The organism is Halobellus rarus, assembly GCF_024494595.1.
In the GTDB taxonomy this organism is placed as follows: domain Archaea; phylum Halobacteriota; class Halobacteria; order Halobacteriales; family Haloferacaceae; genus Haloquadratum; species Haloquadratum rarum.
Genome location: NZ_JANHDI010000007.1, coordinates 171270 through 281334 on the forward strand (window position 1 = coordinate 171270; position 110065 = coordinate 281334).

Annotated in this window: 116 protein-coding genes, 3 tRNA genes and 1 pseudogene (2 of these 120 only partly in view); 61 read left to right on the plus strand and 59 right to left on the minus strand. The window is 66.3% G+C overall.

From position 1 onward, the window contains the following. Both NO876_RS09065 and malQ read right to left on the minus strand, forming a co-directional pair. On the minus strand, window positions 1-1509 hold the 5' portion of the coding sequence (locus NO876_RS09065) for a type II/IV secretion system ATPase subunit (protein WP_256421500.1). It extends 219 nt beyond the left edge of the window; only the first 1509 of its 1728 coding nucleotides appear in the window; the start codon lies at window positions 1507-1509; its stop codon lies beyond the left edge, outside the window. A gap of 312 nt (window positions 1510-1821) precedes the next feature. Continuing rightward, window positions 1822-3345 (minus strand): 4-alpha-glucanotransferase, encoded by a 1524-nt coding sequence (gene malQ, locus NO876_RS09070; protein WP_256421363.1) that lies wholly within the window; start codon window positions 3343-3345, stop codon window positions 1822-1824. Window positions 3346-3506: 161 nt separating this feature from the next. On the opposite strand from malQ, the gene NO876_RS09075 reads away from it, so the two are divergent. Further along, window positions 3507-4394 carry an SDR family oxidoreductase gene (locus NO876_RS09075; protein ID WP_256421364.1) on the plus strand — a complete coding sequence of 296 codons (888 nt, stop codon included), beginning with the start codon at window positions 3507-3509 and terminating at the stop codon, window positions 4392-4394. 34 nt (window positions 4395-4428) lie between these two features. Here the strand turns inward: NO876_RS09075 and NO876_RS09080 are convergent, their stop codons facing one another. Next, window positions 4429-5682, minus strand: a complete 1254-nt coding sequence (locus NO876_RS09080; protein WP_256421365.1) for an ArsA family ATPase — start codon at window positions 5680-5682, stop codon at window positions 4429-4431. Window positions 5683-5764: 82 nt separating this feature from the next. Here NO876_RS09080 and NO876_RS09085 point away from each other — a divergent pair, with 82 nt between their 5' ends. Beyond that, window positions 5765-6322: an HD domain-containing protein gene (locus NO876_RS09085; RefSeq protein ID WP_256421366.1), complete on the plus strand. Its 558-nt coding sequence runs from the start codon at window positions 5765-5767 to the stop codon at window positions 6320-6322. Window positions 6323-6361: 39 nt separating this feature from the next. Here the strand turns inward: NO876_RS09085 and NO876_RS09090 are convergent, their stop codons facing one another. Beyond that, window positions 6362-7483 carry a pyridoxal phosphate-dependent aminotransferase gene (locus tag NO876_RS09090; protein WP_256421367.1) on the minus strand — a complete coding sequence of 374 codons (1122 nt, stop codon included), beginning with the start codon at window positions 7481-7483 and terminating at the stop codon, window positions 6362-6364. A gap of 146 nt (window positions 7484-7629) precedes the next feature. Between NO876_RS09090 and NO876_RS09095 the strand changes: the two genes are divergently transcribed. Then, window positions 7630-8142 (plus strand): CinA family protein, encoded by a 513-nt coding sequence (locus tag NO876_RS09095; RefSeq protein ID WP_256421368.1) that lies wholly within the window; start codon window positions 7630-7632, stop codon window positions 8140-8142. A gap of 94 nt (window positions 8143-8236) precedes the next feature. Beyond that, window positions 8237-8803 (plus strand): metal-dependent hydrolase, encoded by a 567-nt coding sequence (locus NO876_RS09100; RefSeq protein ID WP_256421369.1) that lies wholly within the window; start codon window positions 8237-8239, stop codon window positions 8801-8803. A 46-nt stretch (window positions 8804-8849) separates the two neighbouring features. On the opposite strand, the gene NO876_RS09105 is transcribed toward NO876_RS09100, so the two are convergent. Further along, window positions 8850-9608: a PHP-associated domain-containing protein gene (locus NO876_RS09105; protein WP_256421501.1), complete on the minus strand. Its 759-nt coding sequence runs from the start codon at window positions 9606-9608 to the stop codon at window positions 8850-8852. Window positions 9609-9781: 173 nt separating this feature from the next. On the opposite strand from NO876_RS09105, the gene NO876_RS09110 reads away from it, so the two are divergent. Further along, window positions 9782-10084 carry a DUF7565 family protein gene (locus NO876_RS09110; RefSeq protein ID WP_256421370.1) on the plus strand — a complete coding sequence of 101 codons (303 nt, stop codon included), beginning with the start codon at window positions 9782-9784 and terminating at the stop codon, window positions 10082-10084. 185 nt (window positions 10085-10269) lie between these two features. Here the strand turns inward: NO876_RS09110 and NO876_RS09115 are convergent, their stop codons facing one another. The 5 genes from NO876_RS09115 to NO876_RS09135 form a co-directional block, all read right to left on the minus strand. Further along, window positions 10270-10722, minus strand: a complete 453-nt coding sequence (locus NO876_RS09115; RefSeq protein ID WP_103992773.1) for a transcription elongation factor Spt5 — start codon at window positions 10720-10722, stop codon at window positions 10270-10272. Window position 10723: 1 nt separating this feature from the next. Next, on the minus strand, window positions 10724-10897 hold the full coding sequence (locus tag NO876_RS09120) for a protein translocase SEC61 complex subunit gamma (RefSeq protein WP_103992772.1): 174 nt from the start codon (window positions 10895-10897) through the stop codon (window positions 10724-10726). A 170-nt stretch (window positions 10898-11067) separates the two neighbouring features. Further along, window positions 11068-12234: a cell division protein FtsZ gene (gene ftsZ, locus NO876_RS09125; RefSeq protein WP_256421371.1), complete on the minus strand. Its 1167-nt coding sequence runs from the start codon at window positions 12232-12234 to the stop codon at window positions 11068-11070. Window positions 12235-12371: 137 nt separating this feature from the next. After that, the gene (locus tag NO876_RS09130; RefSeq protein ID WP_256421372.1) at window positions 12372-13781 is read right to left on the minus strand and encodes a D-aminoacyl-tRNA deacylase; all 1410 of its coding nucleotides are present in this window, start codon (window positions 13779-13781) and stop codon (window positions 12372-12374) included. A gap of 119 nt (window positions 13782-13900) precedes the next feature. Continuing rightward, the gene (locus NO876_RS09135; RefSeq protein ID WP_256421373.1) at window positions 13901-15223 is read right to left on the minus strand and encodes a sodium:calcium antiporter; all 1323 of its coding nucleotides are present in this window, start codon (window positions 15221-15223) and stop codon (window positions 13901-13903) included. Between the two features lie 159 nt (window positions 15224-15382). On the opposite strand from NO876_RS09135, the gene NO876_RS09140 reads away from it, so the two are divergent. Further along, window positions 15383-16189 (plus strand): shikimate dehydrogenase, encoded by an 807-nt coding sequence (locus NO876_RS09140; protein ID WP_256421374.1) that lies wholly within the window; start codon window positions 15383-15385, stop codon window positions 16187-16189. A gap of 40 nt (window positions 16190-16229) precedes the next feature. Here the strand turns inward: NO876_RS09140 and NO876_RS09145 are convergent, their stop codons facing one another. The 4 genes from NO876_RS09145 to NO876_RS09160 all read right to left on the minus strand — a co-directional run bounded on the left by NO876_RS09145 (window position 16230) and on the right by NO876_RS09160 (window position 19696). Further along, on the minus strand, window positions 16230-16727 hold the full coding sequence (locus tag NO876_RS09145; RefSeq protein ID WP_256421375.1) for a type IV pilin domain-containing protein: 498 nt from the start codon (window positions 16725-16727) through the stop codon (window positions 16230-16232). 107 nt (window positions 16728-16834) lie between these two features. Beyond that, window positions 16835-18778 (minus strand): ABC transporter ATP-binding protein, encoded by a 1944-nt coding sequence (locus tag NO876_RS09150; protein ID WP_256421376.1) that lies wholly within the window; start codon window positions 18776-18778, stop codon window positions 16835-16837. A 63-nt stretch (window positions 18779-18841) separates the two neighbouring features. Further along, window positions 18842-19120 carry a DUF7538 family protein gene (locus NO876_RS09155; protein ID WP_256421377.1) on the minus strand — a complete coding sequence of 93 codons (279 nt, stop codon included), beginning with the start codon at window positions 19118-19120 and terminating at the stop codon, window positions 18842-18844. Between the two features lie 51 nt (window positions 19121-19171). Next, window positions 19172-19696, minus strand: coding sequence for a DUF192 domain-containing protein (locus NO876_RS09160; RefSeq protein ID WP_256421378.1), 525 nt, complete (start codon window positions 19694-19696; stop codon window positions 19172-19174). 87 nt (window positions 19697-19783) lie between these two features. Here NO876_RS09160 and NO876_RS09165 point away from each other — a divergent pair. Next, window positions 19784-19856: transfer RNA gene (locus NO876_RS09165), tRNA-Val, on the plus strand. Between the two features lie 228 nt (window positions 19857-20084). Continuing rightward, window positions 20085-20420 (plus strand): hypothetical protein, encoded by a 336-nt coding sequence (locus NO876_RS09170; protein ID WP_256421379.1) that lies wholly within the window; start codon window positions 20085-20087, stop codon window positions 20418-20420. Between the two features lie 752 nt (window positions 20421-21172). Here NO876_RS09170 and NO876_RS09175 read toward each other — a convergent pair. Next, window positions 21173-22039, minus strand: a complete 867-nt coding sequence (locus tag NO876_RS09175) for a hypothetical protein (RefSeq protein ID WP_256421380.1) — start codon at window positions 22037-22039, stop codon at window positions 21173-21175. Between the two features lie 379 nt (window positions 22040-22418). Between NO876_RS09175 and NO876_RS09180 the strand changes: the two are divergent. Further along, window positions 22419-22698: pseudogene (locus tag NO876_RS09180) on the plus strand (hypothetical protein); the annotation flags it as partial. A 129-nt stretch (window positions 22699-22827) separates the two neighbouring features. Here NO876_RS09180 and NO876_RS09185 read toward each other — a convergent pair. Further along, window positions 22828-23907, minus strand: a complete 1080-nt coding sequence (locus NO876_RS09185) for a hypothetical protein (RefSeq protein ID WP_256421381.1) — start codon at window positions 23905-23907, stop codon at window positions 22828-22830. Window positions 23908-23965: 58 nt separating this feature from the next. Then, window positions 23966-24445 (minus strand): plastocyanin/azurin family copper-binding protein, encoded by a 480-nt coding sequence (locus NO876_RS09190; protein ID WP_256421382.1) that lies wholly within the window; start codon window positions 24443-24445, stop codon window positions 23966-23968. A 226-nt stretch (window positions 24446-24671) separates the two neighbouring features. Between NO876_RS09190 and NO876_RS09195 the strand changes: the two genes are divergently transcribed. After that, window positions 24672-24745, plus strand: a tRNA-Phe gene (locus NO876_RS09195). A 343-nt stretch (window positions 24746-25088) separates the two neighbouring features. On the opposite strand, the gene NO876_RS09200 is transcribed toward NO876_RS09195, so the two are convergent. From NO876_RS09200 to NO876_RS09220, 5 genes are all read right to left on the minus strand, one after another. Beyond that, window positions 25089-27050 (minus strand): AbrB/MazE/SpoVT family DNA-binding domain-containing protein, encoded by a 1962-nt coding sequence (locus tag NO876_RS09200; protein ID WP_256421383.1) that lies wholly within the window; start codon window positions 27048-27050, stop codon window positions 25089-25091. A gap of 120 nt (window positions 27051-27170) precedes the next feature. After that, the gene (locus NO876_RS09205; RefSeq protein WP_256421384.1) at window positions 27171-27872 is read right to left on the minus strand and encodes a TVP38/TMEM64 family protein; all 702 of its coding nucleotides are present in this window, start codon (window positions 27870-27872) and stop codon (window positions 27171-27173) included. Between the two features lie 278 nt (window positions 27873-28150). After that, window positions 28151-29344: an iron-containing alcohol dehydrogenase family protein gene (locus NO876_RS09210; protein ID WP_256421385.1), complete on the minus strand. Its 1194-nt coding sequence runs from the start codon at window positions 29342-29344 to the stop codon at window positions 28151-28153. A gap of 204 nt (window positions 29345-29548) precedes the next feature. Continuing rightward, complete coding sequence (locus NO876_RS09215; RefSeq protein WP_256421386.1) at window positions 29549-31021, minus strand: M81 family metallopeptidase; 1473 nt, start codon at window positions 31019-31021, stop codon at window positions 29549-29551. Continuing rightward, a complete protein-coding gene (locus tag NO876_RS09220; protein ID WP_256421387.1) occupies window positions 31018-32466 on the minus strand; it encodes an aldehyde dehydrogenase family protein in 1449 nt (482 codons plus the stop codon). The genes NO876_RS09215 and NO876_RS09220 overlap by 4 nt, the downstream gene beginning before the upstream one ends. Before the next feature lie 219 nt (window positions 32467-32685). On the opposite strand from NO876_RS09220, the gene NO876_RS09225 reads away from it, so the two are divergent. Further along, entirely contained in the window at window positions 32686-34017 is a 1332-nt protein-coding gene (locus NO876_RS09225) for a glutamine synthetase family protein (protein ID WP_256421388.1), read from the plus strand. On the opposite strand, the gene NO876_RS09230 is transcribed toward NO876_RS09225, so the two are convergent. The 6 genes from NO876_RS09230 to NO876_RS09255 form a co-directional block, all read right to left on the minus strand. After that, on the minus strand, window positions 34014-34733 hold the full coding sequence (locus tag NO876_RS09230; protein ID WP_256421389.1) for a helix-turn-helix domain-containing protein: 720 nt from the start codon (window positions 34731-34733) through the stop codon (window positions 34014-34016). The two genes, NO876_RS09225 and NO876_RS09230, sit on opposite strands and share 4 nt — an antisense overlap. Before the next feature lie 127 nt (window positions 34734-34860). Further along, window positions 34861-35676, minus strand: a complete 816-nt coding sequence (locus tag NO876_RS09235; protein WP_256421390.1) for an ABC transporter permease — start codon at window positions 35674-35676, stop codon at window positions 34861-34863. 2 nt (window positions 35677-35678) lie between these two features. After that, window positions 35679-36611, minus strand: coding sequence for an ABC transporter permease (locus NO876_RS09240; RefSeq protein WP_256421391.1), 933 nt, complete (start codon window positions 36609-36611; stop codon window positions 35679-35681). A 5-nt stretch (window positions 36612-36616) separates the two neighbouring features. After that, window positions 36617-37681, minus strand: a complete 1065-nt coding sequence (locus NO876_RS09245; RefSeq protein WP_256421392.1) for an ABC transporter ATP-binding protein — start codon at window positions 37679-37681, stop codon at window positions 36617-36619. 34 nt (window positions 37682-37715) lie between these two features. Continuing rightward, window positions 37716-38906, minus strand: coding sequence for an ABC transporter substrate-binding protein (locus NO876_RS09250; RefSeq protein WP_256421393.1), 1191 nt, complete (start codon window positions 38904-38906; stop codon window positions 37716-37718). Between the two features lie 343 nt (window positions 38907-39249). Next, on the minus strand, window positions 39250-39786 hold the full coding sequence (locus NO876_RS09255; RefSeq protein ID WP_256421394.1) for a hypothetical protein: 537 nt from the start codon (window positions 39784-39786) through the stop codon (window positions 39250-39252). 171 nt (window positions 39787-39957) lie between these two features. On the opposite strand from NO876_RS09255, the gene NO876_RS09260 reads away from it, so the two are divergent. From NO876_RS09260 to nucS, 5 genes are all read left to right on the plus strand, one after another. Continuing rightward, window positions 39958-41820 (plus strand): formate/nitrite transporter family protein, encoded by a 1863-nt coding sequence (locus NO876_RS09260; RefSeq protein WP_256421395.1) that lies wholly within the window; start codon window positions 39958-39960, stop codon window positions 41818-41820. 91 nt (window positions 41821-41911) lie between these two features. Then, window positions 41912-42106, plus strand: a complete 195-nt coding sequence (locus NO876_RS09265; protein ID WP_049986547.1) for a cold-shock protein — start codon at window positions 41912-41914, stop codon at window positions 42104-42106. Between the two features lie 246 nt (window positions 42107-42352). Further along, window positions 42353-43177, plus strand: a complete 825-nt coding sequence (locus NO876_RS09270) for an aldo/keto reductase (protein ID WP_345780744.1) — start codon at window positions 42353-42355, stop codon at window positions 43175-43177. After that, window positions 43177-43764 carry a hypothetical protein gene (locus NO876_RS09275; protein ID WP_256421397.1) on the plus strand — a complete coding sequence of 196 codons (588 nt, stop codon included), beginning with the start codon at window positions 43177-43179 and terminating at the stop codon, window positions 43762-43764. The genes NO876_RS09270 and NO876_RS09275 overlap by 1 nt, the downstream gene beginning before the upstream one ends. Window positions 43765-43850: 86 nt before the next feature. Further along, window positions 43851-44582 carry an endonuclease NucS gene (gene nucS, locus NO876_RS09280; RefSeq protein ID WP_256421398.1) on the plus strand — a complete coding sequence of 244 codons (732 nt, stop codon included), beginning with the start codon at window positions 43851-43853 and terminating at the stop codon, window positions 44580-44582. A gap of 31 nt (window positions 44583-44613) precedes the next feature. Here the strand turns inward: nucS and NO876_RS09285 are convergent, their stop codons facing one another. Next, window positions 44614-45270, minus strand: a complete 657-nt coding sequence (locus tag NO876_RS09285) for a type 1 glutamine amidotransferase (RefSeq protein WP_256421399.1) — start codon at window positions 45268-45270, stop codon at window positions 44614-44616. A 129-nt stretch (window positions 45271-45399) separates the two neighbouring features. On the opposite strand from NO876_RS09285, the gene NO876_RS09290 reads away from it, so the two are divergent. Continuing rightward, complete coding sequence (locus tag NO876_RS09290; protein WP_256421400.1) at window positions 45400-45930, plus strand: 50S ribosomal protein L16; 531 nt, start codon at window positions 45400-45402, stop codon at window positions 45928-45930. A gap of 252 nt (window positions 45931-46182) precedes the next feature. Here the strand turns inward: NO876_RS09290 and NO876_RS09295 are convergent, their stop codons facing one another. Further along, window positions 46183-46545, minus strand: a complete 363-nt coding sequence (locus NO876_RS09295; RefSeq protein ID WP_256421401.1) for an Hsp20/alpha crystallin family protein — start codon at window positions 46543-46545, stop codon at window positions 46183-46185. A 403-nt stretch (window positions 46546-46948) separates the two neighbouring features. On the opposite strand from NO876_RS09295, the gene gap reads away from it, so the two are divergent. The 3 genes from gap (at window position 46949) to NO876_RS09310 (ending at window position 50019) form a co-directional block, all read left to right on the plus strand. After that, window positions 46949-48001: a type I glyceraldehyde-3-phosphate dehydrogenase gene (gene gap / locus NO876_RS09300; protein ID WP_256421402.1), complete on the plus strand. Its 1053-nt coding sequence runs from the start codon at window positions 46949-46951 to the stop codon at window positions 47999-48001. Window positions 48002-48144: 143 nt separating this feature from the next. Next, window positions 48145-49383 carry a phosphoglycerate kinase gene (locus NO876_RS09305; RefSeq protein ID WP_256421403.1) on the plus strand — a complete coding sequence of 413 codons (1239 nt, stop codon included), beginning with the start codon at window positions 48145-48147 and terminating at the stop codon, window positions 49381-49383. Window positions 49384-49512: 129 nt separating this feature from the next. Beyond that, window positions 49513-50019: a metallophosphoesterase family protein gene (locus NO876_RS09310; RefSeq protein WP_256421404.1), complete on the plus strand. Its 507-nt coding sequence runs from the start codon at window positions 49513-49515 to the stop codon at window positions 50017-50019. 56 nt (window positions 50020-50075) lie between these two features. On the opposite strand, the gene NO876_RS09315 is transcribed toward NO876_RS09310, so the two are convergent. After that, on the minus strand, window positions 50076-50630 hold the full coding sequence (locus NO876_RS09315) for a DUF2391 domain-containing protein (protein WP_390276787.1): 555 nt from the start codon (window positions 50628-50630) through the stop codon (window positions 50076-50078). A 210-nt stretch (window positions 50631-50840) separates the two neighbouring features. Next, on the minus strand, window positions 50841-51914 hold the full coding sequence (locus tag NO876_RS09320) for a type II glyceraldehyde-3-phosphate dehydrogenase (RefSeq protein ID WP_256421406.1): 1074 nt from the start codon (window positions 51912-51914) through the stop codon (window positions 50841-50843). Window positions 51915-52151: 237 nt separating this feature from the next. Here NO876_RS09320 and NO876_RS09325 point away from each other — a divergent pair, with 237 nt between their 5' ends. Further along, the gene (locus tag NO876_RS09325; protein ID WP_256421407.1) at window positions 52152-53102 is read left to right on the plus strand and encodes an aminopeptidase; all 951 of its coding nucleotides are present in this window, start codon (window positions 52152-52154) and stop codon (window positions 53100-53102) included. A 128-nt stretch (window positions 53103-53230) separates the two neighbouring features. Here the strand turns inward: NO876_RS09325 and NO876_RS09330 are convergent, their stop codons facing one another. Then, window positions 53231-54463, minus strand: coding sequence for an outer membrane protein assembly factor BamB family protein (locus tag NO876_RS09330; RefSeq protein WP_256421408.1), 1233 nt, complete (start codon window positions 54461-54463; stop codon window positions 53231-53233). A 150-nt stretch (window positions 54464-54613) separates the two neighbouring features. On the opposite strand from NO876_RS09330, the gene NO876_RS09335 reads away from it, so the two are divergent. The 9 genes from NO876_RS09335 to NO876_RS09375 all read left to right on the plus strand — a co-directional run bounded on the left by NO876_RS09335 (window position 54614) and on the right by NO876_RS09375 (window position 62928). Beyond that, entirely contained in the window at window positions 54614-55831 is a 1218-nt protein-coding gene (locus NO876_RS09335) for an outer membrane protein assembly factor BamB family protein (RefSeq protein WP_256421409.1), read from the plus strand. Window positions 55832-55996: 165 nt separating this feature from the next. After that, entirely contained in the window at window positions 55997-56656 is a 660-nt protein-coding gene (locus NO876_RS09340; protein ID WP_256421410.1) for an HVO_0476 family zinc finger protein, read from the plus strand. 94 nt (window positions 56657-56750) lie between these two features. After that, window positions 56751-56960 (plus strand): hypothetical protein, encoded by a 210-nt coding sequence (locus NO876_RS09345; protein WP_256421411.1) that lies wholly within the window; start codon window positions 56751-56753, stop codon window positions 56958-56960. Window positions 56961-57032: 72 nt separating this feature from the next. After that, window positions 57033-57671, plus strand: a complete 639-nt coding sequence (locus tag NO876_RS09350; RefSeq protein ID WP_256421412.1) for a protein-L-isoaspartate(D-aspartate) O-methyltransferase — start codon at window positions 57033-57035, stop codon at window positions 57669-57671. Window positions 57672-57761: 90 nt separating this feature from the next. Then, entirely contained in the window at window positions 57762-58589 is an 828-nt protein-coding gene (locus NO876_RS09355; protein WP_256421413.1) for a protein-L-isoaspartate O-methyltransferase family protein, read from the plus strand. Window positions 58590-59040: 451 nt separating this feature from the next. After that, window positions 59041-59190, plus strand: a complete 150-nt coding sequence (locus tag NO876_RS09360) for a hypothetical protein (RefSeq protein ID WP_256421414.1) — start codon at window positions 59041-59043, stop codon at window positions 59188-59190. A 7-nt stretch (window positions 59191-59197) separates the two neighbouring features. Beyond that, window positions 59198-60565 carry a glycine cleavage T C-terminal barrel domain-containing protein gene (locus tag NO876_RS09365; RefSeq protein WP_256421415.1) on the plus strand — a complete coding sequence of 456 codons (1368 nt, stop codon included), beginning with the start codon at window positions 59198-59200 and terminating at the stop codon, window positions 60563-60565. 114 nt (window positions 60566-60679) lie between these two features. Beyond that, window positions 60680-61345, plus strand: a complete 666-nt coding sequence (locus NO876_RS09370) for a helix-turn-helix domain-containing protein (RefSeq protein ID WP_305882902.1) — start codon at window positions 60680-60682, stop codon at window positions 61343-61345. Window positions 61346-61851: 506 nt separating this feature from the next. Further along, window positions 61852-62928, plus strand: coding sequence for an alpha/beta fold hydrolase (locus NO876_RS09375; RefSeq protein ID WP_256421417.1), 1077 nt, complete (start codon window positions 61852-61854; stop codon window positions 62926-62928). 370 nt (window positions 62929-63298) lie between these two features. On the opposite strand, the gene NO876_RS09380 is transcribed toward NO876_RS09375, so the two are convergent. Both NO876_RS09380 and NO876_RS09385 read right to left on the minus strand, forming a co-directional pair. After that, complete coding sequence (locus NO876_RS09380; RefSeq protein WP_256421418.1) at window positions 63299-64453, minus strand: pyridoxal-phosphate dependent enzyme; 1155 nt, start codon at window positions 64451-64453, stop codon at window positions 63299-63301. A 21-nt stretch (window positions 64454-64474) separates the two neighbouring features. Next, window positions 64475-65431, minus strand: a complete 957-nt coding sequence (locus tag NO876_RS09385; RefSeq protein WP_256421419.1) for a succinylglutamate desuccinylase/aspartoacylase family protein — start codon at window positions 65429-65431, stop codon at window positions 64475-64477. 139 nt (window positions 65432-65570) lie between these two features. On the opposite strand from NO876_RS09385, the gene NO876_RS09390 reads away from it, so the two are divergent. After that, the gene (locus tag NO876_RS09390; protein ID WP_256421420.1) at window positions 65571-65861 is read left to right on the plus strand and encodes a DUF7536 family protein; all 291 of its coding nucleotides are present in this window, start codon (window positions 65571-65573) and stop codon (window positions 65859-65861) included. A gap of 34 nt (window positions 65862-65895) precedes the next feature. Here NO876_RS09390 and NO876_RS09395 read toward each other — a convergent pair whose 3' ends face one another. Further along, window positions 65896-67122: a potassium channel family protein gene (locus NO876_RS09395; RefSeq protein WP_256421421.1), complete on the minus strand. Its 1227-nt coding sequence runs from the start codon at window positions 67120-67122 to the stop codon at window positions 65896-65898. 117 nt (window positions 67123-67239) lie between these two features. Between NO876_RS09395 and citZ the strand changes: the two genes are divergently transcribed. The 4 genes from citZ (at window position 67240) to NO876_RS09415 (ending at window position 70471) form a co-directional block, all read left to right on the plus strand. Continuing rightward, entirely contained in the window at window positions 67240-68379 is a 1140-nt protein-coding gene (gene citZ, locus NO876_RS09400) for a citrate synthase (RefSeq protein ID WP_256421422.1), read from the plus strand. Window positions 68380-68951: 572 nt separating this feature from the next. Next, on the plus strand, window positions 68952-70163 hold the full coding sequence (ilvA, locus tag NO876_RS09405; RefSeq protein WP_256421423.1) for a threonine ammonia-lyase: 1212 nt from the start codon (window positions 68952-68954) through the stop codon (window positions 70161-70163). Then, on the plus strand, window positions 70160-70363 hold the full coding sequence (locus tag NO876_RS09410) for a DUF7981 family protein (RefSeq protein WP_256421424.1): 204 nt from the start codon (window positions 70160-70162) through the stop codon (window positions 70361-70363). The genes ilvA and NO876_RS09410 overlap by 4 nt, the downstream gene beginning before the upstream one ends. Window positions 70364-70390: 27 nt before the next feature. Next, a tRNA-Ser gene (locus tag NO876_RS09415) sits at window positions 70391-70471 on the plus strand. Window positions 70472-70643: 172 nt separating this feature from the next. Here NO876_RS09415 and NO876_RS09420 read toward each other — a convergent pair. Continuing rightward, window positions 70644-71099 (minus strand): NUDIX domain-containing protein, encoded by a 456-nt coding sequence (locus NO876_RS09420; RefSeq protein ID WP_256421425.1) that lies wholly within the window; start codon window positions 71097-71099, stop codon window positions 70644-70646. A 107-nt stretch (window positions 71100-71206) separates the two neighbouring features. Between NO876_RS09420 and NO876_RS09425 the strand changes: the two genes are divergently transcribed. The 9 genes from NO876_RS09425 (at window position 71207) to NO876_RS09465 (ending at window position 79775) form a co-directional block, all read left to right on the plus strand. Beyond that, complete coding sequence (locus NO876_RS09425; protein ID WP_256421426.1) at window positions 71207-71380, plus strand: hypothetical protein; 174 nt, start codon at window positions 71207-71209, stop codon at window positions 71378-71380. A gap of 233 nt (window positions 71381-71613) precedes the next feature. Beyond that, a complete protein-coding gene (locus tag NO876_RS09430) occupies window positions 71614-72420 on the plus strand; it encodes a DUF7847 domain-containing protein (protein WP_256421427.1) in 807 nt (268 codons plus the stop codon). Window positions 72421-72747: 327 nt separating this feature from the next. Beyond that, window positions 72748-74397: a thermosome subunit beta gene (thsB, locus tag NO876_RS09435; RefSeq protein ID WP_256421502.1), complete on the plus strand. Its 1650-nt coding sequence runs from the start codon at window positions 72748-72750 to the stop codon at window positions 74395-74397. 434 nt (window positions 74398-74831) lie between these two features. Further along, window positions 74832-75821, plus strand: a complete 990-nt coding sequence (locus NO876_RS09440) for an ornithine cyclodeaminase family protein (RefSeq protein WP_256421428.1) — start codon at window positions 74832-74834, stop codon at window positions 75819-75821. A gap of 110 nt (window positions 75822-75931) precedes the next feature. Beyond that, a complete protein-coding gene (locus NO876_RS09445; protein WP_256421429.1) occupies window positions 75932-76435 on the plus strand; it encodes a DUF7549 family protein in 504 nt (167 codons plus the stop codon). A 231-nt stretch (window positions 76436-76666) separates the two neighbouring features. Next, window positions 76667-77623: a mechanosensitive ion channel family protein gene (locus NO876_RS09450; RefSeq protein ID WP_345780741.1), complete on the plus strand. Its 957-nt coding sequence runs from the start codon at window positions 76667-76669 to the stop codon at window positions 77621-77623. Window positions 77624-77717: 94 nt separating this feature from the next. Then, window positions 77718-78689 carry a DNA-3-methyladenine glycosylase family protein gene (locus NO876_RS09455; protein WP_256421430.1) on the plus strand — a complete coding sequence of 324 codons (972 nt, stop codon included), beginning with the start codon at window positions 77718-77720 and terminating at the stop codon, window positions 78687-78689. A 123-nt stretch (window positions 78690-78812) separates the two neighbouring features. Beyond that, complete coding sequence (locus tag NO876_RS09460) at window positions 78813-79286, plus strand: DUF555 domain-containing protein (protein WP_256421431.1); 474 nt, start codon at window positions 78813-78815, stop codon at window positions 79284-79286. Window positions 79287-79391: 105 nt separating this feature from the next. Continuing rightward, complete coding sequence (locus tag NO876_RS09465; protein WP_256421432.1) at window positions 79392-79775, plus strand: group I truncated hemoglobin; 384 nt, start codon at window positions 79392-79394, stop codon at window positions 79773-79775. A gap of 127 nt (window positions 79776-79902) precedes the next feature. Here NO876_RS09465 and NO876_RS09470 read toward each other — a convergent pair whose 3' ends face one another. Continuing rightward, complete coding sequence (locus tag NO876_RS09470; RefSeq protein WP_103991319.1) at window positions 79903-80139, minus strand: UPF0058 family protein; 237 nt, start codon at window positions 80137-80139, stop codon at window positions 79903-79905. A gap of 209 nt (window positions 80140-80348) precedes the next feature. Here NO876_RS09470 and NO876_RS09475 point away from each other — a divergent pair, with 209 nt between their 5' ends. Continuing rightward, window positions 80349-80756 carry a translation initiation factor IF-2 subunit beta gene (locus NO876_RS09475; RefSeq protein WP_256421433.1) on the plus strand — a complete coding sequence of 136 codons (408 nt, stop codon included), beginning with the start codon at window positions 80349-80351 and terminating at the stop codon, window positions 80754-80756. Window positions 80757-80771: 15 nt separating this feature from the next. Here NO876_RS09475 and NO876_RS09480 read toward each other — a convergent pair whose 3' ends face one another. The 5 genes from NO876_RS09480 to NO876_RS09500 form a co-directional block, all read right to left on the minus strand. Next, the gene (locus tag NO876_RS09480) at window positions 80772-80951 is read right to left on the minus strand and encodes a DUF7836 family putative zinc-binding protein (RefSeq protein WP_256421434.1); all 180 of its coding nucleotides are present in this window, start codon (window positions 80949-80951) and stop codon (window positions 80772-80774) included. A 102-nt stretch (window positions 80952-81053) separates the two neighbouring features. Continuing rightward, window positions 81054-82049, minus strand: coding sequence for a transcription initiation factor IIB (locus NO876_RS09485; protein WP_256421435.1), 996 nt, complete (start codon window positions 82047-82049; stop codon window positions 81054-81056). A 222-nt stretch (window positions 82050-82271) separates the two neighbouring features. Continuing rightward, window positions 82272-83270 (minus strand): magnesium/cobalt transporter CorA, encoded by a 999-nt coding sequence (gene corA / locus NO876_RS09490; protein WP_256421436.1) that lies wholly within the window; start codon window positions 83268-83270, stop codon window positions 82272-82274. Window positions 83271-83316: 46 nt separating this feature from the next. Beyond that, a complete protein-coding gene (locus tag NO876_RS09495) occupies window positions 83317-83481 on the minus strand; it encodes a hypothetical protein (protein WP_256421437.1) in 165 nt (54 codons plus the stop codon). A gap of 64 nt (window positions 83482-83545) precedes the next feature. Further along, window positions 83546-84196 carry a DUF6517 family protein gene (locus NO876_RS09500; RefSeq protein ID WP_256421505.1) on the minus strand — a complete coding sequence of 217 codons (651 nt, stop codon included), beginning with the start codon at window positions 84194-84196 and terminating at the stop codon, window positions 83546-83548. Window positions 84197-84385: 189 nt separating this feature from the next. Here NO876_RS09500 and NO876_RS09505 point away from each other — a divergent pair, with 189 nt between their 5' ends. The 4 genes from NO876_RS09505 (at window position 84386) to NO876_RS09520 (ending at window position 86144) form a co-directional block, all read left to right on the plus strand. Next, complete coding sequence (locus NO876_RS09505; RefSeq protein WP_256421438.1) at window positions 84386-84772, plus strand: hypothetical protein; 387 nt, start codon at window positions 84386-84388, stop codon at window positions 84770-84772. A gap of 1 nt (window position 84773) precedes the next feature. After that, window positions 84774-85166 carry a hypothetical protein gene (locus NO876_RS09510; RefSeq protein ID WP_256421439.1) on the plus strand — a complete coding sequence of 131 codons (393 nt, stop codon included), beginning with the start codon at window positions 84774-84776 and terminating at the stop codon, window positions 85164-85166. Between the two features lie 163 nt (window positions 85167-85329). Then, on the plus strand, window positions 85330-85722 hold the full coding sequence (locus NO876_RS09515; protein ID WP_256421440.1) for a hypothetical protein: 393 nt from the start codon (window positions 85330-85332) through the stop codon (window positions 85720-85722). Between the two features lie 2 nt (window positions 85723-85724). Then, window positions 85725-86144 carry a hypothetical protein gene (locus NO876_RS09520; RefSeq protein ID WP_256421441.1) on the plus strand — a complete coding sequence of 140 codons (420 nt, stop codon included), beginning with the start codon at window positions 85725-85727 and terminating at the stop codon, window positions 86142-86144. A 13-nt stretch (window positions 86145-86157) separates the two neighbouring features. On the opposite strand, the gene NO876_RS09525 is transcribed toward NO876_RS09520, so the two are convergent. The 6 genes from NO876_RS09525 to NO876_RS09550 all read right to left on the minus strand — a co-directional run bounded on the left by NO876_RS09525 (window position 86158) and on the right by NO876_RS09550 (window position 91322). Next, window positions 86158-87603, minus strand: coding sequence for a hypothetical protein (locus NO876_RS09525; protein ID WP_256421442.1), 1446 nt, complete (start codon window positions 87601-87603; stop codon window positions 86158-86160). Window positions 87604-87733: 130 nt separating this feature from the next. Beyond that, the gene (locus tag NO876_RS09530; protein ID WP_256421443.1) at window positions 87734-87994 is read right to left on the minus strand and encodes a hypothetical protein; all 261 of its coding nucleotides are present in this window, start codon (window positions 87992-87994) and stop codon (window positions 87734-87736) included. Between the two features lie 396 nt (window positions 87995-88390). Beyond that, a complete protein-coding gene (locus NO876_RS09535) occupies window positions 88391-88774 on the minus strand; it encodes a 2Fe-2S iron-sulfur cluster-binding protein (RefSeq protein ID WP_256421444.1) in 384 nt (127 codons plus the stop codon). Between the two features lie 35 nt (window positions 88775-88809). Beyond that, entirely contained in the window at window positions 88810-89469 is a 660-nt protein-coding gene (gene dps / locus NO876_RS09540) for a DNA protection during starvation protein (protein WP_256421445.1), read from the minus strand. 211 nt (window positions 89470-89680) lie between these two features. Further along, window positions 89681-90550 (minus strand): sulfurtransferase, encoded by an 870-nt coding sequence (locus NO876_RS09545; RefSeq protein ID WP_256421446.1) that lies wholly within the window; start codon window positions 90548-90550, stop codon window positions 89681-89683. A gap of 52 nt (window positions 90551-90602) precedes the next feature. Then, window positions 90603-91322: a helix-turn-helix domain-containing protein gene (locus tag NO876_RS09550; protein ID WP_256421447.1), complete on the minus strand. Its 720-nt coding sequence runs from the start codon at window positions 91320-91322 to the stop codon at window positions 90603-90605. Window positions 91323-91438: 116 nt separating this feature from the next. Here NO876_RS09550 and NO876_RS09555 point away from each other — a divergent pair, with 116 nt between their 5' ends. Then, window positions 91439-91675, plus strand: a complete 237-nt coding sequence (locus NO876_RS09555; RefSeq protein ID WP_256421448.1) for a hypothetical protein — start codon at window positions 91439-91441, stop codon at window positions 91673-91675. A gap of 123 nt (window positions 91676-91798) precedes the next feature. On the opposite strand, the gene NO876_RS09560 is transcribed toward NO876_RS09555, so the two are convergent. The 3 genes from NO876_RS09560 to NO876_RS09570 are packed head-to-tail and all read right to left on the minus strand — an operon-like array spanning window position 91799 to window position 94459. Continuing rightward, window positions 91799-92032: a hypothetical protein gene (locus NO876_RS09560; protein ID WP_256421449.1), complete on the minus strand. Its 234-nt coding sequence runs from the start codon at window positions 92030-92032 to the stop codon at window positions 91799-91801. A gap of 2 nt (window positions 92033-92034) precedes the next feature. Continuing rightward, window positions 92035-93036: a cytochrome d ubiquinol oxidase subunit II gene (locus tag NO876_RS09565; RefSeq protein ID WP_256421450.1), complete on the minus strand. Its 1002-nt coding sequence runs from the start codon at window positions 93034-93036 to the stop codon at window positions 92035-92037. After that, window positions 93029-94459 (minus strand): cytochrome ubiquinol oxidase subunit I, encoded by a 1431-nt coding sequence (locus NO876_RS09570; RefSeq protein ID WP_256421451.1) that lies wholly within the window; start codon window positions 94457-94459, stop codon window positions 93029-93031. The genes NO876_RS09565 and NO876_RS09570 overlap by 8 nt, the downstream gene beginning before the upstream one ends. Before the next feature lie 217 nt (window positions 94460-94676). Here NO876_RS09570 and NO876_RS09575 point away from each other — a divergent pair, with 217 nt between their 5' ends. From NO876_RS09575 to NO876_RS09595, 5 genes are all read left to right on the plus strand, one after another. After that, entirely contained in the window at window positions 94677-94856 is a 180-nt protein-coding gene (locus tag NO876_RS09575; RefSeq protein ID WP_256421452.1) for a DUF8073 family membrane protein, read from the plus strand. Window positions 94857-95157: 301 nt separating this feature from the next. Then, window positions 95158-96042, plus strand: coding sequence for an NOP5/NOP56 family protein (locus NO876_RS09580; protein WP_256421453.1), 885 nt, complete (start codon window positions 95158-95160; stop codon window positions 96040-96042). Then, entirely contained in the window at window positions 96039-96698 is a 660-nt protein-coding gene (locus NO876_RS09585; protein ID WP_256421454.1) for a fibrillarin-like rRNA/tRNA 2'-O-methyltransferase, read from the plus strand. The genes NO876_RS09580 and NO876_RS09585 overlap by 4 nt, the downstream gene beginning before the upstream one ends. Before the next feature lie 82 nt (window positions 96699-96780). Then, window positions 96781-97857: a glutamate--cysteine ligase gene (locus NO876_RS09590; RefSeq protein ID WP_256421455.1), complete on the plus strand. Its 1077-nt coding sequence runs from the start codon at window positions 96781-96783 to the stop codon at window positions 97855-97857. A gap of 52 nt (window positions 97858-97909) precedes the next feature. Beyond that, the gene (locus NO876_RS09595; RefSeq protein WP_256421456.1) at window positions 97910-98524 is read left to right on the plus strand and encodes a winged helix-turn-helix transcriptional regulator; all 615 of its coding nucleotides are present in this window, start codon (window positions 97910-97912) and stop codon (window positions 98522-98524) included. Between the two features lie 149 nt (window positions 98525-98673). On the opposite strand, the gene NO876_RS09600 is transcribed toward NO876_RS09595, so the two are convergent. Continuing rightward, the gene (locus tag NO876_RS09600; protein ID WP_256421457.1) at window positions 98674-99228 is read right to left on the minus strand and encodes a sugar O-acetyltransferase; all 555 of its coding nucleotides are present in this window, start codon (window positions 99226-99228) and stop codon (window positions 98674-98676) included. Window positions 99229-99341: 113 nt separating this feature from the next. Further along, window positions 99342-100064, minus strand: coding sequence for a phosphoglycerol geranylgeranyltransferase (locus NO876_RS09605; RefSeq protein ID WP_256421458.1), 723 nt, complete (start codon window positions 100062-100064; stop codon window positions 99342-99344). A 192-nt stretch (window positions 100065-100256) separates the two neighbouring features. Here NO876_RS09605 and aspS point away from each other — a divergent pair, with 192 nt between their 5' ends. The 3 genes from aspS to NO876_RS09620 all read left to right on the plus strand — a co-directional run bounded on the left by aspS (window position 100257) and on the right by NO876_RS09620 (window position 103719). Continuing rightward, window positions 100257-101561 carry an aspartate--tRNA(Asn) ligase gene (gene aspS / locus NO876_RS09610; protein ID WP_256421459.1) on the plus strand — a complete coding sequence of 435 codons (1305 nt, stop codon included), beginning with the start codon at window positions 100257-100259 and terminating at the stop codon, window positions 101559-101561. Between the two features lie 449 nt (window positions 101562-102010). Continuing rightward, window positions 102011-102877 carry a pantoate kinase gene (locus NO876_RS09615; RefSeq protein WP_256421460.1) on the plus strand — a complete coding sequence of 289 codons (867 nt, stop codon included), beginning with the start codon at window positions 102011-102013 and terminating at the stop codon, window positions 102875-102877. An 80-nt stretch (window positions 102878-102957) separates the two neighbouring features. Continuing rightward, the gene (locus tag NO876_RS09620; protein WP_256421461.1) at window positions 102958-103719 is read left to right on the plus strand and encodes a 4-phosphopantoate--beta-alanine ligase; all 762 of its coding nucleotides are present in this window, start codon (window positions 102958-102960) and stop codon (window positions 103717-103719) included. A gap of 42 nt (window positions 103720-103761) precedes the next feature. Here NO876_RS09620 and NO876_RS09625 read toward each other — a convergent pair whose 3' ends face one another. The 4 genes from NO876_RS09625 to pth2 form a co-directional block, all read right to left on the minus strand. Continuing rightward, complete coding sequence (locus NO876_RS09625) at window positions 103762-104487, minus strand: DUF2103 domain-containing protein (protein WP_256421462.1); 726 nt, start codon at window positions 104485-104487, stop codon at window positions 103762-103764. Between the two features lie 120 nt (window positions 104488-104607). Then, window positions 104608-106008, minus strand: a complete 1401-nt coding sequence (gene truD / locus NO876_RS09630; RefSeq protein ID WP_256421463.1) for a tRNA pseudouridine(13) synthase TruD — start codon at window positions 106006-106008, stop codon at window positions 104608-104610. Between the two features lie 82 nt (window positions 106009-106090). Further along, entirely contained in the window at window positions 106091-107152 is a 1062-nt protein-coding gene (locus tag NO876_RS09635; RefSeq protein WP_256421464.1) for a sensor histidine kinase, read from the minus strand. 78 nt (window positions 107153-107230) lie between these two features. Then, window positions 107231-107569, minus strand: coding sequence for a peptidyl-tRNA hydrolase Pth2 (gene pth2, locus NO876_RS09640; protein ID WP_256421465.1), 339 nt, complete (start codon window positions 107567-107569; stop codon window positions 107231-107233). 88 nt (window positions 107570-107657) lie between these two features. On the opposite strand from pth2, the gene NO876_RS09645 reads away from it, so the two are divergent. The 3 genes from NO876_RS09645 to NO876_RS09655 all read left to right on the plus strand — a co-directional run bounded on the left by NO876_RS09645 (window position 107658) and on the right by NO876_RS09655 (window position 109922). Beyond that, entirely contained in the window at window positions 107658-108134 is a 477-nt protein-coding gene (locus tag NO876_RS09645; protein ID WP_256421466.1) for a DUF3592 domain-containing protein, read from the plus strand. Between the two features lie 223 nt (window positions 108135-108357). Further along, a complete protein-coding gene (dcd, locus tag NO876_RS09650) occupies window positions 108358-109011 on the plus strand; it encodes a dCTP deaminase (RefSeq protein ID WP_256421467.1) in 654 nt (217 codons plus the stop codon). Further along, window positions 109008-109922, plus strand: coding sequence for a thiamine-phosphate synthase family protein (locus tag NO876_RS09655; RefSeq protein ID WP_256421468.1), 915 nt, complete (start codon window positions 109008-109010; stop codon window positions 109920-109922). Before dcd ends, NO876_RS09655 begins: the two co-directional genes overlap by 4 nt. 19 nt (window positions 109923-109941) lie before the next feature. On the opposite strand, the gene NO876_RS09660 is transcribed toward NO876_RS09655, so the two are convergent. After that, window positions 109942-110065, minus strand: the end of a protein-coding gene (locus NO876_RS09660; RefSeq protein ID WP_256421469.1) for a sulfide-dependent adenosine diphosphate thiazole synthase. The gene runs 800 nt beyond the window's last position; 124 of the gene's 924 nt are visible here — the last part of the coding sequence; the start codon falls outside the window, past its right edge; it ends in the stop codon at window positions 109942-109944.

The window sequence follows — 110065 nt, forward strand, 5'->3', positions numbered from 1 at the left end:
GTCGGTCGTCCCGAGTTCCGAGAGCAGTTCCAGGAACCGCTCTCGACGCTCTATCTCGCGTTTCCGCTCCGTTCGGCTCCACCCGCGATCCCGCTGGATCTCCTCGAGGAGGTTCGAATCGCTCCCCTCGAAGGTATCCGTCTCGGCGTTCCACCTGAACGTCCGGGAGTAGTCGAGTTCGCCGGTCCGCTGATCGATATCGCCGATCTCGCCGATCGTCTTCGAACGGCGGACGCGCTCGCCCTCGACGCGCGTCAGCGTCTGCACGCACAGGAGGTCCAGCGACTGGACCATCGCCCGCGGCACGTTGATCGGCTCGTTCTCCAAGCGATTGATCACCGTCTCGATGCTGTCGGCGTGCATCGTCGAGAACGTCGTGTGGCCCGTGTTCATCGCCTGGAACAGCGTGACGGCCTCGTTCCCGCGAACCTCGCCGACGATGATGAACTCGGGGCGGTGCCTGAGGGCGGACCTGAGGAGGGCGTACATATCGATGTCGCTCCCCTCGTGAAGGCGCTCACGCGTGACCGACGAGAGCCAGTTGTCGTGATACAGCGACAGCTCGCGGGTGTCCTCGATGGTCAGGACCTTCGCGCGCGGCGGGATGAACATCGAGACGGCGTTCATCGACGTCGTCTTTCCCGAGGCGGTCCCGCCGGCGAAGATGAGGCTCTTGTTGTTCTCGATGCAGAGCCACAGGTAGGCCATCTCCTCGATCGAGAACGTCCCGTAGTCGATGAGGTCGATGGGCGTGAACGGCTCGTCGGCGTACTTTCGGATGGTGAACGCCGATCCCCGCGGGGTCACTTCCTCGCCGAGTGCGAGCTCGACGCGCGAGCCGTCGGGGAGCGTCGTCCCGACGACGGGGTCACCGACGCTCACGTGCCGGCCGGACTCCTGGGCGAGGCGGATGACGAAGTCGTCGAGGTCGTCGGCGGCGTAGGCGACGTTCGTCTCGATGTCGGTGTACTCGTCGTGGTAGACGAAAATCGGGAGGTCGTAGCCGTCACAGGAGATGTCCTCGATGTGCGGGTCGTGCATCAGCGGATCGATGCGGTCGAACCCGCGGAAGTCGCGGGCGAGGTAGTACAAGAGCGCGTGGAACGTCCGCATCGGGACGTCGACGCCGTACTGCTCGAGCAGGCTCCGGAGCTCCCGTCTGAGCGTCTCTTCTGCGGTCGGTTCCGTGTTGGTCTGGTACAAGAGCGGGTCGCGGATGTCGACCCTGGCCCGCGAGAGGAGGTCGGCCTCGAACTCGTCGAGTTCGGGCTCGACCGCGTAGTAGTAGTGTTCGCTCTCCTCGTCGTCGTAGGTGATCACGACGTAGGCGTACGGCGCGTTCACCCAGTAGCGATCGACGAGCTCCTCGCCGTCCGGCACCTCGAACTCGGCGAAGACGCCGTCGCCGGGTCGGTACGGCCGGACGTCGATCGAGGAGCCTCGGAGGACCTCGATCGCGCGACGGATTCGCCGCCTGAGGCGATCGATCGTGTCTCCGTCGCCGTTCATCTCGTCCGTCCCGTCGCTTGCCCGGTCGTCGGAGGGATCGCCCGTCCCGTCGGGGGCGTCCCTCTCCCTGTCGGCACCCTCGCCTGTGTTCGCCGCGTCGGCGGCGACGCCGCCGTCGGCGGTCGCCGTCCCATCGGTCGACTCGGCGGCTGTCTCATCGGACGACTCGGCGGCCGTCTCGTCGGCCGACGCGGCCGCCGCTCCGTCTCCCGATGTCCCCCCCGTCTTCGGCTCGGAATTCGGCTCCCCCATAGCTACGTGGTCCGACGCGTTACCGGCCTTTCTGCTCGGAGTGACTTATACTGTCGGCCGTCAGTTCCTGACGTGCTCGTCAGTCAGCCCGGCGAGCCGGTCGGCCAACCCCTCGGAGAACGCCTCGCTCGTACACCGCCACGACCAGTTGCCCGACGTCGTCCCGGGGCGGTTGAACCGGGCGTGCTCGTCGAGCCCGAGGACGTCCTGCATCGTCGCGAACGAGAGCACGGAATCGGCGCGCCAGACCGCCTCGATCATCGACCAGTTGATCCCCGAGCCGTCCGCGCCGATGTTGTACTCCAGACAGCTTCGCTGTCTTTCCGGCAGGGACTCGTAGTACCCGACCAGCGTGTTCGTGTCGTGGGTCGACGAGTACGCGACGCTGTTCTCGGGGTAGTGCATCGGCTGGTACATATCGCCCTCCTGGCACCAGTCGGCGTAGTGGGGCACTCGCATCGAGGGGAAGCCGAACCGCTCGCGGAGGTCGACGAGCGACTGGTCGAGGAAGCCCAGGTCCTCGACGACGAACGGGAGGTCCCCGAGCCGCTCTCCGACGGTCTCGAAGAAATCCGCGCCCGGCGCGTCCCGCCACTCTCCGTCTGCGGGCGAGTCGGAGTCCGCGGGGATCGCCCAGAACTCGTCGAACCCCTTGAAGTGGTCGATCCGGGTGACGTCGACGAGGTCGAACAGCCGGTCGAGGCGGGCGAGCCACCAGCCGTAGTCATCCTCGCGAAGCGTCTCCCAGTCGTACACCGGGTTGCCCCACCGCTGGCCGTCGTCTTGGGGATTCGGCGGGACGCCGGCGACGGCGGCGGGTTCGCGGTCGTCCGTCAGATCGAACGCCTCGGGACTCGCCCAGACGTCGGCGCTGTCGAGGGCGACGTAGATCGGCAGGTCGCCGACGAGGTCGACCCCGCGCTGGTGCGCGTACTCGCGGAGCCCGCGCCACTGTCGGTCGAAGACGAACTGGACGAACTCGCGGTAGTGCACCTCCGACGCCAACTCCTCGCGGTGCGTCGAGAGCGCGTCGGGGTCGCGGCCCCGGATCGCCTCCGGCCACGACGTCCACGCGCCGTCGTACCGCGTCCGCAACGCCATAAACAGCGCGTAGTCGTCGAGCCACGCCGACTCGCGCTCGCGGAACGCCTCGAAGGCCTCGCGGTCCGCGTCGAGATCGACGCCCGGAGCACTCTCGGCGTCGCCCTCGCTCGCCGATCGGAACCGCTCCGCCGCCGTGCGGAGCCGGTCGGTCTTGTACTCGCGGACGCGGTCGTAGTCGACCGCGTGCTCCGAGAAGTCCGGAACCGGTTCGAGGTCGTCCTCCCGGAGGGAGCCCCTCTCGACGAGCCGATCGAGGCTCACGAGGAGCGGGTTGCCGGCGAACGCCGAGTACGCCTGATACGGCGAGTCGCCGTGGACCGGGGCCGTCGGCCCCAGGGGGCAGAACTGCCAGTAGGACTGCTCGGCCGCGTCGAGCCAGTCGACGAACGCCCGCGCGCCGTCGCCGAGGTCGCCGATCCCGTGCGGTCCGGGAAGCGACGTGAGGTGGAGGAAGACGCCTGACCGTCGGTCGAATCGCATACTCGAAACACCCGCGGACGGAAGTTAAGCGTGTGGTCCGCGGGGTGGGAGACATCTTCGCGTTGTCGGTGCGATTCCGCGCCCACTGCGACGAACCGTCCAACGGCGTCCACTGCGGCGAATCGCCCACAGTTAACACCGCGCGGGTCCATCCCATATCCGTGCATCCGAAGACGGTCCTCATCACCGGCTGTTCGTCCGGCATCGGCCGCGCCACAGCGCTCGCCTTCCTCGAGGAGGACTGGAGCGTCTACGCGACGGCCCGAAACCCCGCGGACATCGAGACGCTCGGCGAGAAGGGCTGCCGCATCGCGACGCTCGACGTCACCGATCAGGACGACGTCGACAGGGTCGTCGACCGCGTCATCGACGAGGAGGGTCACCTCTCCTGTCTCGTCAACAACGCCGGGTTCGGCCAGATGGGGCCGCTCGAAGACGTGCCGACCGAGCAGGTCCACCGGCAGTTCGACGTGAACGTCTACGGGCCGCACCGGCTGATCCGCGCCGTCCTGCCGCATATGCGCGAGCAGGAGGACGGCACCATCGTGAACCTCTCCAGCGCCGCCGGCCGGGTGTCGTTCCCCGGCGGCGGCGTCTACGCCGGATCGAAGTTCGCGATCGAGGCGATGAGCGACGCGCTCAGAAACGAGGTCGACGAGTACGGCGTCGACGTCGTCGTGATCGAACCCGGCCCGGTCGAGACGAACTTCTCCGACCGCGTCGAGCGCGAAGTCCACGGGAACGACGGAAGCGCGGAGCGGGGCTCCGACGCGGGAGGTGGCGACGGCGGCGGCGACATCCCCGGCCTGGAGCGCTCGGGCGCCTACGAGTCGTTCTACGAACTCTTCTCGGAGACGCAACTGATCGGCGGCGGCGGGCTCGGAGCCATCTCGCCCGGGCGCGTCGCCGAGGACGTCGTCGACGCCGCCTCCTCCACGAAGCCCCGAGCGCGCTACCAGCCGGGGACCGCGGCGCGCGTCACCGTGCTGGCGCGGCATCTCCCCTCGCGCTGGCTCGACACGGCGTATCGGTACCTGCGAAAACTGTAATCGCCGGCTGCCGGCTGTGCCGGCTGGGTGAGGCCTACTCCAGACACGCGGCCACGACGCGCAGCGCCTCCTCGCCGCGCACCTCCTCGGCCAAGAGCGGCACGCGCTTGACGTCCCGTCCCCTGAACAGTTCGGTCGCGCGGCCGATCGCGTCCTGCTGAACGCCCCAGCGTCGCTGGCAGAACTCGCAGTTGTCCAGGTCCGGCGAGACGACCCACCGGTCGTCGACCTCGGTCGCCGTCACGTCCGCGAGGTCCTCCATCACGCGGTTGACGACGAGCGTCTGGACGGGGATGCCGTAACCGTCGAGCCGTTCGACCAGCCGTTCGGTCTCGACGACGCTCATCTCCTCGGGGATCATTACGACGCGGAAGTCCGTCTTCGTCGGGTCGCGCAGGACCGTCCGCAGTCGCTCGATCCGCTCGCGGAGCTCGTCGAGGTCCGGCGTCGCCGCCTCGTCGCTTCCCATCCCGAACATCCCCTTGACGCCCTCCATCATCCCCGAGAACTGCTGGCGCATCTTCGCGATCCGACCGAGCATCGAGTCCATCATCTCGGGCAGTTCGAGCAGTCTGAGCGTGTGCCCGGTCGGAGCGGTGTCGACGACGACGCGGTCGAACCGGGGGTCGTCGAGGTATTCGAGCAACTGCTGCATCGCCGCCGCCTCGTCGGCACCGGGCATCGATCCGGGCCCCATCGCGCCGCCGAGGAGGTCTTCCATCCCGCCGAGGTCGCCGAACGGCGAGGCCCCTGCGGCGTCGCCGCCGGCTCCGGAACCGGCTCCGTCGCCCCCCGTGAAGGGGTTCTCGTCCACGTCGGCTCCGGGATCGAAGCCGCCTGCGCTGTCCTCGGTGACCGTAGATCCATCTCCTCGCCCGCCGGCGAACGGGCCCACCGCCGCGTCGGGGTCGATCTCCGCGGCGTACAGCGGCCAGTCTTCCCTGATTCGCGTCGGCTCCGCCGGCACGTCGACGCCGAGGGTGTCCGACAGCGAGTGCGCCGGGTCCGTGGAGACCACGAGCGTCGCCGTCCCCGCCGCGGCCGACGCCAGCGCTGTCGCGGCCGCCATCGTCGTCTTGCCGACGCCGCCCTTCCCGCCGTAGAGGACGTAGTCCGGGGCGTCGACGGACTCGGGGAGCCCGGCGGCGTCCACGTCCTCGATCGGTTCCCCCTCGGAATCGACGCTCTCGACCGGTTCGACGTCGACCGCGTGGTCGTCGGCGGCCGCGTCGGTCTCTCCCCCGCGCTCCCCGTCGTTCTCGGCGGCGTCGACGTCGGTACTCGACATACGCGGGACGACGAGACGGGGACTTGTGTACTTCTCGGTCGGAACCGGAGCGCTATACTGTCGTCTCCCCCTCCGCACCCCTATGGACGCCGAGGACATTCGAGCGACGTTCCCCGAGGTCGATGCCATAGCGGACGACGGCCTGCGCGCGGGCGTCGTCGACGCGTGGGCGACGGCCGCGGCCGAGAACGGGGTCGAGGACCTCACCGCTGTGCCGTGGCTGCCGCCGACACAGCGCGAACTGGGTCTCGACGACGAGGGGCTGGTCGACCACGTGCGGGACGTGACGGCCTGCGCCGTCGCGCTCGCGGAGACGCTGTGGGAGCGGCGATCCGACACGCTCGCCGTCGACGTCGACACCGTCGTCGCGGGGGCGCTCGTCCACGACGTGAGCAAACTCGCCGAGTTCTCCGGGATGGAGGAGACGGCCGTCTACGACCTGCTCGGACATCCCTACTACGGCGTCCACGTCGTCGCCCGTGCGGGCCTCCCGATCGAACTCGCACATATCGTCCTCTCGCACACCGACCGGACGGCGGTCGAACCGGCGACCATCGAGGCCGAGATTATCAGACGCGCCGACGAGGCCGCCTCGGCCGCGATCCGGTGGCGGGCGACCGACGACCTCCGGACGGTCTGAGAGTAGCTCTAACGGGGTCGGAGGCTGCGGACCGGCGGCTCACCGCTCCTCGAAGTACGCCGCGAGCCGATCGGCCGCCTCGTCGGCGCGGTCGGTACAGAGCGAGAAGCGGACCCACTCGTCGTAGGCGTCGCCGAAGGCCTCGCCGGGCATTCCCGCGACGCCCGCCTCGTCGATCAGGCGCTCGACGTTTCCCATCGTCCCGGGGAAGTCCTCGAAACGCGCGAGCACGTAGAACGCTCCTTCGGGGGTGGTATACGCCGCGTCGGCGTCGTCGAGCGCGTCGGTGAACGAACTGATGCGCTCCCGGAGGGTGTCGCGGACGGACTCGTAGTACGTCGGCGGCGTCTCTTTCAACGCGGTCGCGACCGCCGCCTGCGCGGGACGGCTGGTCGCGACGTTGACGAGCATATGCCGCGTCAGCGCCTCCTCGACCAGATCTTCGGGGAAGACCGCGTAGCCGACGCGGAGGCCCGTGATCCCCATCGACTTCGAGAACGCCGTGGTGACGACGACGTTCTCGCGGTCGAGCGTGAGCGCGCTCTCGAACCGGCCGGAAAAGTCGAAGTGGTCGTAGACTTCGTCGACGACGAGGAGCGCGTCGACCTCGCTCGCGGCGTCGGCCAGCGCCGCGACCGACTCGCGGTCGTAGACCGCGCCGGTCGGGTTGTTCGGCGTGTTGAGCACGAGGGCCGCGGTCTCTTCACTCGCGGCCGCGCGCATCGCCTCGACGTCGACGTGCCCGTCTTCGCGGACCGGAACGCGGGTGGCGTCCGCGCCGAGCAGGTCCGCCTTCCCGGGGTAGTACGGGTAGACGGGGTCGGTCAGCAGAAACTCCGATCCGGCGTCGCGTTCCATCGCCCCCGCCATCGCGAGGTAGTTCGCCTCGCCCGCGCCGTTGGTGACGACGACCCGCGATTCGTCGACGTTACGCCGCGCCGCGATCTCCGCTCTGAGTTCGCGGAGCCCCTCGCTCGGGGGGTACTGGAAGTCCGGCGGGTCGCCGTCCGCGTAGGCGCGGAGTCCCTCCCGGAGCGCCGCGGGCGGTTCCCAGTCCGGGTGCCCCGACACCATGTCCACGACGTCGCGATCGGCGCCGACGGCGTACCCGATGACGCGCTGGAAGAGCGGTTCGTCGTACGCGTCGTCCGCGTCTGTCATCTCGTCTGCGGCGTCGGCCGCCGGGGAGGTGTGTCTTTCGACGGGAGCCGTCGTCCAGAGCGACACCGAGGCGGGTCCCGTACGTCTCGACGGCCGTCGAGACCGTAGCGGCGACACTTTTGTCGCCCCCGCTCCTCGTCGCACCTATGCGAGAGTTCGCTTCCGACCCGCCGATCGAGGTCCGCGTCGGCGACGCGCTTCGGAACGCCGACGCGACCGTCGCGATCGCCGAGTCCTGCACCGGTGGGCTGATCGGCTCGCTCCTGACGGACGTGCCGGGATCGTCGGACTACTTCGACCGCTCGCTCGTCACCTACTCCTACGACGCGAAACTGACCGCGCTCGGCGTCGCACGCGAGTCGCTCGACGAGCACGGCGCGGTCTCGGAACCGGTCGCCCGCGAGATGGCCGCCGGCGTCCGCGACGTCGCCGGCACCGACTGGGGCGTCTCCACCACCGGGATCGCCGGTCCCGAGGGCGGGACGCCGGAGAAGCCGGTCGGGACCGTCTACGTCGGCCTCGCGTACCGCGGCGAGTGGGGATCCGGCGAGTCCTACACCCGGATCGAGCGCCACGAGTTCGACGGCGATCGGACCCAGATCAAAGAGCGGATCGCCCGGGAGGCGCTGTCGACGCTGCTGGACGCCGTCGAGTGGTGACGGGTTCCACGCCGCCGACGCGGAACAGATCCCGCGACGGCGACGCCGTCCGCAGGCACAACGTTTGTAGGGCTGACCCCCACAGTCTCACTCGATGAACAAAGACGGGCACGTGTTGAACGGGGCGCTTCTGGCTATCGGACTGGGGGTCATCCTGTCGATCGATCCGACGGCAGGTCCGATTATCGGTGGGGAGAGCGGCGGGATCACGTTCGATGCCGTCTCGACGCTCGCGGGCGAGGTCGCCCGCTCGATCGCGGTGCTGTCGCTCCCGGTCATCCTGGGGGCGCTGTTTCCCGACGTCGACACCGCCTTCGGTCGGCACCGCAAGACGCTTCACAACCTCCCGGTGCTCGGGATCTTCCTCGCGTTCCCGTATCTCTTCGGGAACCTCCAGTTCGTCTGGATCGGCGTCGGGACGCACTACCTCCTCGACGTCGTCGGTTCGAAGCGCGGGATCGCCCTCTGGTATCCGTTCTCCTCGACGGAGTACGGGTTCCCGACCGGCGTCGCGACGTCGAGTAACTGGGCGACGAGGGTGACCGTGGTCGTGACGGCGATGGAGCTTTTCGTCCTGTTTCTCGTCCACAACTACCTGGTCGCGCTCAACACGCCGCTGCCGGACGCGGCGAATCTGATCGGGACGCTCGTCGGCATCTGACCGGGTCCCCGTCGTTTCAGCCGGGATGAGGCGCTGAGGGTCCTCCTCAGTACACTTTGACGTCGTCGAACCGACCACGGTAGGCGACGTGGTCCGGATGCGTCGGCTCCATCCCCGAGAGGAACAGCCGATCGATCTTGCTCCAGGAGTTCTCGTATCCCAGGTGCGCGAACTCGGCGAGTTTCCGGGTCGTGTGCTGGGCCCCGTTTCGTCGCAGGACCCGACGCGAGGCACCCTCGCGCAGGGCCGCGACGAGGTCGGCCTCCGAATCGATTTCCCGGTCGAACGCCGTCCACACCTCCCCGACGCTGCCCCCGAGGTGCGCGTAGGAGGATCCGAAGCCCGGTCGGTCCACGTCGCGGGCGAGGCGGCGCGCCCGCCGGTTCTGGTACGGAAAGAGCTTCAGGTTGTGCGTCTCGACCGCGTGGATCCGGTCGATGTGGGTCCGGACGTCGCCGTCGCCGAAGCTGACGTTGAGAAACTCGGGGTGGGGAACGAGCACGGCCGCGCCCTGTCGCTCGACGGCGTCGAGCGCCCCCGGAAGCGAGATGAAGTCGGGCACCGGCTCGGAGAGCCCGACGGCGAGGACGTGCCGTCGGTTCCGCCACGTCCCGGCGAACACCTCGCGTCCGGGGACGACGAGCAGGTCCTCGTCGGAGAACCGATCGGCGCGGGCGCGGATCTCCGGTAGTCGCGTGAAGTGCGGCGCATACACCAGCGCGTCGAGGCCGCAGGCTTTCGCGCGATCGACGACCCGGTCGTTCAGCACCTTCACGTGGAGGTCGACGTGGGTTCCGCTCGGCACGGTGTCGTCCGTGGGAGCCGAGACCGCTTCGCTCGACTCGGCCTGGGCTTTTGCTCCCGGTCCGGACGCGGCCGTGTCGGTCACGTCAGCCGGTTTGACCGACGTTCTGTTAGGGATTTCTATTTTCCGTCGGCTGCGGAACGGTTTTGTCGCCGGTGACCGTGGCTTGCGGTATGTCCCTGTGGAAGTGCGGCATCGACGGCTGCGCGGAGCGCTTCGAGGACGTCGAGTCCGCGATCATCCACCAGACGGTCGACCACGACCGCCACGAGTGCACGGTCTGCGGCAGCATCGTCCCCGACGGCTACTTCGCGATCCGACACGCCTTCGAGGAACACTCCCGCGCGGAGTACGTCCGCGCTTACGACGCGGACTCGACGGCCGTCCGCGTCCGTGAGGACATCAAGGCCGCCATCGAGGACGAGGCCGACCTCCGGGCGATCGTCGAGGAGCTCAAACGACGCGACGCGCTGTAGTCGCCGCCCGCGTGGCCGTCAGTTCGACCTCGCCGCCCGCTTCCCTCCTTTCCTTGCCGTCGAGCCCGCCACGACCCGTCGGTGCTCGCACCCGACGAAAAGCGAGCGCGCTCGCGGACAGTAACGCGGATCCAACACCGGCGAAAAAGCGGCGCCGTCCAGTGGCGGCGCGCTTCGGCCGCCCGTCAGCGCTCGTCGCTGTCGAGGACGCGGATCTGATCGCCGCGAACGGTGACCGGAATCGGGACGGTCGCCTCGTACAGTTCGACCGTGACCTGGTCCTTCGTCTCGTCGATCCGCTGGACGCGGGCCTTCTCGCCCTTGAACGGCCCGGCGATCAGTTCGACGATGTCGCCCTCGGCGATGCCCTCGACGTCGGGCGTCGGCGAGAGGAAGTGCTCGACCTCCGCCATCGACGAGCGGCCGGCCTCTCCGCCGCTCTTGACGAGACCGCGCGCGTGCGGGATCTCCTCGAGGACGCGCGTGATCACGGCGTCGTTGTCCGACTCCACCATCACGTAGCTCGTGAGCGAGTCCGGGGCTAACACCGCGTGGATCTCCGGCTCCTCGCGGTTCGCGATCATGTCGGCGACGGTCCGTTCCTGGCTGGCTGTCGTCTTCACCGAGAATATCGGCACGTCAGACACCTCCCGGGAGGAAGCTCATCACCGCGTAGATGAGAAAGCCGAGGAACCCGACGAGAACGATGCCGGCACCGGCTATGAGACCGATCTGTGAGAACTCCTCCCACGAGGGCGTGCTGGCCAGCTTCAGCACCCGCACGTAGCTTGTCAGGTCGTACTTGACGTCCATCTTGGGTGTGGATAGTTCGTCGGGCTTTTTCTATCTATTGATACCGCCCCCGACGTTCGGCACTGGCGACGAGGTTCACAGCCGAGGCTCTCCGGGTGCGATCGGCGCGGCGACGGGTGATCAAAAAGCAGGCGCGGCGACGGGTGGTCGAAACCCAGCCGCGCGGTACGTTACTCGACGTAGTCGATCTCGGTGCCCTGTCCCTGGGGCGGCGCCTGCGGCTCCGGCTGGGGCTGCGGCTGGGCCTCGTCGTCGTCGCTGCGGCCGTAGATCTGCGGCGATTCGACGCCCGTGACGACGATCATCGTCCGCATCGTGCCGTCGATCTCCTCGTCGACGGAGGTCCCCCAGATGATTCGTGCGTCGGGGTCGATCCGGTCGTAAATCTCTTCGACGACGCCCTCGGCCTCCTCGATGCTCATGTCCGACCCGCCGGTGACGTTCACCAGCGCGGAGTTCGCGCCGGAGATGTCGACGTCGAGAAGCGGCGAGCGGAGCGCGCTCTTGACGGAGTCCTGCGCCTTCGACTCGGAGTCGGACTCGCCGAGGCCGATCATCGCGACGCCGCCGCGCTCCATCACGGTCTTCACGTCGGCGAAGTCGAGGTTGACCAGACCGGGCTTGGTGATCAGTTCGGTGATCCCCTTCACCGAGCGCATCAGCACCTCGTCGGAGACCTTGAACGCCTGTCGGACCGGGAGCTTTCCGACCGCGTCGAGCAGCCGGTCGTTCGGGACGACGATGACGGTGTCGGCGACGTCGCGAAGCCGCTCCAGCCCCGCCTCGGCGTTGGTCCGGCGGACTTCACCCTCCGCGGTGAACGGCGTCGTGACGATCGCGATCGTGAGCGCGCCCGCCTCGCGGGCCGCCTTCGCGACGACCGGCGCGGAGCCGGTGCCGGTACCGCCGCCGAGCCCGGCCGTGACGAACACCATGTCCGAGCCGTCGATCGAGTCGTAGATCTCCTCTTGGGACTCCAGCGCCGCCTCCTCGCCGACCTGCGGGAGGGACCCCGCGCCGCGGCCCTGCGTCTTCTGTTCGCCCATCAGGATCTTCGTGTCGGCCTCGATCTCGACGAGGTGCTGGACGTCGGTGTTGGCGGCGACGAGCGTCGCGCCCTCGATTCCCTCCTCGTACATTCTGTTCACCGTGTTGCCGCCGGCACCGCCGCAGCCGACGACGGTGATGTCGGTCTGTAAGTCGACGAGGACTTCCTCCAGTTCCTCGTCGGTCATCGTTCCGGTGCGGGGCATCTCCCCGCCCGCGGTTCCGTCGACGGTGTTCCCATCCCCCGTCTCCTCGGCCTCGTCAATCGCATCGTCGACGATGGAGTCCATAGTATGACCGTTCGTACCGAATACAGCCTCATTATCTTTCCCCCTTTCGTCCGACGCGCGTCTGACGCTGAGCGCGGCTGCGGCGGGGATTCGGTCCGATCGGCCGAACTCGACGGTCCGTTCGGAGACGCCCGCCTTCACACGGGGAACCGAACTGTCTCCTCGGCGGTGACGTCTTCGGGCGTCACCTCGCTGCCGTCGACCTCCACCGACTCGCCCGAGGCCAACCGGCCGAACGCCGGGCCCTCGGGGACGCCCGCCGCGGCGGCGGCGGCCGGATCGAAGGTATCCCGCGTCGCGACCACCTCGCCGTCGGTCCGCGTGACGTCGTCGTACTTCGCCTCGAGGACCGCGGCGACGGCGTCGACGAGCGCGTCCAGGGCGTCGACGTCGACTATGGCGACCCGTCCCCGCGGCTTCGTTCCCCCCTCGACAGTCTCGAACGCGAGCGCGTGGGTCTCGACGGCCTCGAACGTCGCGTCCCGATCGATCCCCGACGCCTCCGCGAGGAGGTCGTCCGGGAGGGAGACGACCTCGTAGGGCGCCCCCAGACCATCTGCGGCGTCGGCCGCTTCGACGGTCTCCGCGTCCGTCCCGAACCGGAGACCGCCGTCGACCCGCGAGAGCGCCCCTTCCAGCGACGCGACGAGGTCGAGGGGGACGCCGGAGGTCTCGCGGAGGTACGTCTCTCCCACGACGCGGTAGCCGAGGTCCTCGACGACGGCTTCCAGTTCGGGGTCGTCACCGACGACGAGGGCCCGCTCGGCGGCCGACTGCTCGAACGCGCGGTCGAGGACGTCCGCGTTCGCCGACGGGTCCCCCATCGAATTCAGCACCCAGTCGGCCCCGACGTGGCCGACGGCCCAGTCCGTCTCGCGGACGATCCGCTCGAACTGCGGCGCGTAGTGACCGCCGCCGAACCCGACGATCTGTCGACGTCGTCCGGTCGACCCGGCGGCGGGTGCGCCGTCGGCGACGCCGGAGACCGACTCGGACGCGTCGGCGGCGACGCCCGAGAGTTCCAGCACGGCGCGCGCGACCGCCCGCGCGCCCTCCGGGTCCTCCCACTCGGACTCGCTGCTGCCGAGTTCGACGAACAGGGAGGGCGCGCCCACGTCGCTCGGGCCGTGGTGCGTGCACTCGATGCCGACCTCGTAGCCGTCGGGGGCGTGGCGGTCGAACGCCTCGACGACGGCGCGCTGGACGTTCGGACAGGCGCGCGCGAGTTCGCCCGGACTCCCGCCGTACTCGGCCGGCCCGAAGTTACCCGTGAAGTGCGCCGTCAGGAGCGGCCCGGTTTCGCCGGCGTGCCGGGAGAGGAAGGCGACGAATTCGGGAGATTCCGAAAACGCCTCGGCGACGCCGTCGAGTTCGAGGTGCCACTCGTCGAACTCGCGGAGTTCGAAGTCGTCGTGGCGGTAGTACCTCCCGCCGCCGTCGGCGTCGCTCGCAGGGTCCTCGCGGGACTCCCACTCCGCGAGCGACCGCAGCGCCTCGCCGATGGCGACCGATGCCGAGTCCGCGCGGCTGACGACCAGTCCGATCACGACCGGCAGTGGGCTCTTCTTCGTATAAAGAGTCTCGGAGCGCAGCGGGTCTCTGCGTCGGCGTCACGCGAGCGATGCGACCGAGTCGAACCGGCGTTCAATCGGCGTTCAATCGACCTTCAATCCGCTCTCTCGGGCTCCGGCAGCGGCGTTCCGCGGATGTTGGCGACGGTGACCGTCCAGAGGTGGCGGAGGTCGCCGCGGCGGCTGACGAGGAGACCGGTCCCGAGCACGATGTACACGGCCGTGTAAGCGAGCAGCAGGTAGATCGAGTACTGTTCGGCGAGCGCCTCCGGATACAGCCTGATGAACGCGAACTCGGCTATCACCTGCGAGAGGAAGAGGACGAGAAGCGTCACCGCCTCGCGGACGCTGATCCGGAAGTTCACGAGGATGGCAATCGCGAAGAAGCTCTGGGCGGCGGTGAGCCAGATCTCGGCGGCCTGCTTGAAGTCGAACGGCAGCACGCCGTAGGAGCCGAGCGAGATGCTGTAGACGACGGAGAGCGTCCCGATGAGGAGCGTCCACTGGTTCAGCTTCGAGGAGATGAGCGCGTTGAACGCGGCGGTCGAGCGCGCCTTGTTCACCAGGTAGGCCGTCACGATGAGTTCGGGGCTCTCGGAGGCCAGCGGCGCGATCCACTGGATCATGAAGAACTCGGGGATGCCGAACCGAAGCCCGAGCGACTCCAGGCCGTGAGCGAACGGCTCGACCGCGGTGAAGATCAGGAACCCCGAGTAGGCGAACAGCGCGAGGACGATGGGGACGCGGACGCCCCGCGGTCTCGCCTGGAAGTACGCGGGGACGCCGATCTGCTCGTCGTGGTCCTCGACGTCGCCGCGGATGATGATCGCGATGTAGGTGACGTACAGCCCCACGAGAACGATGGTGTCGATGGCGTCGATGCCGCCGTTGAGCGGGACGAAGAAGGCGAAGACCGTCGCGAGGAAGAGAAAGAGGATCTCCGTCGAGATGCTCGGATCGAGTTTGACCGCGTCGCGGAGGGCCCCTTCGCGGTTCACGACGCTCGTGTCCGCCCGCGATCCGGACGTCGCCTTGTAGATCGAGAACAGCGCGATTCCCGACCAGCCCAAGCCGATGAGGATGCGGTTCGCGCCGGTCATGTTCGCGACCGCGAGGTTCGCCTTCGACGGGTCGGTCGCCGCCTGCCACGCGTAGAGCGCGTCGACGGCGTACTCGGGCGCGACCGCGAGCACGGCGAGCACGGCGATGGCGAACGCCCGCGGGACGTCCTTCTCCGCCGTTTCCGCCCCCCACGCGAGGAGGAACGACGCACCGAGGACGGCGAGTCCGGCGACACTCACGACCGTCAGCGGCGCGAACCCCTCGGACAGCCCCGTCGCCCACGAGACGACCCACGGGAGGGTCACGAGGAGCGCTCCCCCCGCGGCGGTGAGCGGGTGGCGCAAGCGAGAAGTCATTACCCGATGTGGCTCGGTGACCCGCCTATCTCTTGCGGTTCACGACGACGCGCGGAACGGCTCTGCGGTCACAGCGACGCGCGAAACGGCCCCACGAGTGACCCCGTGAGACTGGCCGCCGAACCACCATTTAATTCGGTCGCGGGGAGACGACTGAGTATGCAGGTCTACGGACTCCTCGGGAACCCGGTCGAACACTCGCTGTCGCCGCCGATGCACGAGGCCGCCTACGGGGCGCTCGGCATCGACGCGCGCTACGTCACCTTCGAGCCCGATCGCGACGCCGCGGCCGACGCGGTCGACGCCGCCGAAACGCTCGGTATCGCGGGACTGAACGTCACGATCCCGTTCAAGCGAGACGTCCTCGACGCGGTCGAACCGGACGACGTCGCCCGGCGGGTCGGTGCCGTGAACACGATCGACTTCTCCGGCGAGGAGCCGAGCGGGCACAACACCGACGTCGCGGGCGTCGAGCGAGCGTTCACCCACCAGGACGTCGCGATCGACGGCCGCGACGCCGTCCTCGTCGGTGCCGGCGGAGCGGGCCGCGCGGCCGCGTTCGCCCTCGCGGACGCCGGCGCGTCGGTCCACATCGCCAACCGCACGGTCGACCGTGCGGAGTCGCTCGCCGCCGACGTCCCCGGCGCGACCGCCGGCGGTCTCGACACGCTCGATCGCGTCGCCGAGGCCGATCTGCTCGTCAACGCGACGAGCGTCGGGATGGAACCGGACGTCGACGAGACGCCGGTTCCGGCAGAACACCTCCACGGCGACCTGGCCGTCCTCGACGCCGTCTACACGCCGATGGAGACGCGGCTCCTGCGGGACGCGGCGTCGGCCGGCGCGACGACGGTCGACGGCGCGTGGATGCTGCTGTTTCAGGGCGTCGAGGCGTTCGAGCTGTGGACCGGACGCGACGCCCCCGTCGAGGCGATGAACGAGGCGCTGCGAGCGGAACTCGACTGAGATCGGGGGCGGGCGGTCAGCCGTCGTTCTCGGAGATGCATCAACATTTGTCCGCCGCCGGACCGACGGCCGGCCGGTCGATCTCGACCTCGATCAGGATCGAGCTCTGCCCGTCCTCGGGCCGGTGGACCATCCGGTAGGTCTCGCCCTCGCAGGCCGGGTTGAGAGCTCCATCGCTGCCGAACCCGTCGATGTGGGCGTAGTCGCCGGCGGTGAGGGGACCCGATGTCGTCCAGACCTCGTCCCACCGGACCGAGTTCCCGTCGCTGTCGACGACGTAGAAGTCCTCTCCGGGTTCGATCTGTCCGCCGGTGAGCGTGATGTTCACGTACGGACGCGAATCGGTGTTGCCGGCTCCGTCGGCGACGTGTTCCGTCTGGTGGCGGTACTGCGGCGACGGCTCGCCGGGCAGTTCGATCCCGAGCAGCAGGCCGCCGAAGACGGCGACGAGAGCGACGACGATCGCGAGCATCAGCGCCACGCCGACGACGGGCGAGACGCCGCGCCGAGACGAGCGGAGGTGGAGGCGGGGACCCATTGGGAGCGTTTGTGGGTCCGGGGGGAGTAAGTGTTTCTCCGATTTCGAATGCTGTAGCGCGCTTCCCGACGATGAACGCGTCGGCGACGGAGTGGGTTGGCGATGGATCAGTCGTCGGCGTCTGACTCGATCTCCGTCCGCGACGCGCGACGGCTGGCACGCTCGACGAACTCGTCCGGCAGCTCGTCGATCTCGCCGGCCTGGACGCCCCAGAGGTGCGCGTAGAGGTCGTCGTTCGCGATCAGTTCCTCGTGGGTGCCGTGTTCGACGATCCTGCCGTCCTCCAGGACGACGATCCCGTCGGCGTCCTTGATCGTCGAGAGACGATGCGCGATGCTGAACGTCGTGCGGTTCTCGGTCAGGCGGTCCAGCGACCGCTGGATGAGCATTTCCGTCTCGGTGTCGACGTCGGAGGTGGCCTCGTCGAGGACGAGGATGTCGGGATCGCGGAGGACGGCGCGGGCGATCGAGAGCCGCTGGCGCTGCCCCCCGGAGAGCTTCACGCCGCGCTCGCCGATCTCGGTGTCGTAGCCGTCCGGGAGGTTCCGGATGAACTCGTGGGCCTCGGCGGCCTTCGCGGCGTCGACGACCTCCTCCTGGGTCGCGCCGAACGTCCCGTAGCGGATGTTCTCCTCCACCGTCCCGTAGAACATGAACGTGTCCTGGCTGACGTAGCCGATCGACCGCCGGAGGCTCGGCACCGTCACGTCCCGGATGTCGGTGCCGTCGATCGAGATCGAGCCCTCGTCGACGTCGTACATCCGGAGGAGGAGTTTGAGCACGGTCGACTTCCCGGCTCCCGTCGGGCCGACGAGCGCGAGCGTCTCGCCGCCCCCGACGGTGAAATCGACGTCCTCGACGATCGTTTCGTCCTCGTCGTAGCCGAAGCTCACGTCGTCGTAGACGACGCGTCCGTCCTCGACGACGAGGTCCTCGGCGTCCGGGTCCTCGGTGATCTGGGCCGGTTCGTCCATCAGCCCGAAGATCCGCGCGGCGGAGGCGTACGCGCGCTGGTACATATTGATGATCTGCCCGAACTGGGCCATCGGCCAGATGAACCGCTGGGTGAGGAGGATGAACCCGACGAACTCGCCGGGCGTGAGCCCCCCGGTGAAAAACAGCGGCGCGCTGCCGGTCTGCTGGTAGGTGAGCACCCAGATCCCGCCGAGGAAGAACGTGAGGATGAACCCGATCCCCGAGAGCAGTCGCAGGCCCGGGAAGAACTTGATCCGCGTCCCGATCGCGTCCCAGTTGGCGTCGAAGTACTCCTGGGAGACGTCGTCGACGCGGTCGGACTCGAAGTCCTCGGTGTTCGAGGACTTGATCACCTGGATGCCGCCGAGGTTGTTCTCCAGCCGGGAGTTCAACTGGCCGACCGACGAGCGGACGTCGGCGTACTTCGGCTGGATGGTCTTGACGAAGCGGTAGGTGAAGAAGCCGATGAGCGGAACGACGGTGAGCGTGACGACCGCCAGTTGCCAGTTCCAGAACAGGAGAATCGCCGAGATGCCGAGTACCATCACGCCGAGACGGAACGCCGAGTTCATCCCGTCGTTGAGGAAGCGCTCCAGTCTGTTGACGTCGTTCGAGAGGATCGACATCATCTCGCCGGTCTGCTTATCGGCGAAGAAGTCCATGTTCAGCCGCTGCATCTTGTCGTAGGTGTCCGTCCGGATCGCGTGCTGGATGTGCTGGGCGAAGGAGTTCCACCCCCAGTTTCGGGTCCAGTGGAACGCCGCGCCGCCGAAGAAGGCGATCACGATCAGCCCGACCGAGAAGTAGAGCTGTTCGGCCTGCCCCGCCGGCAGCCACGCGTCCGGGACGAGCCACAGCGAGAACGGCCGCTCGTCGAAGAATATCGAGTCGACCGCGACCGTCAGGAGGACCGGCGGGAGGAGGTCGAGCAGGCGTGCAACGACGCTGGACGTCAGTCCGACGACGAAGGCGAACGCGTTCTCGCGACCGTACTCGTCGAACAGCCGGCGCATCGGGTTCTCCGCGCGCTCGCGCTGGCGTTCGAACGGGTCGTCCTCCTGGAGGGGACTGTCCATCACCGTGTTTCAGGCCTCGTCAGTACTAAAGGGTTCTATCGGCACACCGCATCCCGCTCGCGATTACAGGGGGCGCTCTTCGATCTCCGGATCGACGCCAGCGGCGTCGAGGTCCTCGCGGATGCGCGTTCGAAGCGGGTCGGGGACGGTGTCGCGGCCGACGGGTACGGCGGTCTCGCCGTCGCCTTTCACCTTCCAGTAGAGGACGCACTCGGAGGGGCCGTAGAACTCGATGCTGTAGCGGTCGTCCGCGCCGCGGTAGTGGACACGGGCGGCGTACCCCTCCGCGCGCCAGCCGTCGAGCGTGCCGAGGGCGTCGACTGCGTCGGTCTGGTCGCTCATACGCCGCGAGAGGCGGGCGTGGGCCCTCGGGCTTTCGGTTCCGGGACGGCCTCACGACCCGCCCGACGGGCCCCACTCGCCCGCGATCTCGACCCGGTCGCCGGCCTCGATGCCGTGTTCGACCGTGTAGTTGTACGGCACTTCGAGCACGTACTGGCCGCGGCCGCGGTAGCGCGTCAGATCGCTCCCGGACGTCCCCTCCGGCGGGGGTTCGGCGTGGTGGACTGCGGTGATCGTTCCCCCGCTGTCGACGAAGACGATGTCGATCGGGAACGCCATCCCGCGCATCACGTAGGCGTACTCGTCCTCCTCGCCGTGGACGAACAGCATCCCTTCGTTCGCGCCGAGGGAGTCGGTCTCGCTGAGCCCCGTGTAGCGCTTCGAGCGCGTGTCGGCGACGCGGACGGTCACCGACGCCAGCGTCTCACCGCTCTCGGCGTCGAGGACGTCGACCGTCGTCCGCTCGTACTCGCCGGTCGGGAGGAGTCCCGGGTTGCTCGCGACGGCGACGATGCCGACCGCGAGGAGGAGGCCGATCGCGAGTACGACGGCGGCGAACCGCGATCGATCGGCCATACGCCGCAGTTCGGGCGCGTGGGGGTAAGGATTCCGCCGTTCGGGATTGGAAACCGTTTTATTCGCGTGCGGATTCCTTCGACGTGCGGGCTCGTGGTCTAGTGGTTATGACGCTTCCCTTACAAGGAAGAGACCGGTGGTTCGAATCCGCCCGAGCCCATGAGAACCGCCGAACGACGTGAGGCGTGTTCGATTCTCCGAGGTCGGATTCGAATCAGGGAGCGAACGGAGTGAGCGACCGAGGTTCGAATCCGACCGAGCCCACTCGGATTACGCACGGTTTCTAAGGCACCGATTTTCGGGCCTTAGAGACGTTCTTTCCCAATCTTCTCTGATTTCGGCAGTATGTGAGCGGGGTTTGATTTTCCCGAACTCACTCGGCTTTCGTATGGCTCCCGCCTCCGTCTGGGATTCTGCGTTATCCGAACCACCCCGTGAGGGCGGGGCCGAGTTGGTCTCCGGCTACACGTCTGGTGTGATCGCCGCGAGCCCGATACGGAGCATTCAGTACTTGTACAGCGAGACGACGAACGGAAGGCGGTCGTACATCCAGGCCGCCACCGGGAGTCCGACGATAGTGATCGAAGCGAGCCACGCGATCGACATCCAGACTCCGCTCGCCCACCATCCGATGGAGGAAGTAAACTGCGCGAACCACGATCGAGAGCGTCGTGTCACGCTGCTCGACGGTGACATCCGCACCGGAGTCGTTCTGATTCTCTGACGGTGAGGTGCTCATCGATGAGACCACGTTGGGAATGCGGTTAACATCGCGGACCCACCGCTAAATGACACCCTCAAGCAGTGCGCAACGACGGAGCGACGTCGACTGTATATCGATCGTCGCGGAGCCTATGTGGTGGCAGAAATATTATCGGATATAATCATTAATAATAGTTAACTACCCTGTCATCGTACCCCTATCGAGGAAGCGGTATGATAGCAATCAGCGAAAGACCGAATGAGACAGGTGATGTTTTATGATAATACCTAATCCGCTTCGGGCGGCCAAAAATCTCGGGAGAGGTGTGAATTCCCTGCTGTTCGGTACTCGGGATCGAGGGAGCGATCAGCGGGATCGAGATCGACGGAACGATCAGCGGTCTCGGGGCCGCCGGGACGATCGAAGCGGCCGGAACCGTCGGGACGAAACATCACCACGCCGGCGAGATCACCGAACAGACGAACGCCAGCGGGATCGAGATGAGCGCGACCGGACACGGGTGAGGAGCCGCAGGGGGAGCAGTGCCAATCGAGACGAGGGCCGGCGCAGACGGCGCAGGTAACGCCGATCCGCGCCTGCTCACCGCTGTTGGTGAGGTAATTCCCACATAGTTCAGGGGGACGTGATACGGAAGCAACAGCGGCTCTCTCTTCGAGCGCTTCGGAATCGAGCGATTCGGTTCAACCCCATATTCGCTCTCTCAAAAGCGGATCACGTCTCAGTAGACGTGGAACCCACCGCTGCGATTTCTATCAGCGGGTTTCCATCCAGACATACAGGAGAAGTATGGCGATCAGATACAGCGTCATCCCTCCGACGACGCCCCACGTCAGCACGCTCGACGGGTCGAAGTTAGCCCAGACACGGACGACACCGATCAAGACCAACGTGAAGCCAAGCATTTCACTTTGGATCAGTATTCGGGCGCCGCTCCATCGGGGATCGAGCACCACAACGCTGTTGACAACACCAAAGAGCCCAAACCAGCCCGCCAAAATTCGTGCCGTGAAAGGGGAGACCGTCCACGGCCACACACCGATCATGAGTTCCGGGACGGCAAACAGGACGACAGCACCGACTGTGACGATCGCTCCGATGCCGCCACCGAGCACCCGCACCGCTCGTGGAAGCCGGGGATCACCTCCTATCAGTTCCCCAGGATCGGTCCGCCGATTGAGTGCCCAAATGGCTGGAATGAGGACAGGGGTGACTGCGTAGAGGAAGACCCAGAGGTCGAACGCGAAGTGACTGTGGTTGAAGTTCTCCCAGTGGAGCACAGTGGCGATCGCCATCAACCACGTGAATGTCGTGATGCCGAGGAAGACCGGGGCGACAGTGTGCCACTCGTCGGCAGTCGAAACCCGATAGAAGAAATACACACCTGCCCCATAGCCTGCGCCCATGACGATCGGCGTCATTTCGGGCCTGATGGTCCACGCGAAGTATCTAGCGGTCTGATCGGGCAGTCCGTAGAGGATCACGACTGCCGCGGCTAGAAACGGGATAATGACGCGCGCGACCCATCGGGTAATCTGGAGAACCTGTCCGTCTCGGGCAGCGGGACGCGTCCACCTTCGAAGAGCCGTGTCGGACTTGGTCATTGTTATCACTTGTGTCATATATTACTCCACGGATACGAATATATGCGTTTCTCTAGGAAGTAACGAATACAGCCGCCATATCTTGTACGCAGCTCCTAACAGTAGTCGGGTATCTTTCGGTCTACCTTCCGTCTTCTGAGTCGTCCGATCAGTCTTACCCGACCAACGAGGAGGCGTACCGTTCGACTCCGTTCTCGGAAGCGATTACAGAAACGCCCCCAATCCGAGAGAGTCCCCGGACGGAGCGGTACGAAAGTTCATCGTAACCGGCCCCGGAAATCCGGATACCACACGCCGCGGCTTATCGGATCCCGCACTGTCGGCGACGCAACCCACTCGTCCCGCCGATCACCAGCGCGACCTCGTCGACCGAGACGAGCCGGCACCCGAGAATCACCTGCTCCCGTCTCTCGACGACGGCATCACCCTGCTGGACTCGAGGGGGCCGTAGCGTCTCCGTCCTGCAGACACTCGTCTTGGATCACCTGCTGCTGAACGAGGGGCCCGCGTTCCGGGTCGACGCGAACGGCCACGCGACCACGACGCACCTCGCTCGCCTCGCGCCGAGTCAGCGCCTCCTCGATCGCATCCACGTCGCCCGCGGCTTCACGCCGTACCAGCACTACAGCGCCGTCTGCGACCTCTCGGAGGAAGTCAACCGACGGATCCGTGATTCAGTGCCGGGGCGGATAACCCCCGGCACACGCGACACGCGGTAGTCCCGCCCGAGCCCACTGATTTTGTGCGAGCGACAGCGAGTCGTGTTCGATTCTCCGAAAGTGGCCCGAGACGGAGAGCTTAGATATTCAAATCGGCATACCGAGCCCACTTCCAACGGTACGAATTCCGACGGCCGCCAGCCCGGCGACCCACGGGAGCGAATACAGCCAGTAGGTCTCGTACGGCCTGACGAACAGCAGTGCGCCGAAGAGTCCCGCCGCGCCGCCGACGAGCGAAAGGAGCCGTCCGTGTCTCATCCCACCTCCGTCCGGCAGCGTCGCTCGTTTTGTGACGATCGCAACGGCTCCGGCGAGAGCGAGCAGAAGTAACGGCCACAGCCGCCCCACGAGATCGAACGTGTACACTCTCCACGCTCGCTGGCCGACCCAGAGTGACGGTCCGTAGGCGGTGAAGTACTGCTCTGCGACGCCGAGGCTCCAGTAGAGGCTCCCGACGAACGACGGCCATCCCCAGATCACCAACACGGTGCCGTACGCGGCGGCGACGACACCGACGGCTGGGACGGCGAAGCGAATCATCCACCGTCGGAGCGAAACGTCCTCTGTGCGACCGTGTAGCGCCCACCAGCAGACGACCGGCACACCGATGACGAGGTACTGCGAGAACAGGATCGCCACCGCAGAGGCCGTTCCGGCGAGTTCCGCCCGTCGAACGGACAGAGCGAACAGGAACGCACAGACCGCGAAGGAGCGGACGTTGACGGCGTGCCCGTTAACGAGCGGCACGACGAGGACGAATCCGGTCGCCGCCAGAATCCCCGTTCGCCGCATACCGTTTCGGACGAACAGGTGATAGAGGAGAACGGCGCTGAGTCCGTTCGCGAGCGCGACACAGAGCAGGAACGTGAACGCGTACGCGTCGGTGGCGGCGACGAGAATGTTGAAGAACTCGAACAGCGGCGGTTTGTTATCCACTGCGGGGTCGACGTATAATGCGGCTCCGTTACGGACTGCCCGCGCCAGTGGTTGCCACACGAGCCGCGCGTCGGGGTGGAGCATCGTGTCGCCGGTGAGCAGGCGGAAGTATCGAACGCTGGCCTGCGCGACGGTGAGAACGAGGAGACCAACACCGAAGGCGATTTGTCGGTAGGGCGTCAGATAGCCGCGTCTCTGGAGTAACAGAGTGGAGGGCTCGCTGGAGGGCATAACGCGAGGTTTTCAGCAGATCGACTTATAACTTGACTCGATTTACAGCGGCGGGCTCTCATCGACTGTCGACGACTTCGATCGTTCCCGTTGCACCGATCGTCTCGTGCGGTGCGCAGTGAAACCGGTACGTCCCCGGCACGGTGAACTCGTGTTCGTGTTCGTACCCCTCGTTGTACGCCTCCTCGGGTCCGTCGGGCGTTCCCCGCCAGTCTGCGCTGTCCGGTTGGCGGTCGACGACGATGTTGTGCGAATCCGTTCGCCAGACGAAGACCACGGTCGTTCCGGTGAGAACACGAAGTAGGGAATCCGTCCCCGGGAAGAATCCGAACTCGCCATCGGGTCCAACGTCTACGGTTACCCGATCGTCGCTCACGGGCGTTCGTGTCTCGGTTGCGGTGTCTCCGCTGCGGTCCGCCGCTCGTTCGATCGAGGACCTGAGACAGCCTGCGAGCCACGGTATTCCGACTGTCGCCGCAGAGAGGAGATCACGGCGCGACCGTCGTCCGTCCGATCGGTCGGCGTCGAACTCAGACATCCGTCGGGGAAGGATACCTCCGTAGTGTAGATAGCCTTTTTGTCACGTGGGCCGGGTTAATAACACTGTTCTGTCCGACAGTATCGGTCGACGTAACGTCTCGAAGCCGCCCGCTATGGCTCACACTGTCGGCCGGTATCGACTCGACGACCGACCCATCGGTGTTCTTCGACGGCGCGGCGATCCGAAACCCTTTTTTATATACTCGGCATCGGTCGAAATGCGCGCCGCCTTAGCTCAGACTGGGAGAGCACTCGACTGAAGATCGAGCTGTCCCCGGTTCAAATCCGGGAGGCGGCATCCGGTTTCTACACGATTTCAATTTGAGTAGCTTTTGTACTCGACTGAAGATCGAGCTGTCCCCGTTCCCGCGAGCGAAGCGAGCGGGAAGCCGAAAGACGAGCGGCAGCGAGTCTTTCGGAAGTTCACAATCCGGGAGGCGGCATTTCCCTACGAAGAAGTGAGCAGTGACGACACTCCCGACTGGATTCGAACCAGCGAGCAAATCTGTGATCTGCAAGTGAGGTCCACACGCCCAGAGGCGGAATCCCTTTTCGACACGGCCCGCATTCGGGGGCAGTACGCACTCGACCGAAGGCCGATCTGCCTCCATTCCCACGAGCGGATTGCGCGTCCGATCCGCTCACTCGACGTAACACTTCTGTCGTTCCGTCCACAGCACGGCGTAGAGGACGACGACGACGCTCGGGATCGAAAACCCGAGCAGTTCCACGAGCGTCGCGTTCGGAAACTGCATCGTCGCCAACTGCTGAATCCCGACCAGGACCGCCAGGATACTGAAGATCGACACGACGACGTTCTTCCCGAACGTGTACTTCATGTCCCGGCGAACTTCCACCGAGTCGTTCACGCTCATATCCACCTTGTCCCGCTCGGTGCTCGGGATGAACACCTCGGGGTGCGTGTCGTTTCGATCGACGATTCTGAGGAGGTGGTCGTCCCCGTCGGCCGGGGTCACGATTCGTTCGTCGCGGTCGAGCGGTGGTAGACACTTCGCCGTCACGGACTCGTCGCGCCACGTGAGTACCACTCTGTCTCCGGGGTCGATTCCGAGCTGTTCGATGACAGTCCGATCGAGCCGCACGATGTTCCGTCGCTCGTCCTGCTCGTATCCGGGGAGGACGCGCACGTGCATCGCGTTGTAGTCGACGAAGCGTTCTCCGAGTTCTTCCGTGAACCGTCGACGCAGCGTCCGTTCGGGATTCGACTCCAGTGCGCTGGTCGGGCGGATTTTGACTGTGCTTCGCGTCGCGTCCACGTCGACCGGCGAGACGTCCAACAGGGCTGCGATGTCGTTGTGGAGACGGATATCGTCCTTGTCGAACTGTCTCTGTACGTACTTCTTGGCCCGCAATTGGATCCGGCGGCCGTTCGTCCGGTTTATGGCTTCGATGTATTCCCCGGGTTCGATGTCGATATCGACCTCGTCGCTCTCGAAGAAATCGCGGTGGATGTGGCAGACGTCGTGATCGATGTAGCCGCGCTTCTGCTGCTGCGTGTGGGAGGTCTCGCGACGGACCGTCATCGTCCGCGACGAGACCGCCGAGGGAGAAATGACCACGCGGGAGTTCCCCTCCTCGACGCTGCAGCCGATCTCGTTCTGGAGGTTCGTCCGAATACAGATCTTGTGGCGGCCGTCGTCCGTCCGGTGATACTCCGAGGGATGGTACGAGGCGAAGGAGGCAGCCAACAACGACCGCGTGTACTTCTCGTCGGTCACGTCGGCCGCACGGATGTCGACGTAGTCGTATTCCTCGATCCCCAGCCGATCGAGCAGTTCCTCGGGCAGTATCACCCAGTTACTCAGTTTATCCAGGTCGTTGTCCCAGCTCGTATCGTGGAACGCGGAGATCGTATCGCAGACGGCCTCGACCTCCTCGGTCTCCTCCAGCGGAATTCCGTCGACTTCGTACACCGGGACGAACGCGCCGCTACTGTCGTCCCACTCGGCGGTTGTCCGCAGGAACGCTTCGCGGAACTGCCGACTGAGAGCCGCGTCGTACAGCTCACCCAACAGGCCGATTCCGGCCATCAGCCGCGCGTGGTACACGTCGTTCTTCGCCGGCTTTGGCCCCTCCGGAATCGCGTCGGGCGCGTACACGTACGTCTGGATTTCCTCCGGGACGTCGAATCCCCGCGACGCGAGCTGCGCCTCGGACGGATACGGCTCGATCGCCGGCGGATCGTACGTCCGGAGCTCGTATGGCGACTCGGTCCGACCGACGATCTCGAACTCCTCATCAGTTAGTCCGCGAATGATCGTCCCGTTGATGACGTCGCTCTCATCGCCCGTGTAGCGGACGTCCAGCATCGTGCCACCCCGCGGCGACTCCATCGAGTAGTGCCGCCTGAAGCCTCGGACCCTGACCGGAACGACGTCGATCCGGTCGGATACCTCCCACCACGCCTCCAGCTCGTCGCGCCTGATCAGCGGCGCGTCGGTCTCGCTGTCGTAAACCGCTTCGATAGCGGGTGACGGATTCCGCGTCCGCGAAACGATGCTGAGCGGCGAAATGAGGCTCCCGTACGCGAAGATAGAGTGACCGTCCACGTCCGAATCGACGTCCGGTGTCTCGTCGGCCATCAGCCGTGGTTCGGCGACGGATCAAAAATATCACCCGATCCGTCGTCTCCGGTCGAGAGTCCGTCTCGCGAGCCGGCCACGGCACGATCCGGCGTCTCGATCGACCGGGGGAGGAACTACTTACAGCTGAAACCGCAGCTCCAGCCGACGAACCAGGTCCCGCACGGCCTCCTGTTTGAAGTAGCCGATCGCCGAGAGCGCGATCACGGCGGCGACGAGCGCGATCCCTTCGAGGAACCGCCCGCTCGCCAGTTCGCCGCCGGCGTAGACGGTGATCACGTAGGCGGGGAGGCGGCCGATGCTGATCACCGCGATGAACGTCCGAAGCCGCAGCGGCGTGAGCCCGCTCAGGAAACAGATCGCGTCGTCGGGGAGGCCGGGGATGATGACGAACGCGAACAGACCCGGCGCGCCGACCCGCTCGACGAACTCGTCGAAGCGGTTGACGACGTCCTCGTGGAGGATGTCCTCGACGAACGAGCGGCCGTAGCGCTTCGCGAGGCTGAACGCCACTGCGCTGCCGATCAGGACGCCCGTGAGGCTGTAGACCGTGCCCCAGAACGGACCGAACAGGTAGCCCGCGACGAGCGCGACGACCTGCCCCGGGATCGGAGCCACGACGACCTGGAGGGCCTGGACGAACACGAAGACGAGCGGGGCGAAGATACCGAACTGGGCGATCCACGCGCGGAGTTCCGCGGCGTCGAAAATGAACGACGCGTACCGGCGCGTCGCGAGATAGAGCCCGAAGAACGCGACCGAGACGAGGAGTAAAATGAGAATTCCGCGCCAGCGGTCCGCCCTCGACGAGAAGAGTCTCATTCCTCTGCTGGGAGGGTACAAACGGACTTCAATCTTGCCTGTTCGGCGATCTGTGGTGACTGCCGGTCGCGCTCCTACGGGAAGCTAGTTCGCGGCGGGACCCAATCTGGGTTCGTCTCGGGCGGAGGCGGTGAAGTCGCCGCGGTCAGCTTCGGCGACCGCTGCGATCCTCGCTTACGGGGCCCTCCGGTGTTGTTTCCCCAGTACCCGGACTGTCATACGGACGCGTGGTCCGCCCGGACGACACCCCTGCGGACGCTTATGGTCTCTCCACGGCATCACAGCCGTTCGCGATACTCCAGTTCTCCGTCGAAGGCGTTCTCGAGGATCCCCTCGAGATCCTCGACGTCGGTCGTCCTCGGATTGCCCGTCAGGCTGCCGTCTTCGAGCGCCTGTTCGGCCAGCCGCGGGATCGCCTCTCGCTCGGCAGCCGTCTCCTGGAGCGTGTCCGGGATGCGGACGGACTCACCCAGCCGGCAGACCGCGCGGACGGCTCTGTAGCCCTCGACTGCGGCGGGCTTCGTGCGGTCGACGTCCTCTCCGAGCGCCTCGGCGATGTCGACCATCAGTTCGGGGGCCTGCGGGAGGTTGTACTCCATCACGTACGGGAGGATGATCGCGTTCGCGAGCCCGTGCGGGACCCCGAACGCGCCGCCGACCTGGTGGGAGATGGCGTGGACCGCGCCGAGACCCGCCCCGTTGAACGCCATCCCGGCCTGCATACTGGCGCGGGCCATCTTCGAGAGGGCCTCGCGGTCGCCGCCGCGGTACTCCACCGCCTGCGGGAGGTGTTCGCCCACCGTCTCGATCGAATCGAGCGCGAGCGCCGACGTCTGGCTCTGCGCCTTGATCGACACGTACGCCTCGACGGCGTGCGTGAGCACGTCCATTCCCGTCGCGGCCTTGATCGGGGCGGGCGCGCTGGCGGTGAGTTCGGGATCGACGAGCGCCAGATCCGCCAGCAGTTTCACGTCGCCGATCTCCTCTTTTATGTCGGTCTCCGTGTCCTTGACGATGGTCCAGTGGCCGACCTCGCTGCCGGTCCCGGCCGTCGTCGGGACGTAGATGCTCGGCGGCGGCTGATTCGGGACGTTGCCGCTCCCCGTGTAATCGAGGATGTGCCCGTCGTTCGTCGCGACGATGCTCGCCGCCTTCGCCGTGTCGATCGACGACCCCCCGCCGACCCCGACGATGAGGTCCGCGCCGGCGGCGTCGTACGCGTCGGCGGCGTCGTGGACGATCCGGTCCGTCGGGTCCGGCTGGACGCCGGACCAGACCTCGTAGTCCGCACCCGCTTCCTCGATCGAATCGAGGAGCGAGTCGAGGACGCCCGCCTGCACGACGCCCTCGTCGGTGACGACGAAGGCTCGCTCGGCGTCGAATGTCTCTACGTACGTTCCGATCTCCGATGCGGCACCCCAGCCGAAGAGCATCCTGTTGGGGGCGTTCCACAGTTCCAGTGAGTCTGTCATAGTCGTGTGTCGTGAATCAGTTCGTGGGCGAGATCGGCGGGGACGGTCGCGTCACTCGGCCCGCTGTGTCCGGATCGTGTCCGCTTCGGCGCATCACTATTCTGTCTCATATATGTGGTGCGTTAAGTGTGGTCACGGACACGTACGTCGTGAGCGGTGGTTTTCCCGTGGGCTCGATCGGCCCCGGGCAGCGAATTCAGCGGTTCACTCTCCATCGAGCGGGTACTTCGGCCGCTGGACCTGTTCGTAATCGAACGACGAGAGGTCGGGGCTGCACAGTCCGGGCGCGGATACCTCCCTGATCGTCCCGGCGATCGGTTCGAAAGCCGCTCGGTAGTGAACGGTGCTCTTCAGGACCAGCACGCGCTGTCGTTCGGGGGTAACTCCCTGGCTCCGGAACACCTCCGGGTCGTACGGCTGCTGACGGTGGGAGCCGACGATCACGTCGATTCCGTCGATTTCGAGCACCGCCGTCCGCTCGAAGGAGACCTGCAATCCGGTCGACATCGGCCCCTGATTTCGGTAGGTGCCGTCCGAGAGGGATCGGACGTAGGCATCGACGGAGATCGGATCGCCGTTGTCCTCGATGTGCCCGCCCAGTTCGACGGAGAGCGACTCCCCCACGCCGGCCTCGACCGCCGCGTCGACCGCCGCCGGGTCGTAGATGGCGGCGACGGCGACGTCCTCGACACCCGCCTCCAGCAGCGCCTCCAGGATCACGGTGCCGTCCTCGGCGCTCCCGCCACCGGGGTTGTCCGCGATGTCGGCGAGCAGCAGCGGGCCCTCGGTCGCGTCCCAACCGCTCGCCTCCTCGACCGCCTCCGCGACGCTCGTGTACGACCGATCGAACTCGTGGCGTCGGTCGTCGGCCTCGGCCGCGATTCCGGCGCAGTCGTCCCGCGTCTCGTCTGCGAGGGACTCGTCGGTGACGCCGACGACGCTGAACCCGGCCTCGGGGACGTCAGCGTACGCGAACCCGCCGAAGACCGAGACGTCCGGTACCTGCGCGGACTCGGCGTCGCCCGCGGCGTCGAGCAGCGACGCCATCGGTTCGTCGGCCGTCTGGAGCACCGGAAGCGGCGGCAAGAGCGGCGCTCGCTCGACGACGATCGTCGGATCCAGTCCCCCGTTCAGCGTCGCGGCCATCGCCCGCGCGGCCGTCTCGCCGGTCTCCCCGATATCGACGTGCGGGTAGGTGTCGTACCCGAAGAGGCCGTCGGCGTGGTCGACCATCCGATCGGAGATGTTCGCGTGGAGATCCAGCGTCGCCATCACCGGGACGTCCTCGCCCGCGGCCTCGCGCACGCGTTCGAGGATGTAGCCATCGCCGTCGCGGTCGCGCTCCGATACCATCGCGCCGTGGAGACCGAGCAGGACGGCGTCCGGGTCGGACTCTTCGATCCCCGCGAGCAACCGCTCGACGAACGCGTCGAGCGCATCGGCGGTCACGACGCCGCCGGGGGTCGCGTTCGCCGCCACCGTCGGAACGACCTCCCATCCTTCTTCGTCCGCGACGCGGAGGAACCCCCCGAGATCCGTGTTCGTCCCGCGGAACTCGGGCACGATTTCGCCACCTCGGAACAGCGACGTCGACTCGAACTCCGCGCGACCGGTCGACAGCGACGAGAACGTGTTCGTCTCGTGTTTGATCCGGGCGACGAGGACGGTCTCCGTCATCGGTAGGGGTCCTCCATCTCGTCGAACTCGACGACGACGCTGTCGACCGTCGTGAACGCCTCGACGCCTTCGAGGCCGCCCTCCCGGCCGATACCGCTCTCCTTGTTGCCGCCCCACGGGCTCTGCGGCATCGACACCGGGAAGGTGTTGATCGCGACCAGGCCGTGATCGAGGCGGTCGGCCATCCGGGCGGCGTCTATGCTCTCGGTCCAGATCGCCGCGGCGAGGGCGTACGGCGAGTCGTTGGCGACCGAGAGTGCCTCCTCGGTCGAGCCGACGGGAACGATGGACAGCACCGGCCCGAAGATCTCCTCGCAGGCGACCGTCATCGACGGGTCGACGTCGTCGAAGACGGTCGGCTCGACGAACGTTCCCCCGGCGAGCGCGTCGTCGTCGGGGACGCCGCCGCCGGTCAGAAGCGTCGCGCCCTCCTCTTTCGCCGACTCGACGTACGAGAGGATGTCCTCGCGGGCGCCCTCGGAGATCACCGGCCCCATGTCCGTCTCGGGGTCGATGCCGGGGCCGAGCGTGATGCGCTCGGTCTTCTCGACGATCTTCTCGACGAGCTCGTCGTGGACGGACTCGTGGACGAGACACCGCGAGGTCGCGACGCAGTTCTGCCCGGCGTTCGAGAAGATGCCCGCGACGACGCCCCGCGCGGCGTTTTCGAGGTCGGCGTCGGGCAGGACGATCGAGGGCGCTTTCCCGCCCAGTTCGAGGTCGACGGGCGTGATGTGCTCCGCCGCGGATTTGAGGACGCCCTTGCCGACGCCGGTCGATCCGGTGAACGTGATGGCGTCGACGTGCGCGTTCGCGGACAGTTCGGCCCCGACCTCGCCGCCAGGGCCCGGAACGACGTTGACGACGCCGTCGGGGAACTCCTCCAGCAGGATCTCGCCGATCCACATCGTCGACAGCGGGGCCTGCGTCGGCGGCTTCGCGACGACGGTGTTGCCCGTCGCCAGCGCGCTCGCGATCCCGCGCGTCCCCAGGAGGAGGGGGTAGTTCCACGGGACGACGTGGGCGGTGACGCCGTAGGGGACGCGACGGGTGTAGTTCAGGCGGTTCGACGCCGTCGGAACGGTGTCGCCGCGGACCTTGTCGGTGACGCCCGCGTAGAACCGGAACTGAGCGGCGGTCTCGGCGACCTCGCCTTCGGCCGTCGCGAGACACTTGCCCGTCTCTCGGGAGAGGAGTTCAGCGATGTCGTCGGCTTCGGCCTCGATTCGATCGGCGACGGCGCGGAGCGGCCGCTCGTACTCGACGGGCGAGCGCGCTTCCCACTCTCGTTTCACCGCGTCTGCCGCCTCGATGGCCGTCCGCGCGTCGCTCGCATCGCCCTCCGCGACGCGCCCCACCGCCTCGCCCGTCGCCGGATCCGCGACTCGGATCGTCTCCGGCGTCGAGCGACGGTCTCCGTCGATCAACAGTTCGTAGGATACCATACCCCCACTGGCCGAGAAGCCCGCCTAAGCGTTGCCCGGTTGATGTGGGAGTTTTTATATACCGACGCGCGGCCCGGACCCGATCCCGCGGAACGGACGCCATCGGAGCGGTCGCCCACAACGAGGGTTCTTCTGTCGTGCTACGAGTTCGCATAAAAGCAGCCGCAAGCCTGCGGGTGAACTCATATACTCCGATAGGGACCTCAGTAGCCTATTCCGATGACCACGTTTTCAGAGTACGACAACGTCCGGCTCGTGTGGACGGATCTCAACGGCGTCGCCCGCGGGATCACCGTCCCGGGCGAGGAGGCCGAACACGCACTGGAGGAGGGCGTCGGGTTCGCAAACGGCGTCGCGGAACTGACGCTCGAACCCGGACTGCTCGATAACCCACACTACGGGGCGGAGGGCGGGGATATGATGGCGGTTCCCGACGTCGACTCCGTGACGCCCGTCGAGTGGGCCGACGACACGGCCGCCGTCTTCACCAGCCTCAGCAACGTCGATGGGTCGCCGTTCGATCTGTGCTCCCGAGGCGCGCTCGAAAACGTCCTGGACGAACTCGAAGACGAAGGATACCGGGCGCTCGCGGGCGTCGAAACGGAGTTCTCGCTGCTCAGCCCGGACGGGGACGGCGGCTGGGTCCCGTACAACGACCGCTGTTCGTACGACCTCGACGCCATCGACATGAGCTCGGAGCTCATCTCGGAGTGGCGCTCGGCGATGGAGACCGCCGGCTACAACGTCCTCGGCGTCCACCAGGAGTCCCAGCCCGGACAGTACGAGGTCAACATCGAGTACGACGACGCGCTGACGACCGCGGACGGCATCATGTTCTTCCGGCATATGGCCAAATCGGTCACCCGGAAGCACGGCCACAAGGCGTCGATGATGCCGCGGCCCCACTCCGGCGAGGACGCCAACGGCCTCCATTTCCACCTCTCGCTTTGGGACCTCGACGAATCCGAGAACCAGTTCGCCAGCGACACCGGCGACATCCGGTTCCCGGCCGGGAAACACCCGGCGGGCGAGTCGGGCCTCTCCGAGGAGGGCCGGTACTTCATCGGCGGCCTCCTCGAACACATGAAGGCGCTGACGGCGATCTGTGCGCCGACCGTCAATTCCTACAAGCGGTTGTTGCCGGGCATCTGGGCCCCGGTCAACATCGCTTGGGGGCCGGACAACCGCTCGACCGTCCTCCGACTGCCGCCGGAACTCGGGCCGGCGACGCGCGTCGAACACCGCGTCCCCGACTCGTCGTGTAACCCCTACCTCGGGATGGCGGCGTCGCTCGCGGCGGGGCTCGACGGCATCCGCAACGAGATCGATCCCGGTGAGCCGACCCTCAAGAACGCCTACGAGGAGGACTACGAGCGCCTGCCGCGGACGCTCTGGTCGGCGCTCGACCACCTCGAAGCCGACGACGTCCTCGTCGAGATGCTCGGGCCGTCGCTGGTCGAGTCGTTCGTGAAACTCAAGCGCGACGAGTTCAACCGCTCGATGGACCACATCTCGTCGTGGGAGCGCGACGAGTACCTCGACGAGTTCTAGTTCTTCTGGACACCCATCCGATCCGGGCGGTCGAGCATCGGCGCGACCGCCTTCAGGATCTTCGCCTCCGACCGGCGGAGGTGTTCGCCGACGGTCGAGGTGTTCGCGGAGTCGAGTTCGGCCAGTTCCTCGATGTTACACGACCGCGGCGAGTCGTAGTACCCCTCCTCGATCGCCCGAGAGAGCACTTCGAGTTGGCGCGGCGAGAGGTCCTGGACCGCCTCTTTGACCTCCGTCAGGCCGGTGAGAAGCCCGTCGAGGTCGGGCGAGCGGAGCGAGTCGACGTCGACGGAGCCGATCTGTCGCAGTTCGTCGTGAGCGGTGCTCACCTGCTCGTGGCTCGACGCGAGGACGCTCCAGTGCTCGCGGCCGCGAGCGACCGTCGCCGGAATCGTCGGGAAGCAGCTGTTCCGCAGCAGGACGTTCAGCACGGGCTCGGTGTCGGTGTCGTAATCGCCTGAGAGGCTGACGAACGCCTTCTGTCGCCTGTCGTCGTAACTGACGAGTTGGCTCGTGTTCATCACGGGGTGGTCTTCGAGCCACGCGACCAGTTCGTCGAGTTCTCCCTCCTCGATCCGCGTCAACTCGACCATCGTGATGCTCGTTCCGGTGAGGCGGTAGGAGTAGATGATCGTCGCTCTCACCCCTGGAAAGGTGTCGTTGAGGTCGGCGGTCCAGCAGCCCCGGTGTTTGATACTGAACGTGTATTCGAGCATAGTCGGCGTCGTGCCGTCTGACAGCCTCCCGTTACGCATACGGATATATACGGTATCGGATGCCGGCAAATACGCCGGACCGGTTCCGGATTGTCCGCTTATCGGGCGCAAAAACCGATGGTGACGCTCACTCGCCCTCGTCGACGCTCCGGTATTCGAGCACCGCCGCGCCGATGACGAGCAGAATCGACACGTAGAAGATGAGCGACGCCACGGCCGGCACGACCGGCGTGAAGCCCTGCGTCATCCGGCCGTGGATCCACGTCGTGATCGTACTCTGTGGGCCCGAGAGGTAGGAGACGATGTAGTAGTTGTTCCACGAGAGCACGAACGCGAAGATCGCCCCGGAGACGACGCCGTCGGCGATCAGCGGCAGCAGGATCTTCCGATACAGCGTCACGGTGTCGGCTCCGAGGTCCTTCGCCGCCTCCTCGATGTTCGGGTCGATCCCCAGCGCGGTGATCGAGACGACGAACATCACGATGGGCGAGATCCAGACCAGTTCGCCGATGATCGACGGGACGACCCCGTAGCCGAGGTTGATCTGACTCGCCCACATCGACATCCCCAGTCCGAGGAGGATGAGCGGGAAGAAGATCGGCAGCAGCGCGAACAGTTTGAACTGCTCGCGGAACGGGAACTCATACCGCGTGTACGCGATGGCGGCCGCCGTCCCGATGATCGTACTCAGGATCGTGACCGGGACGGAGATGTACACCGTGTTGGTGAACGCCCCGCGGACGCTGCCCGAGGTGAGCGCCGCCTCGTACCAGTTGAGCGTGAACTCGTAGTCCACGATCGAGAAGAACCGGCCGTCGTAGAACGACGCGATGACGAGGCTCACGAGCGGCGTCATCAGGAAGAGCGCGACGAGTCCGACGTAGACGTACCAGAGGCCGTCACCGAATCTGTCGCCGAGCCCCGAGGAGTGTTTCGTGCTCATACTCAATCACCTCGCGCAGCGATCTCTCGCAGATCGATCGTTCGAAGGATGACGACGCCAGCGACGACGGTGATGAGCAACAGCCCGACCGCCTGCGTCGATCCGAGCGGCCAGTTCTGCGAGTAGCCGAAGGAGTACTGGATGTTGCTCGCCATCGTGAAGATCGACCCGCCGCCGAGGATCTCCGCCTCGACGTTGGCGCCCAGGCTCAGGACGAACACGAACAGCGAGCCGATGATGATGCCCGGTTTGCTCAGCGGCAGCAGGATCTTCCGGAAGAGCGTCAATCGGCTCGCCCCGAGGTCCTTCGCCGCCTCCAGCGTCGTGTCCTCGATACTGAGCATCGAGAGGTAGATCGGGAACAACATGAACGGCAGGTAGATGTACGTCGTTCCCAGGATGATCGTCGAACGGCGGTACATCAGCGAGGCGTACTCCTGGACGCCGAACAGGGAGACGATGCTCTCGAGGACCCCGTTCTGAACGAGGAAGAGCGCCCACCCGAACACCCGGATGTTCACGCTGGTGAAAAGCGGGATGATCAGGATCATCAGGAAGACCAGCTTGTACCGGGTGATCTTGTGCGCGAGCGCGTACGCCGCCGGGTACGAAACGATCAGCGTGAGCGCCGTCGTCGTGATGCTCACCGCGACGGTGTTGACGAGGACGTCGCCGTAGACACCCTCGCCCGATGCCATCCCGCCGATCACCTCTTGGTAGGTCGCGATCGACCACTCGAGGGGGTTCAGCGCGATGGCGTTCCCCGTCTGGAACGAGAAGACGACGATCGCGAGCATCGGCCCGATGAACATACACAAAAGTAGGAGGGCCATCGGCGCGATCAGAATCCCGGGCGGCGAGAGGAGCCGGCGTACCGGGTTTTCGTCCCCTTCCAACGCGTCGATCTCGGCTCGGAGTGTCTCTATCGTCGACATCGGAATCACTCCGGCACCAGGATGGACTTCGCGGAGTCCCACTGGAGGAACACCGTGTCACCCTTCTCGATGTTCGTGGCCCTGAACTCGTCGACGGGCATCTCGGCGACGTACTCCCCGTCGGCCGCCGGCGACCCACACTCGATCAGCACGGTGTTACCGCGCACGAGCACGTTCTCGACGTCGACTTCGAGGCCGAGATCCTCGGTGAGTTCGGTCTCGACGGCGGTGTCGTCGTACCGCACGACCAGATACTTCGGTTCGCCGTGGTCGTGGTGGTAGGGAACGGTGGTCGTCTGTGCGAACAGCGATGACTGCACCTCGTAGCTGCCGCCCTTCTGTTCGACGCCGTCGAGTTCGAAGACGTTCGCGTCGCCCATAAACTCCGCAATGAACTTCGTGTTGGGCTGGCGGTAGATGTCCTCGGGCGACCCCGTCTGGATGATGTCCCCGTCGTCGAGGACGAACAGCTTGTCACTCATCAGGAGCGCCGACTCCAGCGAGTGAGTGACGTAGATGAACGTCATATCCAACTCGTCGTTGAGGTCCGCGAGTTCGCGCTGGAGGCGCTTCCTGAGCACGTAGTCCAGCGACGCGAGCGGTTCGTCCAAGAGGAGGATATCTGGGTTGTAGGCCAGTGAGCGCGCGAGCGCGACCCGCTGTTTCTGCCCACCGGAGAGTTCCGTCGCTTGTTTGTCCGCGTGGACGTCGGGGTCCAGGCGCACCTGTTCGAGGAGTTCCTCGACCCGGTCTCCGATCTCGATGCCGTTGTTCCGCATCGGGAATTCGATGTTCTCCCGAACGGTCATATGGGGGAACAGCGCCCACGACTGAAACACCAGACTCGTCGGACGGTTCTGTGGTTCGGTATAGGTAATGTCCTCGCCGTTCAGTTCGACGGTCCCCGAGGTCGGCTCCTGGTGGCCCGCGAGCATCCTGAGCAGCGTCGTCTTGCCACAGCCGCTCGGCCCCACGATCGTCGCGAACTGCCCGGTCTCGATCTGTAGGTCGACGTCGTTGACGGCGACTAAGGAACCGTACTCCGCTCTGAGGTTTGTTGCTTGTAGCATAGTGATAAATGAAAGGTAACGTCGCGACGGCGATTTATATCCGCGACTTCGCTTCCCGCCAGATGGGTTCGAACTTCTCCAGGTCCGGCACTCCGGTGTAGAAGACGGAGTTGTCGACGATGTCCGGGATCTCGTCGATCCGGAGCACCTCCCGCTGTTCGTCGTTGAGTTCGTCGATCGCCGTCTGGTGCGGGACGGCGTTAGTCCCGCCGGAGGTGGGCCACATCAGGTTCTTGGCGGTCTCGCCCTGCTGCATGTACGCGAGGTAGTTGTCCGAGACGGTCGGCTGGTCGCCCTTCATCATACAGGTCGTCTCGACCCAGATGACGCCGCCCTCCTCGGGGACGTGCGCCTCGAACTGGAGGTCGCCGCCGCGGCGGAGCGTCCCGTTGATCCAGCTGCCGGAGATGAAGCCGATGTCGATCTCGCCGGACTTCATCGCCTGGTTCATCGACGCGAAGTCCGGAAGCAGCGTCTTCGCGTTGTCGAAGAGGTCGAACGTCGCCTGCCGGACCTGCTCGACCTCCTCGTCGGTGTGTTCCTTGTACGGATCGATCCCCTCCCGGAGCATGATGATCTGGATCGCCCAGAACATCAGATCGTACACGCCGACGTCGTAGTCCTCCATCCAGGCGGCGTCGTAGCTGCTGTAGTCGGCCTGGTTGACGGTGTCTTTGTTCACGACGAACGACGCCCAGCCGAACCGCTGGGGGACGCCGTACATCGTCCCGTCGATGTCGAACGAGTAGTCGTCCTCGTCGAGGAAGGCGTAGGCGTACCCCTCGTCCTTCGTGAACATATCGATGTACTTGTCGAAGGTGTACGGTTCCCACTCCTCGTAGTTCAGCGGTCGGATCAGTTCCGCCTCCGCGAGATCAGGCAGCCACGCCATATCGAACGTGGCCTGGTGGAACTGCTCCCACTCGCCGGACTGGAGTCGGTTGAACGCCTGCGGGTTCGAGGTGAAGAGGTCGAGTTGGGTGTCGCAATCGAACTGGTCACGGAACGGGTCCTGGACGTTCGAGGCGTCGTAGCCGGTCCACGTCAGGTGATTGATCGTCTCACCCGTCTCGTCCTCGTCGCTCGGTTCGTACAGCGCGTCGTACTCCTCTGCGGGCACGGCCGCGAGTTCTTGGGTCCGCCAGGACGACTCGCCGCCCCCGCCGCCACCACCGAGACAGCCGGTGATGGCGGCTAACCCGGCCGTGGCCGTGGCAGCCTGCATATACTCCCGCCGCGTAAACGGATTTTCTCTTGACATATGTTCGTCCCCCATAGGGCGACCGGTGGACTGCGTCGACGTTCCCCCGTATCGCCGGCTCTATGGTACGTCACTGATTCCCAGGGAATAGCGTATCATCATTATGCCGTCAAACTGCGGTTGTTTATACGTCCCTCCTGGAGGACGGCAGATCAGGTACGCAGGTAGGAACTCTAATAGGATAAAAATAAACAAACATTTCAGATATCTCTGAATTAGTGGTCGAATATGGTCAGAGCACGAATCTATATTGATTTAATAAACAGTTAGTCCCATCGCGGTTGTCGTCCCGGTTCCACCGGCCGATCTACTCGATCGCGACAGGGACAACCGTCTCCTGCTGATCGTTGAGGGTGATCGACACATCGTACTCTCCGGCCTCCTGCGGGTTGCTGACCGTCGGATAATCGAGCACGACGACGTCGCCCTCACGCAACTCGTACGCCGTGTCCATCGTCACCGTGAACGAGTAGTCGTTGTTGTTGGCGCCGCTGATGGCGTCGGAACCGAACTCCTCGTCGAGCGCTCCGTCCCCGGTCCGGTCGACACCGACGGTGATGGCGTCGTGGCTGGCGCTGTCGACGACGAACCGCTCGCGCGGATACGTCGCCGCGACGGCGGAGAGCGTCTGCCCCGCGATCGACTCCGCGACGGGAACGCGAAGCGTCTGCGCACCGGTCGCTTCGGGAGCGCCGTCCGCCAGTTCGATCCGCTCGCCCTCCGCGGATCCGTCACCCGAACCCGATTCCCCTTCCGATCCGCTGTCTGTCCCGGTAATCGACGCGCATCCGGCCGTCGCTGCGATACCTATCGACGCGGCTGCGAGGAAGGTTCGTCGTTGCACGGTTCGGGGTCGCGGGTCACGAGGTGAATACTTGGTGGCTCGGCTTCGTCGGAGTGGCACCTTCGCCCGGCCGCTTTCGAGGACCGTCGGCCTGCGAGCCCCTCCCGATCCTCCGAAGGCGATCCGGACAAACACTACTATAAAGTCACCCCGGTTCGGTGCCGTTACACGATGGACGACTCGGACCGCGACGACGAGAAGATACCCCCGGACCGGATGGACGTCGACGAGTTCCCGGATCGAACGGACCTGGACGAATCGGTCCGGGACGCCGTCGAGCGCTCTCGGATGGGCGCGCCGGCGGTCGGCGAAGCCGTCCGCGACCGGTTCTCGGCGGACGAGGTCTTCCAGCGAATCGTCGCCGCCGCCGACGAGGAGGTCACCTCCTCCGGCCGCGAACTGTTCTTCAGCGGCATCGCCGCGGGCTTCGCGATCAGCATCACGTTCCTCCTCTACGCCTCGGTCTCGGCGACGACGGACAACAAGATCGTCGGCGCGCTCCTGTACCCGCTGGGGTTCATCTACATCATCATCGGTGGGTATCAGCTGTACACCGAGAACACGCTGCCGCCGGTCGCGCTGACCCTAGAGCGGATCGCGAGCCTCCCGGCGCTGTTGCGCCACTGGACGATCGTTCTGTCCGGGAACTTCCTCGGCGGCGCGATCGGAACGCTCGTGCTCGCGTGGGGCGGCGTGTTCGACCCCGCGGCCGCCGAGGAGGCGCTCTACCTCGCCCGCCACGGCGCGTTCGAGGTCGGCTGGTGGGCGCTGTTCTCGAAGGCCGTCTTCGCGGGCCTCATCGTCGCCGGCGTGGTCTGGGTCGGGTTCAGCTCTCGCGACACGATCTCTCGGATCGTGGTCACCTACCTGGCGTTCCTCTCGATCCCGGTCGGGGGCCTGTTCCACTCGGTCGTCGCGTTCTCCGAGGCCTGGTACCTCGTGTTGCACGGCGAGCTAGCGTTCGCGGCCGGCCTGATCGATTTCGTCCTCCCGGTCCTCCTCGGAAACACCATCGGTGGGGTCGCGCTCGTCACGCTGGTGAACTACTTCCAGACGAGCGAGGACCGCCTCGAGTCCGCCCGGTTCGAGGGGATCGAGCGTCGCCTGACGCCGCGGGAGTGGCTGTTCGGCCGCCTCGCCGGCCGCTCGTACGTTCCGATGTTGGACCCCTCGGAGCGATCGCTCTCGCGGGACGGCGACTTCCGAATTATGGTCCCGATCGCGAACCCGCGGACGGAGTCGGGGCTCGTCGACTTGGCCTGCACGCTCGCGAGCGCGAAGGAGGCGGCGACCGTCCACGCGGTGCACGTGATCCAGACTCCGGGCCACCGGCCGGCCGAACCGAGCTCTCGGCAGCGACAGCGCATCTCCGGCGAATCGGAGCGGCTGATGAAACCGATTCGCGCGACGGCATCGGGCTACGACGTCGGCTTCGAGACGTCGATGGTCGTCACAAACCGCTCGTTCGAGGAGGTGTTCAACGCCGCTCGCCGGACGGATCCCGATCTCGTCCTGATGGGTTGGGAGGAGAACCGACTGTGGAGCGACGCCCGCGCGGAACGACCGCTCGAGGAACTCACGAATCAGTTACCGTGTGACTTCCTGATCGTCAAAGACCGCGGCTTCGACCCCTCCAACATCCTGCTGCCGACCTACGGCGGCCCGGATTCGGACCTGAGTGCCGAGGTGGTCAGTATGCTTCAGTCGGCCGTCGGGTCGGCGGTGTCGCTGCTCCACGTCGTCGACTCCGAGTCGGACGTCGAAGAGGGCGAGCGGTTCCTCGAGACCTGGGCGCTGGATCACGAGCTCACCGGTGCCGAACTGCTCGTCGAAGCGGGCGACGTCGAGACGGTCATCGAGCGCGAGGCAGCCGGACACAGTCTGTTGATCCTCGGGGCTACCGAGCGCGGACTGCTCTCCCGGCTGCTGACCGATTCACTGCACTACGACGTCGTCAACGACGTCGACTGTTCGGTGCTGCTGGCGGAGCGGCCCTCCGACCGCTCGCTGCTCGAACGGCTGTTCGGACGGTGACGTCACGGGTCCGTTCGTCCCGCTGATCACTATCCGTGGTATCACGCATCGCACAACAGTTATACACCGCGGGGCTCTCGGTATAGTTGCAATGGCAAACGGTAAGGTTGACTTCTTCAACGACACGGGCGGTTACGGCTTCATTTCCACTGACGACGCGGACGAGGACGTCTTCTTCCACATGGAAGACATCGGCGGCCCGGACCTCGAAGAGGGTCAGGAAGTCGAGTTCGACATCGAGCAGGCGGACAAGGGTCCGCGTGCGACGAACCTCGAGCGCCTGTAAACAGGGAGTCAACACGACTCACGGTAGCGGTCGGAGGCTGGCGGGCGAGCGGGCAGACGGGTCCGGTTCGGTTGCGGCAGTTCTCTGAACTATTCTCATTTCATCACGCCCCGAGCGGCGGCGGCGTCCGGCGCCGGCGTTGCAGACGTGTGTCTGCGTCGCCGGTGTGCGTTCGATAGTTGCGTCCGCCGACACGTTCTCATCGACGGAGCACGCAGGGTGAATATGGACGAGGCCGACGTCGAGATGGAGTACGCCGAGGCGTACGGGGCGCGGGTCCCGAAGGTGGGGCTCGGGACCTGGCAACTCACGGGCGAATCGTGTTACGAGACGGTCTCGACGGCGCTGGAACTCGGGTACCGACACGTCGACACCGCGCAGTTGTACGAGAACGAGGCGGAGGTCGGTCGGGCCATCGCCGACGCCGACGTCGACCGCGAGGACGTGTTCCTGACGACGAAGCTCTCCCCGCGCAACGCCGGCTACGACGACGCCCTCGAATCGACGAAGGAGAGCCTCGATCGACTCGACACCGCCTACGTGGATCTCCTGTTGCTCCACTGGCCGAACCCGCTCGTGTCTGTCTCGGAGACGATGGCGGCGATGGATCGGCTCGTGGAGATGGGACTGGTGTACAACGCCGGCGTCAGCAACTTCCCGGAGGTGTTCTTAGATCGCGCCCGGTCGGCCGCGGAGACGCCACTGGTCACGAACCAGGTGCAGTTTCACCCCTACAAGCCCCAGCGCGGGATGCTCGGCTACTGTCAGTCCGAAGGGATGCTTCTCACCGCCTACAGCCCGCTGGCCCGCGGGAAGGTCCTCGACGACGACGACGTACAGCGGCTCGCCGAGAAGTACGATCGGACGCCCGCCCAGGTCGCGCTCCGGTGGGCGACCCAGCACCGCGGCGTCGTCGTCATCCCCAAGTCGACCTCCGAGGACCACCTGCGCGAGAACCTCGAACTCTTCGATTTCAAACTCACGCGCGAGGAGGTCGACACGCTCACGAAGCCGTCGCTGCTCAAGTCCGGTGCGGCGATGCTCGACGGGATGCTGAGCGAACTTCGGTGATGGGACGGGAGCGTCGCACGTCCTCCGGTACCCCGTGGTCCCGATATCGGGCACGCCGCGTCGCGGTCGGGTGGATCACCCTCGTCGTCCTCGCGTCGGCGGTCGACCCGGCGGCCGTGTTCGATCTCGTCGACCCCTCGCCGAGCGCGTCGGCGGGTGGCGGGGCGACTGCGCCGTTCAGTATCGGCGTCTTCGCGCTGTCTCACCTCGTCGCCTACGGCGTACTCGCGTGGCTCGTCGTCGACGGCGTCGCTCTCGGAACCGAGTCCAGTCGGGACGGTGGGGCCGAACCGGGCCGGAACGGTGGGGCCGCACCGGGCCGGAACGGAAGAGACGAAACCGCCGCCACCGACTCCGAAACCGCTGTCGCGGGCTTCGGGACTGCCGCCGTCCGAGCCGAGACCGTCGCCATCCGCCGATCCACCCTCGCCGCCGTCGGTGTCGCTGCCGCGGTCGGCCTCGGCGTCGAACTCCTCCAGGCCCCGCTGGCGGCGCGAACCGCCAGCGGCGCCGACGCCGCGCTGAACGCTCTCGGCGCGGCGGCGGGCGTCGGCGCTCGCGCGCTCTGGCACCGGGCGCGTCGGTGACGGCGACTCCCGTGCTCCGCGGTCCCGCTCGCCCGGCGGTGACGCGCGACTTTTACCCGACGAGCGCCAACCGATCGACGAGACCGATGTCCGTGACGACGCTCCACCGTCCGACCCACCGCGACGCGCTGGGCCTGCTCGAATCCGCGTTCGGCGACGGCCGGATGGTGACCGTCTTCGGTCGGTGCAGCGTCGAGTACGACGGACGGGCGGCTTCGAGCCTCGGGCCGGGCGACAGGCTCGTCGTCTGCAAGCCCGACGGGACGGTCCTCGTCCACACCGACGAGAACCGCCAGCCGGTGAACTGGCAGCCGCCGGGGTGCGTCCACCGCGCGAGCGTTCGGGACGGTCGGCTCCGGATCCGCAGCGAACGGTCCTCGCCGGACGAGCGGTTAGACGTCGACTTCGAGCGGATCGAACAGGCGACCGCCTACGAGGTGCGCGACCGGAGCGACCTGCGGCTGACCGGGAGCGAGGAGGACCTGCGACAGCGGATCCTCGACGACCCCGACCTCGTCGAACCGGGCTTCGTCCCGACGGCGACCGAGCGAGAGACGGCGGCCGGCCCGGTCGACGTGTTCGGCGAGGACGACGCGGGGCGGCCGGTCGTCGTGGAACTGAAGCGACGACGCGTCGGTCCCTCCGCGGCGAGCCAGCTCCGCCGGTACGTCGAGGCCGTCGACGAGGAGTTCCCAGAGGAGGGCGTCCGCGGGCTGCTCGTCGCGCCCTCGGTCACCGACCGGGCGGCGGCGCTGCTCGACGAACTGGACCTGGAGTTCGTGCCTGTCGACCCGCCCGAGTCGGCCGCCCCTGAGTGAGAGCGTCGCCGGCGCGCTCGGCGTCGTCCGTTCACTCGATCGCCAGTCGAACGAAGTTCGCGAGCGTCCGCTCGACGGAGACGCCGTCGAAATCGCGATCCGAACCCCCGGTCGGCCAACCGAAGTCCGCCTCGATCTGCGGCAGGAGCGCGTCGGTGAACTCCGGGTGGTACTGGACGCTCCACAGCGGCGCGTCGCGGTGCCGACTGCCGAGGTTCTCGTAGTAGTCGGCCGCGGCGATGCGTTCCATCCCGTCGCCGAGTTCCGTCACGAAGTCGCCGTGGACCATCGGAACGCGGGACCCGACCGAGTCGAAGAGCGGGTCCTCGGCGAACCGGACAGTCTCGATCCCCTTCCGGAGGCCGCGGTGCTCGACGCGCCCGCCCAGCGCGTCGTTGACGATCTGGTGGCCGAAACAGACGCCGAGCGTCGGGACGCCCTCGTCGACGAGTTCCCGTACCAGCGAGCGTAACTCGTCCATCCACGGGTACGAATCCGTCTCGTAGACGCCCGCGGTGCTCCCCGAGAGGACGACGCCGTCCGCGCCTGCGAGCGCGTCGGGACGGCCGCCGGCGTCGGCGTACGGATACACGCTCACGCTCGCGCCCGCGGCTTCGAGGTGCCGACGGATCTCGGGAACGAAGTAGCGTGCCTCGGTGTCCACCTCGTTTTCGAGGACGAGTATCACGAGTCCACAGACGTCGCGGAGACGGATATATTTTCGACCGTCCGCCCCGCCCGTGCGACCACCGCGGTCCTCCGGCGAACAGTTCGAAGCGCTTTTAGGTCGAATAGGCGTTGTTCCGCACAAGTAACTATGTCCGACAAACCCGCTTCCATGTACCGGGAACTGTCGAAGCCGTCCTACACGCGGCGCGACTACGTCACGGGAATTCCCGGCTCGAAGATCGCACAGCACAATATGGGCAACCTCCAGACCGGTCCGCAGGACTACCCGGTCCAGATCAGCCTCCGCCTCGAGGAAGAGTGTCAGGTCCGTCACGGCTCGCTCGAATCCGCGCGCCTGTCGGCGAACCGCGTGATGCTCAAGCAGGTCGGCCAGGAGAACTACAAGATGGTCCTCCGGAAGTTCCCCCACCAGATCCTCCGGGAGAACAAGCAGGCGACCGGTGCCGGTGCGGACCGCGTCTCCGACGGAATGCGGCAGGCGTTCGGCAAGCCCGTCGGCACCGCCGCGCGCGTCCAGAACGGCGAACGGGTCTTCACCGTCTACTGTCAGCCCGAGGACGCCGACGTCGCGAAGGACGCGCTCCGCCGCGCGTACAACAAGATGTCGCCGCCGTGCCGCATCGACGTCGAGAAGGGCGAGAAGCTGCTGGTCTCCTGAGGCCAGTCCGACGGTACGTCGCCTCGCGACCCCCGACCGACACTTTTTCGGATCGATTCGCTTCCGTAGCCGACGCTCCACCTCGTCGTGACGGCAGTCCCGGAGACGAACGCCGGTCGAGGAGAGACCGGAGACTGAGGAGAACGCGTAGACTCGCCGCTGAGAATCGGACAGTGAGACCGCAGGCGGATGCCGCACCGCTGACGTTTTCGGAGAACTGACCGTCGGGGCGACCTGGTCGACGTCCGCGGCCTAGTCGAGGTCGATCGACGCGGAGTCGTCGACCTTCTGGAGCGTCACCTGGAGGATGCCGTTGTTGAACGACGCGCTGGCGCTGTGTTCGTCGACGCGGGCGGGGAGCCGGATCCGCTCGTCGTACTCGCGACGGTCGCCGGCGGCCGAAATCGTGAGGACTTCGCCGTCGCACTTGAGTTCGACGGCGTCCTTCGTGACGCCCGGGAGGTCGGCGACGAGTCGGAGTTCCTCGCCCTCGTCGTAGACGTCGACGTGCGTCTCGGAGGCGAACCCGGTGGCGTCGCTGCCGGTCATTTCGTCCATCATCCGTTCGATTCCGTCGAAGAAGTCGTCGAACGGGTCGTCGCGGTCGTCTCTCATCGTCGCCCTCTAGGTCGGTTCCGATGAAAAGCCTTCTCCCCCCGGCGGAATCTAGTAGCGTTCACCCGACCGGTCGACTCTCCCGACTCGATACTGGAGTCGTTTTTTCCTGGCTCATCCCTCGGTGCGAGCGACTGTTTCGTCGCATAGACCCGGTTCCGACGAGCGGTACTCCGAGACCGATCGAGCGTGATCGATTCTGTTTGCCTTTCTCCTAGTGCTTGCTGTAACCTGCTCGATCCTGTTTTCTTGTGATCGAAGCCTCCGTTCTCTCTGAGACGGAAACCCCGGGCCCGAAGAGACTACAACGGTGAAAGAGGTTCCATACCCGCCGGATTGTTTCTTTTCTCTCCCGAATTGGATGACACCGGGATTCAAGTATGAGGGCGAAGTGTACTCAGTTATGAGTGAACGATCGAATCTGAGCACCGGTGCAGCCGTCGACGACTCCGAGACCGTTCGGGTCGGCCTGAACGGTTTCGGTCGAATCGGTCGCAACGTCTTCCGGGCGGTACGGGAGCACCCGAGGGTCGAACTCGTCGGCATCAACGACGTGATGGACTTCGAGGACATGGCGTACCTCGCGAAGTACGACACCGTGATGGGTCGCGCCGACGACGTCTCCCGCGAGGGCGACAGCCTCGTCGCCGGCGACACGTCGGTCCCGCTGTACAACGTCCAGGACCCCACGAACCTCCCGTGGGACGACCTCGACGTCGACGTCGCCCTGGAGTGCACCGGCATCTTCCGCACGAAGGAGGACGCCTCCGCACACCTCGAAGCGGGCGCGGACAAGGTTGTCATCTCCGCGCCCCCGAAGGGCGAAGAGCCCGTCAAACAGATCGTCTACGGCGTCAACCACGACGAGTACGGCGGCGAGGACGTCGTCTCGAACGCCTCCTGTACGACGAACTCCGTCAGCCCGGTCGCACAGGTCCTCGACGACGAGTTCGGCATCGAGAGCGGCCTCCTGACGACGGTTCACGCCTACACCGGCAGCCAGAACCTCGTCGACGGGCCGATGGCGAAGACGCGCCGCGGCCGCGCCGCCGCGGAGAACATCGTTCCAACCTCGACGGGGGCCGCCGCGGCGACGACCGAGATCCTCCCGCAACTCGAGGGCAAACTCGACGGGATGGCGATCCGCGTGCCCGTCCCGAACGGCTCGGTCACGGAACTGGTCGTCTCGCTCGATGCGACACCCTCGACCGAGGAGATCAACGACGCCTTCCGCGACGCCGCCGATTCCGGCCCGCTGGCGGGCGTCCTCGGCTACACCGACGACGAGGTCGTCTCCACGGACATCCTGGGACTGCCGTTCTCCTCGACGGTCGATCTGCAGTCGACGAACCAGGTCAACGAGGGCGGCCTCTACAAGATCCTGACGTGGTACGACAACGAGTACGGCTTCTCGAACCGGATGCTCGACGTCGCCCACTACGTCATCCACGGCTGAAGCGGCGGACGTCGATTTCCGCTCGGTCACCGCGCCGGTCGATCCCCGCGCGATCGAACGGAACCGGACTTCGCCCACGACTACGAAATCAGGCTTCGCCCACGACTAAGTAATCTCCTCCCGACACTCCCAGACAGAGACCGATGTCCACACCGACTCCCACTTCCGACTCCGCGTTCGACACGCTCGACGACCTCGCCCCTGAACAGCGCGTGCTGGTCCGCCTCGATCTGAACTCCCCGATCGAGGACGGCGAGCCGCAGGACAACCGCCGCTTCGAGCGCCACGCGAAGACGGTGCGCGAACTCGCCGAGGCGGGACACCGCGTCGTTCTCCTGGCACACCAGGGACGACCCGGCCGCGACGACTTCGTCTCGCTGTCGGGCCACGCCGAGATCCTCGCCGAACACGTCGGCCGCGACGTTCGGTTCGTCGCGGACACGTACGGGACGGAGGCACTCGACGCCATCGACGCGCTCGGCGCGGGGGAGATCCTCCTCCTGGAGAACACCCGGATGTGCGACGAGGAACTGCCCGAGGAGGACCCCGAAACCAAGGCCGAGACGGAGTTCGTGCAGACGCTCGCGCCGCGCTTCGACGCCTACGTCGACGACGCCTACTCCGCGGCGCACCGCTCGCACGCCTCGCTCGTCGGCTTCCCGCTCGTGCTCCCCGCCTACGCCGGCCGCGTGATGGAGACCGAGTACGAGGCCAACACCGCCATCGCGGCCAAGGAGTTCGACGGGCGGGTGACGATGGTCGTCGGCGGCACGAAGGCGACCGACGTCATCGACGTGATGAACAACCTCGGAGACACGGTCGACGACTTCCTGCTCGGCGGCATCGCGGGCGAACTGTTCCTCCGCGCCGCCGGCCACCCGGTCGGCTTCGACCTCGATCCGGACGCGGACCTCTACGACTCCCAGTGGGAGACGAACCACGAGACCGTCGAGGAGATGCTCGCCGAGCGCGGCGAGCAGATCACGCTCGCGACGGACCTCGCGTACGAGGACGAGGCCGGCGAGCGCGCCGAGATCGACGTCGACGAGATCGAGGAGAAGGACGTCTCCTTCCTCGATATCGGCACCGACACGGCCGAGGGGTACGCCGACGTCGTCCGCGACTCCGAGGCGGTCTTCGTGAAGGGCGCGCTCGGCGTCTTCGAGGACGAGCGCTTCTCGGTCGGCACCGTGACGGTGCTGGAAGCCATCGCCGAGACCGACTGCTTCTCGGTCGTCGGCGGCGGCGACACCTCCCGCGCCATCGAGATGTACGGGATGGACGAGGCCGACTTCGGGCACGTCTCGATCGCCGGCGGCGCGTACATCCGCGCGCTGACCGGGCAGCCGCTGGCGGGCGTCGAGGCGCTGAAGCGGGAGTAAATCCGGCTCGGGCGTCCGAAACCGACCTGACTGACCACTCGAAAAAGGGCTGACCGACCGTCCGAAACCGTCGACCACCCCGTTTCCATCGCCGAAGCGCTGAAGCGGGAGCACGTGGAATCGGTGACAATGCTCGTCGGACTCTGTTCGGACACCCACGACAACCTCGGTCTGGCGCGGAGCGCGGTGGACACCTTCGAGACGGAGGGCGTCGACACCGTCGTCCACTGCGGCGACGTCGTCGCGCCGTTCACCGCGGCGGTCTTCGACGCCGACTTCGACTTCCACGCCGTCCGCGGCAACAACGACGGCGAGTGGGCGCTCGCGGAAACCATCGACGAGTTCGGGACCTACCACGGCGAGACTGCTCACTTGACGTTCGAGGGAGCCGACGGCGACGTCGACGTCGCCGTCTACCACGGATCGAGCGAACGACTCGTCGACGGGCTCGTCGACTCCGGGACGTACGACTACGTCGTCCGCGGCCACACCCACCAGCGGAGGCACGAGGTCCGGGACGGGACGGTCCACGTCAACCCCGGCGGACTGCCGTTTCCCGGCGCGGACGAGGCCTACCACGTCGCGATCCTCGACACCGACGCCGGCGACCTGACGTTCTTCGGGCTCACGGCGTAGCGTTCGACTTCTCTGCGGGCTCACCCATTCGACCCGTGGCGACGCCCGGCCCGGACTCAGGTCCCCGGCAGGATGTCACCGAGCGCCGCCCCGACGCTCATCGGGACGAACGCGACGGCGACCGTCGCGAACGCCAGCGTCGGCTCCGTCCAGTCGATGCGCCCCCACGCGGTCATGGCGACGACGGCGGTGAGAAGCGAGACGCCGAGAACGCCGACCAGCCGCCGGGGAATCACGCCGAAGAACGGGTCCTGAACGCGCACGTCCTGTATCTCCGCGACGTAGAGGATCGAGACGACGAGCGCGATCCCGCCGAGGAGCGTTCCGGCGAGAACGAGCGGCCGGGGCGCGAGGAACGCGCCAACCTCGTTCGTTCCCCCCTCGACGAACATCGGAACCCCGAACAGAAACGATCCCAGGAACGCCTCCGCGAGGTCGCTCCGGTCGAAGCCGCGGATGACACGACCGAAGACGGGAGCCTCCGCTACGGCGGTGACGGCGGCTCGCCGGGCCCTCCGGACGCGCGCTCGCTCCTCCGGGGAGTCGACCGTCTCCGCGAGCGCGTCGAACTCCTCGAGGAGGCGCTGTAGCTCCTCGTCCGACGGGTCGATCTCGTACTCGCCGTCCGCGGGGTCGTCCTCGAATCCGCGCGTCGCCCGACTGTCGCGGTCCGATCGGGCCGACCCGGGATCGGCGGACTGGCCGTCGTCGGTCACGAGTCCGCCCACGAGGTAGGAAGTAATAAATCCGGGTCAGTACCCGGGGAATCAGAGAGCCGTCCTCGGTCGCTCGATCGGGACCGTGTTGGTGAGCCGGATCGGTCAGTCGTCCGCGGCCTCGGCACCGACCCGATCGGAGTCGTTGAAGCCGGTGGGGTCGCCCGCGAGACCGATGCCGAGCGTCTCGTTCGTGCGCTCGATGCTCTCTTCGGCGTCGGCGCTGTCTGTCACGGCACGGACGGCGTCGACGTTCTCGGGGACGACGTCGGACTCCTGGTGGACCGCCTGGAAGAGATACAGATCCCGGCCCTCCACGGCGATCGACTCGCCCCACACGCAGTTCTCCCAGAGGTCGCCGCGCGGGCGACCCGCGTCGAGCGCGAAGTCCTTCAATCGCCCCGCTCCGTCGAGGCCGATCCCCTCCGGGATGACGTACACGCGGGACTGGCTTTCGAGCAACTGGCGGACGTGTGCGGCCGTCACGTCGGACCCGAGGGTGACGTTGAGCGCGTGGACGTGCATCAGCGTCGCCGGCACCTTCAGCCCCATCGTCTCGATCGATAGGTCGGGGAAGATGGTTTGCACGTCGGGGCCGTGGTGCGACGGGATCCCGATCGGGTCCGGCAGGATGTCGTTGATCGGGCCGCGGGAGTGTTGGCTCGGGTCGCCGCCGCGGCGGACGAGCGTCGCGCGGACCTTCTCCACGCCGTACTCCTCTTCGAGCGGCGCGACGAGACGCGAGAGTCCCGTCGTGTTACAGGAGACGACGCGGACGGTGTCGGCACCGCGGGCGTCGTCGTAGTTCGCCCGCGCGTTGAAACTCACTTGGGCGACGCTGGCGTCCTCGCCGCCCTGGAAGATCGCGGGGGTGTCGTAAGAGGCGTACATCGATCGGTTCTCCGCGCCGATCCCCGACGGCGTGCAGTCGACGATCACGTCGGCGTCGGCGACCAGTTCGTCGACGACGCCCGCGATCTCGATTCCGGCGTCGCCGAACAGCGGCGCTCGTTCTGGGATCGCCGCGTACATCGAATAGCCGCGCTCGACGGCGGTGTGGGCCTCGAAGTTGGGCTGCGTCTTGGCGACGCCGGCGACTTCCATGTCCGGCTGGGCCGCGACGGCATCGGCGACACGCTTCCCGATCGTTCCGTAGCCGTTGACACCCACTCGTATCATTACGCGAATATCCGGCGAGCACACGCATAGTTATTTCGGAGCATATCGAAGAGAAATTAACTCCCCGTCGAGTAACGCGGACGATTTCCCCGGATCCGAGTTCCGGACGCGAGCGTGCTCGCTCTCGCCTCTCGACGGGTCCGCTTGCCCGTTCTCACCGGCTCCGGGTGGTGCGACCCCCCGTCCGGCACGGGGACGATCCGAACGTCTAACTCCGCGGGGGACCCAGACGGTGGTATGTCGAACGACGGACTCGCGACCGCCGCGACGACAGCGGTCGAGCAGTGTCTGGCTCTCGGTGCCGCCGAATCGTGCGTGATAGTCACCGACGACGAGCGACGGCCGATCGGCGAAGCCCTCTACGAGGTCGCCTCCGCAGTCGCCGAGGAGACGACGATCCTGCAGTACCCGCCGGGCGACCAGCACGGCGAGGAACCGCCCGGACCGGTGGCCGCCGCGATGGCCGAGGCGGACGTGTTCCTCGCGCCGACGACGAAGAGCATCAGTCACACCCGCGCACGCGGGAACGCCTGCGACGCGGGCGCTCGGGGCGCGACGCTTCCCGGGATCACCGAGGACGTGTTCCTGACGGGGCTCGACGCCGACTACGACGCCATCGCGGGGCACTGCCGAGACGTGCTCGCGCAGGTGGCGGACGCCGACGAGGTCCGCGTGACCGCACCCGCGGGGACGGACATCACGTTCGAGCCCGGCGATCGGGAGTGGAACACCGACACCGGTATCGTCCACGACGCCGGGGACTTCTCGAACCTGCCCGCGGGCGAGGTGTTCGTCTCGCCGACGGACGCGAACGGCACCTACGTCGTCGACGGCACGATGCGGCCGCACGGCCTGCTCGACGAGGGGCAGGAACTCCGATTCGAGGTCGAGGACGGCTACGTGACGGAGATCTCCGACGACGAGATCCGAAGCCAGGTCGAGACGGCGGCCGGGGAAGTCGGCCGCGACGCCTACAACCTCGCGGAGTTGGGGATCGGGACCAACGTCGGCGTGACCGACCTCGTCGGTTCCGTCCTCCTCGACGAGAAGGCGGCCGGGACGGTCCACGTCGCCATCGGCGACGACGCCGGTATCGGCGGCGACACCGACGCGCCGCTGCACCTCGACGGGATCATTCGGGAGCCGACCGTGTGGGCGGACGGCGCGGAAGTGAAACTTCCGCGATGAGCGAACGGCGGAGCCGTGAGCGGGGGAGGTCGTAGACCTCCCGAACGCCGAGCGGTGAAACCGCGAGGACGGCGAGGGAGTGGCGCTTCCGCGATAGAGGAGCGATGGGGCCGTGGGTCGGGAGCGGCCTACTCGATCCAGTAGGCGTGGACGTCGCTCCCGCCGAGGAGTAACACGTCGTCGGAGACGGCGATGTCGTCACCGCCCAGGGGCTTCGTCGACCGGTGCACTCGCGTCCCGTCGGTCCGGTCGTACGCAGTGAGTCCCGTTTCCCCGTCGCCGACCCACACGTGAGCCGCGGACGTATCGATCGCTCCGACGCTCCCGTCGATACCTACGTCCCACAGGCGCTCCCCGGTCGAGCGGTCGAAGGCGTACACGGATCCAGCCTCCGTCCCGGCGGTGACGAGCGAGTTGTCGACGACGGGGCCGACCGTCACGTTGCCATCGAACGTCTCCGACCACTCGCGGCCCTGTGCTCCGAGCGGGTACGCCCGGAGCACGGTCTCGTTCTCCGAGGTCCCGCGATCGGCCGCGAAGAGCGTGTCTCCGTGTATCTGTCCCCAGGTTCTTCCCCAGCCTCTCGCGACGGACCACGACTCGTGGACCTCGGTCAGCGATCCGGTTTCGGGATCGAGCACCTGTACCCCGTCGGATTGCATCCCCACGTACACCTCGCCCGCGTACGAACCGACGAAGTTGACGAACGTGGTCGGCAGCGTCGACTTGTCGGTCCGCCACCGCACCTCGCCGCTCTCGGCGTCGAGTCCGACGACGAGCGGTTCCTGTTCGCGCTGCGCGCCGAAACTGCCCGCAGTGACGACGACGGTGTCGGCGACTCTCGTCGCACCGGTCGAGAAGTTGTGTTTGCCGTCGTCGGGCGCGGCGAAGCTCCACACTTCCTCACCCGTGCTCGTATCGAACGTGTGAAAGTGACTGCCGAGCGTCTCGTCGACCTCCGAATCGGGTCTGTAGCCGAAGGTGACGTGATCGTCGCCGATCGCGAACGCGTCGGCACCGAAGTTGTCCTCGAATCCCTCGTAGGTCACTTCGGCCTCCCAGTTGATGCCGCCTCCGTGACTCGCCGACGCCGCCCCGTTGTAATCGTTGAAGTAGACCCGCCCGTTTTCGACCCAGGCGAAATCGATCCCCGGGTCCGCACTCCAGTTCTCCGTCAGCGTCACCTCGTCGGCCGCCCCACCGGCCGATCCCCCTCCGCTCGTGCCCGTCGACCGCCCGGCCGTGGATCCACCGTTTCCGGCCGTCGACGTCGCCCCGTCACCGGACCCAGTGAGTCGCAGACAGCCGCTCGATCCACCGATCCCCACCCCGAGCGTCGCCAGCACCTGACGGCGATTCATACGCTATCGCGTCAGGCGACTGTAATAAAGCCACCTCTCCGATCCGAAGCAGTCGCTCGATCTCCGACGAGCCGCACCGCGCTGTGGCCCACGGTGGTGCTATGCACGGGTGGCCGGTCTTTAAGTCAAGACGTACCAAGACAAGGACAGATGGCGAGAGAACGAACGTGGTCCCGCCGCAGCCTACTGGTCGGTTGCGCGGGCATCGGGAGCGCTGCGACTTCGGGGTGTCTCCGACTGACCGACGGGGCGGCGCAGACGGAGACGAACGAACAGGGGCCGTCGGGGACGGCCGATTCGGCGGAGTCGACGTCGACCGACGACGCTGGAGAGCCCACGACGTCGGGACCTGCCTCCGAAATCGAACTCGTTCCGGCCTGGTCGGGATCCGCCAGTGCGGTGACGACCGCCGACGGCGACTTTTTCTTCCGGGCGCGGTTCGACAGCATCCGGCGAACGCGCCCGGACGGGACGACCGCCTTCGAGGCGGGAATCGCGGACGGATACTTCGCCTCGATCAGTCCAACGTATCGGAACGCGCTGCACGCCGACGACACGGGCGTGTACGTCGGTGCGGACGCCACAGACGAGGTCGACACCGGCGCGAGGGTGTACGCCCTCGATCCCGAAAGCGGCGAGGAACGCTGGATGTTCGAGGAACCCGGCGACGGCCTCCACGACGGCGTCCGAGCGGTGACGGCGATCGACGGGACCGTTATCTACGCGAGCCAGAGCAGCGGCAGCGGCGACGAACAGGAGCCGATCGTCCGCGGGGTCGACGCCGAGAGCGGTGACGAACGGTGGCGGATACAGCTTTCGGAGGGGTTCATCAACGGGATCGTCGCCCGCGGGGACCGACTGTTCGTCCAACAGACGTTCGGGCTGTCGATATACCGGCGCTCGACGCAGGAACTGCTCGACGAACGGGGAGTGTCGGTCGGCTTCAGCGGAATCGTCGCCGACGGCGAGACGCTCTTCGTCCCCGGCGAGACGGTCCGCGCGCTGACCCTCCCCGCCGGCGACGAGCGGTGGGCGGTCGACACGGGACGGTCGGTGAACACGGGCGCAGGCGTCGGCGAGGACGGCGTCTACGTCGGCACCGAGAGCGGCTACGTCCTCGGTTACGACCGGGAGACGGGCGACGAACTGTGGGAGAGCCGGGTCGCCGGCGTCGTCGAACACCCGCCGATCGTCGACGGGGGCGTCGTCTGGGTCGCGAGCGAGCGGGGCGACCTCTCGGCGTTCGACGCGGGGACCGGCGAACTGCTCTACGAGGAGGAGATCGCCTCTGGGTTCGAGTTCACGGTCCTGGACGGCATCCTCAACGACGACGAGCGCGACACCGCCTACGAGATCCGTAGGAACTGAGCGAGCGGGTCGGCTCCGTGCCGTCTGCGGTGCTGGCGTCGTCCCCGCGATGCCCGAACCCGTCTCCGCCGTGCTGCCGCCGTAACGGCGACGCCGCGCGCCAGCGTCTGCCACGCGGACGGGCGGAAGGGCGGACTTTTAGGGCCAGACGGGTTACGAGGCCGTATGAGCACGCCACAGGACCGCATCGCGGTCGAATGTCCCTCCTGTTCGCCCGCCGAATCGACGGTCCACGAGGTACTGAAGGAGGGCGGCGGCCGCCACACCGTCCGGTGTACGGAGTGCGGCCACGTCCACAAGGTCCAGGTCGAAGCGGAGACGGAAATCGAACGCGACGTCGTCGTCTCGCAGGACGGTGAGTCGTTCTCGACGACCGTCGACGCGCCGCCCGAGGAGACGGTCGCCGTCGGCGACGAGTTCATCGTCGACAGCGAGGAGGCGATCATGCTCGTCCGGATCACGGGTATCGAGACCGGCCCCGAGCAGCGGACCGAGGAGGCGACGATCGAGGACGTCGACACGGTCTGGACCCGCGCCGTCGACAACGTGACGGTGAAGGTGACCGTCAACCCGAAGGAGGGTACGGGCGATCGCGAGCACACGCGGAGTTTCGACCTGCAACTTCCGGGCGACCACGAGTTCGTCGTCGGCGAGACCGAGACCTTCGGAGACGAGGAGTTCGAAGTCAAGGCGATCCAGGTGCGCGACGACGCCCCGGAGTACCGCCACGGGAAGTTCGACCACGACGGCGATATGGTGTACGCGAAAGACGTCAAGCGCCTCTACGGGACCGATCAGACCACCTCGGCCTGGTCGGCCTGGTAACCGTATCTTCCGCCCCGGGTACCGTCTGCTACCGCGTCTCCTTCCTGTTCCCAGCGATACACTTACGTCGGAACCGAGAGAACTCGACGCCGACGTGACACGAAGTGCCGCCTGCGCCCTCCTCGTAGCCGCCGGCGCGCTCGCAGCGCCGGTCGCCGTCTCCGGGCTCGTCTTCCCGTCGTGGACGTTCGACGTCGTCGGGTTCGTCGGTTTCCTCGTCGCCGTCGCACTCGTCGTCGCTGCGGGAGTGGTCCTCACCGTCGTTGACCTCACGAGTGCCGTCGAGCGGGCGCTCGGCCCCTGATACGAGAATAGGGCGCATAGCATCCCCCGCAGCGGGGAAAGATTCGACTCGCTGGAGCGTGTACCCAACCGTGTGACCGAGGACCACACGGAGGGGCGGCGAGCGCTCGTCGAGCGACTGCGCCGCCGTGGCTACGTCGAGAGCGACCGCGTCGCCGACGCGCTCCGCGCAGTGCCGCGTCACGAGTTCGTTCCCGAGGGGAGCCGCGACCGCGCCTACGACGACTGCCCGCTCTCGATCGGGAACGACCAGACCGTGAGCGCCCCGCATATGGTCGCGCTGATGTGCGAACTGCTCGACCCAGAGCCTGACGACGTGGTCCTGGAGGTCGGGACCGGGTGTGGCTACCACGCGGCGGTGACGGCCGAACTCCTCCCCGACGGGCATCTGTACTCCGTCGAGTACGATGCCGACCTCGCGTCGGACGCCCGCGATCACCTCGCGCGGCTCGGGTACGACGACCGGATCTCGATCCGGGTCGGCGACGGGCGGGAGGGCTGGCCGGAGCGCGCCCCGTTCGACGGCGAGTACGTCACGTGCGCGGTCCCGTCGGTGCCCGACGACCTCCGAGATCAGCTCCGACCCGGCGGGCGAATCGTCGTGCCAGTCGGTGGCGTCCGTCAGGAGCTCGTGGTGTTCGAGAAGCGCGACGACGGCACCTTCGAGCGGAGCGACCACGGCGGCGTCCGGTTCGTTCGGATCCGGGGGTGAGAAGCGACTGGAACGACTCTCGGATGGGGTATCGTCCCACTCGACGCCCGGAGCGTGCAGTTGATTAGGACGCGCGCCCGAGCGCAACGTATGGAACCCGGGGATCTGCGCGGAGATATGGTCGACGGCCTGGAGGAGCGGCTGTCGATCGACGACGCCGTCGCGCTCGCGATGCGGACGGTCCCCCGTCGGACCTTCGTCGACGACGCGCCGTACGACGGCCGGGGCGAGGCTGACGGAACCACGGTCCTCGCCCCCGAGATGGTCGCCCGCCTCCTGACGGCGCTCGACGTCGACGCGCGAAACGTCGAGACGTCGGTCGGAGCGGACGGTGCGGGGGAAACGGACCGCGCGGCGAGAGCGGACGGCGCGGCTGTCGACGCCGACTCGACCGGCGACGTCCTGGTCGTCGGCGCGGGCGTCGGCTACACGGCGGCCGTCCTGGCGGAACTCGTCGGAGAGACGCGCGTTCACGCGGTCGATATCGACCGGCGGCTCGTCTACGCCGCGCGGTCGAACCTCGAATCAGCCGGCTACGGCGGCGTTCTCGTCGACGCCCGCGACGGGGCGCGCGGCCTCCCCGAGTACGCGCCCTTCGATCGGATCTTGGTCGAGGCGGCCGCGATCGATCCCCCGAAGCGACTGGTCGAGCAACTCGCTCCCGGCGGCAAACTCGTCCTCCCGCTCGGCGGCCCCGAGCAGTCGCTCGCCGTCGTCGACGACGCCGGCGAGGTCGTCGACCGGTGCGGTCCGGTGGCGTTCAAGCCGCTGCTCGTCGACGGCGAACAGGGCAGCGCGCCAGCGCGGAACCGGACGGAGCGCGAGGAGGCCCAGCGGGCGAGCGAGCCCGGGTACTTCGCGAAGACCGGGTGGGAACAGGAGTGGATCGACTGGGACGAGCAGATGGGCCGTCGGTAAGTCGTCTTTCCACCGCCCGAGGGTGCCAACGGAGGCTTGCCAAACCCGGAGCGGGAATCGAGAGACCCGCCTCCGGCGACCGAGTGGGTCGAAGAGCCCGGCTGGTCGCCGGGTGACTCCATTCGGTCGTCCCCCGAGCCGTTGCTCGCTCCCGCTCGCAAAGACGCCGGTTCACTCGCCGGAGTCGAGGCCAAGAGCCGATCGCTCGAAGGCTCTGGGTCCAGCTTTTGTCAGCGCGAGACGGCGTTGCCCTCCCGCTGGTCGTACGGCGCGCGCTGGGGTGCGCCGCAGACGAGCACAGCGAAGCCGGTTCGCGGCGTCACACGTGGGTATGCCTCCACCGAGTAACGCGCGGCGGGGTCGGGAAACACGCAATCCCCTCGATCCGGTATAAGTGGGTTATACGCTTAAGCTACAGAACAATACGGTTACGGGTCTTCTATTCACCTGTATGCCACAGAGGATCCACATCGACGACCGAGACAGCGCGACCGAACCGGAGTTCTACCTCCCCGCCGGTGCCAGCCCGTCGTTCATAGCCAACCGGCTCGAGCGTATCTGGGCGACGCTGTTCAACCACGGCGTTGGACCACGGAAATAGATCTCCTATGGCGGGAGATCAACACCAGCCGAACTACCCCAGTGTCGACCAATCGGACCGTACCGTACCCAGAAACCTCCGTCAAACAGGCGACGCGGACGTCGACCTCGTGATCTCGAACCGGGTCCGCAAGTCCCCGTTCTGGCACCTCTCCGTCGAGGAAGGCTGTCACGAGGCGACGGTGTACAACCACATGTATCACCCGCGGGCGTTCATCGACCCCGAAGACGGAGGGTCGAAAGCCGAGTACGACCTGCTGGTCAACGACGTCGCGCTGTGGGACGTCGCGGTCGAGCGCCAGATCCGCGTCGAGGGGCCCGACGCCGAGGCGTTCGTCGACTACGTCATCACGCGGGACGCGACCGACATCGAGCCGATGCGTGGCAAGTACGCCATCTGCTGTAACTACGACGGCGGCATTCTCAACGACTTCGTCCTGTTGCGACCCGACGAGGACGAGTTCTGGTTCTCTATCGCCGACGCCGACCTGCTGCAGTGGTTGCAAGGGGTCACGGTCGGCAACGACTTCGAGGTCGACATCGACGAGATCGACGTCTCGCCGATGCAGGTTCAGGGCCCGAAATCGCCCGACGTGATCGAGTCGCTCATCGATGACGCGGTCGAAGACGTCCCGTACTACGGACTGTTGGAAGCGACGATCAACGACGTCCCGGTGTTGGTGAGCCAAACGGGCTTCTCCGGAGAGGCGGGATTCGAGATATACGTCCGTGAGGCGACCACGAACGCCGAAGCGGTGTGGAACCCGGTACTCGAAACGGTCAAAGACCACGGCGGTGCCGCGGCGCCAGTAAACGGTCGGCGACGGATCGCCGCCGGAATCCTGTCGTTGGGGCAGGACATGGACCACGAGACGTCGCCGTTCCAGGTCAATCTCGGTTACCAGGTCCCCGACGACAAGGACGCGGACTACGTCGGCAAAGCCGAACTGGAACGCCAGAAGGAAGCGATCGAAAACGGCGAGTTCCCGTTCACGCACAAGCTGGTCGGTCTGAAGATGGCTGGCGAACCGGTTATGGAATGGGCTTCGGACTACTGGCTCATCTCGGACCCGGAGACGGGCGAGGAATGCGGCTACCTGACGTCGGCGGGGTGGAACCCGGATCTCGAGGCCAACCTCGGCCTCGGATTCGTGCCAGCGGAGAAACTGCAGGCCGCGACCGACGTTCCGCTCGACGACTCGATATACGATGCGGACATCGATCTGGAGTTCGAGGTACACCTCCCGGACGAGTACGCCGAGGTGCCCGGCGAACCCGTCTATGCGACGCTGGCGAAGGTCCCGTTCAAAGAGTCAGTCAACCCCAGCGCTCGCGAACAGGCCAAGATTCACGCCAGAGACGATATGGGCGACTGAGAGTCGTTTCTCCGGCGACGAATCTGACGAACTCGGCGGATTACAGCGGTAGCGAGGGGAGATCCTACTCCTTTAGAGACGGTTTTGTACACTACAACTACTACCTACAGAACGATGACCGATATCAAAGCGGTCGTTCGAGCCAAACATCCAGACATCGTTCTTACAGGGACGGTTACTCACGACCGAAGTTCGAGAGTCACGTCGGTGTCGGAGGCGGGAACTGACCCGACGTCGGGAAAGTTCTTCTATCGTATCGAATCGGCTGATTTCGACCAGTTCGAAGACGGACTACGGGACGATAGTACCGTTGGTGACTTCGAACGAGTCATCGAGACCAGAGACAAGGAGGCGATCTACAGTTTCGAGTATACGGACGAAGCGAAACTCCTCTCGCCAGTGATCTCGGCTGCGAATGGTGTCATCCTCGATATGAAAAACGACGGGAGCGCGTGGATCCTGACAATATGGGCGCCCGAGCGAACGGATCTGGTCCACCTTTGGGAGTATGCACAACAGAATGACATCGACATCGAGTTACTGCGCGTTAACGAATACGATAGTTTAGGTAATACGGACGCTGGGTTGACCGATAGCCAACGAGAAGCACTCCTCGTCGCGTTCGAAACGGGGTATTTCGAGGAACCACGGAACGCCACTCTCAGCGAAGTCGCCGCTGATCTGGATATCTCTCAGCCTGCAGCCAGCGGTCTCCTTCGACGTGGGATCAAGCGACTCATCATCTCGTCCCTGGTGGATGACAGCGAACAGCCGGATTGACCACCGGCTACTCGGTGCAGTGCCGACGACGACGCTCTGAGGACACGGCTCTCGTCTCCGTCAGCGTGACAGGTTGCGTACCGTGACCGAGACGCGCCCCGCCTCTCGTCTATTTTACACCCGATTTCGTTACCCCGAGAGTGATTCTGAAGAAAGTGAGTGAAGAGATATGAGGAATTCGCCCGTCTGCGGAGAAAAAAATCCAACTCGGGAGGGAATGTACACGGTGGAACCGGCTCGCTCAGTACAGACGAATGCCATATCTCATCGAGCCGTCACCTACTCAGGATCTGTCAGAAACAAGCTGCTGAATATCGAGGATGTATCCAGGACAGTATCTGTCACCCGATTGAATTTTCCGGCGGATTCCCAGCAACGAGCCTGTGATGGAAAGCCTCCTGGGAATCGTGAAACCGTCCTAGTGTGGGGTCGCCTGGTTTTTCGTCTTACCGCAGCGTGAGAACTAACATTACTATTTTATCATCTTCCCTCAATTATTATGAAGTATGTCCCTAGAAGACCGATACCTCGAGAACGAGTATTACACCCAAGACGAACACGGCGACTACGAGCTATACGATCTCGGTGATTTCGAACTCGCACGCGGGCAAACACTCCGAGACGCGAAACTCGCCTATCAGACGTTCGGTGACCTAAACGACGAGAAAGATAACGTCATCCTCTTCCCGCACATGTATTCCGGGACCCACCGGGATATGGAGCGGTTTATCGGTGAGGACATGGCGATCGACCCGACCGAGTATTTCGTCATTCTGCCGAATCAGCTCGGCAACGGCCTCTCTTCTTCACCGCACAACACACCCCCGCAGGACGGTGGGATGGGCTATTTCCCCGAGGTGATGATCGAGGACGACATCCGCGCCCAGCACGAACTTGTCACGGAGGAGTTCGGAATCGACGAACTCCAGCTCGTCCTCGGGTGGTCGATGGGGGCACAGCAGACCTACGAATGGATTGTCCGATATCCGGATATGGTCAAGCGGGCTGCCCCGATTGCCGGGACGGCTAAGGTGACGCCACACGACCAGCTGTTTATCGAGGCGCACAAAGAGATGATCCAGTCAGATCCCGCCTGGAACGACGGGTTCTACACGGACCCTCACGCCGTCCTCACGGGACTGCGCCGGCACGCTCTCATCTGGTCAGTTATGGGGCTGAGTACCCAGTTCTATCACCAGTCCGAGCAGGCTTGGGATCAGGCAGGTTTTCAGTCGGTGGATGACTTTATGGCGAACTTCTGGGAGGACTGGTTCCTGCCGATGGATCCGAACAACCTGCTCACGATGGCGACGAAGTGGCAGCACGGCGACGTGAGTCGCAATACTGATGGTGATCTCGAAGCGGCGCTCGGGCGGGTGAAAGCGAAAGTGTACGTCATACCCTTCGAGGAGGATATGTTCTTCCCCGTCCGTGACTGCGAGTACGAGCAGGCGATGATCCCAGACAGCGAGTTGCGGCCGATCCCGAGTTTGTGGGGGCACTTCACCATGTTCGGGGTGTTTGACGAGGACCTCGAAGTGATCGACGAGCACATCGGTGAACTCCTGAACGAATCGGTCTAACGGCGCGCTCCGACAGCAGATAACTACAGTTTTCATAACCGGACACCAGCACTCTCAGGGGCCTCACCACCGCAGATTCCGGTTGTAGGCGATGCCGGTCTGACCCTGCACCCGCTGTACGCGGTGTGACGGTCCGATCAGTTACTGAGTGTTTCAACGAGGGCGTCCTCTCAGTTCTCGCCGAGAGAAGCCTACTGACTATGCGCTGTGTATCTTGCACGGCTATCAGAACTCCTCTCTGAGCTTGTAGAAATCCTAACGGTCAATACGCGCGCAGGTTCTCACGGCCGATTCGGTCGCGAGGCCGTGAAAATAAACACCGTGACGAGAGTTCTGGACTACTCTCGCTGCCCCGAAACACTCCGAACGCCTACGTTTTCAGCCCGCTTCCGGTGAGCGGAACGACGACGTCGTCGTCGCGACCGACGACGCCGCGCTCGCGGTACACGTCGAGCGCCGCGGGCGCGACCGCGCAGGTCGGCTCGACGTAGAATCCCTCGCGGTGCAGCGCGTCGAGTTCGCGGTCGACCTGGTCGGCAGAGAGGGCGATCGCGTCGCCGTCGGTGGCGTCGATCGCGGCCAGGATCTGCGCCTTCCGGACCGGTTCGCGGATCTGGATCCCGTCGGCGACGTCGTTGGATCCGGCGGCCGTCGCTTCGCCGTGCAGTTCCGCCGCGATCGGCGCGTAGCCGGCGGCCTGCGCGCCGAGGAGCCGCGGCATCGACTCGATCCAACCGGCGTCGTAGAGGTCATGGAATCCCCGGTACGCGCCGAGAAAGAGCGTGCCGTGACCGAGCGGCGTCACGACCGCGTCCGGCGCGGTCCAGTCGCGCTGGGCGCAGACCTCGTAGGCGAACGTCGCCGTCCCCGAGAAGAAGGCCGGGTTCCAGGCGTGGGAGGCGTACCACGCCGCTCCCGATTCGACGGGACCCTCGCGAACTTCCGCGCGAGGGCTTGTCGAGCGTTGCTCGACGGCGGCGACGCAGGCGGCCGTGACGTCCTCGCGGCTCCCTTCGATCGGTACGACCGTCGCGCCCGTCCGCTCGATCGCGCGGCGCTTCCCGGGCTTGACCGAGGTGGGGACGTATATCTCCGCGTCGATGCCGGCGCGGGCCGCGTAGGTCGCGATGGCCGCGCCCGCGTTGCCCGAGGAGTCCTCGACGACGCGGTCGACGCCGAGTTCGGCGGCGACAGAGAGCGTCACCGCCGCGCCGCGGTCCTTGAACGATCCCGTCGGGAACACGTACTCCAGTTTGAACGACGCGTCCCGGTCGGGCGCGTCGACGAGCGGCGTCAGCCCCTCGCCGAGGGTGACGTGCGGGGCGACCGGGAGGAAGTCGCGGAAGGACCACAGCCCGGCGCGGGTGTCGGCCCAGGAGGCCGGTAGTGCCGCCGGGAACCCGTCCTTCTCGACCGGCGACGACGCGAAATCCAGCGGCGCGCCGCAGTCGCACCGCCAGGTCCACTCGTCGTACGTCTTCTCGCAGGCCGAACAGGCGAGTTCCAGCGCGGGTGTGAGTGGCATCGTTCGTGTTCCGGTGATCGATCAGTACGTGTCGACGTTGGTGCCGACCGAGCAGACGTACTCGCCGGTCGCGACCTGCGGGAGGCGACGCGTCCGCCAGAAGACGCCGTCGCTGTTGGCGGTCACGCGGGCCTTCAGTTCGCCGAAGACGTCGGTCACCTCGAAGAGGGGGTCGCCGGCGGAGACCCGATCACCCAGGTCGACTTCGAACCGCACGAGTCCGCCGCTCGGGGAGCCGTACTGATCGAATCCCTTCGCGCGCGTCTGCCGCGACGTGGTGGCGTCGCCGTCGAGGAAACCGTACTCGCGGAGGACGTTGAACACGCCCTCGACGCCCGCCCGGATGCTCTTCTCGTCCCAGCCGACGCAGCCGCCGAGCTCGGGGTCGATCGTCGGGATCCCCTCGTCCGGCCCGGCGCGGGCCAACTGTCCTTCGGGGCCCTTCTGATCCAGGACGTAGCCGCAGCCGAACGTCTTCGCGAGTTCGAGACACTCCCCGTGCATTCGGTGTCGGCGGCCGCAGCGGACCCGTACCTCGTCGATCATCCGCGACGTCGAGCCCTGGTGGAGGTCCAGGATCAGGTCCGCTCGCGTCGCCGCATCGAACGTCGACGCGGCGATGCGCTCCGAGGAGGTCCCTTTTTCGTCGCCGGGGTACGCGCGGTTCATCTTCGTGTCGTCGATCGGGTTCCGGTGCTCTGCGACCTGAAACGCGTGGTAGTTGACCACGCCGACGACGAGGACCGTGCCCGAGAGCTTCGCGGGATCGAGCTGGGGAACGACGCGGCTGACGACGCCGACGCCGTTCAGTTCGTCGCCGTCCGAGGCCGCCTGCAGGTAGAGCGTCTTCCCGTCGGCGGCGCCGTTCACGACCGCACAGGGGAGTCCCACCTCCGTCCCGTCGCGGGATTCGCCCACCGCCAGACGGCCCGTGTCGATCTCGCCGGGGGCCGCACTCGCCGTGCCGAGTGTCGTCATTGTCCGACACTCGGAGGGGTCGACCTTTAGGGGTTCGGTCTCCGCCGCTCGCCGTCGTCTATCCACCGTTCTCCGGTCCCCAGGTGAACGATCGCTCGCGACCGACGACGCTTTGCCGACTCCACCGAAACGAGCGTGTATGAGCGAAGAGGTCCCCGATCGGCCGCCGCAATCTGGGCTGGTGGGCGCGCTGTCGGTCCCGCGGAACGCGGCCATCGGCGTCGCCGTGGGAATCGCCCTGGCGATTCTCGCCTACCTGGCCCGCGTGTTCGAACTGTTCGGGCCGTTCGCGGGGACGCGCGAGTACCCCGTGTTGGGTCCCGAGGGGTGGTTTCTGGTCCTCGCGTTCGTCCTCGCGACGTCGACGGCCCTGCTCGTCGCGTCGATACTGACCGTCGTCGAGGCTGTTCGGCTGACTCGGGAGCTGTAGGACCTGACACGTGGTGTTGCAACCGCCCCGATCGCTACCCGTCGAACTCCTGAACGTCGCCGACGAGTTCGCTCAGCCGTTCTGCGCCCGCCCGCGTCCCCTTCGCGATGATGACGTCGCCGCCGCGGAGTTCGGTCTCCGGCCCGGGCTGGACGACCCAGTCTTCGCCGTTTTCGCCCCGGCGGACGGCGATGACCCGCATTCCCGTCTCGGTCTTGACCATCCGCTCGCCGAGCGTGGTGCCCGCGAGCTGGGCGTCGGGGGCGACCGAGAGCCGAACGATCACTTCGTCGGACTCCTCGACTGCGGCCGCGACGACCGGGTGGGCGTCGATGCCGCGGAGGACGCCCTCGCTGATCTCTAGGGCGGCGTCCGAGATCTCCTCGGTCGCCGACGCCAGTTGGACGAGACCGCGCAGCTGAACCGGGTCCTCGACGCGGCCCGCCGCGCGCAGCGTCCACGCCTCGAAGCGAGACTGCAGGGCGTCGACCTCCGCCTCCAGTTCCTTGACCTCCTCGGCGACGCCCTCGCTGTCGAACAGCACCGCGCCGTAGGCCAGGTCGACGGCCAGTTCGCTCATATCCTTCATCAGGGTGATCGAGTCGATGGCCCGTTCGAGGTCCTCGATCGGCGGATCGACCGCCTCCGCCGGCTCGTACGGGTCCCCGACCGCCGCCTCGTAGACGGCTGCTATCCCGTCTCGCGGCCCGCGGAGCAGCAGCGAGTCGTTCGGCTGAAGCCGGCTGTCGGGACCGGGATTCATGAGCCACCGGCGCTTGCCGGTGACCGACTCCCGGCGGATCGCGATGATGCGGACGCCCATCTCCGTCTCCATATTGATGTCGAGGAGCGTCCGCCCGGCGTACGGGGAGTCCTCGTCGACGCTCGCGCGGACCAGCACCTCGACGGCCTCGGGGAGCGCGGTACGGAGCGCGTCGGGCATTCCGATGTCTTCGAGGACGATCTTCGCGATGTCGCCGGCGGCGTTCGATATCTTCTCGGCGGCACCCATCACGCCGAGGACGGGCGCGAGCTGTTCGGCGTCCTCGGGGCTGCGGGCCGCCATCAGCAGACTCATCCTGCCTTGAAGCTGGAGAATGTCCATCCGGCCTTCGAGTTCGAGTACTTCCCGGGCGATGTCGTCGCTCCCGTTGAGGACGGCGGAGTACGAGAGATCGATGAGGAGCTCTGCGGTGTCTTTCATCTCCGCGAGCACCTCCTTGACGCTGACCGGCTCGTACTCGACGTCCTGCGGATCCATACTCGCCGTTCGGGGTGGGGCGCAAAAACGCTTGGTGGTCGCAGGTTCGGGAGGGGGGCGACCTCGGACACCCGGAAACGATAACGCTTTTTTCACGTGGACGGGAATCTGATAGGTATGTCAGACGACCTGAAGCGCGGGCTGGAAGGCGTCCTCGTCGCCGAGTCGGAACTGAGCTACATCGACGGCGACGCCGGAAAACTGGTCTACCGCGGGTATCCGATCGAGGACCTGGCCCGCGAGGCGTCTTACGAGGAAGTCGTCTACCTCCTCTGGCACGACGAACTCCCCGACGCGGCGGAACTCGCCGATTTCGAGTCGTGGATGGCCGAACGCCGGACGCTCGACGACGAGGTGCTCTCCGTGGTCCGGAAGCTCGCCGAGGCCGACGAGGTGCCGATGGCGGCCCTTCGGACGATCGTCTCCACGCTGTCGGCGTACGACGAGGACGCCGACCACGAGGACGTGACCGACCTCGATGCGAACCTCCGGAAGGCGTGCCGGATCACGGCGAAGCTTCCGACCGCGCTCGCCGCGTTCCAGCGCATCCGCCAGGGCGACGACCCCGTCGAACCCCGCGCGGACCTCGATCACGCCGAGAACTTCCTGTATATGCTCAACGACGAGGTGCCCGACGACGTCCTCGCCGAGACGTTCGATATGGCGCTCGTCCTCCACGCCGACCACGGGCTGAACGCGTCGACGTTCTCGGCGATGGTCACCGCCTCGACGCTCTCTGATCTCCACAGCGCCGTCACCGCCGCCGTCGGGACGCTCGCCGGCTCCCTCCACGGCGGCGCGAACGCCAACGTGATGCGGATGCTCGAGGAAGTCGACGAGAGCGACGTCGGACCCACCGAGTGGGTCGAGAACGCCCTCGCAGAGGGCCGCCGCGTCCCCGGGTTCGGACACCGCGTCTACAACGTCAAGGACCCGCGCGCGAAAATCCTCGGCGAGAAGTCGAAGTCGCTGGCGGAGGCCGCGGGCGACACCAAGTGGTACGACTACTCAGTCGCGATCGAGGAGTACATCACCGAAGAGAAGGGTCTCGCCCCCAACGTCGACTTCTACTCGGCGTCGACGTACTACCAGATGGGCATTCCGGTCGACATTTACACACCCATCTTCGCGATGTCCCGCGTCGCGGGTTGGATCGCCCACGTCCTCGAACAGTACGACGACAACCGCCTGATCCGCCCCCGTGCGCGCTACGTCGGTCCGAAAGACCTGACGTTCCCCGATCTGGACGAGCGATAGTCGGCCGTCCGTTCCGCTCGGACGCCGCTGGTCTCTCGACGTCGTTCTTCGTCGGAGCCGCTGCTCACGCTCGCGGAGCAGCCTCGTCGCCGTCCCGGCCCAGTCGGCGCATCGGAACGCAACGAGCATCGTCGCTCCCATCCAGACGTGCGACAGGAGGACGCCCGCGTAGACGCCGGCGGTTCACTCTCTGGCGCGTTGCTGCCCGGCGTCTGGTAGATCGCGACGTATCCCGACTACCCCGGGTCTTGTCAATTTCTCACATAACTGAGAAGGGTGACCGCGGCAGACGAGCGGCCGACAACCGTCAGACAGCGGCGGGGAGGACGGTGCTGTCCCCTGATTTCACTTTCACTCCGCGTGGGGGATATTTATGTATCTCCCGGTTGCATACCCTAGTGCACGTCACACGCGTGCATTCCCCCCTTTCCCCCCCTTGACACCTGTGAGCGGCGCCGGTCCGGATCGCTGCCGCGAACGGCCGCCGCTCGGGTGTCGCGCGGAGACCAAACGGAACCGTCCGGATACCAAGAAGAACATTTAGGCCCGGCCACGCGGTACGGGGGACCGAGATGCTCTCTCTCGCCGACGTCGAGGCCGCCCGCGAGCGGATCGACGGCGTCGTCCGGTGGACGCCGCTCGAGTACTCCTACACGTTTTCGGAGATGACCGGCGCGGACGTTCACCTGAAACTCGAGACGTTTCAACGGACCGGCGCGTTCAAACTCCGCGGAGCGACCAACCGGATCGCGACGCTCTCGGATCGCGAGCGAGAGGCTGGCGTCGTCACCGCGAGTGCGGGTAACCACGCCCAGGGCGTCGCGCTCGCGGCGACCCGATCGGGGGTCGACTCGAAGATCGTGATGCCGGAACACGCCCCCATCTCGAAGGTAGAGGCGACCGAGCGGTACGGCGGAGAGACCGTCCTCTACGGCGCGGACTACGACGAGGCGCAGGCGAAGGCCCACGAGATCGAACGCGAGGAGGGTCGGACGTACGTCCACGCGTTCGACGACGACGAGGTGATGGCGGGTCAGGGAACGATCGGCCTGGAGATCGTCGACGACTGCCCGGCGGTCGACACCGTCGTCGTCCCCGTAGGTGGGGGCGGACTCATCTCCGGGATCGCGACCGCCGTGAAGGGGCGCAAGTCGGACGTGCGCGTGATCGGAGTCCAGGCCGAGGGGGCGGCGTCACTGCCGGAGTCGATGCGCACCGGCCGGATCGCCGAACTCGACGCCGTGAACACGATCGCCGACGGCATCGCCACCCGGAAGGTCGGCGAACGACCGTTCGAGGTGATCCAAGAACGCGTCGACGAGGTGGTGACCGTCTCCGACGAGGAGATCGCGGTCGCACTGACGTACCTGCTCGAACGGTCGAAGACGCTCGTCGAGGGAGCCGGCGCGGTCCCGCTCGCGGCGCTGCTCTTCGAGCGCTTCGACTACGAGGCGGACGAGACGATCGTCCCGGCGCTGTGTGGCGGGAACATCGACACGAACCAGTTGACGACCGTCCTGGTCCGCGGCCTCGTCGAGACCGGCCGCTATCTGAAGATCCGGACGGTCCTCCGGGACCGCCCCGGCGCGCTGCAGGACCTCGTCGAGATCATCGCCGACCGGCGGGCGAACATCTACGCGATCCAGCACGATCGGACCTCGCGGGACGTCGCGATGAACGAGGCCGACGTCGAGATCGATATCGAGACGCGTGGGCACGACCACATCGACGAGGTACTGGAGGCGCTCAGAGACGCGGGCTACGAGGTCGAGGTGCTGGCGTGAACCGAACCAGGTCGTCGCTGCTGTGGGGGCTGGTCGGCGCGCTGACCTTTCTCGTGCTCGTCCAGGGTTACCGACTACTCGTCGGTCAACTGGGTGTGAACCTCTTGAACGCCGCCGGCATCGCACTCGCTCTCGGGTCGGTCGTGTCCCTCGTTTCGTACGTCGCCGAGCCGCGACTCGCGGCGAAGGGAAGGACTTAAACGATTCAGTAGGCTACCTCAGATCGAGCCAGGATGGCCGAGTGGTAAGGCGCACGCCTGGAAAGCGTGTTCCCTCTGGGATCCAGGGTTCAAATCCCTGTCCTGGCGCTTTCTCGAATCGACTCTCCCGCGAGACGCATCGTCGTCGAGCGGACGCGAGTCGGTTACGTGCTGCCGTCACCGAGAGGATTTGAACCACGCGAGACGAGCGAAGCGAGTCTCGCCATCGGGTCCGAATCCCTGTCCCGGCGCTCTCTCGAATCGACAGTCGAAAGACGCTTCAGATCAGTTCGTGGGCGCTGAGGTACTCTCGGACGTACTCGTGACACTGGGGGTCCGGTTCGGCGAGGAACCGGTACTCGGAGTGCTGATCGTCGAGGGAGATCTCGTGGTCCTCGCACCGAGGCGAAGCCAGGTAGACGACGTTGACGGTGTGGCGGCTGACTCCCTCAGCGGTATCCTCGGCGTCCCAGAAGTGCGCGTGCACCCCGAGCCGTTCTCTCAGTGTCACCTCGATACCGAGTTCCTCGTCGGCGACGCGGCGTGCGGCGTCGTCGAGTTCTTCGCCCTTGTACAGCCTGCTCCCGGGCCAGAACCAGACCCGCGGCTCGTTCTCACGCTTCGCGAGCAGGACCCCCGCGTCCGTCTCCAGGACGACCTCGACGCACACCTGCGGCATCGAATCGAGGAACGCGCTGTACTCTTCGTCCGGGACGCGGTCATCTCGAATTTCCATACGGTAGATGGGTTCTATGCGGAAATAAAATCAGTACACCGTCGACAGCGACTGACGGTCGGTCAGCACAAAGTTAATGGATATGGGAGTCGTCATCACGGTTGACAATGCCTGACACGAAAAACGGCCGAGAGCGGAAGGGGCGGAACAAGCGCAACCAGCTCCAGGAGGAGCTCTACGAGGAAGAGATCGAGGCGCTCGACGCCGACGAGGAACTTCCGCCCTTCGAGCCGTCCTCCGATCGGCCGTTCGTCGCCGACGAGCTTCCAGACGAAACGTAGCGGCGCTGACACCGGTTCGTTTTTCCACCGCCGCTCGGCGAAGTTGTCGCGTCCGACCGCTCCCGCTGCCGACTCCCGAGCGGCAGATCGACGACGGCTTGGGACGTTCGAGTCGACTAGCACCTGCTTGGGCGGCGCGGAGGGACTCGGGTGAGTCGCCTCCGGCCACCAGACGTCCGGTAAACCGCCTCACGCTACCAACGTTTACTATCACCGGGCGAGACTGTGTGACTATGGCTGCCCTGAAGTCCCTCCGCCCAGCCGTCGGCGCACTGATACGCAACCCGATTCTCGCCGTGCTCGTCGGGCTGTTTGGTCTGATCCAACTGCCACAACTGGCCTTACAGGCCTCACAACCGCTCTTGGCCGTGCTCGTCTCCCTCGTGTTGACCGGCGTGATGATCCTCGTTATGCCGTTCTTCCAGGGCGGTCTCATCGGAATGGCCGACGAAGCGCTCGATGGGACCACGAGTTTCGATACGCTGATCAGCGAGGGGAGAGCCCACTACGTCGGCCTCCTCGTGGCGTACCTCGCCGTTCTCGCGGTGAACTTCACGTTCGGGATCGTCGCGTTCTTCGCGGCGATTTTCGGCGGCGCTGGCCTCTTTGCACTCGGCGCGGAATCCAACCTGGTGGCGCTCGGCGCGCTCGTGGCTATCGGCCTCCTGTTCGTCCTCGTCTATCTCGTGGTCACCTTCTTCATCCAGTTTTACGCCCACGCGATCGTCCTGAACGACGCCGGCGTCGTTGCAGCCTTCAAGCGAAGTGTCGGGCTCGTTCGGCGGAACCTCCCGAGCGCTGTCGGGTACACGGCGATCCTCCTCGTCGGCAGCGTCCTGTTCGGTGGTGTCGGGGGCGTGGCCTCGATGGTCCTGTCACCGCAACCGACGGCATTCCCGCTCCCGGAGCTCTCGACACCGCTCCTGCTCGGAGCCGCCGTCGTCTACGTGGTTGCCATCGGTATCTTCGGCGCGTTCTACGCGACCTATTCTGTCGCGTTCTACCGCGCCATCGAGGATACGACGCCGACCGCACCGTGACCGAGAGTCGCTCGTCACGAGTGAAACGCGACACGTCTCACAGATCTGCAAAGCGGAGTCCCCGCCCGTCGCGGGTTACCGACGAGTCTCGATCCGCTCAGCGCCGGAAATTGATATAAAAATACCGGCCCCAACCGATTTCATCCCCGAGGCGGGTGATAACTATTAACACACGATGCTGGCACACAGCGGCCGTGTTTCGCCGTTTTCACGGCGCACAATGTTCCTCTCCGGCGTCCTGTTGACTCCACGTTTCCGAAGTATTTATATAGAATCACAAACAATCAGTCAGTGTCTATGAGTCAGCGAATGCAGCAGGGTCAGCCGATGATCATTATGGGCGAGGACGCCCAGCGCGTCAAGGACAAGGACGCTCAGGAATACAACATTCAGGCCGCACGAGCGGTCTCCGAGGCCGTACGCTCGACACTCGGCCCCAAGGGGATGGACAAGATGCTCGTCGACTCGATGGGAGACGTGACCATCACGAACGACGGCGTCACCATCCTCCAGGAGATGGATATCGACAACCCGACGGCGGAGATGATCGTCGAAGTCGCCGAGACCCAGGAGGACGAGGCCGGCGACGGAACGACGACGGCGGTCGCCATCGCGGGTGAACTCCTGAAGAACGCCCAGGACCTCCTCGAACAGGACATCCACCCGACGGCGATCATCAAGGGCTTCCACCTCGCGAGTCAGGAAGCGCGCGCTCAGGTCGACGACATCGCGGAGTCGGTCGAACCCGACGACACCGAACTCCTCCAGAAGGTCGCCGAGACGTCGATGACCGGCAAGAGCTCCGAGCTCAACAAGGACCTCCTCGCGGAGCTCATCGTCGACACGGTGAAAGCCGTGACGGTCGAGGCGGACGACGGCTCATACGTCGTCGATCTCGCGAACGTCAACGTCGAGACGCAGACCGGTCGCGCGACCAGCGAATCCGAACTCCTCAAAGGGGCCGTCATCGACAAGGACCCCGTCCAGGACGATATGCCCACGGCGTTCGACGAGGCAGACATCCTGCTGCTCGACGAGCCGATCGAGATCGAGGAGACCGACGTCGACACGCAGGTCAACATCGAGTCCCCCGACCAGCTCCAGCAGTTCCTCGACCAGGAGGAGAAACAGCTCCGACAGAAGGTCGACCAGATCGTCGACTCGGGCGCTGACGTCGTCTTCTGCCAGAAGGGCATCGACGACATGGCCCAGCACTACCTCGCGAAGGAGGGCATCCTCGCGGTCCGCCGGACCAAGAAGTCCGACATCGCCTTCCTCCGCGACGTCGTCGGCGGCAACGTCGTCTCCGATCTCGACAGCCTCACCCAGGCCGACCTGGGCTACGGCTCGGTCCGCCGCGACGGCGACGACGAACTGTTCTACGTCGAGGGGCTCGGCGACGAGTCGCACGGCGTCACGCTGCTGCTGCGGGGCTCGACCGACCACGTCGTCGACGAGATCGAGCGCGGCGTCGAGGACGCTCTCGACGTCGTCTCGACGACCGTCTCCGACGGCCGCGTCCTCGCCGGCGGCGGTGCCATCGAGGTCGAACTCGCCCGTCGGCTCCGCGGCTACGCCGGCTCCGTCGGCGGCCGCGAGCAGCTCGCCGTCGAGGCCTTCGCCGACGCGGTCGAACTCGTCCCCCGCGTGCTCGCTGGGAACGCCGGACTCGACTCCATCGACATGCTCGTCAAGATCCGTGAGGCCCACGAGAACGGCGACACCCGCGCCGGCCTGAACGTCTTCAGCGGCGAGGTCGAGGACACCTTCGAATCCGGCGTCGTCGAGCCCGCACACGCCAAGGAGCAGGCGCTGTCCTCGGCGACCGAGGCCGCGAACCTCGTCCTCAAGATCGACGACATCATCGCCGCCGACGAACTGAGCACCGGGGGCGACGACGACGAGGGCGGCGCGCCCGGCGGTGCTGGCGGTATGGGCGGTATGGGCGGTATGGGCGGTATGGGCGGCGCGATGTGAAAGCGGTCGGAGACTGCTTTCCATAGGTCGTCAGGCTCCCCCTGACGCAGCTGCTGTCCGTCCGGTTTCGAAGGAACCGCCCACTGACGAGCCCAGACGGGCTCAGACGGGCTCAGACGACGTTCGGACGACGTTCAGACGAGCGGCGTCGCGCCCGCAACCCGCGAGACAGTTCCTCCGCGCCGGCGCTACCCGCTCTCACGCTCCGGTACAGCCCCGTCGGTCGATCGACTGCAATTCCCGTTTTTTGACGTGATTCGTCCGATAGCGCTCCGTTTCCCGCCGTGTGACAGTCCAGTACGGCCGACCACGGAAGGCCCACAATGATCCGACTCGACGCGCCTAGATTAGATTAATCTCCCTATTTTCTATAGTAATTGGAATTGAGTACAGAAATGAGATGAATTAAGTACAGAACTGACGAACGCAGAAGTATGGAAACGCTGCTGCTGAACGGGACGGACGTCCGCGAGAACGCGTCGATGTCGGAACTCGTGCCCGCGATCGAGGACGCCTTCGTCGCCTTCGAGCACGGTGACGTGGAGATGCCGGCGAAGTCGTACGTGGATCTCCCGCAGTACAACGGCGACTTCCGGTCGATGCCCGCGTACCTGGACGCGGGGGAGTGGGACGCCGCGGGCGTCAAGTGGGTGAACGTCCACCCCGACAACCCAGAGAAGTTCGACCTTCCGACGGTGCTAGGGACGATGATCTACTCCGATCCAGAGACGGCGGTCCCCCTCTCGATTATGGACGGCAGGGAACTGACGATGCTCCGGACGGGCGCGGCGGCGGCCGTCGCCACCGACCACCTCGCGGTCCCCGACGCCTCCTCGCTCGGCATCGTCGGCGCCGGGGTCCAGTCGTACACGCAACTCCGCGCGATTTCACAGGTCAGAGACATCGAGACGGTGGTGATCTCCGATCTCGACGAGGAACGCGTCGCCGAGTTCGTCGCGACCTTCGAGGACGAGTACGACGTCCGCGGCGGGACGATCGCGGAGGCGGCCGCCTGCGACGTGCTCTCGACGGTCACGCCCGTCGAATCGCCGATCGTCGCCCGCGAAGACGTCGGCGACCACACGCACGTCAACGCGATGGGTGCCGACGCCGCCGGAAAGCACGAACTGGCCGACGAGGTCCTCCTGGACGCGAAACTCGTTATCGACGACTACGAACAGACGACCCACTCCGGCGAGATCAACGTCCCCTGGAGCGAGGGTGTCCTCGACGACGACGACATCTACGGCTCGGTCGGCGAGATCGTCACCGGAAAGAAACTTGGTCGGATCGAAGAGGACGGAATCTCCGTCTTCGACTCGACGGGACTGGCGATTCAGGACGTCGCGGCCGCACACGTGGTCTACGAGCACGCGACGGAGCACGGCAACGGATACGGTTTCGATCTGCTCGGCCTCCAGTAAGCGGGCCCGGTCTGGCGTCGCGGTCGCCCGTCGTCGGCTTCTCCGCTCGGTCGCGTTGCTCGCCGTCCGCGCTCCGGTAGCTTTTACAGAACTGCCGACGCTGACCCGATATGGTCTGGGTACGCGCCGAGTACGCGGGCGCGCTCGCGGTGGTCTCGACGTGGATCGCCGCGCTCGTCCCCTGGAACGTCACCTACTCGACGGGCGTCTCCGGCGGATCGGTGCTGTTCGTTCGGTTCCCGTTCTTTCAGGTGCGGTACGCCTTCGGGGTGCCGGCCGCCCGCCGCGTCAGCCTCTCCGATCCGCTCTCGGCGACCGCGTTCCAGGCGGGGCAGACGATTCAGGCGGCGTATCAGGTCTGGACGGTCGGCGCGGCCGTGCTCGCGCTCGCGGTCGTCTTCGCGATACTCTACTACCGCTACGAGGACGCCGCCGAGGCCGGACCCGTCGATCCCGTGCGACTCCTCGGGGGCTTGCTGACGCTCGCCGGCGTCGTGCTCGCGGGCGCGACGTACCTGCTCGTCACGCGCGGCTTCCCGGGCGTTCCGATTCCCGTCGGCGTCGTTCTCCTCCTCGTTTTCGGCGGGGTGTTGCTGACCGTCGAACGAGAGTGACCGTCGGTCGCTGCTGGCCGTGGCCGCGGCTCGGTTTCGTCCCCGCTCACCTGTCCGTTTTTGCTCCCGCTCGCTCGCCCGTTTTCGTCCCCGCTCGCCCGCCCGTTTTCGTCCCCGCTCGCCCGCCCGTTTTCGTCCCCGCTCGCCCGCCCGTTTTCGTCCCCGCTCGCCCGCCCGTTTTCGTCCCCGCTCGCCCGCCCGTTTTTTCATCCGCGACGCCCAGACCCGAACGTGGTTCGCCGATCAGTCGGATATCTCGCGCTCGTGGCCGCGGTCGCACTGCTCGTCGTCGCCGGCGTCGTCCGCTCTGCGGCCGTCTTCGCGGACCTCGCCGTCGGCAGCTGGCAGCTTCGCCCCGTGCTCACCCAGGGCCTCCTGACGACGGCCGTTCTGGCCGCCGTCGCCGGGGCGTACCTCGTCGTCGAGTCGGTGCTCGCCGCGCGCGTCTCGAACAAGCGCCGAACGCAGGACGTTCGGAACGTGCTCAGGCTCGGCTTCGGAATCATCGCGGTCGCGGGCGTCGCGGGCGTCCTCACGGCACAGTGGGTCGGCCTCCTGTTCTCGCTGGGCATCGTCGGGTTCGCGATCACGTTCGCGCTGCAACAGCCCTTGCTCTCGCTCGTCGGCTGGCTGTACATCGTCTCGAAGCGCCCCTACGGCGTCGGTGACCGCGTCGAGATCGGCGACAGCCGCGGCGACGTCATCGAGGTGGGCTTTCTCACCACGACGCTGTGGGAGGTCGGCGGCCGGCTCGTCACCTCCGGACAGCCCTCGGGCCGAGTCGTGACCGTCCCGAACGCCGAGGTCCTGTCGACACAGGTCGTCAACGACACGACGCTCTTCGAGTACGTCTGGAGCGAGGTGTCGATCCAGGTCGCCTACGAGACCGACCTCGAATTCGCCCGTGAGACGATGATCGAGGAGGCGACCGCCCACCTCGGCGACGAGATGCGCCGCGGGGTGCAGACCTACCGCAGTCACCTGGACCGGACGGCGGTCGACCTCGACGTCCGCGAGGGGCCGACCGTGAACGTCGTTCAGCGGGAGTCGTGGGTGGAACTCCGACTCCGGTTCCTCTCGCCGTCGCGTCGGGTGACGCGCAACCGGAACGCGCTGTACGAGCGGATCCTCGCGCGGTTCAACGAGGAACCCGACCGCGTGAAGTTCCCGGTGAGCCGGCACCGCTGATCGCGCCTCTCGTCCGGCACCGCTGCTCGAGTCTCCGACGAATCGGGACCGCTGATCGAAACCGGCATACGCGCCGCGTCCCTCCCGACTGTCGATGACGTCCGAACCCGGCGTGCGTGGTGACGGCGACGCCGACGCACCCGCCGAACTCGAAACCGGCGCGATTCCGCTCTCGGAAGTCGCCGGCCCGTTCGACCTGCAGGCGACGCTGGAGAGCGGCCAGTCGTACCTGTGGGACCGCCCGGACGGGGGGATGTACGAGTCGATGGACGTCCGCGGCGGCGACGCGTGGTACCGGACGGTCGTGCCGCCGATCGACGGCGTCTCCGAGGAATCGATCGTCGTGCGAGTCCGCCAGCGCGACGACGAACTGGAGTGGGTGGCGACCGCCGACCCCGTCCCCCTGCTGCGACACCTGCTCCGCCTCGACGACGACCTCGACGCGATCTACGCCGCAGCGCCCGACGAGGACCTCTTCGAGCGCGCGTTCGACGCCTACCGGGGAATGCGCCTCGTCCGCGATCCGCCGTTTCCCTGTCTGGTCTCGTTCATCTGTTCCGCGCAGATGCGCGTCTCCCGAATCCACGGGATGCAGATGTCGCTCGCCGACGCCTTCGGTGACCGTCACGGCTTCGGCGGCGAGACCATCGCCGCGTTCCCGACGCCCGAGCAACTGGCCGCCCGCGAGGAGGCGGAACTGCGCGACCTCAAGCTCGGCTACCGCGCGCCGTACGTCCGAAAGACGGCCGCGATGGTCGCCGAGGGCGAGGCACACCCGCGCGAGGCGGCCGGTCTCGAGTACGAGGAGGCACGCGAGTACCTGACGCAGTTCGTCGGCGTCGGCGACAAGGTCGCCGACTGCGTCCTGCTGTTCTCGCTCGGCTACCTCGAGGCCGTCCCGCTCGACACGTGGATCCGGAGCGCGATCGCCGATCACTTCCCGGACTGCGACCGCGGGAACTACGCGGCGACCTCCCGCGCGCTCCGCGAACGCCTGGGCGGCGAGTACGCGGGCTACGTGCAGACGTATCTATTCTACTACCTGCGGGCCCGCGGCGACGAGTGATCGCCCTCGGTCGAACGGCTCTCGGTCCGTAGTTTCGTCCTCGAATCGTTGCCGACGGACGTCGTCCGCTCCCGTCTCTCGACGGGCGAACCTTTGATGCCGCCGGCGCTCCTACGTTCCAGTATGGACTGCAGAGTCGTCGTCGAGGCCGCCATTCCGGTGTACGACGTGACGACGCCCGACGAGGCGATCCGCATCGCCATCTCGAAGACGGGCGAGATGCTGAACCCCGACCTGAGTTACGTCGAGATCTCGATGGGGTCGCGGACGTCCCCGGACGGAGAGGAACTCCCCCCGGCGTTCATCGCGGCCGACGAGGCGCTCGTGGCCCTCGAACTGGAGATGACTGTCTTCAACGTCGAACAGGAGGAACACGCCTCCCGAATCGCCCGCAAAGAGATCGGCCAACGGCTCGAGAACGTCCCGCTGAAGATCCTCTCCGTCGAGCCAGTCGAGAGCGAGGACGAAAACGACGAGTCGAACGAGGAACCGTCGGTCGACGAGTCGTCCTCCGACGGGGACGCGGATGATTCGCAGACGGACGACGACGGCGACGACCTCATCCCCGAGTTCGACGACCTCGTCGACGGCGACTGATCGACCGCTGCGATTCTTCGCTCGTCCGGAACGGACGTCCGTCCGAAGGAACGACCGCGCGACGCAGTCGTCACGCTCGTGTACTTCGAGCGATCACGTCAGCGTATGACGGGAGAAACCCTGTACGAACGGCTCGGTGGACACGACGCCATACGGGCCGTCGTCGACGATTTCTACGACCGACTGCTCGACGACGAGGAACTGGGTCCGTTCTTCGAGAACGCGGACGTCGAGCGACTCCGGCGGACGCAGACCGACTTCCTCTGTGAGGCCGCGGGGGGGCCGGAGACCTACGATGCCGAACCGGTCCGAGAGGCGCACCTCCACGTTCCCTTCACCGAGGAACACATCGAGCGCGCGGTCGGACACCTCTCGAACAGCCTCGACGCGTTCGACGTGCCCGAGTCGGACGCGGAGAAGGTCATCGGTGCCGTCGCGGCCTACCGCGAGGAGCTTCTGGCCCGACCGAACGACGACGGAGCGGAGTAGTTCCTGGCGTGTCAGTTGCGAGGCGTTCGTCGCGTAGCGAGGTCTGTGGGGGGTCTCTCGTGGGCTCGCCCGACGCTGTCGCTGGTCGGTACGTAACGGTCGTGGAGGATGCGGCGAATCGACGTATTCAGTCGGCAGTGGCCGCGACGCGGTCCTGCTCGACTTCCTCGAACGAGGAGGTGATTCCCTTGACGAGTTTGAAAACAGCGGCCTTGTGATCGGTCTTCGATTTGTGGATCGATGTCGGTCGAACGCCGAGTTCGTTGTACGCTTCGAGTGATACGTCGTCGTCTTCCCACGCTTCGACCTGGGTGTGTACCTCTGCAAGCAGGCCGTGAAGATGGATGAGCTCCTGCTTCTTCATGAGCAATGCTGAGTAGAGACTGGAAGACTATATTACTATCCTGAGTCTCGTTAACACGGGACTCCCGAATTTCCGCTCGAAACGCCCCGATTCGCCCGAATCTCCGTCTTCAATTATGAAGAATCGATCGAGAACCGCGCCGACGGCATCGTCACCTCGCGAGCGGTCGTATATGAACGCTTTACACGACGCGCCACGATAGCTCGGGTATGGACTACGAGGATCAACTCGATCGAGCACTCGAACAGTCGCCGGACATCACCGACAGCGGCGGGCGGTTCGAGGTCCCGGACCCCGAGGTCCGACCGGAGGGACACGTCACCGTCTGGGAGAACTTCGAGGCGGTCTACGATCGGCTCGCGCGCGATCCGGACCACCTGGTCCGGTTCATGCAGTCCGAACTCGGGACGAGCGCGCAGATCGACGACCGCGGGCGCGCGCGTTTCACCGGCGATTTCAAACAGCGGCGAGTCGCCGACGCGCTGGACACGTACGTCGAGAACTTCGTCATCTGCAGCGAGTGCGAGTCGCCGGACACGCGACTCGTCGAAGAGAAGGGTACGACGGTGTTGAAGTGCGACGCCTGCGGGGCGCTCTCGTCCGTCCCCGACCTGTAGGGTCGGACGTCGACGTCACTCGAACTGTTTTACGGTACTCAGGTCGCGTTCGGTCCGCATGAACTCCGCGAGCCGACGCGTCGCGCCGCAGGACGAACAGGTGAAGTTTTGACGGTGATCGGGCAGCGAAGTCGGTTCCGCCTGCCAGTCTTTCGTACACTCGGGACACAGCAGTCGGACAAACGCTTCGACCATAGCGTACTCGACTCTCGGTACGTCAATAAAGGTTGGTACGCGGGTCTCCCCGTGTCGCCGTCGAGGCGAGACAGATGTCCCGAAGCCACGGATATCCGAGAGTTATGCCAGTACGCCGCCGGCGTCTTCGGCTTCGAGCAGCTCCTTGTACCGGTTTCGGATCGTGACTTCCGAGACGTTCGCGACGTCGCTGACCTGGCTCTGGGTCACCTTCTCGTTGGTGAGCAGGGCGGCCGCGTACACCGCGGCGGCGGCGAGGCCGACCGGCGATTTCCCGGAGTGGATCGCCGCGTGCTTCGCGTTGCGGAGGAGCTGTCGCGCCTGGCGCTCGGCCTCGTCGGAGAGGCCCAGATCCGAGGCGAACCGAGGGACGTACTGCTCGGGGTCCGCGGGCTCGACCTCCAGTTTGAGCTCCCGGACGACGTAGCGATACGTCCGCGTCAGCTCCATCTTGTCGACCCGCGAGACGTGCTCGATCTCGTCGAGTGAGCGCGGCGTCCCGGCCTGTCGCGCCGCGGCGTACAGCGCCGCGGTCGCGACGCCCTCGATGGAGCGGCCGGGGAGCAGGTCCTCGCTGAGCGCGCGGCGGTAGATGACCGAGGCCGTTTCCCGGACGTTCTCGGGAAGGCCGAGTGCCGAGGCCATCCGGTCGATCTCGCCGAGGGCCTGCTTGAGGTTGCGCTCCTTCGAGTCGCGCGTGCGGAACCGCTCGTTCCAGGTGCGCAGCCGCTGCATCTGCTCGCGCTGTCGCGACGACAGGGAGTTGCCGTAGGCGTCCTTGTTCTGCCAGCCGATGTTGGTCGACAGCCCCTTGTCGTGCATCAGGTTCGTCGTCGGTGCGCCGACGCGCGACTTCCGGTCCCGCTCGGCGCTGTCGAAGGCGCGCCACTCGGGGCCGCGGTCGATCGAGTCCTCGTCGACGACGAGGCCACAGTCCGTACAGACGGTCTCGCCGTGGGATTCGTCGCTGACGAGCGTGCCGCCGCACTCGGGGCAGACCTGCTCTTCTTCGCGTTCCTCGCGCTGTTCCTCCTCGGCTCGCTCCGCTGTTCGTGCGTCGCGTTCCTCGACGTGGTTTCGGGTTCGTGTGTCATTCATGGGTTGGTGGGCGCGTCCGAGCCGGCAGAAAGGAAAAAGACGGGCCGGCTGACACTGACCTTACCATCAGTAAGTCCCAGAAGTATTTAAACCTTTCTACACATCTATAACCATTGATATGGCGATATACGCCGTTATTGGGCGATTTTGCGGACTCTGGATGGGGATCTCAGAGGGGACCTGAGACTATATAGCCGTTTCGCTGTCAACGACTCGTCGAACTTAGATCCATCCCTCTCGACGAAAATGAATGAGGAGGATCGCGGTGACGAGCGCCATTCCGACGACGACGGCGGGATACGCGTAGGGCCAGGTCAGTTCCGGGAGGTTCGTCGCGTGCTCGCCGAAGTTCATCCCGTAGACGCCGACGACGAACGTCAGGGGGATGAAAATCGTCGCGACGACGGTGAGCCGCTTCATCACCTCGTTCGTCGATTGTGAGACGACGTTGAGGTAGATGTCCCGCGTGCCGCGCGTGAGGTCGCGGTACGTCTCGGTGAGATCGACGATTTCGACGAGGTGGTCGTAGACGTCGCGGTAGTACTTCTCGGTCGACTCGCCGACCGCGTCGATGCCGCCGCGCGCCAGCACCCCGACGGCCTCCCGCATCGGCCAGACTACCTTCCGGAACGACAACAGGTCGCGCCTGACGCCGTTGAGTGCCTCGATGAGCGTCTCGTCCGGCGTCGCGAGGATCGCCTCCTCGATCTCTTCGATGGTGTCGCCGACGGTGTCGAGCAGGTCGAAGTAATCGTCGACGGCGTGGTCGATCACGCGGTACGCCGCGAAGTCGGGGCCCTGCTTCAGCGTCCGGCCCTCCTGGTTCTCCACCGACTGCCAGATGTCGGAGACCACGGGGACGCGGTCGTCCTCGGCGGTCACCGTTACGAGCCACCCGTCGCCGAGAAACAGCCCGATCGGCTGGGTTCGGACCTCCTCGTCGAACGTCGTCTCGCCGCGTTCGAGCGCCACCGTCTTCACCAGAACGAACGTGTGGTCCTCGAACTCCTCGGTCTTGGGCCTGACGCCGCCCCGCACGTCCTCCAGTTCGAGCGGATGCAGCGAGAACGCCCTCGTCAGGGACCGTTCCTCTTCCGGCGTCGGCGTACTCACACGGACCCACGTCGTCCCCGGCGCTTCCCGCGCGGCTTCGAGGTCGGCCTCGCCCTCGATCGTTCGATGCTCGACGCCTCCCGCGTCGTAGACGAGCGCGGAGATCACGCGGTCTCACGCTCCGCTCCGAATCGCCGCGTTGACCGTCTGGCCGTCACGCTGCCTCACCGCCCCCGTACCCGATCCCGTAGAGTGTCACGCCGACCATCACCCCGACGATGCTCGCCGAGCGCCCCGGATACGGCGCAGCGATACCGATCGCATAGCCCGCGACGGCGAGGACGGTGAGCAGGATGCCGGCTACCCGCGTGCGTCGCATACTACACACTCTTCGGAGTGAGAACAAAAGCGTTGTTCGGCTCCGTCACCCCGAGCGGCGGGACTCACTCAGAAACCGGATGTTCGATCGCGCGCATCATCGAGAGCACGTTCTCCTCCTCGCCGTCGAGCTGCTGGGGGTACACGCCGAGCGCGAGGACGAAGTCGTCACCGTCGCGGTACTTCGTCACGTGGACGAAGACGTCGACCTCCTGTCCCTCTATCGTCGCCGTCGCTGAGAATTTCGTCACCGTCGTTTCAGTCCCCTGAACGGTGACGTTCTGCTCGCTCACCCGTTCGATGTCGCTCATCCCCGAGTACTGCTCCTGGACGAACTGGATCAACCGCGCGTTCGAGTAGCTCCCGATGGGGTTGAGCGTCCGCCCGGCGATTTCGACCGCCGGCGTGGAGACGACGGTGAAGACGCCGACATCGGCCTCACCGATCGGCCCGAGTTCGACGCTCTTTCGGTAGTCTGTCAGGTGGTTCGTCGCGACGACCTGTCGTTCCTGTCCGGCGACCTCGAAGCTCTCGTTCACCTCGAGCGTCCGGGTGTCGTTCAGCTCGTACCCCGCTTCCCGGGCGGCCGATTCCTCGACGGCCGCGGGATCAGCGGAGACCGTGAGCGGCTCTTCACCCGTGAGAAGGCCGATACAACCACTCGTTGCCAGCAGGAGCGCGACCGCGACGGCGGCCAGCGCGCGACGGTTCGATATCACGTCTGGGTGTACTCACCTGACTGGGTTTAAATTCGTGGGTCGGGGTCGTTCCCGTCGACCCGCGGGAATTCCTCGTCTGCGGCGTCCGCCGTCACGCGCGACGGGAGCAACGTCGGCCACTCGCACTTCTGGAACCTCTCCGGGGCGCTTAATATCTCTCGTGACGGCGATACGGACGTCAGCGCTATGAACGTCGGACGGAGCGCCTGGGTGGTCGTCGGCAGCCTCGTGCTCTGTGCGGGGCTCACGCTCGTCGGTGTGAACGCGTTCGCCGGACGCCTGTGGCGCGTCGTCGCCGGCTTCGCGCTCTTCGTCGTCGGATACCGCGCGATGCAGTACGGCGTCCACGGCTGGCCCGCGATCCGCACACTGCGGGACACGTCTGACGGGCTCGCGGACCTCCTCACGCAGGGGGGCGGGCTCGCGGCGTCGGTGCTCCTGGCCGCGTACGGGTTCGTGCTTATGGGACGCGCCGTCCAGACGGCGGAGACGACGCCGATGCTCCTCTCGGGCGTCTCGGTCGTCCTCGGGTACGTCATCGGCCACCGGGTCGCGAACGACGAGGTGCTGTGAGATGAGCCGACGACACTCCTCGATCGAATTCCTCGGCGGCCTCCTCGCGGCAGTCGTCGGGCTCACCGCCGCCGTCTGGGGGTCGGCCCGGGGGTGGTCGTCTCCCGACGTGTTCCTCGCCGTCGCGCTCTCCTGGAGCGGGTACCTGTTCGCCCACCGCGGGGCGACGGGCCGCTTCGTCGACGCGCCCGGGACCGGCGAGGACCCGAACGTCCCGGCGTCGCGGACGAAGCGCCTCGGCGTCGTCGCCGCCGGCCTCTGTATGGCGCTCGCGTTCCCGGTCGGCATCCACGCGCTCGTCGCCGACTCGGTTCTCCTCCTGGGCGCGGCGGCCACCGCGTTCGTCGGGGGGTACGCCTCCGGTCACTGGCTGTTGACCGGGACCGCGTTGTAGCACCCTCGCAACCGACTCGTCGCACACTTCGGAGCCGACTCGTCGCACACCTCGAAACCGACTCATCGCACGTTTCGGAGCCGGCGCGTCGAACGACCCACCCGTCTTTCGATCCGGCATCCGGAGGTTTATGTGGGCCGACAGAAATCGACCGACGAACAGTATGCAGCGGAGGTGGGCACCCGTCGTCGCCGGAAGCGCGCTCGTCGTGGCGGGGTCGAGCGTCGCCGGTCTCTACTCGTTCAGGGGCGACGTCCCGGTCGTCTTCGTCGGGTTCTGCCTGTTCGTCGCGGGCTACTTCGTCGCGCGCGACGGGTGGGCCGTCCTCTCGCCGTTCGAGTACGCGCTCGGCGGCGTCGAATCGTCGGTTCGAACGGAGCACCCGCTGATCCGCGGCGGGCTCGGGCTCGTCGGGATCTTCGGGATCGCCGCGGGGGTGACGCAGTTCTCCCTGACCGTCGTCGACCCCAGCGTCGCGGGCGCCGTTCGGGCCGGCGTCTACAGCGTCGGCGGCTACGCCTGGACCCACGTCGTCATCCACCAGAGTCTGTTTTAAATATGACATCGACAGTTCCCCTCGATCGCCGGCACGCCGGATTCCTGCTCGGACTGGCGGCGACGTCCGTCGGCCTCTCTTCGGGGTTCATCTGGGCCTCCGAGGGCCGCACTGCTCTCGTCGTCGCGGCCGCGGCGGCCGCGTGGTTCGGCTATCTCGCGGCGCACTACGCGGTCACCGGACGGCTGCTGGACAGCGAGTCCCGATCCACCGACGGCCTCGGCGGACGCGAGGCGCTCGACCTGGAGGCGGCCTGGCAGTACGGCGCGGTCGTCCTCGGCGTCGGCGTCCTCATCTCGGGGATGGTCATCGGCGCGGTCTACATCAACCGCGGCGATCACGTGCTCACCAACCTCGGCGGCGCGCTGTTCCTCGGCGGGTACGTGATCGCCCACTACGGTGCGACGCGCGAACTGCTCTGACCGTCGAGGAGAATCACGTCAGCGACAGCAGCGAGAGGAGGACAGAGAGGACGTCGATCGAGAACACGGTGACGAGCAACCGATCGTTGATCGGCCACTCCGGGGCGTCCCGGTAGGTCTGGAGGGTCTCGATGTCCTCGCGGGAGCGCCCCTCTGGCGATCGCTCGCGCTGGATCTCCCGCCGCTTGTCCCGGACCATCTTCCGGTGGATCTGCCAGAACGAGAAGTACAGCCAGATGGCGATCACGGCGCCGTAGACCGCCACGGGGACGGCGTAGCTCACCGCCCAGATGACCGGGTCCCAGGCCGTCAGTGACGCGGCCGTGTTCGGACTCAGCGGGTCCCGCGACCCCTGCACGTGAAGCCGGTACGCCAGGTACACGCCGGCCAACACCAGGAGCGAGTTGACCCGCGTCGCGAACCGGCCGAAGTCGCGGAACCCCCCCGCGTCGTCCTCGTGGCCCGGGATGTATCGGAGGGTGATCCCGTCGTCACCGAGCAACTCGTTGAGAAACCGGACGAGTAAGACGAACTGCACCGCGACCACGACGATGACGACGTCGACGGCGGTCACGACGAGCAGCGTCGTCGGCGTGTCGAGCACGAACGGTCCCCGGCTCACGGTCCAGATCCCGACGAACTGGACGACGAACAGGACCGAAACGAGCAGTACCGCGGGCACGCCCCAAATGGTGAGGCCGAACGCTTCTCGGAAGCGCCTGAGGAACTCCTCCCTGTAGGCTTTCTTCGTCGCGTCAGTCCTGAACAGGTCCGATCGGTGAAGGTCGGTGAAGAGACTCTCGGTCCGGCGCATCCCGTCGTACACCAGCGGCCCGCCGACGTAGATCAAGAGGAGAAACCCGAAGCTGTAGACCACGTTCGGCTCCAACGCGTCGGGCGGTCGGTAGTACACCGTCCAGGCGCTCCAGACGGCACCGACGAGCAACAGCGTCAGAACCCCGTAGACGAGACCCGCGTGTAGGAGTTCGACCGTGATTCCCCGAAGCCTGTCGTCGCCGTCCGCCGAGCTGAAAATGAACGCGACGAGGGCGACGATGCCCAACCAGAGCGCCCCGAGCCCGCCGACGGCGACCGTCACGACTCCGATCCGGCCGGGAAAGAGCTGTTCGACTCCGCCCAGGTCGGTGAGCGCCGCTTGACTGAGCAACAGCAGGACTACGGCGGTGACGACCAGCGGTGCGTGTCGCAGCGCGTACGTCAGCGCTCGTCCGACGTGCCACGCCCAGGCGGATCTGTCCCCTTCGTCGCCGAAGTCGAACATAAAGGGCAGTTCGTCCGTCGTATCCAGCGGATTCAACGAGCAGAACTCGTGAAAGTGGGCCGGACTCCGCTCGGGGCGGTCGACGTCCCACTCCCAGAGCGAATCGACAGTCCCGTCGGTCGTGGCCCTCTCGTCAGTGGCGGCCGCGTCGTCCGCGACGACTGTGTCGTCGTTCACGGTTCAGCCCACCACACTCCGACACCCTCGCATCGTTTCGTTCGGATGATACTCCCCCCGTGACGACACTAATACTTTGCTTCGCGACGACGACATCTCACGGTCCCCCGACTGGGACGGGACCGCCGGGCTACGTTGCCATCCGGACCGACACGAGGACGGTCGGAACGACGATAGGTATCGTCAGGATAGCGCCTGTTATCACCACGAACGGTGCGACGCCGCCCACGGGATACGAGAGGAGACCGACCGTCACCCAGTTGACGACGCTGACCATCACCGCGTACGATACCGCGGCGAGCAATACGACCACGCTGAACGATCCGGTGACGATCCCGGCGATACGCCCGCCGGACACGCCCCCAGCTTCTGTGTTTCCTTCGTCGTCCATCTTCTATTAGGTCCGTAATATTGTTTATTTAGTGCACTATTATATCAGTTAGTATCCCGTCTTTCGTCGCGTCCGAGCAGCGAGGGAACGATATTTGGCCTCCGCTCTGCTCTCCCGTGGGCCGACGAGAAGCTCGAGCGGAGCGTTCGATGGCGTATCCCGGTAGGTTTGCATCGCCTCCATCACAACCTATTCGTCGACGTATGAGGTGTCGCCTCTCTATGGGCGGCGTTGAATACCAGACGCAATCGAACCCTGAAAACGATCCGATCAGGGTCCGCTACTGCCGGAGGCGACGACCGCGACGGCCCCGATCGGACGGTCGGTTGTAACTATTCACCGACAGTCACGGTGCCGAAGGAGCGATCGACGGTACGAGACCACGACCGACCCCCATCAGTCTCCCAGTTTAGCGTTTCCGGGGGGTTTGCCGCGATCGGCGCGGTGTTCGAGGAGGTCGTCGTACTGATCGACGACGACGGTCGTATCGGCCCGGGGCTTCGCCGTGCAGGTGAGCACGAAGCCGGCCTCGCGGTCGCCGTCGTCGTACCGACGAGCGCTGGGATGGACGACGTCGCCCTCGACGAGTCGGGCGGCACAGGTGATACACCAGCCCTGCTGGCAGTCGGCCGGGAGCCACACCCCCGCCGAACGCGCGGCCGCGAGTATCGTCTCGTGTTCGGCCACCTCGAGTTCGACGGTTTCGCCGGCCGCGTCCAGGGACGACTCGTCCGGCACGACGACGGTGACAGTCCACGTGGCGTTCGCTCGTCGCGTCATACCGGACGGGAGCCCGTGGGTCCGGTCATTCCCGCTCAGGCCGAGTCGTTGAACCGGTTGTTCGTCGAATACGGCGCGTCGCCGGGTTCGCCGCGGGCGAAGTGACCGGCCGGGTTGATCTCGCCGTCGCGCTCCTTCGAGAGGAGTTCGATGAACCAGGCCTCGTGGTCGATCTCCTCGTTGAGGATACGCTGTGCCATATCGTAGGTCCGCGGGTCCGCACCTCGAGTCATATCACAGATCTCCGACCAGGTCCGGATCGCACAGCGCTCGGCCTCCAGGAGGACCTCGAGAATGTCCTCGACTTCGAGATCCTCGGTATCGAAGCCGCCGTCGTCGTCCATCGGCGTCGGCACCTCCGCGTCGGGACAGGACGCGCGGTCTGCGAACTCGCGGATGTCGTTCGGCAGCGATCCCTCGAGTTCGTACACGCGCGGGACGACCAACTCGAAGTGCGCCCGGTCCTCGAGTCGCGCGTCCTCGGTGATCTCCTTGTAGTCCTCCTCACCGGCGAGGTGCATCCGCAGGTTCGTGTAGTAGTAGTACGTCGTGAACTCCGCGCCGATCGCGTCGACGAGTTTCTCGCGGAGTTCCTCGGGGTCGACGCCCCGCTCGCGGATGACCTCCATACCGACTCGTTTGCTCGTATCGCCCGGCTCGACACCGCTACTCGCGTGCTCTTTCTCGTCGGACATTGCAACAGGACGTACCGCCGGAAGAGGCATCACCGTTCGTTTGTCACTCGACAACCGTATCCCTCAGCTGACGGTACCTGCGTCTCTCGGCGTTTTTGCCGCGGTTTCGTGGTATCGGCTTCCCCCCGAACACGCGTTCTCTCTCCGAGGTGGTGGTACAAAAACAGCGGTCAGCGGATCCCGTCGACGAGCGCATCTGCGAGCGACGGCATCACTCACCGGTCTCGATCGGCGTCCCGATCATATTGCCCCACTCGGTCCAGGAGCCGTCGTAATTGCGGACCGACTCGTAGCCGAGGAGCTCCGAGAGCGCGAACCACGTGAGCGACGACCGCTCGCCGATGCGGCAGTACACGATGATATCGTCGCTCGGCTCGACGCCGTGTGAGCGGTACACGTCCCGAAGCGCTGACGGGGGTTTGAAACGCATATCGGGCCGGACGTTATCGGCCCAGAACACGTTCTTCGCGCCGGGAAGGTGTCCACCGCGCATCGCGGTCTCGTTCATCCCCGGCGGGGCCGTTATCTCTCCCCGGTACTCCTCGGGGAGCCGAACGTCGACGAACACCGTCTCCGTCCCGATTGCGTCCAGTACGTCCTCCCGAGAGGCCCTGATGGAGGGATCGGCCGGCGGCGACAGCGGTTTTCCGTACTGCACCGTCGGAGGGCTGACCGACGCTGTCGACAGCGGGTACTCGTGGTCGACCCAGTAGCCGCGGCCACCGTCCATAACTCTGACGTCGGGGTGGCCGTAGTACGTGAGCTGCCAGTACATGTGCGCGGCGAACCAGTTCGAGTCGTCGCCGTAGACGACAACCGTCGTCTCGTCGGTGATACCGCAGGCCCCCAGGAGTTGTTCGAGTTCGTCGGGGCCGACGATGTCGTGACGCTCCTCCGATCGGAGATCCGTCTCCCAGTCGATCTTCACAGCCCCTGGGACGTGCCCGGCATCGTAGAACGCCGTGTTGACGTCGACTTCCAGCAGTCGGTACCCGGGGTCGTCGGATTCGAATCGGTCAAGTCTGTCTACGACCCAGTCGGGAGAAACTAACACGGACTCGGGGTACGGGGATGCAGTCATACTGCTCCTCTCGTTGGCGCGGTCTCTGAGGCTGATCTGTTCGTATTGAGCATCATAATTCTTGATCGACAAAGGCTTTTGCGAGCTCGGCGGTCGCGCGTCGGAGCCGGTACGACACCGTCGATCGCGGGAGCCCCAATTCGGTGGCGAGTTCGTCCAACGTGATTTCTCGGGGCGTCTCGAAGTAGCCGCGGTTCACCGCCGCGGTCAGTACCTCCCGCTGTTCGGCGCGGATCCCGCTCGGGGACAGCAGCCGACTCTCCCACTGTTCGAGTTCGGTCAGGTGATCGAACGAGAACTGGAGCCCGTCTGCGAGTCGTCCGCTCACCGTGTCGTACAGCATCCCGACGTTCTCGTCGTCCTGGACGAGGACGTGCCACTGGGCCGTTTCTCCGGAGCGAGTCCGCCTGAACAGCACGCCGTCGGAGAAGTACTTGACGGCGATGAGCGGGATGGCGTCACAGTACGACACGTCGGAGACGTAGGTGTACGTCATCCGCTGCCGGCTCCTGTCGGTTATTTGATTCACTTGCCGAGTCGCTTTACAGGACCGTCCGCTGACGGAGTACCGATCGAGCGATTCGTCGAGTAACAGCTCGTCGACCGCCGCCAGATCCTCCGGATCGCCGGTGACCAACTCCAAGACCCACATCTTCGAGGGATCCAGACACGCGTAGAGCGCCTCGGATCGGAGCGACTCGCGATCGATGAACTGATCCGTGTACTCGTCGGCACCGACGTCGTAGGTGATCGTGAAGCTAAAATCGTACATATCTGTGGCTGTGAGGCGGAGAGACGCCGGTACCGACGTCGCCGATTGCTGTGCTCTCAGGACTTGTACTACGCCAAGTTGAAGCGTATGTCCGTTCGGTGCATAGCGTCTCGTGTATGCGCGTACTCGGTGTGATCAGGCGTCGAATCGTGGCGGCACTCCGGTGTCGACTCTGCCTCCCGGCGGCCGTCGCGCTCGCGATCGCGACCGCCGGAGTCGGATACGGAGTACTGTACGACGACATCGTGACGGCGCTGGGTGCCTTGTTGTTCGTGCCGAGCGCGGTTATTCTGTTCGGCGTCGCCAGCAGACGGAGCGAGGGACTGGACCGGGTTCCACGCCGACCGAGTTGATCGGCTCGACGTTCGTGACGGCCTCCGGCGTCGGTCTCCGTCTCTGATCGACTTGCAACACCGACGCGGCGGCGGTCGCGTCCCGGGTGAACACTCCCGTCGGAAGGCCCCGGCAGGCAGGTGTCACCGCACATCGGGGATCCGGTCGACGACCAGTCGGTCGACGTTGTACATGAAGACCCCCACGAGCGCGAGCACCGTCAGTAGATAGCCGATCAACTGCGGCGGCCCGGACACGACCTCTCCGAACAGTGCGCCCGCGAACCCGACGGCAACGAGTTCGACCCAAGTGACGATGATGCGAGAGGCTAACCGCACGCGGGTGTCCGTCTCGGTTGACGACGTCTGCTCCGTCATCCTCAGTACGCCTCCTCCGCCGATATCGGGCCGCTAAAGGCCGAGTAGAGCACGACGAAGTACGCCGTGACCAGCGGTAGCAACAGCGCCGCGCCGATCGACATGAGATTCAGGGGGAGCGTCGAGACGATCGCTTCGCGAATCGTCGCGCCGGTCGCGGGATCGATCGCCGGGTACATAACGAGTGCGACCACGGAGACCAGCCCGTAGGTGAGGCCGGCGGCCGAACCGAGCGCGGCCAGGTTCGCGCCGCGGCGGAGCGCGACGACGTACCCGACGGCGAGGCCGACAGCGGCGAGTACCAGGGCGACGACGGAGGGCGTCACAAGCGCGTCGGGTCCGTTCGGGAGTCGGACGGCGAGCAGCGCGAGCGTCGCCACCACCGCGAGGAGATAGCCGACCGCCGCCGCGATACCGTACTGAACGACTCTCTCGGGCAGGCGTCGGCCGGCCTTCAACCGGAGGAACGCGGCACCGGAGACGACGGTCAGGAGCGTGACCGCCACGCCGACGACAACGCCGACGAGAGTGAGCGAGCGGGCGCTCCCGGCGAGCCAGTTTCCGGCGAACACGCCGAGCAGGAACGGGGCGAGGACGCTCCCGGCGACGAACGAACGCCCCCACCAGCGCTGCCACGTCGGATCGTGGCGCTGTTCGTACATCTCGGGGGCGAGGCCACGTAATATGAGAGCCCCCAGGATGCCGAACATCAGGAGATAGTGCCGGCTGAAGAGGTCGGCGTACACCGAGGGAAACGAAGCGAAAAGCGCCCCGCCGAACACCACGAGCCACACTTCGTTCCCGTCCCAGAACGGACCGATGGCCGCGAGTACCGCTTCACGCTCGGTGTCGTCGTCGAGCGCGGCGAATATCGCGCCGGCGCCGAAGTCGAACCCGTCGAGGAACAGGAACGTGCCGAGCATCACGAACAGCAGCGCGAACCACAGCTCCGGCAGTGGGAGCCCGAACAGCGGTCCGCCTCCGAGTGCGACGAGACTAGTCATCGTTCGTCACCCCCGAAGACGCGACCTCCCCCGTCGGCGGCGTGCTCGATCGGAGCGCCTCGAGCGGTGGCGGCCCGCTCCGGATGATTCGCGCCACGACGTAGGTGTACAGCGCGAGCAAGCCGAGGTACACCACCGCGAACCCGCCGAGCGTGAGCGTCGCTTCGGTGCCGGTCAACCCCGGCGAAACGCCCTCGCTCGTCCGCATCACCCCCTGGATGACCCACGGCTGCCGGCCGACCTCGGTGACGATCCACCCCAGTTCGGTGGCGAGGATCCCCAGTAGTGACGACGCCATCAGCGCCTTGTGTAAGAGGCCGTCCTCGAACAGTTCCCCGGAGTACCAGCGGTAGCCGCCCCAGAACGCCAGCAGGACGAACCAGAACCCGAGACCGACCATCGCGCGGAAGGCCCAGAACACGATCGCGACCGGTGGGGCCTCGGTCTCGAACGAGTTCAGGCCGCGTATTTCGGCGGTCGGATCACCCCCGCTAGCGAGCCACGACGCGCCACCGGGGATCCCGATCCCGAACAGTTCCTTGGCTCTCGGGTTCGTGATGTCACCGAGGTCGGTCGGGACCGCGATGATGTACTCCGGGACGTAGGAGTCGGTCTCCCAGACGGCCTCCATCGCGGCGAACTTCTGCGGTTGCGTCTCGGCGACGTGCCGACCGTACATATCGCCGTGGAGGACCTGCAGGGGTGCCGTGAGGAGCAATCCGACGAGCGCGATCTTGAGCGTCGTCTCCCAGAAGTCGACGTCCTCGACCTGATATCCCCACACGTGGTGCCGGAAGACGTAGTAGGCCGCGACGCCGGCCATGAACAGCGCGACCGACTCGACGGCCGCGTTCTGCATATGGACGAACATATAGCCGAACCGCGGGTTGAGATACGCCGCCACCGGATCGACGAGGTGGACGACCTGCTGTCCGTTCTCCGTGACGAGTTCGTACCCCCGCGGCGTCTGCATCCACGAGTTGGCGATGAGGATCCACACGGCCGACAGCCACGTCCCCAGGCCGACCGCGACGGCGGATATCATATAGAGGGCGTCCCCGACCTTCTCCCGGCCGAAGACGAACACCCCCAGGAACGTCGCCTCCAGCATGAACGCCATCATCCCCTCGACGGCGAGCGGGCCGCCGAACAGCTCGCCGGCGGCCGTCGAGAACGCCGCGAAGTTGGTCCCGAACTCGAACTCGAGGACGATGCCCGTGACCGTGCCGACGACGAACGAGATGGCGAATATCTTCGTCCAGAAGCGCCGTAGACGCTCGTAAATCGGCTTTCCGGTCCGGATGTCCTTCCAGGTGAAAAAGACGATGAACGGGGCCAAGCCCATACTCATCACCGGGAAGATGATGTGCACGATGGTCGTGAGGGCGAACTGAAGCCGGCTTGCGATAACTGGATCGATCATTGTTGGTGGGCGGCGAAGACGGCGATCGGGCGAACACGTCGGACTACGGACCGGGACAAATTAACCCCCACTTTGTCGTGTGACAACGACGATTCCGTTCCATCTCCCCGGTCACGAAACCCGACGAAGTATCGACGTCGAGAGGCCACACGAGTGGACACGAGCGTTGTCGCGTGCCAACAACGCGGTTTAGCCGGTTGCTCGCCGAACGCTACGTATGGACACACGTCACGCCGTTCTCGTACTCGTGCTCGTACTCACGGCCGTTATGACCATCCGCGGAATCGTCGCGGCCGCGAGTGGCGACATAGGAACCGTCGGCCGACAAGTCGTGGTTGGTGCACTCCTGCTCGTCTTCGGTATCGGTCTCTACAGGCGGTGGACGCACCTCGGTTGAGACGGGCTGTTTCCGTCTCTCCGGCAGCCACCCGGTCGTTTGCAGGGTCTTTTCCGCACCGTTCCTGACGATTCTCCTCCCTCGCTAAACAGTAACGGGTTGGACCGGACAGTTGCCCGTTCGCCGTCTGCTGACCGCCGCTTCTGTATCTCGCATATGAATCCTGTACGCGGGTAATTCGACGGACTGAACGGGCTGCGAGTCCGCTGTGTCGGAAGAGCCGTAGATCGCGTACAGACTGACTCCAACGGGGACAACTCCGTTCGCGAATACATATACGGGTCCATCTTCAAGGGATCTTATGAGCGGCTCAAGTCCCGAACAAACGGGATGGTTCTCAGACCTCGATCCGGGAGATCTCGAAGCGGCGACCACCGCGATCTCCGAAGGGGAAGCCGACCGACCCGAGCATTGGCCAACACGAGCCGTCCAATCGGGCTTCGCAACCGACGAAGACGACTACTACGAGGCCCTCCACGAGGCGACGCTCGTTGCGACTCGCGAAGCCGTCCGATCTCGCGAGCGGGCGGACGACCAGCAACTCACCCACGCGATCAGAGCGATGGACGACACGGAACGAACCGCGAACGAACTCGCCGAACGACTCGCGGAGTGGGCCGGATCGCTCGCGGAACGATCCGGTTCGGACAACGGGACTCGATCCACCGACGCCCTCGGCGGCATCGACGGGGCGCGCGCAGTCACCGAGTGGACGCCGCAGTCGCCGGCCGAAGAGCGGGTCGTCTCGCTCGCTCGGCGGGTCGTCGACCTCGACGACGAGCGCGCGGAGCTCCGGTCGTTCGTCGAGTCGCACGCGCCGGAGGTGGCCCCGAACCTCGCCGCGATGGCCGGCCCGGTCCTCGCCGCGCGGCTGCTCTCGCTCGCCGGTGGACTGGAGTCGCTGGCGAAGAAGCCCGCCGGGACGGTGCAGGTGTTGGGCGCGGAGGACGCGCTCTTCGCCCACCTCCGCGGACGCGGGTCTTCGCCCAAACACGGGGTCATCTTCACGCACGAGTACGTCCGCGGGACCCATCCGGACAACCGTGGGTCGGCCGCGCGGGCGTTCGCCGGGAAACTCGCGATCGCGGCCCGAATCGATCACTACTCCGGCGAGTACAAGCAGTCCGTCCACGACGACCTCAACGAACGGATACGAGCGATCCGCGAACGGGAGGTCGGCGAATGAGCCTCGATCTTCCGACAGGCGTCGAACGGCGACGGTTCGACGGGAGAGGCCGACTCGCAACTCGGGGCGACCCCGTGTACGGCGAGCCGCAGGATGCGGACGGCTGGCGGGCGTGGGACGCGGGTCGCTCGAAGCTCGGCGCGATGCTGGAACTGGGGATGGACGTCGGTCTCGTTGGCGGCGAAGGGGTCCTCTATCTCGGGGCGGCCTCGGGGACGACCGTCTCGCACGTCGCGGACTTCGCTGGGCCGACGTACGCCGTCGAGTTCGCGCCGCGGCCGACCCGTGATCTCCTCTCGGTCGCGGAGTCGCGACCGAACCTCTTCCCCCTCCTGAAGGACGCCCGCGAGCCCAGAACCTACGCCCACGTCGTGGAGGCCGACCTCGACTGCATCGTCCAGGACGTCGCGACCCGCGGACAGGCAAGGGTCGCGCTTCGGAACCGACAGTTCCTCGCCTCGGACGGCCGACTGCTCGCGGCGATCAAAGCGCGGAGTGAAGACGTCCTCGACGATCCGGAGACGGTCTTCGAGAACACCCTCGAAGCACTCCGGGAGGGCTATGAGATCCTCGAAACCCAACGGCTGGACCGCTTCCACGACGACCACCTCGCGGTCGTCGCCGAGCCGCGGAGCGAGATGGCGGCCGAACGGTGAGCCGGCCTCCGCGACCCCGGCTGGGCGACGCGTTCGCCGCGGCCCGCGACATATTTAATCGGCCGCCGCAAACCACGGGGCGATGGAGCTAGGGTCGGCGGACGCCTTCGACCGGATGGGTACCCTCGGCGTCGAGGAGGAGTTCTACATCGTCGACGAACGGGGCCGCCCGACGTCGGGTATCTCTGATCTCGTCTACGATCACCCACCGACGGGGATCCTCGAGGATCGAATCGACCACGAACTGTTCCAGTTCACGATCGAGACGCAGACGCCGTTAATCGAGGAGGTCGGCGGCGTCGAAGCGGTGGTACGCGACGTTCGGGAGGCGCTCGTCGACCACGCGGCCGAACACGGGTACCGGATCGCGGCGGCCGGTCTCCACCCGACGGCCGAGTGGTACGAACTCGACCACGCGACGAAGCCGCGCTATCAGTCGCAACTGGACCGGATTCAGTACCCCCAGCACCGGAACACGACCTCGGGCCTCCACGTTCACGTCGGCGTCGACGGCGCCGACAAGGCGACCTGGATCGCGAACGAGCTCCGGTGGTACCTCCCGCCACTGCTCGCGCTGTCGGCGAACTCCCCGTTCTGGTGCGGGTTCGACACGGGGCTCTCCTCCGCTCGGGCCAAGATCTTCGAGGCGCTTCCCAACACGGGAATGCCGACGCACTTTGCGGACTTCGCGGCCTACGAGCGCTTCGAGCGCCGGATGGTCGAACTCGGCTCGATCGAGGACCGCGGCGAGCTCTGGTACGACGTCCGGCCCCACACCGGCCACGGGACCGTCGAGGTTCGGACGCCGGACGCCCAGACCGATCCCGCCGCCACGGCCGCGTTCGTCGAGTACGTCCACGCCTTGGTCGAGGACCTCGCCGCGCGCTACGAGGACGGCGAGTCGGGGACGGACGTCCGTCGAGAGATCCTCGACGCGAACAAGTGGCACGCGATGCGCTACGGCCGGGACGCGGCGTTCATCACGCGCGACTGCGAGGACACGATCACGGTCGAAGAGTTCGTCGCGGCCGAAACCGATCGGCTCGCGACCGACGCGCTGCGTCGACTCCTCGATACGGAGAGCGGCGCGGCGCGGCAGCGACGCCTCCACCGCGAGTCGGGGTTCGACGCGCTCTGTGAGGCGCTCTGTCTAGAGTGATGGCTGAGAAAGGCTTTTGGCCGCCGAGTTTTGACCTTTTGGGTAGAACACGATGTCTCCTGACGAGCCAACAGACGAGAGCGACGGGAGTGGTATAGACGTCGAACACGTCGTCGAGGACGTTGACGACGACTCCGAGGAGGGGGCGCGAGCGCGACTGGAGGCCGAGGCCGACCGCGCCGTCTCGGAGTTCGACGAGGGGATCGTCGACCTCCTGGCGTGGCTGCTCGACACGGAGACGCGGGCGCGGATCTACGTGTACCTGCGCAAGAACCCCCACTCGACGAGCGAGGAGGTGGCCGACGGGACGGGGCTGTATCCGAGCACCGTCCGAGAGGCGCTCGCCGAACTCCACGAGGAAGAGACCGTCGCGCGTCGCAAGCGCGAGAGCGCCGGAGCGGGCAACAACCCCTACGAGTACACGGCGATCGCGCCGAGCGATCTCGTGCGCAGCGTCGCCGAGCAGGTCCAGTCGGAGCTGAACACGGTGTTCAACCTCGACCGTCGCCTCGGCGGGTCCGAGGACGCCGGCGACGACGCCGACACCGGGCCAGTGAGTATCACCGTCGAGGACGCGAGCGACACGACAGCGGAAGCAGGTGACGACACCGCAGAAGAAGTAGGTGATGCAGAGAAAGACGGGAGCGGGACGGAGAACGACGGCTGAGTCCGGGGGCGGCGCAAAGACACACGCGAGATAGTGTCGGCGACGGAAGCGACGCCAGTCGGGACTGGTCTCCCCGTAGCGGGCGTGCGTTGTCGCTCACTGGACCGCCCGACGCGTACGATCGGATAGGCAGTCCGTTGCAAACGCGACTACAGTTCCTTCACTACCGACGCCGGATTGCCCTGTACGACTACGTTCTCCGGGACGTCGCGCGTCACGACCGCGCCCGACCCGATGACGCTGTCGTCGCCGACGGTGACGCCGGGATTGACGACCGCTCTCCCCCCGATCCAGACGTTGTCTCCGATCGTGACCGGTTTCCCGTACTCCAGCCCCTCGACCCGTTCGCTCGCATCGAGTGGGTGCGTCGCCGTGTAAATATGGACCCCCGGTCCGAGCATACAGTTCCGTCCGATCTCGACGCGGCAGACGTCCAAGACGACGCAGTCGAAGTTCGCGAAGAACCCCGAACCCACGTGGATGTTGTAGCCGTAGTCACAGCGGAACGGCGGCTCGACGTAGCTCTCCGCCCCGAGCGTTCCGAAGAGTTCCGCGAGCAGCTCTCGGCGTCGCTCGTCGGCTTTCACTTCCGTACGGTTGTACTGGCTCGTGAGCCGGCGGGCGCGTTTCCGATCCGCGACGAGTTCGGGATCACGGGGATCGTACAGATCTCCCCGCAGCATCTTCTCCCGTTCGGAGTCCATACTCTTCGGCCGTCCCGGATCCAAATAGTGGTTTCTGCGAGTGGGCCTGTCACTCGTTCCTGACGCTCGGCTGTTCGCTCTGGCAAAATGCCGAAAAAACGTCACCAGCGGCGCTACTCGACGACCGCCTCGGCGTGCGCGTCTTTGACGCCCTCGACGGTCTCGCGGACGGCGTCGACGCCCTCGTCGTGGAGGAGGTCGCCGACGACGATCGTGTCCGCGTGTTTGCCCATCTCGTAGGCCGCGTCGTAGTCGCCGATGCCGCCCCCGTAGAACAGCGACGCGTCGTCGAGCGCGTCGCGGGCGGCCGAGACCTTCTCGGTGTCGCCGAACGTCCCCGAATACTCGACGTAGACGATCTCCTGACCGAACATCTTCTCGGCGACGGCGGCGAAGGAGGCGACGTCATCGGCGGTCTGATCGGTGTCGGCCTCGGTCAGCTCTGCGACGGAGGCGTCCGGGTTCAGGACGATGTACGCCTCCGTGTACGTCCGGTCCCAGTCGAGCGGCCCGTCGATCCGGACCCACTCCTTGTGCGCGCCGGTGACCCAGAAGGACGACTCGGCGTTGAACACCGTCGGGATGAGGTAGCCGTCGAGATCCCCCGATTCGATCACGACGCCGGGGTTCGAGGGCTCCTGGTAGAGCGGGACGTCGTAGCGCGAGCACGCGTCGACGACCCGTTCCATCTTCTCGGTCGTGATGTCGAGCGTCCCGCCGATCTCGATCGCGTCAGTCCCCGTCCGGCAGACGTCCTCGAACGTCTCGCCGTCGACGAGGTCTTTGTCCGGGTCCACTTTCAGCACGTGGTCCCACTCCGTCCAAGGCCCGGTCATTGCAGGTACGTCTCCCGGGGAACGTTAAAAATGGCGCGGAAGCGGGCACCGACTGCCCGAATATGCGGTCCGAGCGGATTCGGACAGCGGCTCTCCACCGCGGTTCACCATCTCGTGGTCGCCCGTGCGGGAACGACACACCCCGCGCCCGAACCGACCGTTTTTAAGACCGGGCGGCAGGAAACAGGGAGTATGAAAGGCAGAACCTACACGGCAGACGCCGAGCCGGGCGAGGCGGTCACCGTCGCCGGCTGGGTCCACGAGGTGCGGGACCTCGGCGGGATCGCTTTCCTCATCCTCCGGGACAAGTCGGGGAAGATCCAGATCAAACTCGAGGAGGACTCGATGGACGAGGAACTCGTCGAGACCGGCCTCGGCGTGGCCCGCGAGAGCGTCGTCACCGTCTCCGGCGACGTGAAGGAGGAGCCGCGCGCGCCGACGGACGTGGAGATCGTCCCCGAGTCGATCGAGGTGCTCGCCGAGTCCGACACCGAACTGCCGCTGGACCCCTCCGGGAAGGTCGACGCCGAACTGTCGACGCGGCTCGACAACCGGACGCTCGACCTCCGGAAGGAGGAGGTGAAGGCCATCTTCGAGATCCGCTCGGAGGTCCTCCGCTCCGCCCGCGACGCCTTCCGCGACCTGGGCTGCACGGAGATCAACACGCCGAAGATCGTCGCCACCGGGACCGAGGGCGGCACCGAGCTGTTCCCGATCACGTACTTCGGCGAGGAGGCGTTCATGAACCAGTCGCCGCAGCTGTTCAAGCAGCTGATGGTCGGCTCCGGCCTCGAACGCGTCTTCGAGATCGGGCCGATCTTCCGCGCCGAGGAGCACAACACCCCCCGGCACCTCAACGAGGCGACGTCGATCGACTTCGAGTCGGCGTTCGTCGACCACACCGAGGCGATGGACGCCTGCGAGCACGTCGTCAAGAGCGTCTACGGGGGCGTCGCAGAGAACTGCGAGCGCGAACTGGAACTGCTCGGTCTCGACGAGGAGTTCGAGGTCCCCGAGGGCGACTTCCCGCGGCTCACCTACGAGGAGGCCATCGAGCGGATCAACGCGACGGGCGAACTCGACGAGCAGCTCGTCTGGGGCGACGACCTCCCGACCGAGGGCGAGCGCGCGCTCGGCGAGGACGTCGGCGAGCACTACTTCATCACCGACTGGCCCTCGGAGATCAAGCCCTTCTACATCAAGGACCACGACGACGACGAGCAGCTCTCTACGGGGTTCGATATGATGCACCCGCGGATGGAACTCGTCTCCGGCGGGCAGCGTGAGCACCGCTACGACCGCCTCGTCGAGGGATTCGAGCAGCAGGGCCTCGACCCCGACCAGTTCGAGTACTACACGAAGATGTTCAAGTACGGGATGCCGCCGCACGCCGGCTGGGGTCTCGGCGGCGAGCGTCTCGTGATGACGATGCTCGGCCTCGACAACATCCGCGAGGCGGTTCTGTTCCCGCGGGATCGCCAGAGACTGAGCCCATAGGCGAAGTCTCTGGGAGCCAGCGAGGCGAGCGAAGCGAGTCTCGCAGGACCGGCAACGCCTGAGCCCGTAGAGCGAAGGCGTTCCTGTCGAGCGGGAGCAGCGAGCAAATCTTCGATTTGCGAGTGAGTTCCCGCGCGACCGGCAGCGTCTGTCGCCGTAGGCGACGACGCGGACACGAGCGCGGGAGTTCGTCGGACGAACGAAGTGAGTCCGACGGTGTTCCCGCGAGACCGCCAGCGGCTGAGTCCGTAAGACCGAAGACTTGGTGGACAGCGAGACGAGCGCCAGCGAGTCTCGCAGGACCGGCAACGCCTCAACCCGCAGGCGACAACACTGCTTCCAGCGGAACTCCCGCTGTCCCGACTACTCATCTCTCTTATTCGAGTTACACGCTCGGCTCACGCGCCTGAACCGCGCTCGATTTAACGGCGGACGCGCAATCGACGGCAATGACCGACGAGGCGGCGGCGTTCGTGCCCGGGCACGTCACCGGATTCTTCAGCGCGCACCCCGACGAGGACCCGTCGACGGCGGGCTCTCGCGGCGCCGGGATCGCGCTCTCGCACGGCGTCGACGTCCGCGTCGTCCGCGGCATTGGTGGCAACGACGTCGGAGTGACGCTGAACGGCGACCCGATCGACGTTGCCCCCGTCGGCGCCGTCCTCGACGACCTCGACGCGTCGGACGCGCGGGTCGTCGCCGAGACGCCGCTGCCGCTCGGTGCCGGCTTCGGCGTCTCGGGAGCGATGGCGCTCGGCGTCGCCTACGCCGTCAACGCCGCTTACGACCGCACACGGAGCGAGAACGACCTCATCGAACTCGCTCACGTCGCCGAGGTCGAGGCCGGAACCGGACTCGGCGACGTGGTGGCGCAGGCCCGGGGCGGGCTCCCGATCCGACTCGAACCCGGCGCACCGGGGCACGGTCGCCTCGACGGCATCCCCGCCAGCCCGCGCGTCGAGTACGTCTCCTTCGGGGCAGTCTCGACGGAGGACGTGCTCTCGGGCGACACCAGCACGCTGACCGCCGCGGGCGAGCGCGCGCTGTCGGATCTGCGAGCGGAGCCGACCACCGATCGGCTCGTCGAACGCTCTCGGCGGTTCGCTCGGGAGGCGGACCTCCTCACCGAGCGCGTCGCCGACGCCGTCGCGGCGGTCCGCGCCGAGGGCGGCGACGCCGCGATGGCGATGCTCGGCGACACCGTCTTCGCGTTCGGCGACGGCCTCTCGGCCGCCGGCTACGACCCTGAGGTCTGCTCGGTCCATCCGACGGGGGCGACGCTTCGCCCGCCCGACGTCGGTCGCTTCGAGCGCTGAACGGACCGCACAACTGCCGAATGCGAGACGCGGCGAACCCAAACCGTCCCGCTTTTCGTCCGGCCAATCGATCGCAAGGTATGAGCGAGATCGACGTTCCGGAGAGCCACCCCCGCTACCAGTCGCTTCTGACCCGCCACCGGATCGAAGCGGGCGTCGAAAAGGGGATCACGAGCAAGCAGGGGCTCATCGCGGAGGGTCGCGGCGAGGCGTTCGACTACCTCCTCGGCGAGCGCACCATCGAATCGGCCGACGAGGCCGCGCGGGCGGCCGCGGCGCTCCTGCTCTTGGCCGACCGTCCCGTCCTCTCGGTCAACGGCAACGTCGCGGCGCTCGTCCCCGGCGAGACCGTCGAACTCGCCGCGGCTGTCGACGCCGACGTCGAGGTGAACCTCTTCAACCGGACCGACGAGCGGATGACAGCGATCGTCGGGCACCTCCGCGAGCACGGTGCCGAGGAGGCCGGGGTCGAGATCAAGGGACTGACCGCCGACGCGCGCATTCCCGGCTTGGAGCACGAGCGATCGAAGGTCGATGCCGACGGCATCGGCGCGGCCGACGTCGTGCTCGTCCCGCTGGAGGACGGCGACCGCGCGGAGGCGCTCGCCGAGATGGGCAAATCCGAGATCGTGATCGACCTGAATCCGCTGTCGCGGTCCGCGCGGGCCGCGGCGGTCCCGATCGTCGACAACATCCTCCGAGCGGTCCCGAACATCACCCAGCACGCCGAGGCGCTGCGTGGCGCGTCGCGGGAGGAATTGGAAGCGATCGTCGCAGACTTCGACCCGGAGGCGGCGCTGTCGGCGGCCGAAGACGCGATCCGATCGGGCGATCTCGAATAGCGTTCTCCGCTCTGGTTCGCTCGTCCCACTCCACCGACGCGCTCACTCGTCCCGGAGTTCGGCCTCGGTGAGCGCCTCGTTGAGGTCGTCGCGGACGAACTCGCCGGACTCTCTGTCCATCGCGGTCGTCACGATCCGGTTCTCCTGGACGCTCGATCCGTCCCGGAGCAGCAGTCGGACGTTGCCGTTGTCGTCGGCGCGGGTCACCTTCGCTCTGAGCCCCGTCTGCGATCCCATCCCGCCCGCGTCGATCGGCCCGGGGACGATCTTCTTGACGTGCGGGTGGTCGGCGACGACGCCGATGGCCTGCCGACCGTTCCGGCCGCCGATCAGCGTCGAGTGGGACCCGCCGAGTTTCTCTCTGGGCGGCGTCTCGACGACCTCCAGCGAGCGCTCGCCGCGTCGCTCCAGCACCCGCTCGACGGGGTCGTCGGCCGCGACGCGGTAGAACTCGTGGTGCAGTTGCGCTCTCGTCTCTCTGAGGACCGCGCGGTTCCCCGCCGCGAACACGGTCTCGGGCCGCTTGCGGCGGATGTCGTCGGCGACGCGCCCCGCGAAGTTCCTGAGCTCGACGGTCTCGGTCTCGGGGTCGTCCTCGGGGACGGTCGTCAGCGTCGTCTTCCCCACGATCTCCTCGCCGTCGAGCATCGTCAACTCGGCGCGATCGCGCTCGAAGGCGACGACGACGGCGTCGCAGTTGGCGGTGTCGCAGACCAGACAGTAGTCGCCCGGGCGTTCGAGCGGCGTGCCGCACCGCCGACAGTCCATAGCGAGCGAAGGCGACGGGAAAATAAAAGCGCGGCTATCGGTCGGTGCCCCGACCCACCGACGTCCCGCGTCCTCGGCGGCGTCGATCGCGGCGAGTGTCCGTCCGGTCGGACCGCCCCCTCACAGGTCCGTCGGGTCGGTCTTCAGATACTCTCGGAGCAGCACCGTCGCGTACGATCCCGAGGGAAGCGAGAAGGAGAGGTCGTACGCGTCCTCGTCGGCGTCGACGTCGGTGGCGACGCGCGTCCGAAGCAGGACCGCGCGCCGCGTGCCGGTCGAGTGGAACTGGTCGGGAAGGTCGAAATCGCCGGGGTCGAGGTCGAGGTCGTCGAGGACGGCGCGTTCGACGTCTCCCGGCTCGCCCGACGCGAGTTCCGTTTCGACGCCGATCAGCGGCGCGGTCACGAACGCCCGGCCGCGCTCACAGTGTCGCCGCATCACGTCGACGCGGCGCTCGGTCGCGACCTGCGTCCGGTCGGTGTCCGGGCGGAAGAGCCCGCCGGGGGCGTCGGTGTCGGCGAAGCAGACGACGTCGCCCTCAACCGGATGGGAGAGGGGAAGGCCGCGCGAGAGCCGCTCGCTGACGATTCTGTTGAACGCGTACGACTGCGCGGCGTTGACGAACAGCCGCTGGAGGTTCTCCGGAACCGCCTCCAGGGCGTGCCGCCACCGCTCTTCGGTCCCGTCGCCGTCCTCGTGCAGGCGGTGTAACATCGATCGCTCGAAGCGGAGCGCGCCGGGCATCCGGTCGAGCGCCGCCTGCCAGTCCGGGTTCTCCGTCTCGGCCTGCTCGTCGACGAACTGCCGGGCCTCCCGTGTCGCCTCGGGCTCGGCCTCGGAGGGGTTGCCGACGTACGTCAGGACCGCCTCGCGCCACTCGCCGCGGGCGACGCACAGACCGACCTCGTGGGTGACCGGCCGGCGGCTTCCGAAGCGCTGGTGGCCGAAGTAGTTCGGGACGGCCACGTCGACGCCGTCTCCGTCGGTCCCGCCGTTGCCGTCCTTCGAGCCGCCCGCCGCGCCCGCCCCACTGACCCGCGCGTGCAGCGCTGCCGTGACCTCGTCGACCGGCGCGACGTCGGCGTCGCGGACGCGGATCTCGAAGGCGTTGCCCGCCAGGTCGCCGAAGTGGAGCCGGCGGCCGATCCTGCCCAGGACCTCGACGTCGGCGTCGTCGACGTCGGGGAGCGTCTCCGGGTCGACCCCGTCGAGCGAGAACAGCTGCGTCGTGACCGCGTACTTGTCCTTCGTACCGGCCCAGGAGACCCGCTCGCGGCTGATCCCCAGCGCGTTCGAGAGCCGGCGCGCGAAGTCGTTGGTGTCCCACCCGCGCAGCGTCGCCCGGACGAGCAGGTGCGGGTAGTCGCCGGTCTCGGCGTCGAGCGGCGCGGGGTCCATCGCCTCCAGTTCCCGGACGCGGAAGTCCGCAGGAGTCGACCGCAGGCGGCCGCCGGTCCCGTCGGCGTCGCTGTAGTAGTGCTCGATGCCGACGCGCCGTTCGAGAGGGTGAGCCTCGCGCATCTGGTTGCCTCCGAGTATCTCCCGGAGTAAGGCCGCTCCGGTTCCCACTCGTTCGGGAACTCCCGGCTTCGCCGACCTCCTGTTAGTTCCCCTCGTCGGACTCTCGCATTCCGGTGATCTCGAACCGTGCCCCGCCCGCCTCGGAGTCGCCGACGGCGACGTCCCAGCCGTGGGCCTCCGCCGTCGCGGCGACGATGTTGAGACCGAACCCCGTCCCGCTCTCTCCGGTGGTGTATCCGTACTCGAAGACGCGCTCGCGGTCCGCTTCGGGCACTCCCGATCCGTCGTCGTCGACGGCGATCCCGCCCGGGATCGACGAGACCGTCACCGTGACGCCGTCGGTGTCCTCCCCGGCGTGTCGAATCGCGTTCTCGAAGAGGTTCTCGAAGAGCCGACAGAGTCGCCCGTCGTCGGCTTCGACCGTCCCGAGGTCGCCGTCGACGATCAGGCTCCCGCCGGCGTCGTCCGCGCGCGCCGGTTCGACCTCGTCGCCGCACCCGCCGACGGCCTCCCACGCGCCGACCACGATGCGGTTCAAATCGACGGGTGTGACGTCCGGGTCCCGACGCCTGTCGCCGACGAGTGTCCGAACGTCGCCGATGATGGACTCCATTCGACCGTGCACGCGATCCAATCGATCCAGGAACTCCTCGCCGCCGGCGACCTCCTCGCGGAGGATCTTCACCTGCGCCTGCGCGGCGTTCAACGGGCTCGTGAGGTCGTGCGTCAGGATCTCGGCGAACCGTTCGAGGTCGCGCTCGCGCTCCGCCCGCTCGGTCACGTCCCGCACGACGCTCACGAGGTACTCCCGGTCCCCGACGGTCGTCGACGACACGCTCGATTCGGCCCAGAACGTCGTGCCATCGTTCCGTTCGGCCTCCCAGCGAAACGTTTCCGCCTCCCCCCGCCGTGCCGTTCGGTCTGCTGCTGCCCGTGTGCCTCTCGTCCGGTCCGAGTCGACCGTGTACGCTTCGGCGTCGAGTTCGCGGAAGTCCTCGGGGGCGTATCCGAACACGTCCTCGACGGCCGCGTTGACGGCGACGACCTGTCCGCTCGCGACCTCGCGGACGATCACGGCGTCGCCCATCCCGTCGACGACCTGCGCGAGCGCGTCGTCGACACGCTCCCCCGCGAAGTTCCTCATTTGTGCTCCCTCCGTACGGACCCGTGGTAAGTCGTTTGGCCGGCTCCCCGTCTGTCCTCCGTGACTTCGACCCTCGGATCAGTACAGCGAGAGGTCCCCGGTCACCCGGTCGACGTCCTCGTCGCGAGCGGGACCGACCGCCAGACACGTCACCGTGCCGGGATCGAGTTGGGTGTGTCCGGCGTCCCGGATGATCGCGTTCGGGAGACCGAGCCGCTCGGCCTCGTCGGCCAGTCGGAACAGCGTCTCCTCGCCGTCGGCCTTCAACACGACCTTCTTTTGCCCGCCGCCTTTCCACTCTTTTCTGGTCCGGTCGTCGGTGTCCTCGTACGCCGACAGCGAGGCGTGTGCGACCTGCGCGGCGAGCTTTCCCCTCCCCATCCCGAGATCCGTTCGGGCGACGATGGCCTGCTTCATACGTGTCGGTGGCTCGCGCGGTCGTATATGTCCTCGCTTCCCGCGGGGGAAGCGTCATAATTATAATCGATCTCGATCACCGGAACCTGTGCCCTCCACAATTGGTCCCAGTTCGTTCTTCGCGGCGGTGTTGCTCCTCGTCGGAACCGGCCTCGCCGGGTACGGCGCGTACGATTACACCCAGCAGTCCGAAGCGATCGAGGACGCGGTGTCAGTGGAAGCGACGGTCGTCGAGACCGACGTCGAGACGGTCTCCAGCAAGGGAGACCAGTCCCACGAGCCGACCGTGTCCTTCGAGTACCGCTACGACGGCACGGCGTACACCGGCGACCGGATCTTCCCGTCGGACGTGAGCCCGAAGTACGAGACGCACTCGAAGGCGCAGTCGATCGCGCAGGAGTACGAATCGGGGGAGACGGTCACCGCGTACGTCGATCCGGCGTCGCCCGGCGACGCGTTCCTCGAGAAGCGACGGTCGACGTATCCGCTGAAACTCGCGGGGATCGGGGTCCTGATCGTGCTCATCACGCTCGGGTCTCGCGTCCGGTCGTCGCTAAATATCTAGGACGGTCTCTCGGTCGGACGACTCCGAGGTATAGTAGCGTTTGCAACTGATTACACATCCGACCGCACGACGTCGTGCGATCGAGTGAGTAAAGACTTGCAAACGCTACTATAGGCTTGCCGCCGGAGCGGTCCGGCCGCAACGAGTCGGTTCGTTCGCCTCGGCGGACCGCCCCAGTCGGAAGCGTGTGACTTTACGTCGCTCGCTCACACTCACTCGGACGATGATACTCTCTGACGACGACATCCTCGCTCGACTGGAGGCCGGTGACCTCGTCGTCGACCCCATCGACGACCTCGATATGCAGATCCAGCCGGCGAGCATCGACCTCCGACTCGGCGAGGAGTTCTTGGAGTTCCAGCGGACGAACATCTCCTGTATCCACCCGAACCGCGAGTCGGAGGTCTCCGAGTACGTGACCGAGACCACGGTGCCGGAGGGCGAGGAGTTCATCCTTCACCCCGGCGACTTCGTCCTCGGGACGACCAAAGAGCGCGTCGAGATCCCCCCCGATCTCCTCGCGACCGTCGAGGGGCGCTCTTCGCTCGGTCGCCTGGCGGTCGTGATCCACGCGACCGCGGGCATCGTCGACCCGGGCTACCACGGACAGATCACGCTCGAACTGTCGAACCTCGGCACCGCGCCGGTGGCGCTCACGCCGGGGATGCGCGTCTCACAGCTCGTCTTCACCGAACTCACCCGGCCCGCGGGACGACCCTACGGCGTCGAGCGCGGGTCGAAGTATCAGAACCAGAAGGGGCCGCAGGCCTCGCGCATCGGTGCCGACCCCGAGTTCGCGTCGGAATCGACGGCGCCCGACGAGGGTGGCGGCGACGTCGAGAGCGCCGAGCGTCGAGACGGGGATACGGACGAATGAAGTTCATCGAGGAGGTCGTCGTCGAGGAGTTCCTCCCCACCTTCCGCTCGATGCTGGCGGAGGCGCTCCGTGATCGAGGACTCACCCAACACGAAGTGGCGGAGGCGCTGGGAATCAGCCAGAGCGCCGTCTCGAAGTACGCCCACGGCGACGTGAGTCGGCGAGCGGCGGTCCTCGAAGACGAGCGCGTCGCCGAACTCGTCGAGCGCGTCGCCGACGGCCTCGCGACGGGCGATATGAGTCGCGTGCAGGCGCTCGTCGAGGCCGAAGTGCTCGTCCGGCGGTTAGAGGAGGGCGACCTGCTCGCGCGCCTCCACGAGGAGGCGATGCCCGAACTCGCCGACCACGACGGCTACGTTCGGATCCACGACCCCGAGAGCGGGCTCCGGACGAGTGAACAGGTCCGGTCGTCGCTACGGCGGGCGCTCCGCCGCCTGACGAACGCCAGCGGGTTCGCCGGTCTCATCCCCAACGTCGGCTCGAACCTCGTCGAGTGCCTCCCGGAGGCGGCCGACGTCGACGACGTCGCGGGCGTGCCCGGGCGGATCTTCGACGTCAAGGGCCGCGCGACCGTCCCGGCCGACCCGGAGTTCGGCGTCAGCGAGCACGTCGCGAGCGTGCTCCTGTCGGCGCGCGAGGCCGGAAGCGACGCCCGCGCCGCGCTCAACGTCCGATACGACTCGAAGATCGTCGCGGACCTCGAAGCCGCCGGCTACGACGCCGTCGAGTTCGACCCGGACGCGCCGACCGATCCGATCCGCGAGTCGCTCGCAGAGCGCGGCCCCGAATCGCTCTCTGCGACGTTCGTCTGCTATCAGACCGGCGGGTACGGCATCGAGCCGATCACCTACGTGCTCGGCCCCGACGCCGACGCGGTCGTCACGGCGGTCAAGGGACTACTGAAAGACTGACACCAACCCCTGCCGAGTATCAGTCGTCCGCGGGCGCGGTGGGCGCGAACTCGATCGGCGACGCGTCGCGGCCGAGCTCGTCGAGGCACGCCTGCGCGCCCCGCTTCCCGGAGAGGAGCATCGCGCCGAACGTCGGTCCCATC

Excerpts from the sequence above, each read along its gene's own strand:
- NO876_RS09355 (WP_256421413.1), top strand. The coding sequence starts at position 57,762 with ATGGAACCCGGGGATCTGCGCGGAGATATGGTCGACGGCCTGGAGGAG.
- NO876_RS09420 (WP_256421425.1), bottom strand. The coding sequence starts at position 71,099 with ATGGAAATTCGAGATGACCGCGTCCCGGACGAAGAGTACAGCGCGTTC.
- NO876_RS09160 (WP_256421378.1), bottom strand. The coding sequence starts at position 19,696 with ATGGCCGATCGATCGCGGTTCGCCGCCGTCGTACTCGCGATCGGCCTC.
- NO876_RS09535 (WP_256421444.1), bottom strand. The coding sequence starts at position 88,774 with ATGACGCGACGAGCGAACGCCACGTGGACTGTCACCGTCGTCGTGCCG.
- NO876_RS09620 (WP_256421461.1), top strand. The coding sequence starts at position 102,958 with ATGAGCGAGATCGACGTTCCGGAGAGCCACCCCCGCTACCAGTCGCTT.
- NO876_RS09230 (WP_256421389.1), bottom strand. The coding sequence starts at position 34,733 with ATGCTCGAATACACGTTCAGTATCAAACACCGGGGCTGCTGGACCGCC.
- nucS (WP_256421398.1), top strand. The coding sequence starts at position 43,851 with ATGTCCGTGACGACGCTCCACCGTCCGACCCACCGCGACGCGCTGGGC.
- NO876_RS09325 (WP_256421407.1), top strand. The coding sequence starts at position 52,152 with ATGTCGAACGACGGACTCGCGACCGCCGCGACGACAGCGGTCGAGCAG.
- NO876_RS09270 (WP_345780744.1), top strand. The coding sequence starts at position 42,353 with ATGGAGTACGCCGAGGCGTACGGGGCGCGGGTCCCGAAGGTGGGGCTC.
- NO876_RS09395 (WP_256421421.1), bottom strand. The coding sequence starts at position 67,122 with ATGGATCCGCAGGACGTCGAGTACGAGCCGGTCAGCGTCAAGGAGGTG.
- NO876_RS09545 (WP_256421446.1), bottom strand. The coding sequence starts at position 90,550 with ATGACTGCATCCCCGTACCCCGAGTCCGTGTTAGTTTCTCCCGACTGG.
- NO876_RS09310 (WP_256421404.1), top strand. The coding sequence starts at position 49,513 with ATGCTCGTCGGACTCTGTTCGGACACCCACGACAACCTCGGTCTGGCG.
- NO876_RS09155 (WP_256421377.1), bottom strand. The coding sequence starts at position 19,120 with ATGAGCGACCAGACCGACGCAGTCGACGCCCTCGGCACGCTCGACGGC.
- NO876_RS09565 (WP_256421450.1), bottom strand. The coding sequence starts at position 93,036 with ATGACTAGTCTCGTCGCACTCGGAGGCGGACCGCTGTTCGGGCTCCCA.
- NO876_RS09385 (WP_256421419.1), bottom strand. The coding sequence starts at position 65,431 with ATGACGACACTCGGCACGGCGAGTGCGGCCCCCGGCGAGATCGACACG.
- dcd (WP_256421467.1), top strand. The coding sequence starts at position 108,358 with ATGATACTCTCTGACGACGACATCCTCGCTCGACTGGAGGCCGGTGAC.
- NO876_RS09170 (WP_256421379.1), top strand. The coding sequence starts at position 20,085 with ATGGCTCCCGCCTCCGTCTGGGATTCTGCGTTATCCGAACCACCCCGT.
- ftsZ (WP_256421371.1), bottom strand. The coding sequence starts at position 12,234 with ATGGACTCCATCGTCGACGATGCGATTGACGAGGCCGAGGAGACGGGG.
- NO876_RS09290 (WP_256421400.1), top strand. The coding sequence starts at position 45,400 with ATGTCCGACAAACCCGCTTCCATGTACCGGGAACTGTCGAAGCCGTCC.
- NO876_RS09585 (WP_256421454.1), top strand. The coding sequence starts at position 96,039 with ATGAGCCTCGATCTTCCGACAGGCGTCGAACGGCGACGGTTCGACGGG.
- NO876_RS09440 (WP_256421428.1), top strand. The coding sequence starts at position 74,832 with ATGGAAACGCTGCTGCTGAACGGGACGGACGTCCGCGAGAACGCGTCG.
- NO876_RS09215 (WP_256421386.1), bottom strand. The coding sequence starts at position 31,021 with ATGACGGAGACCGTCCTCGTCGCCCGGATCAAACACGAGACGAACACG.
- NO876_RS09530 (WP_256421443.1), bottom strand. The coding sequence starts at position 87,994 with ATGGACGACGAAGGAAACACAGAAGCTGGGGGCGTGTCCGGCGGGCGT.
- NO876_RS09560 (WP_256421449.1), bottom strand. The coding sequence starts at position 92,032 with ATGACGGAGCAGACGTCGTCAACCGAGACGGACACCCGCGTGCGGTTA.
- NO876_RS09240 (WP_256421391.1), bottom strand. The coding sequence starts at position 36,611 with ATGTCGACGATAGAGACACTCCGAGCCGAGATCGACGCGTTGGAAGGG.
- NO876_RS09370 (WP_305882902.1), top strand. The coding sequence starts at position 60,680 with ATGACCGATATCAAAGCGGTCGTTCGAGCCAAACATCCAGACATCGTT.
- NO876_RS09330 (WP_256421408.1), bottom strand. The coding sequence starts at position 54,463 with ATGAATCGCCGTCAGGTGCTGGCGACGCTCGGGGTGGGGATCGGTGGA.
- NO876_RS09590 (WP_256421455.1), top strand. The coding sequence starts at position 96,781 with ATGGAGCTAGGGTCGGCGGACGCCTTCGACCGGATGGGTACCCTCGGC.
- NO876_RS09520 (WP_256421441.1), top strand. The coding sequence starts at position 85,725 with ATGACATCGACAGTTCCCCTCGATCGCCGGCACGCCGGATTCCTGCTC.
- NO876_RS09220 (WP_256421387.1), bottom strand. The coding sequence starts at position 32,466 with ATGGTATCCTACGAACTGTTGATCGACGGAGACCGTCGCTCGACGCCG.
- NO876_RS09455 (WP_256421430.1), top strand. The coding sequence starts at position 77,718 with ATGACGTCCGAACCCGGCGTGCGTGGTGACGGCGACGCCGACGCACCC.
- NO876_RS09550 (WP_256421447.1), bottom strand. The coding sequence starts at position 91,322 with ATGTACGATTTTAGCTTCACGATCACCTACGACGTCGGTGCCGACGAG.
- NO876_RS09625 (WP_256421462.1), bottom strand. The coding sequence starts at position 104,487 with ATGGACTGTCGGCGGTGCGGCACGCCGCTCGAACGCCCGGGCGACTAC.
- thsB (WP_256421502.1), top strand. The coding sequence starts at position 72,748 with ATGATCATTATGGGCGAGGACGCCCAGCGCGTCAAGGACAAGGACGCT.
- NO876_RS09555 (WP_256421448.1), top strand. The coding sequence starts at position 91,439 with ATGCGCGTACTCGGTGTGATCAGGCGTCGAATCGTGGCGGCACTCCGG.
- NO876_RS09480 (WP_256421434.1), bottom strand. The coding sequence starts at position 80,951 with ATGGTCGAAGCGTTTGTCCGACTGCTGTGTCCCGAGTGTACGAAAGAC.
- NO876_RS09120 (WP_103992772.1), bottom strand. The coding sequence starts at position 10,897 with ATGGACGTCAAGTACGACCTGACAAGCTACGTGCGGGTGCTGAAGCTG.
- NO876_RS09380 (WP_256421418.1), bottom strand. The coding sequence starts at position 64,453 with ATGCCACTCACACCCGCGCTGGAACTCGCCTGTTCGGCCTGCGAGAAG.
- aspS (WP_256421459.1), top strand. The coding sequence starts at position 100,257 with ATGAAAGGCAGAACCTACACGGCAGACGCCGAGCCGGGCGAGGCGGTC.
- malQ (WP_256421363.1), bottom strand. The coding sequence starts at position 3,345 with ATGCGATTCGACCGACGGTCAGGCGTCTTCCTCCACCTCACGTCGCTT.
- NO876_RS09495 (WP_256421437.1), bottom strand. The coding sequence starts at position 83,481 with ATGCGACGCACGCGGGTAGCCGGCATCCTGCTCACCGTCCTCGCCGTC.
- pth2 (WP_256421465.1), bottom strand. The coding sequence starts at position 107,569 with ATGAAGCAGGCCATCGTCGCCCGAACGGATCTCGGGATGGGGAGGGGA.
- NO876_RS09375 (WP_256421417.1), top strand. The coding sequence starts at position 61,852 with ATGTCCCTAGAAGACCGATACCTCGAGAACGAGTATTACACCCAAGAC.
- NO876_RS09150 (WP_256421376.1), bottom strand. The coding sequence starts at position 18,778 with ATGGACAGTCCCCTCCAGGAGGACGACCCGTTCGAACGCCAGCGCGAG.
- NO876_RS09185 (WP_256421381.1), bottom strand. The coding sequence starts at position 23,907 with ATGCCCTCCAGCGAGCCCTCCACTCTGTTACTCCAGAGACGCGGCTAT.
- NO876_RS09190 (WP_256421382.1), bottom strand. The coding sequence starts at position 24,445 with ATGTCTGAGTTCGACGCCGACCGATCGGACGGACGACGGTCGCGCCGT.
- NO876_RS09140 (WP_256421374.1), top strand. The coding sequence starts at position 15,383 with ATGCAGGTCTACGGACTCCTCGGGAACCCGGTCGAACACTCGCTGTCG.
- NO876_RS09460 (WP_256421431.1), top strand. The coding sequence starts at position 78,813 with ATGGACTGCAGAGTCGTCGTCGAGGCCGCCATTCCGGTGTACGACGTG.
- NO876_RS09605 (WP_256421458.1), bottom strand. The coding sequence starts at position 100,064 with ATGACCGGGCCTTGGACGGAGTGGGACCACGTGCTGAAAGTGGACCCG.
- NO876_RS09365 (WP_256421415.1), top strand. The coding sequence starts at position 59,198 with ATGGCGGGAGATCAACACCAGCCGAACTACCCCAGTGTCGACCAATCG.
- NO876_RS09135 (WP_256421373.1), bottom strand. The coding sequence starts at position 15,223 with ATGACTTCTCGCTTGCGCCACCCGCTCACCGCCGCGGGGGGAGCGCTC.
- NO876_RS09260 (WP_256421395.1), top strand. The coding sequence starts at position 39,958 with ATGGACGACTCGGACCGCGACGACGAGAAGATACCCCCGGACCGGATG.
- NO876_RS09235 (WP_256421390.1), bottom strand. The coding sequence starts at position 35,676 with ATGAGCACGAAACACTCCTCGGGGCTCGGCGACAGATTCGGTGACGGC.
- NO876_RS09320 (WP_256421406.1), bottom strand. The coding sequence starts at position 51,914 with ATGATACGAGTGGGTGTCAACGGCTACGGAACGATCGGGAAGCGTGTC.
- NO876_RS09580 (WP_256421453.1), top strand. The coding sequence starts at position 95,158 with ATGAGCGGCTCAAGTCCCGAACAAACGGGATGGTTCTCAGACCTCGAT.
- NO876_RS09575 (WP_256421452.1), top strand. The coding sequence starts at position 94,677 with ATGGACACACGTCACGCCGTTCTCGTACTCGTGCTCGTACTCACGGCC.
- NO876_RS09570 (WP_256421451.1), bottom strand. The coding sequence starts at position 94,459 with ATGATCGATCCAGTTATCGCAAGCCGGCTTCAGTTCGCCCTCACGACC.
- NO876_RS09515 (WP_256421440.1), top strand. The coding sequence starts at position 85,330 with ATGCAGCGGAGGTGGGCACCCGTCGTCGCCGGAAGCGCGCTCGTCGTG.
- NO876_RS09600 (WP_256421457.1), bottom strand. The coding sequence starts at position 99,228 with ATGGACTCCGAACGGGAGAAGATGCTGCGGGGAGATCTGTACGATCCC.
- NO876_RS09085 (WP_256421366.1), top strand. The coding sequence starts at position 5,765 with ATGGACGCCGAGGACATTCGAGCGACGTTCCCCGAGGTCGATGCCATA.
- NO876_RS09475 (WP_256421433.1), top strand. The coding sequence starts at position 80,349 with ATGGACTACGAGGATCAACTCGATCGAGCACTCGAACAGTCGCCGGAC.
- NO876_RS09225 (WP_256421388.1), top strand. The coding sequence starts at position 32,686 with ATGACCACGTTTTCAGAGTACGACAACGTCCGGCTCGTGTGGACGGAT.
- NO876_RS09205 (WP_256421384.1), bottom strand. The coding sequence starts at position 27,872 with ATGAGACTCTTCTCGTCGAGGGCGGACCGCTGGCGCGGAATTCTCATT.
- dps (WP_256421445.1), bottom strand. The coding sequence starts at position 89,469 with ATGTCCGACGAGAAAGAGCACGCGAGTAGCGGTGTCGAGCCGGGCGAT.
- NO876_RS09245 (WP_256421392.1), bottom strand. The coding sequence starts at position 37,681 with ATGCTACAAGCAACAAACCTCAGAGCGGAGTACGGTTCCTTAGTCGCC.
- NO876_RS09465 (WP_256421432.1), top strand. The coding sequence starts at position 79,392 with ATGACGGGAGAAACCCTGTACGAACGGCTCGGTGGACACGACGCCATA.
- NO876_RS09275 (WP_256421397.1), top strand. The coding sequence starts at position 43,177 with ATGGGACGGGAGCGTCGCACGTCCTCCGGTACCCCGTGGTCCCGATAT.
- NO876_RS09510 (WP_256421439.1), top strand. The coding sequence starts at position 84,774 with ATGAGCCGACGACACTCCTCGATCGAATTCCTCGGCGGCCTCCTCGCG.
- NO876_RS09100 (WP_256421369.1), top strand. The coding sequence starts at position 8,237 with ATGAACAAAGACGGGCACGTGTTGAACGGGGCGCTTCTGGCTATCGGA.
- NO876_RS09340 (WP_256421410.1), top strand. The coding sequence starts at position 55,997 with ATGAGCACGCCACAGGACCGCATCGCGGTCGAATGTCCCTCCTGTTCG.
- NO876_RS09250 (WP_256421393.1), bottom strand. The coding sequence starts at position 38,906 with ATGCAGGCTGCCACGGCCACGGCCGGGTTAGCCGCCATCACCGGCTGT.
- NO876_RS09080 (WP_256421365.1), bottom strand. The coding sequence starts at position 5,682 with ATGTCGAGTACCGACGTCGACGCCGCCGAGAACGACGGGGAGCGCGGG.
- NO876_RS09210 (WP_256421385.1), bottom strand. The coding sequence starts at position 29,344 with ATGACAGACTCACTGGAACTGTGGAACGCCCCCAACAGGATGCTCTTC.
- gap (WP_256421402.1), top strand. The coding sequence starts at position 46,949 with ATGAGTGAACGATCGAATCTGAGCACCGGTGCAGCCGTCGACGACTCC.
- NO876_RS09200 (WP_256421383.1), bottom strand. The coding sequence starts at position 27,050 with ATGGCCGACGAGACACCGGACGTCGATTCGGACGTGGACGGTCACTCT.
- NO876_RS09295 (WP_256421401.1), bottom strand. The coding sequence starts at position 46,545 with ATGAGAGACGACCGCGACGACCCGTTCGACGACTTCTTCGACGGAATC.
- NO876_RS09090 (WP_256421367.1), bottom strand. The coding sequence starts at position 7,483 with ATGACAGACGCGGACGACGCGTACGACGAACCGCTCTTCCAGCGCGTC.
- NO876_RS09470 (WP_103991319.1), bottom strand. The coding sequence starts at position 80,139 with ATGAAGAAGCAGGAGCTCATCCATCTTCACGGCCTGCTTGCAGAGGTA.
- NO876_RS09360 (WP_256421414.1), top strand. The coding sequence starts at position 59,041 with ATGCCACAGAGGATCCACATCGACGACCGAGACAGCGCGACCGAACCG.
- NO876_RS09145 (WP_256421375.1), bottom strand. The coding sequence starts at position 16,727 with ATGGGTCCCCGCCTCCACCTCCGCTCGTCTCGGCGCGGCGTCTCGCCC.
- NO876_RS09390 (WP_256421420.1), top strand. The coding sequence starts at position 65,571 with ATGAGCGAAGAGGTCCCCGATCGGCCGCCGCAATCTGGGCTGGTGGGC.
- truD (WP_256421463.1), bottom strand. The coding sequence starts at position 106,008 with ATGCGCGAGGCTCACCCTCTCGAACGGCGCGTCGGCATCGAGCACTAC.
- NO876_RS09175 (WP_256421380.1), bottom strand. The coding sequence starts at position 22,039 with ATGACACAAGTGATAACAATGACCAAGTCCGACACGGCTCTTCGAAGG.
- NO876_RS09595 (WP_256421456.1), top strand. The coding sequence starts at position 97,910 with ATGTCTCCTGACGAGCCAACAGACGAGAGCGACGGGAGTGGTATAGAC.
- citZ (WP_256421422.1), top strand. The coding sequence starts at position 67,240 with ATGTCAGACGACCTGAAGCGCGGGCTGGAAGGCGTCCTCGTCGCCGAG.
- NO876_RS09485 (WP_256421435.1), bottom strand. The coding sequence starts at position 82,049 with ATGAATGACACACGAACCCGAAACCACGTCGAGGAACGCGACGCACGA.
- NO876_RS09445 (WP_256421429.1), top strand. The coding sequence starts at position 75,932 with ATGGTCTGGGTACGCGCCGAGTACGCGGGCGCGCTCGCGGTGGTCTCG.
- NO876_RS09655 (WP_256421468.1), top strand. The coding sequence starts at position 109,008 with ATGAAGTTCATCGAGGAGGTCGTCGTCGAGGAGTTCCTCCCCACCTTC.
- NO876_RS09305 (WP_256421403.1), top strand. The coding sequence starts at position 48,145 with ATGTCCACACCGACTCCCACTTCCGACTCCGCGTTCGACACGCTCGAC.
- NO876_RS09110 (WP_256421370.1), top strand. The coding sequence starts at position 9,782 with ATGTCCCTGTGGAAGTGCGGCATCGACGGCTGCGCGGAGCGCTTCGAG.
- NO876_RS09615 (WP_256421460.1), top strand. The coding sequence starts at position 102,011 with ATGACCGACGAGGCGGCGGCGTTCGTGCCCGGGCACGTCACCGGATTC.
- ilvA (WP_256421423.1), top strand. The coding sequence starts at position 68,952 with ATGCTCTCTCTCGCCGACGTCGAGGCCGCCCGCGAGCGGATCGACGGC.
- NO876_RS09095 (WP_256421368.1), top strand. The coding sequence starts at position 7,630 with ATGCGAGAGTTCGCTTCCGACCCGCCGATCGAGGTCCGCGTCGGCGAC.
- NO876_RS09425 (WP_256421426.1), top strand. The coding sequence starts at position 71,207 with ATGCCTGACACGAAAAACGGCCGAGAGCGGAAGGGGCGGAACAAGCGC.
- NO876_RS09430 (WP_256421427.1), top strand. The coding sequence starts at position 71,614 with ATGGCTGCCCTGAAGTCCCTCCGCCCAGCCGTCGGCGCACTGATACGC.
- NO876_RS09635 (WP_256421464.1), bottom strand. The coding sequence starts at position 107,152 with ATGAGGAACTTCGCGGGGGAGCGTGTCGACGACGCGCTCGCGCAGGTC.
- NO876_RS09265 (WP_049986547.1), top strand. The coding sequence starts at position 41,912 with ATGGCAAACGGTAAGGTTGACTTCTTCAACGACACGGGCGGTTACGGC.
- NO876_RS09335 (WP_256421409.1), top strand. The coding sequence starts at position 54,614 with ATGGCGAGAGAACGAACGTGGTCCCGCCGCAGCCTACTGGTCGGTTGC.
- NO876_RS09505 (WP_256421438.1), top strand. The coding sequence starts at position 84,386 with ATGAACGTCGGACGGAGCGCCTGGGTGGTCGTCGGCAGCCTCGTGCTC.